Raw genomic sequence first — 112,589 nt, 5'->3', positions numbered from 1 at the left:
TCTCCCTATAATATCTATAACGCGCCGATGGATCGGGCAGCGGCGGCTTTCTTTAGTGATATCAACGTGATCCACGGTGTTTCTAAAGGGGCGCTGACGCAGACGCCTTTCGGGGCCTTTCTGACGCCGGGCCATGCCGATGGTGGCAAGGTGGAAATTGTCATCCGCCCGCAGCACCTGAAAATCGACTTTGACCGTGCGGGCCGTGGCCCCAACCCCACGCCGCAAGATGGCACGCCTGCGCGGGGCGTGGTGTCGCGCGCGCGGTTTCTGGGCCATGAAAGCCTTGTCGATTTCACGATGGAGTTCGACGGCTCCAAACTCACCGCCGCGGTGCCGGGGGTGTTCCTGCCCAAACTTGGCACGCCCTTGTGGCTGATGATCCGGCGGGATCGCTGCTTTGTGTTTCCGGCCTGAGAACGGGGCCTGAAAAAGGGGCTTAAGCCAGATCTTGCGGGTCGGGCACCAAGCCCGCTTGCGGCAGCAATGTGGCCACCTTGAACCGCAGTGCCCGCGCCGCACGGGCCCGCGCCCCATCGCCTGCCGCCACATGGCCAAGGCCGGCCATCAGCGCCTCCAACTCATCCTGCGTCAGCATCACCGGCGGCAGCATGAGCGGCGCGCGCAGGATATAGCCAAGCCCGCGCTCTCCCTCTACCGGGATGCCGGTGGCCGCCATCATCGCCATATCGCGCCAGATCGTCCGGGTAGAGACGCCCAGTTCCGCCGCCAGTTCCTGCGCGGTGTGCAACCGACCATCGCGCATCCGCTGGATCAGATCGAAAATGCGTTGGTCGCGGCTCATGCGGTTACCTGTCTGCAAAGGGGCAACTGACAAAATACTGTCAGCAGCGCGCGGGGTAAAGCCGAATCCCCCTTTGATCCCGCCCGCGTTCCCCATAAATGGAAGATGTAATGTTCCGGGCGGCACAGGCTTCGCCCGCTAGGGGAGAATAGGCAAATGCTTAACAATATCGGTATTCCCGGCCTTCTTTTGATCGCCGTTGTCGTGCTCGTGCTGTTTGGCCGTGGCAAGGTTTCGTCCTTGATGGGCGAAGTGGGCAAAGGCATCAACGCGTTCAAGAAGGGCGTGAAAGAAGAAAGCGAAGAGCTGGAAAACAAGACCGCCGAAGGCGCGGTGGATGTGACACCGAAGTCCAAAGACAAGGTCTGATTGCAGATCACAGGCGGGGAACGCACCCATGTTTGATATCGGCTGGACCGAGCTTATGGTCATCGGCATCGTCGCGTTGATCGTGATCGGCCCGAAAGACCTGCCCGAAATGTTCCGCACCCTTGGCCGGTTTACCGCCAAGGCCAAAGGCATGGCGCGCGAATTTTCCCGCGCGATGGAATCGGCGGCGGATGAGGCAGGGGTCAAGGATGTGGCCGCAGACCTGCGCAAGGCAACATCGGCCAAATCCATGGGGTTGGATGCGGTGAAGGATGCCGCGACCAAGTTCGAAAAATGGGACCCGATGAAATCGAGCAATGTCGCGAAGGCAAAGCCCGATCCGGCTGCCCCCAAGCCCGAAGCGCCCAAAGCCGAGGCCGCCAAAGGCCCCGCCACCCAAGCCCTTGCTGACGCACAGGCGGCGAAACGGGCCGAGCGGATAGAGGCAGCCAAACCTGCGCCCACGCCCACGCCTGCGGCACAACCTGCGGCCAAGCCGAAAGCACCTGCTACAAAAACGGCGGCAAAAACAGCGGCAAAACCCGCCGCCAAAGCCGCCGCAAAACCTGCCCCCAAGACAACCGCGGCCAAAAAACCGCGCGCAAAAAAGAGTGACGCATGAGCGCCGATGACATCGACGATAGCTCCGCCCCGCTGATCGAACATCTGGCAGAGCTGCGCAACCGGTTGATCTATTCGGTCGCGGCCTTCCTTGTGGGCATGGTGCTGTGCTTTACCGTCTGGAACCCGATCTTCAACTTCCTGACGCAGCCGATTTGCGCCGCCCTTGCCGATCGCAACCAGGATTGCGGGCTGGTGCTGATCAAGCTGCAAGAAGGCTTCTTCGTCGCCATCCGCATCTCATTGTTCGGGGGCTTCATTCTGGCCTTTCCGGTGATCGCGTTTCAGATGTGGCGCTTTGTGGCACCGGGGCTTTACAAGAACGAAAAGGGCGCGTTTCTGCCCTTCCTGATCGCGTCGCCTGCCATGTTCACGCTGGGCGCGGCCTTTGCCTATTTCGCCATTCTGCCACTGGCCTTTGATTTCTTCCTTGGCTTTCAGCAAATGACCCCGACCACAGGGGACGTGGCCAATGGCACCGCAGGCGTGTTGTTCCAAGGCTCGATGGAGGAATATCTGGCCCTGACCACCAAGTTCATTCTGGCCTTTGGCATCTGCTTTCAGCTGCCTGTTTTGCTGACCCTGATGGGCAAGGCGGGGCTGGTGTCAGCGCGCGGTCTGGCCTCGGTGCGCAAATATGCGGTGGTGGCCATTCTGGTGCTGGCCGCCGTTGTCACGCCGCCCGATGTCATCACCCAGATCATCCTGTTTGCGGTGGTTTACGGGCTGTATGAAATCTCGATCCTGCTGGTGAAACGCGTTGAAAAGAAACGCGAAGCCGAGTTGCGCGCCCAAGGCCTGTGGGTTGAGGAAGACGCGTATGAGGAAGACGATAGCGGCGAAGAGGTGAAGTGATGGAGGCCGCGGCCCTCATCCGCATTGCCGAGGCGCTGGAACGTATCAGCCCGCGCCCGCAACCGGCCCCGGATTTCGACGCCGCAAGCGCCTTTATCTGGCACACCGGGCCGGAACGGCTGGACCCGGTGGCGCAGGTGTCGCGGGTGGATATGTCGCTGCTGGTGGGGATCAACCGCGCGCGGGATATCCTGCACGAAAACACCCGCCATTTCGCGGCCGGCCTGCCCGCCAACAATGCGCTGTTATGGGGCGCGCGGGGCATGGGAAAATCCAGCCTCGTCAAGGCGATACATGCCGATATTGTCAAAACCCATCCGCTGATCCTTGTCGAACTCAGCCGCGAGGATCTGCCCTCGGTGACAGCCCTGCTGCGCCATCTGCGCGCCGCCCCGGACCGGCGCTTCATCCTGTTTTGCGATGACCTCAGCTTCAGCCATGACGACCAGCATTACAAATCGCTCAAGGCGGTGCTGGATGGTGGCATCGAAGGCCGCCCCGAGAATGTGATCTTTTACGCCACCTCGAACCGCCGCCACCTGATGCCGCGCGACATGATTGAGAACGAACGCTCCACCGCGATCAGCCCGTCCGAAGCGGTGGAGGAGAAAGTCTCGTTGTCGGATCGCTTCGGCCTGTGGCTTGGCTTTCACCCGTGCAGTCAGGATGAATATCTGGCGATGATTGATGGCTATTGCGCCGCGCATGGGCTGGTGGTTCCGGCAGAAACCCTGCGGGCCGAGGCGATTGAATGGCAGGCCACGCGCGGCTCTCGTTCTGGTCGTGTGGCTTGGCAGTTCTTCACCGATCTGGCCGCCCGGCATGGGGTAAGGGTTTAGGCGCTGCCCCCGGTCTGCTGGGCTGCCCACCTTCGCCGCCCCGCAGGAACGACACGTCTTTGTCGTAAACTGCCAAGCCTTGGCCGTTCCATCGCCCATCCTGTGCCAAAGGGAAAGGGGCAGGTGATGGCAGATCGACGCGGCGGGCGGCAGCGCTCCGCAGATATCGGAACCCCGCGCAGCCATTCCTATCGGCAGTTGCGCCACCCCTTCGCGCCACAATCCGTGTTTTCCGACGATGCCATCGCGAATATTCACGCCATGGCGCTGCGTGTCCTGACTGAACTCGGTCTGAAAATCCTGCACCCAGAGGCCCGCGCCATATTCAAAGCCGCAGGGGCGCTGGTGGATGAGGCCAGTCAAATGGTCCGGATCGGCCCGGAACTGGTCGCCGAAAGCCTGGCCGCTGCGCCGCGTTCGATCCTGATGCGGGCCGCCAACCCGGACCGAGAGCAGCGCTTTGAACCCGGTGCCCTGTTGTTTTCACCCGGCGCCGGATGTCCGAATGTGCAGGATCGTTTGCGGGGCCGCCGCGCGGGCAGTCTTGAGGCCTTTCACGAAACCCTCAAGTTGCAACAGCATTTCGATGTGATCCATATTTTCGGCCCCTCTGCCGAACCGCAAGACATTGCTGCGAACCTGCGCCATATCGCGATGACCCGTGCGCAATTGGTCCTTGGCGACAAGCCGATGTTCATCTTTGCGCGGGGGCGGGGCCAGACGATGCAAAGCCTTGAGATGATGCGCATCGGGCTGAACCTGTCAGACGAGGAGTTTTCGCGCGGCGTTTGGGCCAATACCGTCATCAATACCAATTCCCCGCGGCAAATTGATGTGCCGATGGCCGAGGGGTTGATTGATTTCGCGCGCATGGGCCAGCTTGCGATCATCACGCCGTTTTGTCTGGCGGGGGCGATGGCACCGATCACCATTGCGGGGGCGCTGACCCTGCAACATGCCGAGGCTTTGGGCGCGATCACCCTTTCGCAACTGGCAAAAATGGGCGCGCCTGTGGCCTATGGTGGCTTTGCGTCCAATGTCGATATGAAATCCGGCGCGCCAGCCTTTGGCACGCCCGCCCATATCAAGCTGTCCATCGGTTCGGGCCAATTGGCGCGTTACATCGGGTTGCCTTGGCGATCTGCGGCGGGGGCAGCTTCGAACGTCGCAGATATGCAAGCGGCGGGGGAAACCCATATGGCGCTTTGGGCAGCGCTTCAGGCCAATGCAACGCTGACCATCCATTCTGCGGGCTGGCTGGAGGGCGGCTTGACCTTCGGCTATGAGAAATTCATCAATGATATCGAAGCTTTGCAAACACTGGCAGAGCTGTGCGCGCCGACGCCGGAAGATGAAGACAGCCTTGGCTGGTCTGCGCTCTGCGATGTGGCGCCGGGTGGGCATTTCTTTGCAACCGAGCATACGATGCAACGCTACCGAACCGCCTTTTACCCGCCCTTGGTCGCGGACCTGTCCAACCACGGCACCTGGGCAGAGGCGGGCAGCCTGACCGCGACAGAACGCGCCACGCCCTTGTGGCAAGCGGTGCTGGACAATTTCAAGCGCCCAGCCGCTGCCGCCGAAATTGCCGACCGGCTGGCCCCTTACATCGAGGCACAAACCAAAGCAGGCGGCGCTGCCCCGGTGGGCGGTTAAATCGCGCCTCTGACCTGCCTCAGCGCAGCATGGTCATCGGGTCTACCGCCTCAGATCCTTTGCGGATCTCGAAATGCAGGAAGGCCGGGTCGGCCTTGCGCACAACAGCGACCGTTTGGCCGCGTTTGATCTTATCACCCTTTTTCACCTTTATGCCATCAATCCCGGCATAGATTGACAGCACGTTATTGGCATGGCGCAGCAGCAGCACCGGAACCTGATCGGTGCCCATGCTGATCACCGCAACTTCGCCATCGGCGGTGGCTTTCACCGGGCTGCCCGCGCTGGCGCCGATGTCGATGCCTTCGTTCTTGCCCTTGGCAAAGGCGCGGATGATCCGGCCATCGACCGGCATGATATAGCCGCTGGAAGAGGCCGCCGTGCGCGTGGCCCCCAGATCGGGGGAGGCAGGCGTGTTCTGCGGCTTGCTGGCGGCGGGGGCGGTCTTTTCATCTGGCAAGGGTTTGGCTGCCGAAGGCGGCACCGGCGTGGGGGAGCCGTTGCCCGGCGCTGTCACCGGCTCATTGCCCACAGCGCGCGCATTGGCCGAGGCGCTGAGCGTGGGGATCAGCAGATATTGACTTTCGCGCAGGCTAAGGTCTGCGCCCAGCGTGTTCCATTCGGCCAGCGCCTTCACGCTGACGCCATAGGTGCGGGCAATCGAATAGACGGTTTCGCCGCGCTGCACCCGGTGGCGGCCCGGTTGTTCGGCCGTGGTGGCGGGGGCTGTGGGCTTGGTGGTGCCAACCCTGTCCAGCGCGGTGGTGGCAATCGCCGTCACCTCGACCGGGGCCGGGGCAATGGTGCCGCCGCTGATCGCGCCGCTTTGCGGGGCAGTGCCGATGATCGGGGCGGATTCGACGCGGCGGGGCAGGGCGATCACTTCGCCTTCGCGCAAGAGGTCATTCGGTTTCAAGGCGTTATAGCGCCCCAGTTCATCCGCGGTCATTCCCAGACGGTCCGCGACCGATTGCACCGTATCGCCGCGCCGCGCCAAGGCGACCTGATAGCCGGGATAGGCAATCACGCCGCGCGCATCGGGGCGGGGCCGCTGTTGGGTGGCCTGACGTGCGGCATCCGAGGTGCTGAGCTGCCCGCCCGCAATGCCGCGCAGGTCCCAGTCAAGGCCCCCGCCGCCCGGTGCGCAGGCACTCAGGGCCCCAAGGGCTACGGAAACGGTCAAAATCCGGGAATAACGGGTCATCATGGCTCGGCCTCTACTCAGGGTTCGCCCGGGTTAACCCCGGTGCGCGTTGGTTTTACATCGTCACTCGGCACCCAGACCTTCGATCAGCGGCACGAAGCGCACGGGGCGAAGCTCCTCGTAATCATAGCCCTTTTCAAGGCGTGTCACCTTGATCAGGCTTTGCACGGCATCCGATTGGCCTACCGGCACCACCATGATACCCCCGATCTTCAACTGCGCCAAGAGGGGGCCGGGCGGGTCTTCGGCGGCGGCGGTCACAAGGATACGGTCAAACGGGCCTTGGTCGGGCAGGCCAAAGCTGCCATCGGCGGCGAAGGCGGTGATATTGGCAAGGTTGAGCGTGCGAAACACTTCCATCGCTTCGCGCACAAGGCGGCGATGGCGATCGACGGTATACACCCGGCGGGCCAGTTGCGCCAGAATTGCCGCCTGATAGCCAGAGCCGGTGCCCACCTCCAGCACGGTATCGCGTGGCTGCACGTTCAAGGCCTGCGTCATCAGCCCCACAACCGATGGCTGGCTGATGGTCTGGCCGCAGGCGATAGGCAGTGGCATATCTTCATAGGTGCGGTCGGCAAACAGGCCCTTGATGAACAGCCCCCGGTCCACCCGTTCCATTGCCGTCAGCACGCGGCTGTCGGTCACGCCTTTGGACCGCAGCGCAAAGAGAAACCGCATCTTGCGCTCGGCCAGATCGTCATCCTCAGAGCCATCGGCGCCTATGGTCATGCCAAGCGTGCCTCCAGATCGGCCAAGCGGTCATGCGCGGTCAGATCGGCGCGCATGGGGGTGATGGCGATGAAATCATCCATATTGGCGGCAACATCGGTGCCGGGGGCAGACCGGACCTGTTGCGCGCCGCCCTTGATCCACAGGAACCGGCGGCCATTGGGGGCGTGATGGGGTTCCACCCCGAAATAGGTGCCGGGCCGCCAGCCTTGGGCCACAACCTTGCTGCCCTTTACATCGGCGGCAGAGCAGGGCGGGAAGTTGATGTTGTAGAACAGTTGATAATCATCGTTATGGTCCCAAAGACCCTTGTCCAGCAGCGCCCGCACCACCGCCGCACCATGCCGGCGCGCGCCTTCAAACGGGTCGGCCAGCACATTCGTCCGCTCTCCCAGAAACTGCGACATCGCGATGGCGGGCACGCCTTGCAAGGCTGCCTCCATCGCGCCGCCGATGGTGCCGGAATACAGCACATTCTGCCCCGCGTTGTTGCCCCGGTTCACCCCGGACAACACCAGATCGGGGCGGCCATCGGTCATCACATCGTAAAGCCCTGCCAGCACGCAATCGGCGGGGCTGCCCTCGGCGGCAAAGCGGCGCGGGCCCAGTTCAGCGATCATCATCGGATGGGTATAGCTGATGCAATGCCCCACACCCGATTGTTCAAACGCCGGTGCCACCGTCCAGACTTCGCCCCCCGGCCCGGCAATCTCGGTGGCGATTTCCAGCAGCACCTCTAACCCCGGAGCGTTGATGCCGTCATCATTGGTGATCAGAATGCGCATGTCTGGCCCTTTATGCTTCCCCAATCTGATTAGACGACCCCCGCGGCTGGGTAAAGCGCCGATGCCCCGATTGATGCCGCAAAGGCAACGATTGCCCGGATTTCCCGCGCTGGGTGCGGGCAGCGAAACGGGCGGCCAAGTTTCCGCAAAGTTAACGCATCTTTGGTCTTGGCGTCTTGGCCGACCTATGGTCTGTGAAATGCACGGGGCGCGGTTTTTCGCCGCGATGCTGAAGATTGGTGACTGAGGACAGAGGATATCATGGCCGCGCTAAGCTGTTTCAAAGCCTATGATGTTCGGGGCCGTTTGGGCACCGAACTGAACCCGGCGATTGCGCAGCGCATTGCCCGCGCCTTTGCCGAAGTGCTGGGGGCCGAACGGGTGGCGGTGGGCCATGATCCGCGCGCCTCGTCCGAAAGCCTGTTCGCGGCGGTCAAGGCAGGCTTGCTGGAGGCCGGGGTAGAGGTGCTGGATCTTGGCCTGTGCGGCACCGAGGAAATGTATCACGCCACCGCCTATTTTGAGGCCGATGGCGGGATTGAAGTCACCGCCTCGCATAACCCGATGGATTATAACGGGTTGAAAATGGTGGGCAAAGGGGCCGCGCCTTTGGACCCGGCAGGTGCGATGGCGCAGATCAAGGCGCTGGCGGAATCCGGGGCCTTTGCCGCCCCCAAACCGGGTGGCGATGTGCGCCCCGCCAAGGCCGCGCGCGGGGCCTATGTGCGCTCTGTGCTGGGGTTCATTGACATACCGGTGCTGAAACCGATGAAAATTCTGGTGAATGCGGGCAATGGCGCGGCAGGCCCCACCTTTGACGCGCTGGCCGCGGCATTGTCGCGCAAACGCGCGCCGCTGTCCTTCATCTGCCTGAACCATGAACCCGATGGCAGCTTTCCCAATGGCATCCCCAACCCGCTGTTGCCCGAAAACCAACCGCTGACCGCGCAGGCGGTTCTGGCGGCAGGGGCGGATATGGGCATCGCATGGGATGGCGATTTTGACCGCTGCTTTCTGTTTGACCATTTGGGCCGCTTCATCCCCGGCGAATATATCGTGGGCCTTCTGGCCGAGGTGTTTCTGGCCAAGGAGAAGGGCGCGAAAATCGTCCATGACCCGCGCATCCTGTGGAACACGCAGGAAATCGTGACCCGGTTGGGTGGCACCCCGGTGATGGCACGCACGGGCCATGCCTATCTGAAACAGGCGCTGCGGGATACCGGCGCAGTCTATGGCGGCGAAATGTCGGCCCATCACTATTTCCGCGATTTCGCCTGTTGTGACAGTGGTATGATCCCTTGGCTTTTGATCGTGGAACTGATGTCGCGGCGCGGGGTGACGCTGGCCGATCTGGTGTCGGAGCGCATGGCGGCCTTTCCATCCTCGGGCGAGATCAACTTTCGGGTCGCGGATGTGGCGGCCACCGTGGCGCGGGTGCGGGCCGCGATGGAGCCTGCTGCGATGGCGGTGGATGAAACGGACGGGCTGTCGCTGGATATGGGGGGCTGGCGGTTCAATCTGCGCGCCTCTAACACCGAACCCTTGTTGCGCCTGAACGTGGAATCGCGGGGCGATGCGGCGCTGCTGGCGCAAGCCGTGGCACAGGTGCGCGAATTGATCGCGCCGGGGGGCTGACGCCCTTTCCGCAGCGCAATTCCGTGCTGTCGGGGAAAAGCCGAAGCCCCCGCGACGTGGAGGGCAAAGCCAGACATCCAGATGTCGCTTTTGCGAAACGATTTTTGCCGGGGCGGCGCTAGGCTTGGCAAAACGTCTCGGAGGCCGTCATGTCAAAAGACCCGCTGTTGCAGCCCTATCAGCTAAAGCATCTGACCCTGCGCAACAGGATCATGATTACCAGCCATGAACCGGCCTATCCCGATGATGGCATGCCAAAGGAACGCTACCGCGCCTATCACGTCGAACGCGCCAAGGCGGGGGTTGCACTGACGATGACGGCGGGGTCCGGCTCTGTCTCGCGCGACAGCCCGCCGGTGTTCAACAATATCCTTGTCTGGAAGGATGAGGTTGTGGGCTGGATGAAGCAACTGGCCGATGAATGCCATGATCACGGTGCCGCCGTGATGATCCAACTGACGCATCTGGGCCGCCGCACGCGCTGGGACAAGGGTGATTGGTTGCCCTCTGTCTCCACCAGCCATGTCCGCGAACCGGCGCACCGCGCTTATCCCAAAAAGGTCGAGGATTGGGATATTGCCCGCATTATCAAAGACTACGCCGATGGGGCCGAACGGATGCACGCCGCAGGTCTGGATGGGGTAGAGCTGGAATGTTACGGGCATCTGATGGATCAGTTCATGTCGCCCTTCACCAACGCGCTGGACGGCCCCTATGGTGGCAGCCTTGAAAACCGCGCGCGCTTTGCGCTGGAGGTGGCGGCGGCCATTCGCGACCGGGTGGGCGAAAAATTCCTGATCGGCATGCGCTATACGGCGGATGAGGCAACCAAAGGCGGCATTGATGCCGAAGAAGGCATCGCCATCGGCAAACTGTTCCGCGATAGTGGCAATGTCGATTTCCTGAATGTCATTCGCGGCCAGATCCATACCGACCCCGCGATGACAGATGTGATCCCGATTCAAGGCATGAAATCCGCCCCGCATCTGGATTTCGCGGGCCGTATCCGCGCCGAGGTGGGGATGCCCACCTTCCACGCCAGCCGCATCCCCGATGTCGCCACCGCCCGCCATGCAGTGGCCAGCGGCAAGCTGGATATGGTCGGCATGACGCGGGCGCATATGACCGACCCGCATCTGGTGCGCAAGATCATCGAAGGGCGCGAGGATGATATTCGCCCCTGCGTCGGCGCGAATTACTGCCTTGACCGGATTTATCAAGGCGGCCACGCCTATTGCATCCACAACCCCTCCACGGGGCGCGAAGTGGAACAGCCGCATGCGATTGAAAAGGCGGATGCGGCCAAAAAGGTGTTGATCATCGGCGCAGGCCCTGCCGGGCTGGAGGCCGCGCGCGTGGCGGCCCTGCGCGGACACCAAGTGGTGGTGCATGAGGCCGCCCCCCATGCCGGAGGCCAGATAAGGCTGACGGCCCAGACCCCACGCCGCCGCGAGATGATCGGCATCATCGACTGGCGCTTGGCACAATGTGAAAAGCTGGGGGTTTCCATTCATTACAACAGCTTCGCGGATGAAGTTACAGTGATGGATGAAGCGGCGGATGTGGTTGTCATCGCCACAGGCGGCCTGCCCGAAACCGCCATTCTGGACAGCGGGAATGAGCTTGTCACCTCTGCCTGGGATATCCTGTCGGGCGATGCGCGCCCCGGTTCCAACGTGCTGATCTATGATGAGGCGGGCGACCCGGCGGGCCTGCAAGCCGCCGATATGGTGGTCGCGGCAGGCGGCAAGGTTGAAATCATGACCCGCGACCGCAGCTTTGCCCCCGAGGTGATGGCGATGAACCTTGTGCCCTATATGCGCACTCTGCAACGCGCCGATGCCACCTTTACGGTCACTTGGCGCGTGCTGTCGGTGCGGCGCGATGGCAATGAGCTGGTGGCAACGCTTGGCTCCGATTACGGCGATATGACCCGCGAACGCCGGGTGGATCAGCTTGTAGTCAACAATGGCACCGTGCCGCTGGATGATCTGTATTTCGCGCTGAAGCCGCAGTCAAAAAACCTTGGCGCGGTGGATTACGAGGCCTTTATCGCGCGCAATCCGCAAGCGGTGCAGGCCAATCCGGGCGGCAGGTTTGACCTTTATCGCATCGGGGATGCCGTGGCCTCTCGTAACACCCATGCCGCGATTTACGACGCGCTGCGACTGATGCGCACGATCTGAGCGCTGCCCTTGGCGGCGCTTGCCCTAGGTGCTAAAGGGGCCGAAACGCCAGAAAAGCAGCCCCGGAGGCCGATATGACAGAGGCATTGGAACACGAACGCGCCACCGCCGCCGCATGGTTTCGCAGTCTGCGCGACGAGATTGTCGCAAGTTTCGAGGCGCTGGAGGATCGTCAGACCACAGGCCCCACCGCGCATTTGCCTGCGGGCCGCTTTGAGGTGACGCAAACCAAACGCGCCGCCGAAGATGGCGCAGATGCGGGCGGTGGCCTGATGTCGGTGATGCGCGGCGGGCGGGTGTTTGAAAAGGTCGGCGTCAATATCTCCACCGTTTACGGCGATCTGGGGCCCTCTGCGCAAAAGGCGATGGCTGCGCGCGGGGTGCCGGGCATGGAAAGCGACCCGCGGTTCTGGGCCTCTGGCATCAGCCTTGTCGCCCATATGCAAAACCCCCATGCGCCTGCGGTTCATATGAATACCCGCATGTTCTGGACCCCGCATGCCTGGTGGTTTGGCGGCGGGTCCGATTTGAACCCTTGCATCGAATATGCCGCCGATACGGCGCATTTCCATGATGTGCAGCGCGCCCATCTGGCCCCGCATGGTGACGCGCTTTATGCCGAGCTGAAGGCTTGGGCGGATGAGTATTTCTTTATCCCGCATCGCAATCGCGCGCGCGGTGTCGGCGGGATTTTCATGGATGACCGGAACTCGGGCGATTGGGCTGCCGATTTCGCCCTGACCCAAGATATTGGCCGCGCCTTTCTGCCTGCCTATGTGCCGCTGGTCGATCTGCGCCGCAACACGCCTTGGACCGATGCGGATAAGGAAACGCAACTGGTCCATCGCGGGCTTTATGCCGAATATAACCTTGTCTATGATCGCGGCACCAAATTCGGCCTTGCCACCGGGCATGACGCCAATGCCGTGTTGATGAGCCTGCCACCGATGGCCAAATGGATATGATTCCGGCTTGGGTGGATGGCCGCCTGCAACCCGTTGAAAAGCTGGCCGCCCATCAGCGCGGTTTGCAGCACAAGGCTGTCTCGGTCTTTGTGCTGGCCGGGGATAGGGTGTTGATCCAGCAGCGCGCTGCCGAAAAATACCACACGCCGAACCTTTGGGCCAATACCTGCTGCACCCATCCGCATTGGGACGAGAATGACCTGACCTGCGCGCATCGCCGCCTTGCGCAGGAATTGGGGATAACCGGCCTTGCGCTGACCCCTGCGGGCGAGGTGCGCTACCGCGCCGATGTGGGCGGCGGTTTGATTGAAGATGAGGTGGTGCAGGTGTTTACCGCTCAGGCCGAGACCACCTTGCCGCTGGCGCTGAACCCCGCCGAGGTGCAGGCCGCGCGCTGGGTCGCCTTGGCTGACCTGCTGGCCGAAATCGCCGCCGCGCCGGACCGCTTTACCCCCTGGCTGCGGATTTACCTAAGCCAATACCGCGCGCAGATTTTCGGCGCCGCCTAGCGCGGTTTTCGCTGGATATCGCCCGCGCTTCGCGCCAGTCTGGCGGGGCAATAAGGGGGCAGTATCATGCGCAATTCCGACGAAATCTGGCCATTGGTCGAGGCGCATGAGGATCGCTTCATCGCGCTGGCCAATCGGGTGTTTGACACGCCGGAAGTGGCCTATACCGAAGTGAAATCCTGCGCCGCACATCTGGAGCAGTTGCAGGCGATGGGTGCGCGGATCACGCAGAACCTTGCGGATATCCCGACCGCCGTGATGGGCGAATGGGGGCAGGGTGGCCCTGTCATCGCGATTCTGGGCGAATATGATGCGCTGCCCGCCTTGGGGCAGGAGCCGGGTGTGGCCGAGCCGCGCCCGCTTGGATATGCGGGCCATGGCTGCGGGCATAACCTTCTGGGCTCTGCCGCGATGCTGGCAGCGGTGGCCTTGCGCGACTGGCTGGCGCAAACGGGCACACCGGGGCGCGTGCGTTACTATGGCTGCCCGGCAGAGGAAGGCGGGGCCGCCAAGGCCTTCATGGTGCGGGCCGGGTTGTTTGAGGATGTCGATGCCGCGATCACATGGCATCCGAATGACTATACCGGCATCATGCCGCCCGTGGCGCTTGCCAATATGCGGATAGATTTCACCTTTCACGGCCGCGCGGCCCATGCGGCGGCCAACCCGGAACTGGGGCGGTCGGCGCTGGATGCGGTGGAATTGATGAATATCGGCGTGAATTACATGCGCGAACATATGCCCGATGACGCCCGCGTGCATTACGCCTATCTGGATGCCGGGGGCGAGGCACCGAATGTGGTGCAATCAAAGGCCACGGTGCGTCAATTGATCCGGTCACGCGATAACAAGGGCTTGCGCGATCTGGTGGCGCGGGTGCGCAAGATCGGGGACGGTGCGGCCTTGATGACCGAAACGCGGGTCGAGGCGCGCGTGGTGTCTGCCGTGTCCTCCATGCTGTCTTCGCCCGTGTTAGAAGCGTTGATGGAAGCGCATATCCTTGCCTTTGGCGGGCCGGAGTTTGATGCCGCAGATCGCGCCTTTGCCGCCGAGATTCAGCGCACGCTGACCGAGGCGCATATCGCCGATACCTTCTGGCGGGCCGGGCGCGCGGTGGATAGCGGGCTGGCGCTGGCCGATTTCGTGGTGCCTTTGGCACAGATGCGGCCTGCGGGCTCCGGCTCTACCGATGTGGCGGATGTAAGTTGGGCGGTGCCAACGGTGCAGGCCTATGTGACGACTTGCGCGCTTGGCACGCCGTTTCACTCTTGGCAATTGACGGCGCAAGGCAAATCCCCCGCCGCGCATAAGGGCATGGTGCACGCGGCCCGGATCATGGCGGCAACCGGGCGTGACCTGTTTGCAAAGCCGGATGTTCTGGCGGCGGCCAAGGCCGAACATGCCGCCGCACTGGCGCGCGAGCCCTATATCTGCCCGCTGGAGCCGGATGTGATGCCACCGATCCCGCGCTGAGGCGGGGGTTTGGTCAATTGGCCCAAACGGGCAGGAAACGAGAGGATGTGGGGCATGCGGCTATATCTGGCAAGAGGCACGATTTCCATCGCGGTGGCCATCGCGCTGGAGGAGGCGGGGTTGGACTATGCCCCCGAACTGGTGGATTTTTCATCCGCCGCGCAAACCCGGCCGGCCTATCTGGCGATCAACCCCAAGGGGCGGGTGCCAAGCCTGATCACGCCTGACGGGGTTCTGACTGAAACCGGGGCGATTCTGGAGTATATCGCGGCACTGGCACCCGAGGCGCAACTGATCCCGAAACCGGCCTTCGAAGCGGCAAAGATGCGCGAGGTGATGTATTTCATCGCCTCGACCCTGCATGTGAACCACGCCCATAAAATGCGCGGCCATCGCTGGGCGGATCAAGAGGCGAGTTTTGCCGATATGCGCGCCAAGGTGCCGCAAACCATGCGCGCGGCCTGCGCCTATCTGGAGGTGGAAGCGATGCGCGGCCCCTTTGTGCTGGGCGAACGGGTGTCGCTTGCCGATGCCTATCTGTTTGTCGCCTGCACATGGCTTGCCGGGGATGAGGTGGATGTGACAGGCTTTCCAAAGCTTTACGCCTTCATGGCCGCGATGGAGGGCCGGGCCTCGGTGCGGGCCGTGCGGGCGCGGGGCTGGCTGTGACGTCTGGCGGAAAGGGGGCGGTTTTTCGGTGAAAAACCGAACGCCCTGCGGGCGTGCCTCCGGCGGAGGTATTTTTGCCAAGATGAAATCAGCCTTGGTCTAGCTGTTCTTGATCCATGCGCCGAGACGGGCGAGGGCAGAGGGGTTTGCGCCTTTCTCCTCGGCCCGGTCGGCGGCATTGAGCAGGCGATACATGCCGCGCAGGGCGAGCCAGCGCAGGGGTTCGGGTTCCCACAGGCGCGGGGGGCGGTTGACCCATGGCAGGCGGGTCAGCGCGGTGTCGCGGTTCAGGGCAAGGTCTGCCAAGGTGCGGCCCGCGAGATTGGCGGTGGACACACCCACCCCGACATAGCCGCCTGCCGAGCCGATCCGGGTGTCGGGGTCGAATTCCACCCTTGCGCACCAGTCACGCGGCACGCCGAGGCTGCCGCACCAGGCATGATCAATCGGGGCCATGGCGGCGGCGGGGAAATGGCGGCGCAGGGTGGCGATCAGGCGGCGGATGGTTTCATCATCCGGGGTGCCGTTGTCATCCAGCCGGTTGTTGAACCGGTAGGGGATGCCGCGACCGCCGACCGCGATGCGGCCATCCTCGGTGCGTTGGCAATAGCAATAGGCATTGGCGAAATCGCCCACGATTTCATAGCCTTGCCAGCCGATCTTTGACCAAACCGCGGCAGGAAGCGGGGCGGTGATGATTTGCGCGGAATTCAGGGGCAGCAAGTCGCGCCCATGGCCGGGGATCCGGGCGGTGAAGCCTTCGGTCGCGCGCAGGATGGTGCGGGCGGTGACGGTGCCGCGCGTGGTCTGGACCCGGCCGGGGTGGATGGCGGTGACGCGGGTGTGTTCGGCGATGCGGGTGCCTTGCGCCTCGACCATGCGGGCCAGCCCTTGCACCAGTTTGGCCGGTTGGATGCGGGCGGTATTGGGGATGCAGAGCGCGCCCAAGCTGTTGGGGATGCGCAGCCGTTGCGCGGTTTGCGCCGCTGTCAGCAGGGCAAGCCCGCTTTCGCCCCACTGTCTGCGGCTTTGGTATTCTGCCTGCATGCGGGCCAGTTGCGCGGGGTTGGTGGCGATCAGCAATTCATCGGTGCGGCGGATATCGGCGTCGATCCCGGCGTCTTTGGCGGTGGAGATGATCTCTTCGACCGTGCCCAGCATGGCCTGCACCATGGCGCGGACGGCGGCTGCATCGCTTTGCGCAAGATAGCGGTCGTGGTTCCAGGCAAAGCCCCCAGTCAGCCAGCCGCCATTGCGCCCCGATGCGCCAAAGCCTGCAAATTCCGCCTCTAGGATCAGGATCTTCAGGGTCGGGTCGGCGCGGTGCAGGTAATGCGCGGCCCAAAGCCCGGTAAAGCCTGCACCGATGATGCAGATATCGGCATCGCTGTCGCCCGCCAGCGGGGCGCGCGGTTTTGGCGTGCCGATCTGGCGATACCAGAAAGAGGTGGCGCCGGTCTGTTCGGGCCAGGGTGTGGGTGTGGTTTTCATCCGCGCAGCATGGCGCGGGGCCGGGGGCGGGGCAAGCCCTGCCGCGCCAAGGTTGCCCCTTGCCAGATTGAAAAATCCGGCGCTAGGATAGCAGCATTTAACGACGACCATTAAAGGACAGACAGATGTGGGACTTTAGCATTTCGCAGGCGCTGGGGCTGATGCGGCGCACGGCACCGTTTTTGATGTTTCGGGTGATTGTGTATTTCGGCATCACTGCCGCTTTGGTGATTGTCACGGGCACCGGCGCAGGGCTTGGCTGGGGCATTGGCAATTTCGGCGATGAGGAGTTTCGCGCCACCGCAACGGGTTACGGCGCGCTTGGGGGCTTTGGCCTGACCGCTGGTGTCATCTTCTTTTTCCGCGATTACCTGCTTTATATCGTCAAGGCGGGCCATATCGCCGTCATGGTCGAATTGATGACGGGGGGCGAGGTGCCGGACGGGCGCGGCCAGATCGACTATGCCAAGGAGGTGGTGAAGGCCCGCTTTGGCGAGGCATCGGCCCTGTTCGCACTGGACCGGGTGATCAAAGGCGTGGTGGGGGCCATAACCGGGCTGGTGCAGGGCCTGATGTCAATCCTGCCGATTCCGGGGTTGAGCAATATCATGGGCGTGGTGCGTGCCTATCTGCGGGTTGCCGTGGGGCTGGTGGATGAGGTGATCCTGGCCCATGCAATCAAGACGCGGGCCACCAACCCTTGGGCCAGCGCGCGCGAGGCGCTGGTGCTTTACGGGCAGAACGCGCGGCCCATGCTGATCAATGCGGCTTGGCTGACGGCGATCGTTTACGGCCTTAGTTTTGTGGTGTTTTTGCTGATGCTCGCCCCGGCGGCGGCGATTGTCTATCTGATGCCGGGGGCATGGTCGGCGGGGGGGCTGGTCTTTGCGATCATCTTTGCCTGGGCGGTGAAGGCCGCGCTGATCGAACCCTTTGCGATTGCGTGTCTGTTGCAGGTGTTCTTCAAAGTCACCGAAGGCCAGCGCCCGAACCCGGAATGGGAGGCGAAACTGGACAAATTGTCGGATAAATTCCGGGGCATGGCGGCCAAGGCATCGGCTTGGGTGACAGGGGCAGGCCGCAACGCAGCCCCCGGCAAGGAGCTGTGACATAAAAGCGGTCAGCGGCGGTGCAGCGTCTGTTGCCCATGGCGCGGTTCTGTGGCATCACCTAAGGCAACAGCAACTAAACCAATGAGTTCAGCCATGACCGATTTTGCCGCTCGTCGGACCATGATGGTCGATACGCAGGTGCGCCCGTCTGACGTGACCAAGTTTCCGATCATCGAAGCGATGCTTTCGGTCCCGCGAGAGGCCTATGTCGGCGCGGATCAGCTTGAGGCGGCCTATGTCGGCAAGAACCTGTCCTTGGGGCAGGGGCGCGTGATGCTGGAACCGCGCAGCTTTGCCAAGCTGCTGGATGCGGTGGATGTGCAACCGCATGAGGCCGTGCTCGATCTGGGCTGTGGCTATGGCTATTCCACAGCGGTGGTTGCGCGTCTGGCCGAAGCGGTTGTGGCCGTGGAAGAAGATGCCACAATGGCCGCCGATGCGCAGGGCCGTTTGTCGGCGCATGGGGTTGATAATGCCGCCGTTCTTGCCGCGCCTTTGGCGGAAGGTGCCGCAAAGCACGGCCCCTATGACGTGATCTTGGTGCAGGGCGCGGTGGAAACCGTGCCCGAGGCGCTGCTGGCCCAGTTGAAAGACACGGGCCGCATTGCCGCGATTTTCATGGAAGGCAGCCTTGGCGTGGCGCGGATCGGGCATAAGTCTGAACAGGGCGTCACATGGCGCTATGCGTTCAACGCCTCTGCCCCGGTTTTGACGGGCTTTGAAAAAGCGACGGCTTTCGCGCTTTGATGCGTATAACGCCAAAGCTTTGACAGAATGGGACGGCAGGTATGAAATCTATTGGCAAGTTGATGCGCGTGGCGGTTCTTGGGGCTGTGCTGGGGGTGCCGCAGCTTGCCTCGGCGGAAAGCCTGGCCGATGCCTTGATCGCGGCCTATCGTCAGTCAAATCTGCTGGATCAGAACCGCGCCGTTTTGCGGGCTGCCGATGAAGATGTGGCGCAAGCGGTGGCCAGCCTGCGCCCCACGCTGACCCTGCGGGCGGGGGCAAGTTATACCGACTATCTGAACAGCGACTCGGCTGATGGGCTTTCTGCGACATTGTCGCTGGTGGCGGAAATGACGCTGCTGGATTTCGGGCGCAATGCGGCCACGATCGCCGCCCAGAAGGAAACCGTTCTGGCCGCACGTCAGACCTTGCTGAATGTAGAGCAAGAGGTTCTGCTGAATGCAGTGTCAGCCTATGTCACGCTGCAACAGGCGCAAGACACCGTGGCGCTGCGCGAAGGCAATGTGCGGCTGATCAATCAGGAATTGCGCGCTGCCAATGACCGGTTTGAGGTCGGCGAAATCACCCGGACCGATGTGGCGATTGCCGATGCGCAGCTTGCTTCGGCGCAGGCGGTTCTGGCCTCGGCGCAGGGTGATCTGGCCATCGCGCGTGAAAATTACAAGCTGGCGATCGGGCATTACCCCAAAAGCCTGAGCCGCCTGCCCAAGGCCCCCAGCACCGCAAAATCGCTGGCCGAGGCGAAAACCATCGCGCTGCGCGGTCATCCCCGCATTCGTCAGACGCAGCATGAGGTGGCCGCCGCCGAATTTGGCATCGCGCTGGCCAAGGCGAATATGGGTCCAAGCCTGACGGGCGGGGCGACCCTGACCGATAATTCGGCGAATACCGACAATTTCGGCCTCTCTCTTACGTTGAACCAGACGCTGTATAATGGCGGGCGCAGCTCGTCGCTGTATCGGCAGGCCTTGGCGCGGCGTGATTCTGCGCGTTCGGGCCTGCATCAGGTGGGCCGCGTGATTGAACAAGGCGTCGGGCAGGCTTGGTCCTCTATCGAGGTGGCGCGCGCGGGCATCGCCGCCAGCGACCGGCAGATTAGCTCGGCCCAGACCGCTTATAACGGTGTGCGCGAAGAGGCAAAGCTGGGCGCACGCACCACGCTGGATGTGCTGAACGCGGAACAGGAATTGCTGGACGCCCGCACCGCACGGCTCAGCGCGGAGGCCAATCTGTATATCGGGGTTTATTCGCTTTTGTCGGCAATGGGCCTGTTGACGGTGGATCACCTGAAACTGGGAATCCCGACCTATGACCCCGAAGGCTATTACAACGCGGTGAAAAACGCGCCGGCGACCTCGTCGCAGGGGAAGCGTTTGGACCGGGTTTTGAAAGCAATCGGCAACTGATTGTCACCCAAATGGCGACAATTGTTGATTTAATCGGAAATCGTTAACTGCATGCCGCCCTATTCCTTGTCACAGCTTAGGCTTGGCGCTAAAGTTTACGCGAGGATAAAGGGCAGGGTATCATGTCAGAACCTATGAGTTCCGGTGAAATTGAGGATGTTCTGTCCTCCATCCGCAGGCTGGTGTCTGAAGACCTGCGGCCTGCGACCCCTGCACCTGCCGCACAGAAATCCGCTGGCCCCGATACCGCCGCGCCCAAGCCCAAAGTGGCAGATGCCTCTGGCAAGCTGCTGCTGACCCCTGCGCTGCGCGTGGTGGGGCAGGCAGAGGCAACGCTGCCCCCGGCACGCCCAAGTGCCGCGGCCCCGGTTGCCCCGGCCCCGCAAGCGCTGAATGATCAGCACGGCGATGACCCCTTTGCCGATGACGCCCAAGCCTCTGGCGAAGAGGCCGACGACGCCGAATTGGACTGGGACGATGTCGACCCGGCACCGACAGCGGATGCAGAGGCCGAGGATTGGTTGCCCGAAGAGGCCCCGATGCAGGTCGATCATGAATTGCCCGATTGGGATATGCCCAAACCGGCCCCCAAATCCGCCCCCAAATCCGATGCCGCGACAGAGTTGAACCGCGTGGTCAGCGAAATCGGGGCCGCCGTCCATGATGATGCCGATGAGTGGGAACCGGAAACCGGCGACACGCCGATGTCTGCGATGTCATGGAAGGCCCCGGAATGGGTAGAGGAGGCCGAAGTCGTCGCCGATAGCGTCGAGGCCGCCGAACGCGATGCCGTGGCCCGTGCGCTGGCCGACAAGGCCGAAGCCGCCGCCGTGGCCGAGATCATGGCCCGCGCCGCCGCCGCCAAGGCAGAGGCAGAGGCCAAGGCCAAGGCCCAAGCCACAGAGGCGCCGCCCCGCGAAGACAGCAAGGCAACGCCCGACCCCGACCTGTTTGCCGAGGATGAGGGCTATTTTGATGAAACCGTGCTGCGCGATCTGGTGCGCGACCTGATCCGCGAGGAGTTGAGCGGCACTTTGGGCGAGCGCATCACCCGCAATGTGCGCAAACTGGTGCGGGCCGAGATCAACCGCGCCCTGACCGCGCGGGATTTTGACTAAGGCCCGGCCATTTGCGGCCACGCGAAATGCCACACCCCAGACATGAAAAAACGCGCCCGAGCAGAGGGCGCGTTTTGTCGTTGTGAACCTAGAGAGCTTAGGCTGCTTCAGCCTGCTCCAGCGCGTTGCGGCGCTCTGATTCCTCGCGGGACAAGGCGACAGAGGTGCGGATGCCTTTGGAAACGAATTCCATCAAGCCTTTGACCACACGCTCGTTCGGATCAATGCCCGCGCAGGACAGCACTTCGCGCCCGTCGCGCGACCGTGCCCAGCGGGCGATTTGATCAGGGCCATTCCCATATTTCTTGTCATCCGCGATGGCATCATCCAAGGCTGCCAGAACCACGGCAGCAAAGAGCTTGCGCGCGCGCTGCCCTTGTTCAAAGTTGAAAGCGGTTCCATCCACGAAATCCAGCATCAGGTCGTCCTATTCTTGCTCTTGCGTTTTTTGACGTCCGCGCAATATGACTATTTCCACACGATTCGGCATCCCCCTTTACGCATACCTCTCATGCGCTGAACGCATGGCTCAAGGTCGAGACTACCGTATCTTGTAAGCTTGTCGGCGCTAACAGGGGTATATATAGGGGCTTTCTAAATCCCTTCAACTTTTCGACAAGGTTTTGTCATAATGCCCAAGATCAACGGTAACGAAATAAAGCCCGGCTTTGTGCTGGAACATGACGCGGGCCTTTGGGCAGCGGTCAAAGTGAATATTGTGAAGCCCGGCAAAGGCGGCGCTTTTGCGCAGGTGGAGCTGAAAAACCTCCGCGATGGGCGCAAGCTGAATGAGCGGTTCCGGTCCGAAGACAAGGTGGAACGCGTCTCGCTGGAGAATAAAGACCAGCAATTCCTCTATGAAACCGATGGAATGTTGGTGTTCATGGACAATGAGACATTTGAGCAGATCGAACTGCCGGCCGACCTTTTGGGCGACCGCCGCCCCTTCTTGCAAGATGGCATGATGGCGACGGTGGAATATTACGGCGAAGAGGCGCTGTCGATGCGGCTGCCGCAAAAGGTAAAGTGCCGGATCGTGGAAACCGAACCGGTGCAAAAGGGGCAAACCGCCGCCAACAGCTTCAAACCGGCGATCCTCGACAATGGTGTGCGCATCATGATCCCGCCGTTTATCGGCGTGGATGAAGAGATCATCGTTCACACGGAATTGATGGAATATTCCGAACGCGCCTGAAAAGGGCTATGCGGTGCCGAGGAAACGCACCTCGGCATCGCCGGCCATCATGTCGTCTGTCACCCGGTCAAAGCGCAGATGGGCGATGGCTTCGCCGCCACTTTGGGTGAACACCTGTCCCACCGCTTTGCCATCTGCCGTGATCTCGGCCCCAATCCCCACCATCCTGGAGACCGCAATCCGCGCAATGCCTTTGCGCAACTCGGTCTTGTGCTTCATGCGGGCCGTCACCTCTTGGCCGACATAGCAGCCCTTGCGGAAATCGACGCCATGCAAACGCTCAAACCCCCATTCAAGGATGTAGCTTTCGTTGGGGATCAGTTCCAGATTGGCCTCGGGGATCAGATGTTTGACGCGCAGGTCCTGCCAATCAATGCGCATCGGGCCGCCTTTGGCCGTGCCATAGTGCCGCCAGCCAAGGGCAGGGTGGCGCGGGTCGGCGAAACCTGCGTCCGGCGCGGTGCCAAGGCCGCAGGTCACATGCAGGCCGGGTTGAGGGGTCAGTTGCACATCGGCGCGCAGCCGATACATGCCAAGCCGTTTCAGAACATCCTCGGCCATCAGCAACGGCAGGTCCAGCAGCAAGGTCTCTGCCGTGTTGACGACAAAGAAATCGGCCAGATATTTGCCCTGCGGCGACAGAAACCCGGTCCAGACCAACCCCGGCGCGCGGCCAAGCGGCAAGACATCATTCGTCACCAGCCCTTGTAGGAAACCTAGGGCATCTTTGCCGGTCACACTGGCCAACAGGCGGGCGTCTGCTTCTTCCCCGATCATGTCCATTCTCCTTTCGGCAGAACTATAGGCCGGACGCGAAAGGCCGCAACCGGTTCACGCCTGAAACTGCAATTTGCACAGATTGGCATAGAGCCCGGAGCGGCCCAGCAATTCCTCATGCGTGCCGCTGTCAACGGCGCGGCCCTGATCCATCACCACGATGCAATCGGCATCGCGAATGGTGGCCAGCCTGTGCGCGATGACAAGCGTTGTGCGGCCCCGTGCGGCCTTGGACAGCGCCTCGGCCACCAGGGCCTCGGATTGGGCGTCCAGCGCGCTTGTCGCCTCGTCCAGCAGCAGCACAGGCGTATCGCGCAGCAGGGCGCGGGCAATGGCCACGCGCTGCCGCTGCCCCCCCGACAGGCCAGAGCCGCGCGGCCCGGCCGGGCTGTCCAGCCCGCGGGGCAGAACATTGACGAATTCGGACACATGGGCCGCATCCATCGCGGCGCGCAACTCTGCTTCGGGCAGATCATGGCCAAGTGCGATATTTTCGCGGATGGTTTCATCAAACAGCGCGGCATCCTGCGTTACCACGGCAAACTGGCTGCGCAGATCAGGCAGGGCCAAAGTGCCGATATCCACCCCATCCAGCAAAATCTGCCCCGATTGCGGCAGGGCCATCGCTGTCAGCAGGTTGAACACGGTGCTTTTGCCCGCGCCCGAGGCCCCGACCAAAGCGGTGATCTTGCCCGCCTCGGCGGTAAAGCTGAGCCCGCGCAGCACCGGGTTTTCGCCATAGCTGAACTGAATGTCTTGCAGCACGATCTGCGGCGCGCGGTTCGGGTCGGGCAGGCGGCCCGTTGCCGCCGGGCGCGGGGCGGGATGGGTATCAAACAGGTGGAACAGACGCTCCAGGCTTGCTGCCGCAACTTGCCAGAACCCAGCCATATCACCCATGCGCCGCAACGGTTGAAATGTCAGCGCCATCGCGGAAAAGAAGGCCATGAAGTCGCCGATCGTCCGCTCGCCGTTGATGATCTGCGACCCGCCCAGCATCAGAACGGTGAAAAAGCCGATGCCGGTGATCACGTCAATCAAGGCCGGGATGGTTGAGCGCCCCATAGCCATGCGGATTTCAGCCCGGATGATCCGGTTGACGATGGTTTCAAAACGGCTGGTCTGATAAGCCTCCATCCCGTTCAGCTTGACCGCCTGAATACCGTGAAACACCTCATCCAGACGGGTGGCGCGGTTGCCCGCCTCATTCCGCATGGCGGCGGTCTTGCGCCGGATATAGCGCTGGACGATCAGGGCCGGGGCGATCAACAGCGGCGCACCTATCATCGCGGCCAAGGTCCAGACCGGATCAATCGCGATGGCAACGGCAAACAGCCCGATCAGCGAAATCGTATCGCGCCCGACCCCCATGATCACGGTCGACCAGACCCCTTGCACGGCCATAGTGTCGCCTTGCACCCGCTCTATCAGCGCGCCGGGGGGATTGGTTTGGAAAAAGCTCGCGTCCAAGGTCAGGATATGACGCAGCAAATCCACCTGCATCGCCGAGGAGGAGCGCTGCGCGATGATGGTCAACAAGGTCTTTGAGGTGATCGAAGTAATTGCCCGCAGCACGAACAGGCCCAGAATCCCAAAGCCAACCCAGATCAGCGCCGCTTCTCCGCCATCGGAAAACACCTTGTCAAACAGCGGCTTGAGCATGTAGCTCAGCGCGCCCAAAGTGCCCCCCTCGATCATCATGACACCAAAGACCAGCGCCATCAGCCAGCGATAGCGATACAGATACCCCCGCCACAGCCGCCCGAAAAGCTGGGAGGAACGATATGGGTTCAAAGGCGCTTTTTGGGTCACTGTGGTGCCAGATCTAAGGAGCAGTTGGGGCTGGTGTATCCCGGATTGGCGGCGGGCCGCAAGGCGCGGGGTTTTCGATGGGAGCGCGCTTGACCTTGGGCATGGCGGGGCCTAGCACTTTGGGCAATCGCTTTGCAGGAAAGAACCGCCCTGATGAAACCCGCCTCTACCATGCATGCCGCCCCATTCCCCGCCGCCACTTTGGCCCATGGCCGCCCCTATCTGGCCATTCCCGGCCCTTCGGTGATGCCCGACCGGGTGTTGCGTGCCATGCACCGCGCCGCGCCGAATATTTATGAGGGGGAGCTGCATGACAAGGTTGCCACGATCTGGCCGCGCCTGCGGGCCGTGGCGCGCACGTCCCAGCATTGTGCCATCTATATCGGCAACGGCCATGCGGCATGGGAAGCGGCGAATGCCAATCTGTTCAGCCGGGGGGACAAGGCGCTGGTGCTGGCGGTGGGGCGGTTTGGTATCGGCTGGTCGGAATCGGCGCGGGCCATGGGGGTGGATGTCGAGGTGCTGGATTTCGGCAAATCCTCTCCCGTTGATCTGGCGCGGATAGAGGCGGCGTTGCGTGCCGACAGCGCGCATAAGATCAAGGCCGTGTTGGCGACGCAGGTTGATACCTCCAGTTCCATCAAGACCAATGTGCAGGCGCTGCGCGCGGTGCTGGATGCCGTGGGCCACCCCGCGCTTTTGGCGATTGACTGCATCGCCAGCCTTGGCTGCGATGAATACCGGATGGATGACTGGGGCGTCGATCTGACGGTCGCTGCCAGCCAAAAGGGGCTGATGACACCGCCGGGCCTTGGATTTCTGTGGTTTTCCGACAAGGCGCGAGAGCGCTGCCGCGGCAATGACCTGCGCACCCCCTATTGGGATTGGGAGCCGCGGGCCTTTGGCACCGAGTTCTGGCAATTTTTCTGCGGCACCGCCCCCACGCATCATCTCTATGGGCTGGATGAGGCGCTGACCATGCTGGACGAGGAGCGGCTGGAAAACGTCTGGGCGCGGCATCGCGCGCTGGCGGGGGCGGTTTGGGCCGCTTTTGACACATGGCACAGCGGCAACCCCAATATCGCGATGAATGTGGCAAAAGCGTCGGATCGCGGCTGGTCCGTCACCGCCGCGCGCATTGGTGGCAATGATGCCACGCGCCTGCGCCAATGGTGCGAACAACAGGCCGGGGTGACGCTGGGCATCGGGCTGGGCATGGCGATGCCGGGCGATCCGGCGTGGCACGGCTTTTTGCGGGTGGCGCATATGGGCCATGTCAGCGCCCATATGACGCTGGGCGTGCTGGGCGTGATGGAAACCGGCATGCAAGCCTTGGGCATCGCACATGGCGAAGGCGGCGTGCTGGCCGCGACGCGGGCGCTTTCAGCGCGCTAGGGGTGCTTGAATTTCTTCTGAAATTAAGTTATATATTGTTTCAGGAGAAATCACCATGACCACCCACTTGCACAAAGCTGCCCAAGCCCCCGCCACCACACCCGGCCATGTCGCGGCCAAAGCCGTGGTCAATGCCGCGCGCGAACTGGGCCTGTCGCAGCGCGATCTGGCCCAGACGCTTGGCCTGTCGGAACCCAGCATCAGCCGCATGAAAAGCGGTGGTTTCGCGCTGGATGGCAAGCCGCTGGAACTGGCGCTGTGCCTGATCCGGGTGTTCCGGTCGCTGGATGCGCTTGCCGGGGGCGAATCCGCAGTGATCCGGGGCTGGATGGCGAACCCGAACCATGATCTGGGCGGCCACCCCAAGGCGCTGATCGCGCAGGCCACCGGGCTGATTGATGTGATGAACTATCTGGACGCCGCGCGTGCCCCCGTTTGACGCAAGCCTGCGCCCTCTAAAGGCCGGGTTGTGGCGGATTATCGAAGGGCAATTCCGATCCTCCACCATCCGCATCGTCGACACATTCGAAGAACATGACATGCTGGAAGCACTGCTGGAGGCCAGCAAGCCCCCGGTGCCAGAGGAGTGCCGGCACCTTGATTATCAATTCTGGTCGCCGTTTCGCTATGGCTGCTATCCGCGCGACTCGCGGTTTCGGCGGCGCGGGCGCACGCCGGGGGTCTGGTATGGCTCTGAGGCGCCGATCACCGCATTGTGCGAGATGATCTGGGGCATGTTGCGGTTTTTCCGCGCGTCTGAGGGCACGCCTTTGCCGCGCCGCGCCATCGAATACACCGCCGTCCAGGCCGATATTCAAACGCCGTTGATGCTGGACCTGACGGCGCCGGACTGGGCCGGGGCCGGGCGCTGGACGGACCCCGATGATTACAGCGATTGCCTTTCGCTTGCTGACGACCTGCGCGCGGCGGGCGGCGAGGCGATCCGCTATGCCTCCGTCCGCGCGCCGGATGGGGCGGCGAATGTGGCCGTGCTGACCTGCCGCGCCTTTGCCACCCCGCGCCCGATTGCTTTGCAGACATGGCATGTGATCTATGCCGAGGCGCTGATCCGTGCCAGTTGCGAAACCGATAAATCGCGGCATAGCTTTGCCATTTCAAACACGAGCCTTGCTTTTAAATCATAGGCTTATGGCGTGACATTAAACCAATGTCTAAAGCCAGTTCTTGAATTTGAAATAGCCATAGGTCGCCAGGGCCAGCGCCAGCATCGCGATCAGGGATGCGGTAAACCCATGCGTCCAGCCAAGCCCCGGCATCGCCCCGAAATTCATCCCGAAGATCGAGGCGATCAGCGTGGCGGGCAAAAAGATCACCGCCGCGACCGAGAAGATCTTGCTGATATTTGTCTGTTCGATGTTGATCATGCCCAATGTGGCATCCAGCAAGAAAGTGATCTTGGAGGCCACGAAATTCGCGTGATCGGTCAGGGATTTCACGTCATTGGTCAGCGTTCTGGCGCGTTCATGCAGCTCGGGCGTGGCGCTGTGCCGGGTCAACACCTGCGCCAGATAGCCCGCGAGGCGATCCAATGTCAGCAAACTGTCGCGGATGTTGGAATTCAGGTTGCCCATCTGGCCCACCTTTTCCAGAACCGACTGATAATCCTGATGTTTGCGGTCCTTCGCCAGTTTGAACAGACGGCGGGATTGCGTATCAATATCGGCCGCCGCGCGTTCCAGAATATCGGCCTGCCGGTCAATCACCGCCTCCAGCAGCGCCAGCAGCACGGCCAAAGGGTTGCTCATTTCCAGCCGCGTTGCATGGGCGCGCGGCGGGAAAGAGGTGAACACCCGCGGGTTGTGATAGCGGATCGTCACCAGATGCGACGGCGTCAGCACAAAGCTGACAGGCCCCATCACCGGGTCGCCGCCATCGGAATTGGCAGGCAGCAGGGCGGTCATATAGGTGGCATGTTCAAACGTATACAGCCGCGAGGAAATCTCGATCTCGCGCATTTCGTCTTCGGTCGGGATGTCGCACCGGGTTTCGGCCTCGACGGCGTTTTCCTCGGCAAGCGTGGGTTCGCACAGATCAATCCACACCGCCCCGTCCAGCGTGGTGCCGTTGGGGTGAAGGATGCCGTTTTCAAGTTTGTAAGTCGTCAGCATGGCGCACCTGAGTTGGGGGGCGTGTGGCCCCCCATATGCGCTTTATTTACCCTGTTTGGCCAGCCATTCCGTCATCCAGGCAATTTCGGCCTCTTGGGCGGCAATCACGCCTTCGGCCAGTTTGCGCACCTCGGGGTCGGTGCCATATTGCAGCACGACCCGCGCCATATCGACAGCGCCTTGGTGGTGCGGGATCATGCCCCGGATGAAATCAACATCCGCATCCCCGGTCAGCGGGACGGCCATATCGGCATGCATCTTGGCATTCGCTTCCGTATAGGCCAGCGACGAGGGGCTTTGATCGCCCGTCATCTGATGCCCGCTGTGGTCCACAGTCTGGGCCAGCGCAGGCAGCGGCAGGGCAAGAGCAAGAACAAGCGTCAGGGTTTTCATATCGGCCTCATGTCAGGGTGATGCGATGATCTGTGAAAGATTCCGGCAGGGGGAAGGCAAATCAAGCTTATGTGATGGGCCTGTCAGACGGGGGCAGGGCCTTCACCTTTGGATTGGCATGGCCTATCCTATCCGTATGACGTGTGATTTTACCGGAAATTTCCGATGACACAAACCGCCAGGCGCCGCCCCGTGATCGGGATCATCGGCAATATGAACCTGCTGAACGAATCCTATCCCGTCCATGCCGGGGGAACGATGAACAGCGAAGCCGTCTCGAAGGTGGCGGGCTGTTTGCCGATCATCATCCCGTCTGATCCGCGCTTTGTCAGCGTGGCGGAGTTGCTGGAGTTGTGTGACGGCTTCCTGCTGACAGGGGGCCGCCCGAATGTGCATCCCAGCGAATATGGCGAGGATGAAACCCCCGCCCATGGCGATTTTGACCGCTGCCGCGATGCGATCACGCTGCCTTTGGTGCGGGCCTGTGTCGAACGCGGCCAGCCCTTCATGGGGATTTGTCGCGGCTTTCAAGAGGTGAATGTGGCGATGGGCGGCTCTCTTTACCCCGAAATCCGCGATCTGCCGGGGCGGATGAACCACCGCATGCCGCCCGATGGCACGATCGAGGAAAAATTCGCCCTGCGCCATTGCGTGCGCTTTGCCCCCGGCGGGGTGTTTGCAAATCTGATGGGCGCGGAAGAGGTGATGACGAACACGCTGCACGGGCAAGGCATTTGCCGCCCCGGCGCGCGGGTGGTGGTGGATGGCCACGCCCCCGATGGCACGCCCGAGGCGATCTATATCAGCGGCGCGCCGGGTTTCACCCTGTCGGTGCAATGGCACCCCGAATGGAACGCCGAGGCTGACCCGGTTTCGCGCCCCTTGTTCACCGCCTTTGGCGCCGCAGCGGCGGAATGGGCCGCAGGTCAGCGCCCCGTGGCACAAGCTATGGCCGGGGCATGACGCCTTAAACCTCTTGCCTTCCCCTTGCTGGAACCCCGTAGACGGGGGCTTTGTGACGGAAAACAAGGGGGCCCATGTGACAAAACAGATCAACGCACGCCGTTTGGCTTTGGGGGCTGCCGGCCTTGCGCTGGCTTTGGCGGCTTGGGCCGTCTGGCCGGGCAAGACAACAGTCAGCGCCGCGACAGAGGTTGTTATCCCGCTGCTTGGCCCAGAGGCGCAGCAAGGGGCTGCGCTTTACACCGCGAACTGCGCGGCCTGTCATGGGGAAAACGGGCTGGGCGTGGAGGGCGCAGGCCCGCCGTTTCTGCACAAGATCTATGAACCATCTCACCATGGCGACGGGGCGTTTTATGTGGCCGCTTTGCAAGGGGTCAGGGCGCATCACTGGCCCTATGGCGATATGCCCCCGGTCGAAGGCATCACCGAGGCCGATGTCGCAGCGATCCTGCTTTATGTGCGGGCTTTGCAGCAGGCCAATGGCATCTTTTGATCGCCGTGGAAGCCGATGAAAAAAGGCGGGTCCGTTTGGCCCGCCTTTCCCGACAACATCAATGCCTTATGGCGTTGTCTTGTTTTCCGGCAGCAAGATCACCGGGCTGGTTGTTGTGGTGCTTTGGCTCGGTTGCGCCGGGGTGGTGACCATCGGAGTGGTGGTCGTGGCCTTGGCCGTGGTCGCTGCGTCTGTTGTCGGTGCCGTTGCGGCCTCTGCCATCGGTTTTGGCTGATAGGTGACGGTCTTGATTTCCAGCTCCGGCACGGCGGGCTTTGGCTTTGCCTTGGCCACAACCTTTTTCGGTTTTGGCGGCGTCGGGATTTTCAAGCCTTTGGGCATGGAGCCATCGGCATTCAACACCAGAACATTGGCACCGGGCTGCACCCGTTGGTTCAGGTCAATCACGTCTTGCTGGATCATGCGGATACAACCCGACGAGGCGTTCTTGCCGATCGACCACCAATCGGGTGTGCCATGGATGCGATAGCCATAATCGCGCCCGTTCGACAAAAGATAGATCGCCCGCGCACCCAAGGGGTTGGTGGGGCCGCCGGGTTGGCCGTCTTTCCATTTCTCCAGCTTTGGGCTGCGCTCGATCATTTCGGGGGGCGGCGTCCATGTCGGCCAGTTCTTGGTCTGCGACACCACAGCCTCGCCCGCCCATTCAAAGCCGGATTTGCCGACCGAGATGCCATAGCGGATCGCCTTGTTCGGCCCTGTCACGAAATAAAGGAACTTCTGGCCGGGGTGAATGATGATGGACCCGGCAGGGCGGTCGGTTTGATAGGCCACCTCTTGCCGGCGATAGGCTTCTGGCAGCTTGTCCAAAGGCACCGCCGGCACCGGGATCGCGCCGTCCATCCGGGCGACATAGGCAACCTCGGCCGGTTCCACCGGGGCGCTGCGTTTGGCGGCGGCAGGATCGGCAGGGGTGGTTGCCACCGGGGCCACACAGGCAGAAAGCGCCAGACTGAACGCCACAGGCAGGCCAAGGATACGAAACGGGATGCCGAAGCTGCGCATATGGATATACCTTCACTATGCCGCAAGATGCGGATTCTTTCATTGTTTCCTTGAATAGAACAAAGGGGCCAGAGGGTCAAAGCCGATTGGCCCGCAGATGAACGGATTTCCGCCGAAACCGGGGAACGCCGCGGCTAGAGCGCGGTTCTGAGGTGCCAAAGCTCGGGGAAAAGCTGCACCTCCAGCATTTTACGCAGATATTGCACGCCTGAGGTGCCGCCCGTGCCACGCTTGAAACCGATGATCCGTTCAACCGTGGTCACATGATTGAAGCGCCAGCGGCGGAAATAGTCTTCGAAATCAACGAGTTTCTCGGCCATCTCATAGGCTTCCCAATGGGTTTCGGGATCGCGGTAGATGGTTTCCCACAGGGCCTGCACGCCCGCATCGGCAACCCAAGGCTGCGAGAGGTCGCGGGTGATCACGTTTTCGGGAACGGGCAGGCCTTTGCGGTGCAAATGGCGCAGCGCCTCATCATAAAGGCTGGGGCGGGCAAGTTCGGCCAGCAAAAGCGCGGTGACATCGGCGCGATGCACATGCGGGCGCAGCATCGCCGGGTTGCGGTTGCCGACCGCGAATTCGATCAACCGGTATTGGTGGCTTTGAAACCCCGAGGATTGGCCGAGATCATCGCGAAAGCGGGTATATTCCGACGGGGTCATGGTGCGCAGCACATCCCAGGCGGAATTGAGTTGCTCAAAGATACGGGCGATGCGCGACAGCATCTTGAACGCCGGGCGCAGGTGGTCGGCGGCAATGGCGGACCTTGCGGCGGTCAACTCATGCAGGGCCAGCCGCATCCAGAGTTCGGATGTCTGGTGCTGGATGATGAACAGCATTTCATCATGGGCACTGCTGCGCAGGGTCTGGGCGGTCAGGATCTTGTCGAGGTTGAGGTAGTCGCCATAGGACATGCGGCCATCAAAGGACATTTCGGCGCCATCGGTGGCGGGGTCAAGCGGGGCGGTCATCGGGCATTTGGGGGGGGTCATTGCGGGCTCTCCATCGGTCAAAGGGGGCCAGCGTTGGGCTGGCCACTAGCGGGGACAGGCGGCAAAGCGGGTGCTGAGCACCGAAAACCCCGAAAGCCTGCGCCAAAGCGCCGCCCAGCCTGCGGGGGCGCAAAGCGGTATCTGCCCGGTGGAGCCATGGCTTTGGGGAATGGTTTCAGAAGGGTAGCGGCCGGTTTCCACGCCCAGCGGCTGCGCGCGTGGTGGCGTCGGGTGCCTCCGGCGGAGGTATTTGGGCCAAGATGAAAGCGGCGCGCGCATCAGGTCACACGGGCGCGGGTTTTATACTCTGGCCGGTCCCAGAGCGATTGCGCCATGATCCGGGCAAGAACGGCGACCGCGCTGTCGACATCTTGTTCCGAGGTATAAAGCGGCGTGAAGCCGAAGCGCAGGATATCGGGGGCGCGGAAATCGCCGATCACGCCATGCGCGATGCAGGCCTGCATGATGGCATAGCCTTCAGCGTGGCGGAACGAGACTTGTGAGCCGCGCTGATCACCGTTGCGCGGGGTGGCGAGGGTGAGGCTGGGGCAGGCGGCCTCTACCCCTGCGATAAAGCGGTTGGTCAGGGCGATGGATTGGGCGCGGACATCCTGAATATCGGCCTGGTCCCAGATATCCAGCGAGGCCTCCAGCGCGGCGAGTTGCAGCACGGGCGGCGTGCCAACGCGCATCCGCTCGATCCCGTCGCCGGGGCGGTAGGCCAGATCGAAGGCGAAGGGTTCGGCATGGCCAAGCCAGCCAGAGAGCGCCGGGCGCGCCGCATCCTGATGGCAGGGAGCGACATAGATGAAGGCGGGGCCGCCGGGGCCGGAGTTGAGGTATTTATAGGTGCAGCCCACCGCGAAATCAGCCCCGCATGCGGCCAGATGCACCGGTAACGCGCCTGCCGAATGGGCCAGATCCCAGACCGTCAGTGCGCCTGCTGCATGGGCGGCTTTGGTCAGGGCCGCCATATCATGCTTGCGGCCTGTGCGGTAATCCACCTCGGTCAGCATAAGGACGGCGGTGGTATCGTCGATGGCGTCCAGCACCGCTTCGGGGGCCACGGTTTTCAACTGATACGCGGGGCCCAGCGTGCGGCACAGCCCTTCGGCCATGTAAAGATCGGAAGGGAAATTGCCGGTATCAGACAGGATCACCCGGCGCTTTGGGGTCATTTCCAGTGCCGAGGCGAGGGCTTGGTAGACCTTGATCGACAAGGTGTCGCCCATGACGACCGAACCCGCCTCGGCCCCGATCAGCCTGGCGATGCGGTCCCCGATGGCGGTGGGTTGCGCCATCCAGCCAGCCTTGTTCCAACCGGTGATCAGCATTTGCCCCCATTCCTGGGTGATCGTGCGCGCCACGCGGGCCGCCGCCGCCTTTGGCAGAGGGCCAAGCGAATTGCCATCGAGATAAATCACGCCTTCGGGCAAATCAAACTGGGCGCGGAGGCTGGCGAAATCGGTGGGCATGGGGCATCCTTTGGCAAGTTGCCGCATTGAACCGCTTTGCGGGCTACGTTTCAAGTTTAAAATGATGGGCGGGATGACAAAGATATTCGATTGGCCGCCGCTGTGGTTGGCGCTGTTTCTGGCCGTGGCTTGGGGGATATCCGCGCTGCTGCCGATGCCGGTCTTTGGCCGCTTTGGGGATGTGCTGGGCGGGGCTTTGGTGCTGCTGGGCTTTGGCCTGATGGGCCTTGCCGCAGGGGAGATGCTGCGCGCCCGCACCACGGTTGTGCCGCGCAGGCAGGCGCGGCAATTGGTGACATCGGGTCTGTTCCGCCTTAGCCGCAATCCGATCTATCTGGGGGATTCGCTGATTCTGCTGGGGGCCTGCCTGTGGCTGGATACGGCGCCGGCATTGCTGCTGGTGCCGCTGTTCATCTGGGTCATAAACACCCGCTTTATCACGGGGGAGGAGGCGCATTTGCGCCAAGCCTTTGGAACGGAATATGAAAATTACTGCGCTGCGGTGCGGCGCTGGGTCTGAAATGTCGCATCAGCTTGTCAGATTGTCGTTATTTCCTTGCTGACTTGTGAAATATTGTTGCGCGGTGTTTAAGGAAGACTGAAATGCGGACCTGACGCCGCGCTTGGCGTCAAATATCGGGGGAGAAGCTGTTGAAGATTGGGGCACCCAAGGAAATTTTCGAGGGCGAAGCACGCGTCGCGATGACGCCGGATTCGGCCAAACTGTTGCAAAAGCTGGGCCATAGCTGCGTTATTGAAACCGGCGCAGGCGAAAAGGCCGGATTTTCGGACAAGGCCTATGAGGATGCGGGCGTTGAGGTGGTGAAAACCGCCGCCGCCCTGTTCAAGGCCGCTGATATTATCGTCAAAGTGCGCGGGCCAGAGCCGAAAGAGGCCAAGATGCTGGGCGAGGGGCAGACGCTGATCTCGTTCTTCTGGCCGGCACAGAACGAAAAACTGCTGGAGCAGATGAAAAAGCAAGGCACCACCGCGATTGCGATGGATATGGTGCCGCGGATTTCCCGCGCGCAGAAAATGGACGCGCTGTCGTCGATGGCCAATATCGCGGGCTACCGTGCCGTGATCGAGGCGGGCAACAACTTTGGCCGCTTCTTTACCGGTCAGGTGACGGCAGCGGGCAAGGTGCCCCCGGCGAAAGTGCTGGTTGTGGGCGCAGGCGTGGCCGGTCTGGCCGCGATTGGCACAGCGACCAGCCTTGGTGCGATTACTTACGCCTTTGACGTGCGGCCCGAAGTGGCCGAACAGATTGAATCGATGGGCGCGCAATTCGTCTATCTGGAATTTGACGCCAGCGAATTGCCGGATGGCGCGGCAACGGGTGGCTATGCGGCCCCCTCCACCCCGGAGTTCCAGGCCAAGCAATTGGCGAAGTTCCGCGAACTGGCCCCCGATATCGACATCGTTATCACCACCGCGCTGATCCCCGGACGGCCTGCGCCCAAGCTCTGGACCAAGGATATGGTCGAGATGATGAAGCCCGGCTCGGTGATCGTGGACCTTGCGGCGGAACGCGGCGGCAACTGCGATCTGACCGTGATGGACCAGAAAGTCGTCACCGATAATGGCGTGACGATTGTTGGCTATACCGATTTCCCAAGCCGGATGGCCGCGCAGGCCTCGACGCTTTATTCCAACAATATCCGGCACATGCTGGCCGATCTTACACCGGGCAAGGATGGCGTCATCAACCATAACATGGAAGATGACGTGATCCGCGGCGCCACCGTGGCGCATCAGGGAGAGATTACCTTCCCGCCGCCACCGCCAAAGGTGGCCGCGATTGCGGTGCAAAAGCCGAAGGAAAAGGCCAAGGAGCTGACGCCCGAGGAAAAGCGCGCAAAGGAAGTCGCCGCCTTCAAGGCACAGACCCGCAATCAGGTGGGCTTGCTGGCCGTGGGCGGCGGGCTGTTGTTGCTGGCGGGGATGTTCACCCCGGCAAGCTTCATGGCGCATTTCATCGTTTTCGTGTTGGCCTGCTATGTCGGCTTTCAGGTGATCTGGAATGTCAGCCACAGCCTTCACACGCCCTTGATGGCCGTGACCAACGCGATTTCCTCGATCATCATTCTGGGCGCCTTGCTTCAGATCGGGTCGGGAAGCTGGCTTGTGATCGTGTTGGCAAGCCTTTCGGTCTTTATGGCCGGGATCAATATTTTCGGCGGTTTCATGGTGACACGGCGTATGCTCGCCATGTTCCAGAAGTCGTAAGCGGGGGCGAGGATTATGGAATACGGATTTACAACAGCCGCTTATGTTGTGGCAGCCGTGCTGTTCATTCAGTCGCTTGGCGGTCTGTCGGGGCAGGAAAGCGCAAAACGCGCGGTCTGGTATGGGATTGCGGGCATGGCCTTGGCCGTGCTGGCCACCGTGATCGGGCCGGGGGCAGGCAACTGGGTTCTGTCGCTGCTGATGATCGCCGCAGGCGGCGCGATTGGTTGGGTCGTGGCCCAACGCGTGCAGATGACAGAAATGCCGCAGCTTGTGGCCGCGATGCACAGCCTCGTCGGTTTGGCGGCGGTGTTCATCGGCTATAACGCCCATATCGAGGCCGCTTTCGTGGCCGCCACACCCGAAGATCAGCGGCACGCGCTGGAAGGGTTTGCCGCCATTCTGGCGCATAAGACGGCGGTGGAACTGACCATCCTGCGGGTAGAGGTGTTCCTGGGTGTGTTCATCGGGGCCGTCACCTTTACCGGCTCGGTCATTGCTTATGGCAAGCTGGCGGGCAAGGTGGATGGCAAGGCCAACAAGCTGCCTGGCGGGCATATTCTGAACGCGGCGGCGGCGATCGGGTCGGTGCTGATGCTGGTGGTTTATCTGCAAACCGCTTCGGCCATGGCGCTGATCGTGATGACCTTGCTGGCCTTCTTCATCGGCTATCACCTGATCATGGGCATCGGCGGCGCGGATATGCCGGTCGTGGTGTCGATGCTGAACAGCTATTCCGGCTGGGCGGCGGCGGCGATCGGTTTCTCCTTGTCCAATGACTTGCTGATCGTGGTGGGGGCGCTTGTCGGCTCCTCGGGTGCGATCCTGTCCTATATCATGTGCAAGGCGATGAACCGCAGCTTCATCTCGGTCATCCTTGGCGGCTTTGGTGGCACCACCGGCCCCGCCATGGAAATCAGCGGAGAGCAGATCGCCATCGATACCGAAGGTGTGGCTGCCGCGCTGAACGAGGCCGATAGCATCATCATCATTCCGGGCTATGGCATGGCGGTGGCGCAGGCGCAGCAGGCTGTATCTGAACTGACGCGCAAGCTGCGGGCCAAGGGCAAGAATGTGCGCTTTGCCATCCACCCGGTTGCGGGCCGTTTGCCGGGCCATATGAACGTGCTGCTGGCCGAGGCCAAAGTGCCCTATGACATCGTGCTGGAGATGGATGAAATCAACGAAGATTTCCCCTCGACGGATGTGGCGATTGTGATCGGCTCGAACGACATCGTGAACCCCGCCGCACAAGAAGACCCGAACAGCCCCATCGCGGGTATGCCGGTGTTGGAATGCTGGAAGGCGAAACAGGTGTTCGTATCCAAACGCGGCCAAGGCACCGGATATTCCGGGATCGAGAACCCGTTGTTCTACAAGGACAATACACGGATGTTCTATGGTGATGCCAAAAAATCGCTGGATGCGTTGCTGCCGATGATCGACTGACCCTCGGGCAGGATCGCCAAAACCACACGCGCCCCGCTGGCAACGGCGGGGCGCAGTGCATTCGGGGCATGGCTGCCTTTGCCGCGAGGCGTTTCGGGGGCGTGGCGGAAATACCAGTATACCGTTGCGCTCTGGCAATACGGGGCTTGGGGAATTTACAAATGCCGCCCCGCCCCGTTTTTTAGGGGCAATCACCGCCGTTGAGGACCCTATGCCAAAGATAAAAGACCACCCGCTGCGCTATGCTTTGGTCAATGAGCTGCACGCGCGGCCCTTCCCGTCGTTGCCGGTGCCTTGCCATGCGGTCTATGTGGCGATCAAAGAGGAAAACCGCGCCGTCAACCGCGACCGTGCGGCAGACAGGGCGCATTTGCTGGCCTTGCTGGATCGTCACGGCTCGGCCCATCCGCAACCCGATGCCACGCATTTTTCCGGACCCTTGGGCCGGCATGAGCTGAAATGGGAAAACCACACCGAATTCGTGACCTACAGCGCCTTTGGGGCGGGTAATTCCGTCCGCGCCTTTGACCCGATGGAGGCAGATGTGTTCCCCGCCGACTGGCTGGCAACGGCACCGGGCGTGCGGCTGACCTCGGTCTTGATCCGGGTGGAGGAGATGACGGATGAGGCAACCTTGCTGGAACACCTTGATCAATGGTTCGTGCCCGAAAGCCTTGCGATTGCGCGGGTGGTCGATGGCGCAGCGGTGATCGCCGGGGATTTCCGGATTGATGCGGCGGGCCATATGCGCTTTGCCGTCTTTGTCGAAAAAGGGGCCGAGGGGCGGCGCGTGGGCCGCATCGTGCAGCGCCTGTGCGAGGTGGAAACCTACCGCGCCATGTCGATGCTGGGGCTGGTGCGGGCGCGGGCGCTCAGCGCGCGGCTGAATGAGCTGGACCCAAGGCTGTCACAGCTTATTTCCGGCATGAACACCGCCGATCGTTCCCCCGATCAGGTGCTTCAGACCTTGCTGGAAATCTCGGCCGAACTGGAAAGCCTTGCGGTGCAGTTCAGCTTTCGTTTCGGCGCGACCGAGGCTTATGAGGCCATTGTGAACCAGCGTATCTCGGTGCTGCGCGAGGTGCGGGTGCAGGGGCGGCAAACCTTTGGCGAGTTCATGATGCGCCGCTATGACCCCGCGATGCGGACGGTGAAATCGGTGGATGCCCGGTTGCGCAGCATGGCAGAACGCGCCACCCGCGCGGCGGAACTGTTGCGCACGCGGGTTGATGTGGAACGCTCTGCCCAGAACCAGCGGCTGCTGGAAAGCATGGATGCGCGGGCCGATGTGCAATTGCGCCTGCAAACCACGGTCGAAGGCCTGTCAGTGGTGGCGATCAGCTATTATGCGGTGAACCTGCTGGCCTATGTCGCCTATCCGCTGACCGAAGGGATGGGCCTTTCCAAAGGGGTGACGATGGCTCTGCTGGCGCCATTGGTGATCCTTGGGGTCTGGGCCATGGTGCGGCGTATCCGCAAGAAATTCCACTGAAGCGTTTCGCGTTTGTCTTGCAACTTCGCGTCTCATCATTCCCGCTGATCCGTTTGATTTCAGGCAGCGTGAGAGGAGGCCGGTAGCACGCGAAACGCGGCAAGTCGCATGGCACAAGGCCCGCCCGGATCAGGGGCGGGCCTTATGTGGTCTGTCTGTGGCCTTGGCCGAAGGCTGGGCTTAGCCGAAGGCGGGGGCGGTGCTGCCTTTGGGGGCCAGCACCCGGTCCGTCAGCACGGCACCGCCTGCAATCGCCGCAATCGCCAGCAGGGCCGCAACCGACAGGGTCGGCACACCGGCAAGCCCGGCCCCCAAGGTGCAGCCGCCCGCCAGCACACCGCCCACACCCATCAGCGCGCCACCGGCCAGATAGCGCCCGGTTTCCGCAGGGGTGGCAAAGCTTTGCCATTTGAACCGCCCAGAGGCGAGCGAGGACAACGCTGCCCCCAGAACCGAGCCGCCAAACAGCCCGATGCCAAAGCCCGCCGCAACCGAGGTAGAAGCAATCGCCCAGAACAGCGTGTCCGACAGTGGCAGCGTGAACGACAGGCTTTCCATCGCGATGGCGTCAAATTCATCAAACAGCACAAAGCCAGTGCCGACCCATGCCAGCGGCACCAGCGCGCCGATGGCAATGCCCGCCGCAATCTGGCGCAGCGACAGGCGCGCACGGGCCGCATAGGCCAAAGCCGCCGCCGCCAGCACCGCCGTCACCAGCGCGGCACCGCCGGGCAGGTGGGCAAGGCTGATCGCATCGCCCAGCGGCAAGGTGAACTCTCCCAATCCGGTGCGGATCGGGGCCAGAAGCCCTTTCATCGTGGCATGGGCGGTGATGGCAAACACGGCCAGCACGGTCAGCGCGCGCAGATTGCCCGTGCCCGTCAGCACCGTCAGCCGCGAGGCGCAGCCCCGCGTCAGCACCATGCCCGCGCCAAAGGCAAGCCCGCCCAGCAAGATCGCGGCAATCGGCAGATCACTGGCCAGCAAGCGATGCTCGGCAAAGCTGATCCAGCCCATCGCCACAGCAGCTTGCGTGCCAATCAGCGCCGTTGCCAGCGCGGTCAGCCATAGCCCCAGCGCCGGTTGCCGTTCCGCCTTGGGGCCGACAAGGCCACGGCGCAGGCAAAAGCGGCTCACCTCGGCTAGCACGCCAAAGGCAAGACCAATCGCAAGGCCAAGGATCACCGAGGCGCTGCGCGGGGTCAAAGTCTCAAATCCAAGGGTTTCGAACATCGGATACTCCAGAATGCGGAATTTTGTTCCGTTTGGAGGAAGTTTCCGGCGAAGGCAATGCCGTTACACGGCGCACGAAGATGCCGGAGCGGGATGATTTTCCGCGCAGCGCAAGCCGCGCGAATAATCGTCCGCTTGTGGGGCAATGGCAGAACCGCGTCCCACCGCAGCCATCGGCCACGGGGGGATTGGTCTTATTTTAAGGGACGGGTGGTTCAGCGGCCCCGGATGCGCGGGTCCAGCGCGTCACGCAGCCCATCACCGATATAGTTGATCGACAGCACCAAGGCCGAAAGCGCCAGCGCGGGCCAGATCACCCGTTCGGGCGACAGGTTGATATAGGGCAGACCATCATTCAACAGCCGCCCCCAAGTCGGGAAATCCGGCGGAAAGCCAAGCCCAAGGAAAGACAGCGCGCTTTCCGTGATCACTGCATTGGCAACGCCCAGCGTGGCCGACACCATGATCGGTGACATCACGTTGGGCAGGATATGGCGCAGGATCATCCGCCGCGCCGGCGTCCCGATAGAGCGGGAGGCAAGCACGAATTCACGTTCCTTCAGCGCCAGCACATCGCCGCGCACGATCCGCGCGGCATGCATCCACGAGGTGACGCCAATAGCAAAAACGATCAGGATGAAAATCCCGCCCTCGGGTCCGAAAGACAGCACCAGCGGTTCGCGGAACAGCATCACCATCAACAGCAAAAGCGGCAGCAGGGGTAGGGCAAGGAACAGATCCGTCAGGCGCATCAGGATGCCATCCAACCGCCGGAAATACCCCGCCAAAACCCCGACCAAAGTGCCCAGCACCAGCGATAGCAGCATCGCCGTCATGCCCACCGCAATCGTAATCCGCCCCCCGGCCAGAACCCGCGCCAACATATCGCGGCCCAGTTGATCGGTGCCCAAAGGATGCGCAAGGCTTGGCCCCAATTCACGCGCGCGGATGTTGATGAACTTGGGGTCCACATCCCAAAAGAACGGCCCCAGCAAGGTGCCCAGCACGATCACGGCAAAGATCACCATGCCAATCAATGCGCCGCGATGGGTGCGGAACTGATCCCAGACATCCCACCACTGGTTGCGGGGCTTGGCGGCCTTCAGGTCGATAGTGTGATCAGTCATAGCGGATCCTCGGGTCCAGAATGCCGTAAAGCACATCGGCAATCAGGTTGAAAAGCACGATCAGGATGGCAAAGATGAAGGAAATCGTCAGCACCATCGGCGCGTCATTGCCTTGGATCGACAGCAAAAGCTGTTGGCCAAGCCCGTTCACCTTGAACACGTTTTCGGTGATGATGGCCCCGGTAAAGACCGACGGCACGCCCAAGGCGATCACCGTCACCACCGGAATAAGCGAATTGCGCAGAACGTGTTTCAGCAGCACCACACGCTCGCTCAGGCCCTTGGCCCGCGCGGTGCGAACGTAATCCTGGCTCAGGTTATCCAGCATCGAGGCGCGCATATAGCGGCTGACCTGTGCCGCCTGATACAGCGCCAGCACAAAGACAGGCATCGCCATCTGTTTGAATTGCTTGACGAAACTGGCCCAGTCGGTGACCTGATGCGTGGTGTCATAGATCGAGGGCAGCCAGAACATGCTATCGGTGGGCATCAGGACCGAGAACACGATGATCAGGAACACCCCTGTCACAAAGGTCGGCACTGAAAAGCCCACCATGGACACAAAGGTCCCGAATTGGTCAAACCAGCTATACTGCCGGTAAGCCGAGATGATGCCGATGGGCAGGGAAATCAGTGTGCCGACCAGATAGCCCATGCCGACCACCAGCAAGGTTTGCGGGATACGCTCGGCAATCGTGTCAAACACCGGGGCGCGGGTCTGGAAGCTGATGATGCGCTGCATCCCTTCGGAATAGGTTGTGTGGAACGCAGCATCCCACCAATGCAGCGGCTCGGTCACAAAGAGGTTATAAAGCCACAGCCCATAGCGCACATGCATTGGCCGCCCCAGCCCCAGCGACAGGCGGATTTTCTCTTTCACATCGGGCGGGATAGTCATCGGCATGTCGGCCAATGGGTCGCCGGGCGCAAGCTCCAGCAGCAGAAAAATCACCAAAGAGATGAACAAAAGCGTCGGGATTGCCAGCAGCAATCGGCGGATTGTGAAGGTCAGCATAGGCGGCGCCTCAGGTCATATCTTGGTCTGAACGGGGGGGAAGGGTGGCCCGGCGAAAGGCCGGACCACCCAAAGGCGATTACTTCACGCGGAACCAGTCAGCGGCATTCCACAGTTCGGAATCCCAAGTGTTCAGGACCACGCCGCCCAAAGTGTTGGAATGCGCCGAAACCCGGCCACGATCCACCAGCGGCACAATCGTATGCGTTTCGGTGGACAGCATTTCCGCCATTTTCACAGCCAGCTCGCCGCGCTTGGCGATATCGCCGGTGCGGCCCAGTTCAGCAACCAGCGCGTCATAGGCCGGGTCGCAGAAACGGTTGATGTTTTCACCCTGCCACTGGTTTGCCGGGCTGGGGGCCTTGTCGCAGGTATAGCCTGCAAGGTAGCTTTGCGGATCGGTGCCATCAAAGTTGTTGGCATACATTTCCACGTCTGCATAGAACTTCGGGAAAGTATCCGGCGAACCGGGGTCAGACCCGAAGAACACGGAACCCGCGATGTTCTTCAACTCGGTTTCCACACCGATTTCCGACCACCACTGCTTGATCAACGCCTGAAAGTCCTGACGCACAGCGTTGGTCGAGGTCTGATACAGCAGCTTCAGCTTCATGCCATCCTTTTCGCGGATGCCATCGGCGCCCACGGTCCAGCCAGCTTCTTCCAGCAGGGCCTTCGCGCCTTCGATATCCTGCGTAAAGCAAGAGGTGTCTTTGGACGCATAGACCTCTGGTGCCGGGACGATCGTGCAGGTCGGACGACCAGCAGCGCCATAGCCGACTTCGACCAGAATTTCGCGGTCAATCGCCATGGACAGCGCCTTGCGCACACGCATATCCGACAGGATCGGGTGCGGATGCGCCGCCGTCGAACGCTCACCCTCGGCCAGATCCGGCGACGGGTTGGTCATGTTCATCTCGATCCGCTCAACCAGCGTGCCGAAGCCCACAACGGTCTTGCCTTTGCCAGCCGCTTCCATACCCGCGATGACGGACGGGGCAAGTTGCAGGTTCCAGGCATAGTCAAATTCGCCGGTTTCCAGAACCGCACGGCCTGCTGCTTCGGCATCGCCGCCGCCTTTGAAGGTCATGGTCGCGAAGGCCGGTTTCGCCGGATCGCGGTAGTTCGGGTTGGCTTCCAACGAGATCACGTCATTGGTCTTGAACTCCACCACTTTGAACGGGCCAGTGCCGATCGGGTTGAAGTTCTGCTCGGTGCATTCCGAAGCTTTGGTGCCAAGGCAGTTTTCAAACTGTGCCTTTTGCAGGATCGGCGATTGTGCGCCAACCAGCGGGCCATAGGGGTTGGGCTGCGGCGCGCCGAAGGTGACCTTGATGGTCAGATCATCCACCGCCTCAACCGTGGAAACGCCTTCATATTTCGACAACTGCGCGCAGCCGCCTTCGGGATGGGTGCAATACTGCCAGGTGAACACCGCATCCGCCGAGGTGACGGGCGAGCCGTCGGACCACAGCAGGCCCTCTTGCAGCTTCCAGGTGATGGTGGTCAGATCCTCGGACACGCCACCATTGGCCAGCGTCGGGATTTCTTGCGCCAGATAGGGCACCAGATTGCCTTTTTCGTCATAGCGGGCAAGCGGTTCGAGGATCAGCGACGAGCTTTCCACATCCTTGGTGCCGCCCGACAGGAACGGGTTGAGGATGGAGGGCGCCTGCCAGTAAATCACGTTGACATGGCCATCGGCGCCACGCTCGGCCTGGGCCGCAAACGGGGCCAGTGCAAAGGCGCAGGCAGCGCCCATAAGGGCGGATTTCATCTTCATTTCTTTGGTTCTCCTTGTTGGTTGTGCTCTGTTGCCTCGGGCCCGCCGGTTGATCCGGGGGCCGCTTTTTGGTTGTCGGGGGTCACAAGGTGGCAGGCCACAAAGCGGCCGGGGCGCACCTCGGCCAATTCGGGCTTCACCTCGCGGCAAATCGGGATCACCTCGGGGCAGCGCGTGCAGAAATTGCAGCCCTTGGGCGGGTTCGAAGGCGAGGGCACATCGCCTTGCAGAATGATACGCTGGCGCTTGCCTTCGGTTTCGGGGTCCGGGTCCGGCACCGCCGACAGCAGCGCCTTGGCATAGGGGTGCAACGGGTCGGCATACAGCGGCTCTCGCGGCGAAAGCTCGGCAATGCGGCCCAGATACATTACGGCCACCCGGTCCGCGATATGGCGCACCATTGAAAGATCATGGCTGATGAACAGATAGGTCAGCCCCATCTTTTCCTGCAAATCTTCCAGCAGGTTCACCACCTGCGCCTGAATGGAGACATCCAGCGCGGCAATCGGTTCATCACAAACGATGAATTTGGGGTTCAGCGCCAAGGCGCGCGCAATCCCGATGCGCTGACGCTGCCCGCCCGAAAACGCATGCGGATAGCGGTTGGCAAAGGCGCGGTTCAACCCCACGGCATCCATCAACTCATAGACCCGCGCCAGCTTTTTCTCGGCGTTCCAATCAGTATGCTCATCCAATGGCTCGCCAATAATGGCGGCCACCGTCATGCGCGGGTTCAGGCTGGCTTGCGGGTCCTGAAACACCATCTGCATCGCGGGACGTTTGAGCCGCAACTCCTCGGACGACAGGGTTGCGATATCATCGCCGTCAATGGTCACGGACCCCGATGTCAACTCATACAGGCGCAGCAGCGCGCGGCCCACGGTGGATTTGCCGCAACCGGATTCGCCCACCAGACCAAGGGTTTCGCCTTCGAAAATCGTGAAGCTCAGCCCATCCACCGCTTTCACATCGCCGGTATGGCGGCGGAACAGCCCGGTGTGGATGGGGAAATACATCTTGAGGTCTTTGACCGTGACCAAAGGTTTTGCGGGTTTTGCGTCCAGCATCAAACCGGCCCTCCTGTGCGGGCATCCCAATGGCAGGCGACATCATGGCCATAGCCCACGGGGTCGGCGCCCAAAGCGCGGCGCTGCGGGTTTTCGTTGCCGCAGCGATCAAACGCATGGCCACAGCGCGGCTTGAACGGGCAGGCGGTGGGGGCCGCGCCAAGGATCGGGGGTTGCCCCTCGATCACCTTCAGCCGGGCCTCACGTTGGCCAGAGACCGACGGAATGGTTTTCAGCAAGGCGCGGGTATAGGGGTGCTGCGGATTGGCGAAAAGCTCTTTCACCGGGGCCTGTTCCACCACTTGCCCGCCATACATCACCATCACCCGGTCCGCGATGCCGGCGATCACGCCCAGATCATGCGTGATCCAGACAATCGCCATGCCCAGCTTGGTGCGCAGGTCTTTGACCAGTTCGATGATCTGCGCCTGAATGGTCACATCCAGCGCGGTCGTGGGTTCATCCGCGATCAGCACTTCGGGGTCACAGGCCAGCGCGATGGCAATCATCACCCGCTGCCGCATGCCGCCGGAAAACTGGTGCGGATAATCCTTCATCCGGCGGGTCGCATCGGGAATGCCCACCAGTTCCATCAATTCCACCGCCCGCGCAAAGGCTTGCTTTTTATCCATATTCATATGGCGCAGCAGCGGTTCCATCACCTGATTGCCCACGGTGAACACCGGGTTCAGGCTGGTCATCGGGTCCTGAAACACAAAGCCGATCCGCCGTCCGCGCACATCGCGCAACTGTTCAGGCGTGATTTTCAGAATATCGACATCGCCCAGCAACACCTCACCCGCGCGCACCTCGGCGGGGGGCATCGGCAACAGGCCGATCAACGACATCATCGTCACCGATTTTCCCGAACCGCTTTCCCCAACCACACCCAGCAACTCGCCGGGTTTGAGGTGAAAGCTGACGGAATTGACTGCATGAACGTCCCCGCCACGCGTGCGGAAAACGGTCTGCAAGCCCCGGACATCAAGGACGGGCTTGGCCCCATCGGGCATATGACACTCCCATGTCGTTGTCTTTTCTTTTGTAAAGGTCAGCCCCGGTGGGGCCGCCTCGATTGGACCTGATGTTATCGTTTTTTCCGCCCCCCGCAACAGGCATTGTTTTAGCACCGGAATTTCGTGGGTCCGGCTTTCGGCGCGGGCTTGACCTTGCCGCCCCCCGCAGTCACCTTTCCGCCATGAAACCGGAGAGTGATAATGCAGCCGCAGACCCTGACAGCCCGTGAAATTCTTGACCATTTGGTCGGGTTCCGCAGCGTAAGCAGCAACAGCAATCTTGACCTGATCGACTGGGTGGAACGCTATCTTGCCTCGCATGGGGTGGCCGCGCATCGGGTCTATAACCCGGAAGGCACCAAGGCCGCGCTGTTTGCCAATGTCGGGCCAGAGGTGCCGGGCGGGGTGATTCTGTCGGGCCATTCCGATGTTGTCCCGGTCGAGGGGCAGGATTGGGCCACCGACCCCTTTCGCGTGGTCGAAAAGGACGGGCGGCTTTACGGGCGCGGCACTTGCGACATGAAGGGGTTTGTGGCGCTGGCGCTGGCCGCCGTGCCGCTGGCGCTGCAATCGGGCATCAAACGCCCGCTGCAAATCGCCATCAGCTATGACGAGGAGGTCGGCTGCACCGGGGCCCCGCCCATGATCGCGCAAATGGTCAAAACCTTGCCAAAGGCCGCCGCAGTGGTGGTGGGGGAGCCGTCGATGATGCGGCTGGTCAATGGCCACAAGGGCGGCGCGGGCTATAAGGTGCATGTGAAAGGGTTTGAGGTGCATTCCTCGCTGCTGCCCTACGGCGTCAGCGCGATCATGGAGGCCGCGCGGCTGGTCGGCTGGATCAATGACCAGAATACCGCGCTTCAGGCCCGTCAGCCTTCGGCCATCGCCGCCATGTTCCACCCGCCCTTCACCACGCTGCATTGTGGCAAATTCGCAGGCGGCACCGCCCATAACATCACCGCAGGCGATTGCCATTTCGCGATGGAATTCCGCGTCGTCCCTGATGAGGATGAGGAGGCATGGGCCAAGCGCTTTGAGGCGGAATGCGCGCGGGTAGAGGCCGCGATGAAAGCGGTGCAGCCCAGTGCCGCCATCACGCTGGACCGGTTCTTTGACGTCCCCGGCCTGCGCCCCGAGCAAAACGGTGCTGCCGATGCGCTGGTGCGGCGCCTGACGGGCGATAATGCCACCGAGGTGGTGTCATATGGCACCGAGGCCGGGCAGTTTCAGGCCGAGGGCTATTCCTGCGTGATCTGCGGCCCCGGTGACATTGCGCAGGCGCATCAGGTCGATGAGTATCTGGAACTGGCGCAATTCAACGCCTGCTGGGATTTCATGCAGCGGCTTGTCAAGGATCTGGCGGAGTAATGCAGCCTTTCCCGATCTCCCTCGACCAACCCGCGCGCCATATCGGCCCCTTGCCGCAGGCCTGCGATGTGGTGGTCATCGGTGGCGGGATCATCGGGGTGATGACGGCTTGGTTTCTGACCCGCGCGGGGCAAAAGGTGGTCTTGTGCGAAAAGGGGCGGATTGCGGGCGAACAATCCGGGCGCAACTGGGGCTGGATCCGGCAACAGGGCCGCGACCTTGATGAACTGCCGATCATGGTCGAAAGCCTTGCGCTGTGGCACGAACTGGTGGCCGAACTTGGCGCAGGCTTGGGGTTTCATCAAGGCGGCGTGGTCTATATGGCCAACGGCCCCAAGGATATGGCGGGGTTTGAAGACTGGATGCCCCATGCCCGCGCGCATGGGCTGGACACGCGGCTGCTGACGCGGGCCGAGGTTGCGGCGCTGCTGGGGGCCGATGCTTGGCAAGGGGGCATCATCACGCCTTCCGATGCGCGGGCCGAACCCATGGTCGCCGTGCCGCTGATCGCGCAGGCGCTGGCCGCCAAAGGCTGCGTGATCGTGGAAAACTGCGCTGTGCGCGGGCTGGACGTGACCAATGGCCGTTTGACCGGCGTTGTGACCGAAACCGGAGAGGTCGCCTGCGATGCCGTGGTGATGGCAGGGGGCGCGTGGTCCTCCTTGTTCCTGCGGGCGCAAGGCGTGGCCATCCCGCAGCTTTCGGTTCTGGCCTCGGTCGCCGCAACCGAACCGATGGCCGAGATTTTCCCCGGCAATGCCGCCGACAACCGCTTTGCCTTTCGCCGCCGCGTCGATGGTGGCTATACCATCGCGCCGGGGTCGGTGCATGACTTCTTTATCGGGCCGGATGCGTTTCGCAACTTCGCCACCTATCTGCCTGTTCTGAAAAAGGATTTCCGTTCGACCCATTTCCGCGCTGCTGCCCCTGCGGGCTATCCCGATGGCTGGCGCACGCCGCGGCACTGGGATGTCAGCGCAGGCTCTCCGTTTGAGGCGATGCGCGTGCTGAACCCCGCGCCCAACATGAAAACGCTGGCCGCCGTGCAAGACGCCTTTGCCGCCGCCTATCCGCATCTGGGGCGGCCAAAGCTGCGCAGCGCTTGGGCCGGCATGATCGACACCATGCCCGATATCGTCCCGGTGATTGATGCCGCCCCCTTGGCTGGCCTGACCATCGCCACCGGGATGAGCGGCCACGGCTTTGGCATCGGCCCCGGCATCGGGCGTGTGGTGGCCGATCTGGTGCTGGGCCGCGCGCCGGGGCATGATCTGACCCGCTTTCGCTTCAGCCGTTTTACCGATGGGTCAAAAATTCGCATTGCCCCCGGTCTCTGACCCTTGCACCTTGGCGGGGTTTGGATCACGCTGTCGCCATCCCAAGATCACGAGGAACCCTTCCGATGCCCGTCAAGAACCGTTTTGCAGAAATGCTGCCCGAACTGACCGCGATTCGCCGCGATTTCCACGAAAACCCCGAGCTGCTGTTCGAAGTCCATCGCACCGCCGCCAAAGTCGCCGAGCTGCTGCGCGCCTATGGCTGTGATGAGGTGGTGGAGGGCATTGGCCGCACCGGGGTTGTCGGTGTCATCCATGGCAAGACCGACAGCGGCAAAGTGGTGGGCCTGCGCGCCGATATGGACGCGCTGCCGATCATGGAGGCGACGGGGCTGGACTATGCCTCCAAAACCCCCGGCAAAATGCACGCCTGCGGCCATGACGGCCATACCACCATGCTGCTGGGGGCTGCGAAATATCTGTGTGAAACCCGTAACTTCGACGGCAAAGCTGTGGTGATTTTCCAACCCGCCGAAGAAGGCGGCGGCGGCGGCAATGAAATGGTGCAGGATGGCATGCTGGACCGCTGGAACATCCAAGAGGTGTATGGCATGCACAATATGCCGGGGATTCCAGTGGGCCAGTTTGAAATCCGCCCCGGCCCGATGATGGCCGCAGCCGATCAGTTTGAGATTACGGTGACGGGCAAGGGCGGCCATGCAGCCAAGCCGCATGACTGCATTGATACGCTGCTGGTGGCTAGCCATATCATCGTCGGCCTGCAATCCATCGCCGCGCGCAATGTCGACCCGCTCAAGCAGGTTGTGGTGTCGACCTGCGCGATTTCCACCGATAGCAACGCCCATAACGTCATCCCGCAAACCGTTGTTCTGAAAGGCACCGTGCGCACCTTTGACGCAGCCGTGCAGGATCAGGTAGAGGCGCGGCTGAACGCCCTGCCGGTGCAGATGGCGGCGGCCTTTGGGGCGGCGGCGGTGGTGAATTATCAGCGCGGCTATCCGGCCACGGTGAATGCCGAGGAAAACACCGGGTTCGCCGCCGACGTGGCGCAGGCCATTTCGGGCAAGGTCAACACCGATACCGCGCCGCTGATGGGGGCCGAGGATTTCAGCTATATGCTGAACGAACGTCCCGGCGCCTATATCTTTCTTGGCAATGGCGACACGGCGATGGTTCACCATCCGGCCTATAATTTCGACGATAACGCCATCCCCTTTGGCGCAAGCTGGTATGCCGGAATGGTCGAAGCGCGGATGCCCGCCGCCTGAGAACTCAGCCTGAAAACGCAGCCTGAAAAACTGGCGCGCGCGGCCTATAGCGCGCGCAATTCCCGGCGCATGACCTTGCCGGTCGCGGTCATCGGCAGGGTTTCCACAAAGACCACATCGCGCGGGGCGACATGCGGGCTGATCCGGGCGCGCACCCGCGCGATAAGGCGGGCGGCATCGGGCACCGCCCCGTCCCGCAGCACCACAAAGGCGCGCACGACCTCGGTGCGCAGCGGGTCCGGCACGCCGATGGCCGCCGCCATCAGCACATCCTCATCGCCCATCAGGCAGTTTTCAATCTCACTCGGCCCGATGCGATATCCGGCTGAGGTGATCACATCATCATCCCGCGCGGCAAAGCGGAAATAGCCATTGGCATCAACGCAGCCCAGATCGCCGGTGCGCAACCAGTCGCCGCGAAATTTCTGGGCGGTTTTCTCGGGCTGGTTCCAATAGCGCAGAAACATGCTGGCCGCCCCTTTGCGGATGCAAATCTCGCCCATCTCATCAGGGGCGCAGGGCTGGCCATCGGCATCCATCACCGCCACGTCAAAGCCGGGCAGGGGCAGGCCCATGCTGCCGGGCCGCACCTGCATGAAGCCCGCCGCTTGGGTGATGCACAGGTTGCATTCGGTCTGGCCGTAAAGCTCATTGATCGGCGCGCCAAGGCTGCGCTGGCCCCATTCCAGCAATTCCGCCCCAAGGCTTTCCCCCCCCGATGAGACAGAGCGCAGCGCGACCCCATCAGGCACCGGGCAGCCGCGCATCAGCTTCAGCGCGGTGGGCGGCATGAAGACATTGCGAATCCCATGCCGGACCATCAGCGCATAGGCCGCCGCTGCCTCAAACTTGCGCATCCGATGCGCGACCAGCGGCACGCCGTAGTAAAGACAGGGCATCGCCATATCCATCAGCCCGCCGATCCAGGCCCAATCGGCAGGCGTCCAGCCTTTGTCGCCCGGCTGCGGAAAGCCTTCATGCGTCAGTTCCATGCTGGGCAGATGCCCGAACAGGAACCGATGCGCATGCAACACCCCCTTGGGCGGCCCGGTGGTGCCCGAGGTATAGATCATCACGGCGGGGTCTTCGGCATCGGTTGCCACGCGGCGCGGCAGGGGTGGGTGCTGCGCAATCTCTTGCCACAGATCGCGCGCGCCAGTGGCAGGGCTGGTGCAGAAAACAGATTTCAGATCAGGCAGTTGCGCGCGGATGTTCAGAAGTTTCGGCAGGCTTTCGGCATCCGTCACTACCACGGCAGCGCCGGAATCGCCCAAGCGATACAGCAGCGCATCCTCACCAAACAAGGTGAACAGCGGCAGCGCCACAGCCCCCAGTTTCATCGCCGCGAAATGCACGATCGGCACGGCGGCAGATTGCGCCAGCAGCACGGCCACCCTGTCGCCACGCCCCACACCTGCGGCGGCAAAGGCGCTTGCCAACCGGTCCGAGGCATCCTTGAGCGCGCCATAGGTCCAGTCTTGCGCGGCGGCCTCCGTCACATCGGTCAGCGCCACGCGCTCTGGCTCGGCCTCCGCCCAATCGTCGCAGCAGGCTTGGGCGATGTTGAAATCATCGGGCCACTGCCACGCGAAAGCCGCGCGCTTGGCGGCCCAATCGCCCGACAGCGGGATCAGCCTATTGCGCAAAGATCGTCACTTCCGGCAGGTCGGTCAGCGGCAGGTTCAGCGCACGGAACGCCGCCAGTGAAAGCTGTGCCGCCCCTTCGCCGGGAATCAGATCCACCGCGATAGAGCCGCCCGCCGCCGTCACCACGCGCCCCGGCCCTGCGGTTTTCACCAAAGACGACCGCAGCCAGAACCCCGGCTCTGTCACATTGCCCAAGGCCACGGCGGTTTTGCCCAAGGCCTGTTCGCCCGCAGGTTTGGCCGGGGCGGCAAGGGCGGCGGCTTTTTGCTCTGCGGTGGTGGTATCCAGTGCCGCTGCGGTGCGCGCACCCGCTGGCGGAGCTTTGATCCCGTCCGACAGGGGCCGCGTTTGCGGCCGCGTCTCAATCGCTGTGGTCGGTGCCATGGCGGCATCGTCCCCTTTGAAAAAAGGCAAAGTGCTGCAACCGGACAGAAACAATCCGGTCAACAGAAGGGGCGGGGCAAGAAGGGCGCGCAATTGTGTCATACCCCGACGATAGTCGCGGCCCGCAAAGCTTTCAATGCCCTTGCGCGTGGATGCGCGGGGCCTTACCTTTCGGGGCATGACAACACCCCTGATCGACCCTTTCGCCCGCGCCATCAGCTATCTGCGCGTCTCTGTGACGGATCGCTGCGATTTCCGCTGTGTCTATTGCATGTCGGAAAACATGAGCTTTCTGCCCAAGGCCGAATTGCTGACGCTGGAGGAGTTGGATCGCATGTGTTCCACCTTCATCCGCATGGGGGTTGAAAAGCTGCGGATCACCGGGGGGGAGCCGCTGGTGCGCAAAGGCATCATGACGTTTTTCGACCGCATGACCCGGCATCTGGACAGCGGCGCGCTGAAAGAATTGACGCTGACGACCAATGGCAGCCAGTTGCGCAAATATGCCGCCGATCTGGCCGCCTGCGGGGTGCGGCGCATCAATGTGTCGCTGGACACGCTGGATGATGAGAAATTCGCCAAGATCACCCGCTGGGGCCGTTTGGCGCAGGTGCTGGACGGGATCGCCGCCGCCAAAGAGGCAGGCTTGCGCGTCAAGATCAATGTCGTGGCCCTGAAAGGCTTTAACGAGGATGAACTGTTCACCCTGACCGATTGGTGCGCGCGCGAAGGCCATGACCTGACCTTCATCGAAGTGATGCCGATGGGCGATCTGGGCAATGAGGACCGGCTGGACCAGTATTGGAGCCTGAAAGACCTGCGCGCGCGGCTGCGCGTCCGCTTTACCGTCACCGATCTGGCCGAGCGCACGGGCGGGCCTGCGCGCTATGTCCGGCTCGAGGAAACCGGGCAAAAGCTGGGCTTCATCACGCCGCTGACCCATAATTTCTGCGAAAGCTGCAATCGCGTGCGGCTGACCTGCACGGGTGAGTTGTATATGTGCCTTGGGCAGGAAGATATGGCCGATCTGCGCGCGCCACTGCGGGCCAGCGCCGAGGATGGTTTGCTGGAAGACGCGATCCGCAACGCGATTGCGCGCAAGCCCAAGGGCCATGATTTCGACTATTCCCGCCAGAAGGTCGACGGCCAAATGACCCGCCACATGAGCCATACCGGCGGTTAGTGCTTTTGCCCGCTGATGATGTCTGAGCAACCTTGGGCGCTTGTTGGGCCCCTGCGTGATTGGCGGGCCGGGTGTTTTGGATATTTAGAAATAGATGAAACAGCGCGCCGCGCGTCGTTTTGTCCATGGCAATGCCTTTGGAGGGGGTTCGATGCCCCCGACAAAGGCACCCCCTTATGGCAGATATTGCCCGGCTTCCTTGCGGGCCCAGCCTTTCATCAGATCGCCGAATTCGGCCAGAAACGCCTCGGTCCGGGCGGGGTCATGTTTGGACAGATCACGCAGCCACCAAGCCACGGCTTTCTGGATGAACCAATCCTTGTCGCTCAGATAGCCTGCGGCCCAGCCGAGGATGCGGTTCCGCGCGGCAAGCTCATGCTCTTTGGGATTGTTCAGCCGGGCAAAGGGCAGGGTGGCCACCAGTGCCGCGCGGCGCTGCCACATGATCGGGCTGTGGGTCCAGTCCTCGACCTTGTCCAGCCGGGAGGGATCGGCGGTGATGCGTTTCTGGGCCGCGATACAGGTGGTATCGGCAATGGCCCAAGCGTCGAACTGCGGCACCCAAGCGCAGATCAGATTCCATGCCGCGCTGTCATCGGGGCGGATGCGGGCTTGGGTCAGCAGTTTGGCGGCGGCGATGCGGGCCTCGTGGATATTGCTGTCCCAAAGGGCGGCACAAAGGGCAAGGCGATCTTCCAATGTCAGATCGGCCCGCCATGTTTTGCACAGGCTGTCAATCTCGGGGACCATGGTGCCCAGATAGGGGCGATCGACCTTGTGATAGGCGGCCATCTCGGCGGCCTTGCCGGGGTCCGACAGGGCCTTGAGCTGTGAGAGTGCGTCATCAAGGGTCATTCGACAGTCACCGATTTGGCCAGATTGCGCGGCTGGTCGACATCGGTGCCTTTCGCGATGGCGGTGTGATAGGCCAGAAGCTGCGCCGGCACGGCATAGAGGATCGGCGCAAGGAAATCGGGCACCGACGGCATGACCAGCCTGCGCCAGCAGCCCATGCCCGCCTCGGCCACGCCTGCCGCATCCGAAATCAACAGCACCTTGCCGTTGCGCGCCATCACCTCTTGCATGTTGGACACGGTTTTGTCGAACAGCGCATCGCGGGGCGCCATGACGATCACCGGCACGCGGGCATCAATCAGGGCGATGGGGCCATGTTTCAGCTCGCCGCTGGCATAGCCTTCGGCATGGATATAGCTGATTTCCTTGAGTTTCAGCGCGCCTTCCATGGCCAGCGGGAACAGCGGGCCGCGCCCGAGGAACAAGATATCCTGCGCCTCGGCCAATTCCTCGGCGATCGCGGCCACTTCGGGGGCGATGCGCATGGCTTGGTTGACCAGCCCCGGCAGCGCCGACAGATCGGCAATATGCTGGGCCAGTTGCGCCACGCTCAGCCGCCCGCGATCCTGCGCCGCTTTCAGCGCCATCAAGGCCAGCATCGCCAACTGGCAGGTAAAGGCCTTGGTCGAGGCAACGCCAACCTCTACCCCTGCGCGGATCGGCAGGGCGATATCCGATTCCCGCGCGATAGAGGAGGTGGGCACATTGATCACCGCCACCGTCTTGGCGACTTTTTCCTGACAATAGCGCAGGGCGGCCAATGTATCGGCGGTTTCGCCGGATTGGCTGACAAAGATCGCCCAGCCCTTGGCCGACATCGGCGGCTCGCGGTAGCGGAATTCCGAGGCGACATCGACCTCCACCGGGATGCCGGCAACCTGTTCAAACCAGTATTTCGCCACCACGCAGGCATAATAGGCGGTGCCGCAGGCCACCAGCGTCAGGCGGTCAACATCGGTAAAATCCACCTCTGGCGGCAGGTTCAGCGCGCCATCGGCCACGGAATGCTTGATCGCATCGGCCAGCACGCCGGGCTGTTCGGCGATTTCCTTGGCCATGAAATGCTTGTAGCCGCCTTTTTCGATGCGGGTCTGTTCCAGCACGATCTGGGTTGCGGGGCGGTTGGCGCGGCGGTTCGCCTCGTCATAAATCTCGGCGCCCTTGCGGGTGATGACGGCCCAATCGCCTTCTTCCAGATAGGTGACGGTATCGGTCATCGGGGCCAGCGCAATCGCGTCCGATCCGACGAACATCTCGCCCGTTCCATGCCCGATCGCCAGCGGGGAGCCTTTGCGCGCCGCGATCATCAAATCGTCTTCGCCATCGAACAAAAAGCACAGCGCAAAGGCCCCATGCAGGCGCGACAGGGTTTCGCGGGCGGCATCCACCGGGGGCAAGCCTGCGTCCAGATGCGACCGGGTCAGGATTGCGACGGTTTCCGTATCGGTTTCGGATTCAAAGCTGTAACCCTTCGAAAGCAATTCTTCCCGCAATTCGCGGAAATTCTCGATGATGCCATTATGCACAACCGCCACTTTGCCCGCCTGATGCGGGTGGGCGTTTGCCACCGTGGCCGCCCCATGCGTGGCCCAGCGGGTATGGCCGATGCCCGCCTTGCCCGCCAAAGCATCATGCACCAGCAGGTCCGACAGGTTCACCAGCTTGCCCACGGCGCGGCGGCGGCCCAGTTTGCCATTGTTCACGGTGGCGATCCCGGCGCTGTCATAGCCGCGATATTCCAGCCGTTTCAGCGCCTCAACCAACAGGGGCGCAACCTCATGCTTTCCCAAAACACCAATGATTCCGCACATTTACTGCTTGCCTTTCTGGCGGTCCGCTTTGATTTTCTGAAACCGCTCCATCAGGCGGACCGCCAGACCGGGTTTGTTTTCCTGCTTGGCCCGCGCCACGGCCAAGGCCTCGGCCGGGACATCCGCCGTGATGACAGAGCCAGAGCCCGTCATCGCATCGCGCCCCACCGTGACCGGGGCCACCAGCATGGTGTTGGAACCGATAAAGACACGCGGGCCGATTTCGGTGTGGTGCTTGTTGGCACCGTCATAATTGCAGGTGATGGTGCCCGCGCCGATATTGGTATGTTCGCCCACATGGGCATCGCCCAGATAGGTCAAGTGGCCCACCTTGACGCCTTCGTCCAGCACCGCGTTCTTGATCTCGACGAAATTGCCGACATGCACATCCTCGGCCAGTTCGGCACCGGGGCGCAGGCGGGCAAAGGGGCCAACGGTGGCGCCGCGGCTGATATGGCAGCCTTCCAGATGGCAAAAGGCGCGAATCTCGGCCCCGGATTCGATGGTCACGCGGGGGCCAAAGACCACATTCGGGCCGATGGTCGTATCGCGGCCAATCACCGTATCCATTGCGAAATAGGTGGTGGCGGGGTCGGCCAGCGTCACCCCGTTTTCCATCGCCTCGGCGCGCATCCTTGCCTGAAAGGCCGCCTCGGCACGGCTCAGCTCGGCGCGGGTGTTGATGCCCAGCGTCTCTGCCTCATCGCAGATCACAACCCCTGCCGAAAGCCCTTCGGCGCGGGCAAGTGCGATGATATCGGTCAGGTAATATTCGCCTGCCGCATTGTCATTGCCCAGCTTGCTGACCAGCGCGAACAGGGTCGAGGCCTCGGCGCAGATTACGCCGGAATTGCATAGGGTTATAGCGCGTTCTTCATCCGTTGCATCTTTGAATTCAACAATGCGGTCCAGCGTGTCGCCCGAGGTGATCAGGCGGCCATAGCGGCCCGGATCGGCTGCCTCAAACCCCAGCACCACAACGGCGTGGCGGGCACGGGCGTCCAGCATGGTTTGCAAGGTTTCTGCCCGCACAAACGGCGTGTCGCCATACAGAACAATCGCATCGCCCGCCGCATCCGCCAGCAAAGGTGCCGCCTGCGCGACCGCATGGCCGGTGCCAAGCTGTTCGGCCTGAAGCACAACTTCGATCCCTGCGTCAAAGGCGCGTGCCGCTTTTTCCACCTGCGCGGCGCCATGGCCTGCGACGACGACAATCTGCTCCGGGTCCAGCGATTGGCCTGCATGCAAGGCGTGGTGCAACAAAGGGGCAGAGCCAAGCGGATGCAGCACCTTGGGCAGGTCCGAATTCATCCGGGTGCCTTTGCCCGCGGCGAGAATGATCAATGAAACCGACATGAAACCCTTTCCTTCAACGCCCGATCCCTTTTACACGAGGGCACCCGAGTCGCAAGGTCGGGGGGATAACGGGCTGTTTCAGCCCTGACATAAGGGGATGCAGATGCGCACCGTGGTTTTTGATCTTGATGGCACTTTGGCCGATACCAGCGGTGATCTGATCGCGGCGGCCAATGCTTGTTTTGAACGGATGGGCAAGGGCGCGCCCCTGTCGCGCACAGGCGATGCGCTGGTGGCCTTTGGCGGCGGGCGGGCGATGCTGCGGCTGGGATTCTCGCGGCTTGGCGCGGCCTGGACCGAGGCGGATGTGGATGCGCAATACCCGGTGCTGCTCGAGGCCTACGCCGGGGCGATTGCGGTGCATTCGACGCTCTATCCCGGTGCGGTGCAAGCGGTGGAGGCGTTGCGCGCGGCAGGGTTTGCCACCGCGATCTGCACCAACAAACCGGAACATCTGGCGGTGATGCTATGCGATCATTTCGGGATTTCGGGGCTGTTCGGCGCCTTGCTGGGGGCCGATACGCTGCCCGTGCGCAAACCCGACCCAGAGCATTACTTTGAAACCGTCCGCCGGGCGGGGGGCGATGCGGCGCGGTCCTTGCTGATCGGGGACACCATCACCGACCGCGATACCGCGCGCGCGGCAGGGGTGCCGATTGTGCTGGTCGGCTTTGGCCCGGAAGGGGCAGGGGTGGACCGCTTGCAGCCCGATGCGCTGCTGCATCACTATGATGACCTGCCGGGGCTGGTGGATCGGTTGCTGCCCGCGTAATCGCGCCTGCCTGCCAAAAAAACCGCCGCCGCTCAGGGCATCATCCGCGCGATATAGGTGGCGAATTCGAAATTTGGCCGTTCCAGATGGGACAGATGGCCCGGCCCGGACAAATCGGCGCAAAGCCCGCGATAGACCTTTTCGGTGCAGCCACGATCCTCGTCATTCACATGGTCCAGCAGGCCCTTGATCGTTTCCAGATGCGCCGCGGCCTGCGGGTCGGCCACCCAATCGGGGTGCAACCCGCCACCATAGAGAATTTTCACCCGTCCCGGCCCGTCCGGCGTCAGGCAGAGATACCAGAAATATCCCGGCGTCAGCGTGATCATCAGTGACGGATAGATCGCCAGCAGCCATGTGATGCGCCGCTGATCGCCTGTCAGCGTGGTGTTGGAGGGATGCGCGAGGGAAAGCTTTACCGTGTCATTCTTGACGATCCAGTGATAGTTGAAGCCCGGCTCGCCTTCCGGGCAGGTCATCTGTGCCAGATCGACCGAGCCGCCGATGGTGCCTGCGTGGCAGACCGGCAGGTGATAGCTTTCCATGAAATTCTCGGCCAGAACCTTCCAGTTGGTGTCCCAGTGATGTTCCTCGCGGAAGGTTTCGACATAGGCCCCCATATCCAGATAGCCGACCAGATCCTGCACGCCTTTCAGGCGGTCCTGCGGGTCGGGGGCATCGGGGTTCAGCGTGACCATGATCCAACCCAGCCAGTCGGTGCAGCGGATTTGCGGCAGGTTGACCTGATCCTTGCAGAAGCCTTCGTTATGCATCATCGCGGGCGCGCCCCGCAAGGAACCGTCAAGGTTATAGGTCCAGGCGTGATAGGGGCAGGTGATGGCGCGGGTATTGCCGCGCCCTTCCAGCAGGATCGACATGCGGTGGCGGCAGACGTTGGACATGGCCCGCAACTGGCCGTCACGGTCGCGCAGCACGATGATCGGCTCTCCTGCGATGTCCATCGTCAGGTAATCGCCGGGCGCTTTCAACGCATCGGCGCGGCCTGCGCAAAGCCAGTCTTTGCGGAAAATATGCTCTTGCTCCAGCGCCGTAAATTCGGGCGAGGTATAGACCGATTTCGGCATCGCGCGGGCCTGTCCGAAGGGCTGGGCCACATTGGCGCGAAGTTCCTCCACAGGGGAGAGTTTGGGGTCATGGGTGGTCATGCGATCCTCGGGGCTGGGTGGGGGCAGTGAAGCACTGAAGCTGCGGCCTGTCACCTGTTTTTCGCGGCGAGGCTGCGATTCAGGGGCTGCGGAATCGCGCGCGGAATGACGGGTAAGCCCTTGATTAAAAACCAAACGAGGCAAAAAAGTCACCAAAAATTAACTTTTCAGATCGCGCGACGGAAACCGGCGACGGCGGCGTTTATCGCTAGCTCTTCCACAACAGAGCTTGAAACCGGAAAGACAGAACAATGACGAAACGATCGAGCGCTTTGCTGTCCCTTGTGACCGCTGTGTCACTGGTTGCCCCGATGGCCGCCTTGGCCCAGCAACAACAGCGGCGAGAGGCCCCCTCGCTAAGCGAAATGTCGGCAGCCCTTGGCGTGTCGGAGGCGACCCTGAAAACCTGCGTGCCCGCACCGGGCAAACCGGGGGCCAAGGGCAAACCCGAACGGCCCGATGCCGCGAAAATCACCGATTGCCTGAAGGCAGAGAACGCAGGTCTGACCGTGGCTGCGGTGGAACAGACGCTGCGCGATTTCGCCCCGCCGCCGCGCAAGAATTGAGCAGGCCCCGAAAAAAGGGGTAACAGGCGGAACCGGGGGGCAGGGGCGCTTGCCCCCCGGTTTCCTGTCGCCGCAAAGATGTTTGACAGAAAGCGTGACCCTATGACCATTCTCAGGGCCTTTGCCGCCTTGGCTTTGGGGCTGCTGCTTTTGGGCTGCGGGCCGCGCAGCGCGATTGTGGTGGTGCCGCAGACCCAAGGGGCCACGGTGCATGAGGTGTTGTTTGCCACCAATCGCGCGCCCTCCGCCCAGCTTTTCGGCGCAGAGCGCAGCGCGCAGGTCAGCTATGGCGCGGTTCGCGTCTCGGTGCCGCCGGCGCATGAACCGGGCCGCGTTGAATACCCCGGCGAGGCTGCCGACCCGCAAAAGCATTTCGGCATTGTTGATGCCAGACGCGCTGCTGAAGGGGCAGGTTTTGGCGCGTTGCTGGCCCAGCAACTTGCCACGCGGGCCGCAAAAGAGCGGCGCGTGACGATCTTTGTGCATGGCTATAACAACAGCTTTGCCGAAGCGCTGTATATGAACACCCAGATCATCCATGACTATCAGACGCGGGATATTCCGCTGCTGTTCAGTTGGCCCTCGGCCGGGGAAAACCTTGGGTATCTGCAAGACCGCGATTCCGTTCTGTTTTCGCGTTCCGCCTTTGAGACGGTGCTGGATCAGGTGCAGGCCTCGGGTGTTGAGAGTTTCACCATCGTCGCCCATTCCATCGGCAGCCAATTGGTGATGGAAGTGCTGCGCCAGCACGCCATCCGCAATGGCGGCGCACAATGGGGCAAGCTGGCAGGGGTGGTGCTGGTGTCGCCCGATATTGATGTAGAGATGTTTGAGCAGCAAGCCGCCGATATGGGCAGCCTGCCGCAGCCCTTTGTCGTCGTCGGGTCACGAAATGACCAGTTGCTGCGGTTTTCAGGCGTGCTGAATGGCAATCGCCTGCGGCTTGGCACCGTGGAAGATACCGCCGTGCTGACGCGGGCCAAGGCGCAGGTTGTCTCGGCCAGTTTTGCCACGCGCAAACTGTCGGCCAATCACACCACGGCGTTTTCCTCGCCCGATATGATCGCCCTGTTACGGGCGTTGGAAAGCGGATAGCGACAAAGTCGGGAAGGCCCCACCTTGCGGCGGGGCCTGTTCTTGTCAGGTATAGCGGTAGGGGCGGCCCGCTTTTTCCATCACGTCGTTATATTCCTTGAAGATCGCGACGACCTTGGCTTTTACCTCGGATTCGGCGGCGATTTCGTCCCAGAAGGCGCGGCCTGCGGCCTCGACCGTGGCCCATTCGGCATCGGGGATGGTGGTCAGCTTCAGCTTTGGCCCGTTGACGCGCAGCTTGGCCTCGCCGCCCCAATACCAATGCTGGCGGTAGTAGTGCGACTGTTCGAAACAAACCTTCATCAGCGCTTGCAGATGCGGCGGCACCTCATTCCAGCGGTCCATATTGGCAAAGAAATGCCCGATCCACGCGCCCGAGATGTTGTTGGTCAGGAAATAATTGGTCACGTTGGACCAGCCGACGGTATAAACCTCGGTGATGCCGGACCACGCGATGCCGTCCAACTCTCCGGTTTGCACGGCCACTTCGATATCTTCCCATGGCAGCGTCACCGGAACCACGCCGAATTGCGCAAGGAAGCGGCCTGCGGTGGGGAAGGTAAAGACGCGCTTGCCCTTGAGGTCGGCCAGCGAATTGATCGGGTCTTTGGTTGAGAAATGGCACGGATCCCATGCGCCCGCGCTGATATGTTTGACGCCGACCTTGGCATATTCATCGGCCCAGATCTCGCCCAGCCCATATTGGTTGAACAGCACCGGCACATCGAGCGAGTAGCGTGAGGCGAAAGGGAAATAGCCGCCGAAAACCGTGACTTCGGTGGGCGAGGCCATGGAATCGTCATCCGATTGCACGGCGTCGATGGTGCCGCGCTGCATGGCCTGGAACAGCTCGCCGGTGGGGACAAGCTGGTCGGCGTAGTAAAGTTCAATCTCCATCTGGCCGGCGGCGATTTCGTTGAACTGGTCGATGGCGGGTTTGATGACTTCGGCGCCAAGCGCGGCCCCGGCATAGGTTTGCAGGCGCCATTTGATCGGGGATTGCGCCAGCGCAGGTGCGGCGAGGGTAGAGGCACCGGCGGCCAGCGCGCCGGAGGTGAGGAACTTTCTTCTGGTGGTCATCTGTTCTCTCCTTGCTGTGTTGCGGCGGTAGGGTCCGCCTGTTTAATGACGAAGCGTATTGGGCAGCCAAAGTGCGAGTTGCGGGAAGGCCATGACGATGGCGAGGGCCAGCACCATGACGGCCACAAAGGGCACGATGGAGCGGTAGATATCCATCAGCGTCACCTCGGGCGGGGCCATGGCGCGCATCAGAAACAGGTTATAGCCGAAGGGCGGTGTCATATAGGCGATCTGGCAGGTCATGGTGTAAAGCACGCCATACCAGACCAGATCAAATTCCAGCAGTTTGACCAGTGGCACATAGAGCGGGGCGACGATGACCAGCATCGCGGTGTCATCCAGAAAAGTGCCCATCAGGATGAAGGAAAGCTGCATCAGGATCAGCACTTCCCACCGGCCAAGGCCGAGATTGTCCAGAAACAGCCCCTTGATCGCATCCACCGCGCGCAAGCCGTCAAACACCGCGCCAAAGGCAAGGGCGGCAAGGATGATCCACAGGAACATGCAGGAAATCGCCAGCGTGTTGCGGGTGGCTGTCTCAAACACTTGGCGCGTCATGCGGCCCTTGGCCACCGCGACCAGCACCGAGGCCACCGCCCCGATCACCGAGCTTTCGACCAGCCGTGTATAGCCCGTCACGAAGGGCACCATCATCACCAGAAAGATGCCAAAGGGCAGCAGGCCCGCCAGCAGCAGGCGGTATTTCTCGGCCCGTGGAACGGCGGCAAGTTCGGCCGCGTCCAAGGCCGGGCCAAGGCTGGGGTTCAGTTTGCAGCGGATCCAGATGTAGATGACGAACATCGCCGCCATCATCAGCCCCGGCACTACGCCCGCCAGCCACAGGTCTGAAACCGATTGCCGCGCGATCAGCGCATAAAGCACCAGCACCACCGAAGGCGGCACAAGGATCCCCAGCGAGGAGCCTGCCTGAATGACCCCCGTCACCATCCGCTTGTCATAGTCGCGTTTGAGGAGTTCGGGCAAAGCGATGGTGGCCCCGATGGCCATACCCGCCACCGACAGCCCGTTCATCGCGGAGATCAGCACCATCAGCAGAATGGTGCCAATCGCCAGCCCCCCCGGCACGCGGCCAAACCAGACATGAAACATGCGGTAAAGATCATCGGCAAGCCGGCTTTCCGACAGCACATAGCCCATGAAAATGAACATCGGCAGGGTCAGCAGCGGGAACCAGCCAATCACCTTCATGCTTTGCGCGAAGGCCAGATCATAGCCGCCGCGATCGCCCCAAAGCAGCATCGCCGCCACCACGGCGACAAAGCCGATAATCCCGAACATCCGCTGCCCGGTCATCAGCATGACCAGCATGGAGCCGAACATCAGCAGCGCAATCATCTCGTAATGCATCAGATCTCTTGCCCCCGCAGACGGGCGATATCACGGGCCAGAAAGGCCGTGCATTGCAGCAGCATCATGGTGATGCCGATGCACATCACAATCTTGACCGGGGCCATATAGGGCCGCCAAAGGCCGGATTTCCGTTCGCCGTATTCCAGCGCATAGACGGTGCTTTCGACGCCGCCCCACAAAAGCACGCCCAGATAAAACAGCAGCGCGAAGATTGTCACCGCATCGACCAGCGCCTTGGTGCGCGGCGACCATGCGGAATAGAACACATCCATCCGCACGGCTGAATCCATCTGCAAGGCATAGGCCCCGCCCAGCATGAAATACCCCGCCAGCAGGAATTGCCCCATCTCATCGGTCCAGACCTGCGGATGCCAAGCGGTGCGGGCAAAGGCCCCCCACAGCATCACCGCCATAAGCGCAAACAGCAGATACATGGCCACCCGCCCGATGCGGCGGTTCCAACGCTCTACCCAATGGACGTAACGCACAACGATGGTCGGCATGTTCCCCCACATAACTTGGCCCCTGAAAGGACTAGGCCCTGCCTTTGCGGCAAATTTTGACCTTTCGGTCAGCATGGCGGTGGGAAAACCATATTGCAAGCGTCTCGGCATGCGCGCGGCACAAAGACCGGGCATCTGCCTAAAGGATCAGCAAAGCTGAGGCAGGGGGGCTGGCAGAGGGGGCGGGCCGATTGGCCTAGCCGCAGAACATCTCGTGGATCAGGGACATCATGCGCTGTGCGCGTGCGTCAGACAGCGAGTAGTAAATCGCCTTGCCATCGCGGCGGCAACTGACCAACCCTTCCAGCCGCAAACGGGCAAGCTGTTGGCTGACGGCAGCCTGACGGCTGCCCAACAGCTCTTCCAGCTCTGTCACCGATTTTTCACCCGAGGTGAGGTGGCACAGGATCATCAGACGCCCTTCATGCGACAGCGCCTTGAGGAAATTTGACGCAGCTTCGGCCTGCCGCACCAGTTCTTCGGGCGGCACAGAGGCGCAAGGCACCGCCGGGGTGGCTTCGGTCAGTTTGGCGCGGGCGGCGGCATCAAAGGACATTGCAGGGCTTTCGATCAGGCGGAAAACGGCGGTGCGTGCTGCTGATATAGGCAAAAGCCGGGATATATTCAAGAAACAGATGATATGCGCAGCCGGGGCGACGCAAATGCGGCTTTTCTGCCCAAGGCACAGCCAATCCGGCGCATTTGCCCAAAATTGCGGCAGGCCCGCGACCAGGGTGATATGGCCCGGCCTTGGCCCGGCGGGGCTTAGTCGAACGGGCCCCAGTGGCGCCAGTCTTGTTTGGGTAGCAGAACTTTGAACAAGGCGTTGATCAGGATGGCGGCTGTCAGCGCGGCGGCTGTCAGGGTAAACAGAAACTGAAACAGAGTGAGCCCAAGCATTGGTCTTATCCTCTCGACATGAAGCGGCTGATCCGGTTGCCCTTGCCTGCGGGATCGCGCCTGATGAGTCCGAGTATTCTGCCGAAATATGTTAATTTGGCGTCATTGCGGCGTTCAGATCGGGGAAATGCAAAAAGCCGGGGCAGGGTGGTTTGCAGGGCTGGAAATGGCGCGCGGTTTGGGCTAAGCCCTGCGCAACCTTTTCCTGCCAAGGGGGCACCCCATGAAAGCCGCTGTCCTGACCTTTCCCGGATCGAACTGCGACCGTGACCTTGCCGTTGCGTTTGAACACTCCGGCGCCGAGGTGCATCGCGTCTGGCACAAAGACACCAGCCTGCCCGAAGGCGTGGATATCGTGGCGGTGCCGGGGGGCTTTTCCTTTGGCGATTACCTGCGCTGTGGCGCGATTGCGGCGCAATCCCCGATCGGGGCGGCGGTGCGGGCCCATGCGCAGCGCGGCGGCTATGTGCTGGGCATCTGCAACGGCTTTCAGGTGTTGACGGAAATGGGCCTGCTGCCCGGTGCCCTGATGCGCAACGCCGGGCTGAAATTCATTTGCAAGACGGTTGAATTGCAGGTCGCCACCACCGACAGCGCCTTTACCAATGGCTATGATAAAGGCGCGCGGGTCATGATCCCTGTGGCCCATCACGATGGCAATTACACCGCCGATGCCGAAACCCTTGCACGGCTGAAGGGCGAGGACCGCGTCGCCTTTACCTATAGCGACAATCCCAACGGGTCGGTCGATGCTATCGCGGGCATTCTGTCTGACAATCGCCGCGTGCTGGGGATGATGCCGCATCCCGAACGCGCCAGCGAAGTTTCACATGGCGGCACCGATGGTTCGGTGCTTTTCCGCTCGTTGACCGGCGCTTTGGCGCTTGCGTGATCGCCGCTGCTTGAGGTCGTGGCGACGAGCCCGTAAACTCGGGCCATGAGCGACCAGAACACAGAGCCAGATACAACCGCGCTTGCGGTGATGCCGGGGGTGCCGCAATCCCGCCGCCTGTCATGGGCGATGCGCGGGTTGGTGGGCGGGCTGTTCGCGGCGGCGGTGGCCGTGGTTTTGGTGACGAATGACTGGTTGACCGACCGCTTCACCGAATCCACCCGCAACCGGGCCGAAGTGCGTCTGGCGCTGTATAGCGGCAACCTGATCTCGGAATTGCAGCGCAACTCTGTCGTGCCCTTGTTGCTGGCGCGCGACCCGGAACTGATCCGGGCGCTGAATGATGGGCAGTTTTCCAGCACCTCGGCGCGGCTGATCTCATTTCAGGCGGAAATCGGGGCGGCGTCGATCTTGCTGCTGGACAAGGACGGGCGCGCGGTGGGGGCGACCAACCGCAATCTGATCGGCTCCAGCCACCGGGCGGCGGCCTATTTCGTCGATGCGCAGCGCACCAAGGATACGGTGTTTTCGGCGCAACCGCGCGAAACGGGGGGCAATGATTTCACCTATTCCCGCGCTGTGCTGGCCGATAACCGCATGATCGGGGTGATCGTCGTTGCGGTTGATCTGATGAAATATGAACGCGCGTGGGCCGGGCTGACCGATGCGGTTCTGGTCACCGATAGCGAAGGCAAGGTGATCCTTGCCACCGAACCGCGCTGGCGTGGCCTGCTGCTGACCGAGGCTTTGGCCGTGCAAGACGCGCCTTCGGCCATTGAACGGGCCTTGCGGGCCACGACGGATTGGACGCAAGACCCGCCCGACGCCTATTTGCGCGGCAATGCGGTGATGAAAACCGAGGCGCGGGTGCCGTTCCGTGGTTGGCGCATCCTGACCTTTACCGCTTACGATTCCGTGCGCGAACGGGTGAATGGCGTGCTGGCGCTGGAAATCATGGGCTTTGCCATCCTTCTGGCGCTAACCTTTTACTTCCTATCCCGCCGCGCCTGGTCGCAAAGTGCCACCTTCCAGCGTGAAAGCGCCGAGCTGCGCCTGCTCAACGCCCGCCTGAAACGCGAGATTGCGCAGCGCGAAAAGGTGCAAAAAGATCTTGCGGTCGCGGAACTGACGCTGGCGCAATCGTCAAAACTGGCCGCCTTGGGCGAAATGTCGGCTGCCGTCAGCCATGAGTTGAACCAACCATTGGCCGCGATGAAAACCTATCTGGCCGGCGCGCGGTTGCTGTTGCAACGCCACCGCCCCGATGAGGCGCTGTCGTCCTTTCAGCGCATCGACGATCTGATCGAACGCATGGGCGCGATCACCCGTCAGTTGAAATCCTATGCCCGCAAAGGCGGCGAGGCGTTTGAGCCTGTGGATGTGCGCGCCTGCCTGTCCTCGGCCTTGTCGATGATGGAACCGCAGTTGAAATCGCGCGTGGTGCAGATCACTCGCAACCTGCCGCGCAATCCGGTGATGATCATGGCCGACAGGCTGCGGCTGGAACAGGTTATCATCAACCTGTTGCGCAATGCGCTGGATGCCACCAAAGATGTGAAAGACCCGCGTATCGACCTGTCGATCACGGTCGACCACTCGGTCCATCTGACCGTGCGCGACAACGGCCACGGCATCGACAACCTCGAAAGCCTGTTCGAGCCGTTCTACACGACGAAGAAACCCGGCGAAGGGGTAGGGCTTGGCCTTGCGATTTCCTCGGGCATTGTGACCGATCTGGGCGGACGCCTGATCGCACATAATGGTGAAGAGGGGGGGGCTGTTTTCGAAGTGCAGCTTCCCATATTGGGCACAGAACTGGCAGCAGCGGAGTAACCTATGGCGCGTGCAATGAAAGTCGCGATTGTCGATGACGAAGCCGACATGCGGCAATCCATCAGCCAATGGCTGGCCCTGTCGGGGTTTGAAACCGAAACCTACGCATCGGCGGAAGAGGCGCTGAAAACCATTGGCGCCGATTATCCGGGCGTGGTGGTGTCGGATATCCGCATGCCGGGCATGGATGGCATGGCCTTCCTGAAACGCCTGATGAGCCTTGATAGCGGCTTGCCCGTCATCATGATCACCGGACACGGCGATGTGCCCATGGCGGTGGAGGCGATGCGCGTCGGGGCCTATGATTTTCTGGAAAAACCGTTCAACCCCGACCGGATGACGGAACTGACCAAAAAAGCCACCAACAGCCGCCGCATGACGCTGGACAGCCGTGCCCTGCGCCGCGAACTGTCAGACGGCAGCGTGCTGATGAAAAAGCTGATCGGCACCTCGGCCGAAATGGAACGCCTGCGCGAAGATATCCTTGATCTGGGCCAAGCCGATGGCCATGTGCTGATCGACGGCGAAACCGGCACCGGCAAAACCCTTGTCGCCCATGCGCTGCATGCCGTGGGGCCGCGCGCCTCCAAGAAATTTGTCACCATTTCCTGCGCGGCCTGGTCCGAAGACCAGCTTGCCGCCCGCCTGTTCGGCCCGATGGAAGAAGGCGGCATCCCCCTGATCGAAGAGGCGCGGGGCGGCACGCTCTGCCTTGAAGATATTGAATCGCTTAGCCACGCGCTGCAATCGCGCCTGCTGACCATGATCAACGACCAAGGCAGCCCGCCGGAAACTCGCATCATCGCGATCGTGAATGAACACGCGCCCGACAAAACGCTCGAGGATATCCTGCGCCCCGATCTGTTCTACCGGCTTGGCGCGCTGACCATCATCTGCCCGCCGCTGCGCGCCCGTGGCGAAGATATCCTGACCCTGTTCACCCGGCTGTCCGAACAATTCGCCGAGGAATATGGCTGCGATGCCCCGCAGGTTGCCGCGCAAGAGGCCGCACAACTGCTGCAAGCCCCCTGGCCCGGCAATGTGCGCCAATTGGTCAATATCGCGGAACGCGCCGTGCTGCAAAACCGCCGCGGTTCCGGTTCTATCGCATCCCTCCTGATGGCCGATAACGAGGCCGCAGGCCCCGCGCTGACCACCGAAGGCAAACCGCTGAAAGACTACGTCGAAGCCTTTGAGCGGATGCTGATCGACAATACCATGCGCCGCCACAAAGGCTCTATCGTCGCGGTGATGGAAGAACTTTGCCTGCCGCGCCGCACGCTGAACGAGAAAATGGCGAAATACAGCCTCAGCCGTTCTGACTATACCTGACGTCGGCCTTAGGTATTTGAACCAAGATGAAGTCGATGGAGTGTCCTGATTTCATCTTGGCGAAAATACCTCGGGGCCGACGCATTTTCCGCGAAAATGGCGTCTTTGAATGCGCCTTCAGGCGCAGGGGGGCAGCGCCCCCGCAACCTTGCCACCAAGCGTTACCCCCGCATCCGCGCGCCGTCTGCGTCAAACAGCGGCGTGGTCACCAGACGGGCCGGGCGGCGTTCACCCAATATCTCGATCTCAACCGCCAGCCCGTCTTTGGCCTGCTCGGCGGGAATAAGCCCCAGCGCGACCGATTGCCCGGTGTAATGCGAATAGCCGCCGCTGGTGCAATAGCCCTGCACCGTGCCATCAATCCAGATCGGCTCCCATGCCACGACATCGGCGTCCTTGGCCTCGACGATAAAGGCGCAAAGCGCGCGTTTGGCTCCGGCGGCTTTCTCGGCCATGGCGGGGGCCTTGCCAATCCAGTCCGCATCCTTGTTCCAGCGGATAAAGCGGTCCAGCCCGGTCTCGCAGGGCGTATAATCCGGGCTGAATTCGCGGCCCCAAGAGCCGAAGAATTTATCCAACCGCAGGCTCATCATCGCGCGCATACCAAAGGCGCGCAGGCCCAGATCAGCACCCGCCTCGGTCAACACCGTCCACAGATGCCGCATCGACATATGGTCGCAATAAATCTCATAGCCCAGATCGGCGGTGTAGCTGACGCGTTGCACGATACATTTCGCCATGCCCACGGTCATCGGTTTCACATCCATGAAGCGGAACGCCTCGGCCGAAACATCGGACCGCGTCACGCGTGACAGCAATTCGCGCGCCTTGGGCCCCGCAATCTGAAAGCCCGAGCGCGTGTCCGAGATATTCTCGACGCTCACACCGTCTTCCATATGCTGCTCGAACCAGCGGCTGTGCCAGCCCTGCGCCCCATAGCTGGCGGTCAGTTGGAACTCGGTTTCCGACAAGCAGGACACGGTGAAATCGCCAATGATCTTGCCGCTTGCGGCCAACATCGGCGTCAGCGAAAGCCGCCCCGGCTTCGGGATCAGCCCGGCCATGATCCGGTCCAGCCAGGCGCGGGCGCGCGGGCCTTTGACAAGGTATTTGCCGAAATTCTGCACCTCGTTGATGCCCACCGCCTCGCGCACCGCCATCACCTCCTGGCGCGTCGCTTCCCAGGCGTTGGAGCGTTTGAACGAAGGCTCCTCATAGCGCGGCTCACCGGGCAGGGCGAAATAGTTCACCACTTCCAACCCGTATTGCTGGCCCCAGACCGCGCCCATTTTGTCAAACACGTCATACATCGGCGTGGTGCGGAAGGGGCGGGCGGCGGGGCGTTCCTCATTCGGATAGCTGACACTGAACCGCATCTGGTAATTCTCGATCACCTTGGGCACGGTATAGCCCGGCGTCGTCCAATTGCCAAAACGCGCCACATCAAAGCCGCGCGGATCGCGCTCCACTTCGCCCTCGATCATCCATTGCGCCAGCGCCAGCCCCATGCCGCCACCTTGGCTGAATCCCGCCATCACGGCGCAGGCCGACCAATAGTTGCGCAAACCCGGCACCGGGCCGATCAGCGGGTTGCCATCGGGGGCAAAGGTAAACGGCCCATGGATCACCCGCTTCACGCCCGAGCGTTCCAGCACCGGAAAGCGGCGATAGGCGAAATTCACCGAGTCCTCGATCTTGTCGAACTGTTCGTTCAGCAGCTCATGGCCAAAACCCCAAGGCGTGCCATCGACCGACCACGGCTCACAGGGTTTTTCATAGAACCCGATGCACAGGCCCCGGCCTTCCTGCCGCAAATAGCTTTCGCCGCCGGGGTCCATCACATGCGGAAACTCGCGCCCCGATTTCAGAATATCCATGATCTCGGGGATGTCATCGGTGACCAGATACTGATGCGCCATCGGCAATAGCGGCAGGTAAACCCCCGCCATGGCCCCCACCTCGCGCGCCCACAGCCCCCCCGCATTGACCAGATGCTCACAGGTCACGGTGCCTTTCTCGGTCACCACTTCCCAGCCGTCCTTGGTCGGGTTCGTCTCTAACACCCGGTTGTGCAGCACAATCTCGGCCCCGCCCATCCGGGCCGCCTTGGCATAGGCATGGGTGGTGCCCGACGGGTCCAGATGCCCATCCAGCGGATCATAAAGCGCGCCGACAATCCCCTCAAGATTGACCATGCCATCGGTCAGCTTGCCAATCTCCTCTGGCCCCAGAATTTCGGTGTCCAACCCCATATAGCGATGCTTGGCCCGCTCGGCCTTCAACATTTCAAACCGGGCCTGATTGTCGGCCAAAGTGATCCCGCCGACATGGTGCAAGCCACAAGACATCCCGGTGATCGCCTCCAACTCCTTATACAGTCGGATGGTATAGCCTTGCAGCGCGGCCATATTGGTATCGCCGTTCAGCGTATGAAACCCGCCCGCCGCATGCCATGTCGACCCCGACGTCAGCTCTGACCGCTCGATCAGCATCACATCCGACCAGCCCAGCTTGGTCAGATGATACAACACCGAACAGCCCACAACGCCGCCCCCGATTACAACCACCCGTGCATGGCTTTTCATGTCGAACTCCCCAAAGATTTCGACCAGATTGGCGCGGCCCCCCCTAGAAAGGCAAGTGCAGACGCGACAAATTTTGTCGCATCCTGAACGCGCCCCGGCTTTCTTTTCGGCCCAAATATCCTCAGGGGGGGAGCCTGAAAGGCGTAGGGGGGCAGAATGCCCCCCTTTGCCCCAGCCAATAAACGCCGAAGGCTTATTTCTCGGGGATCAGACCACGCGGGCTGAAGCGTAGCACCAGCAGCAAGATCACCCCCAGCGTCAACAAGCGCATATGCTGGGCCGAATCCACCAGATGCGCCTTCAGCGCACCTTCCGCCATTCCGGAAGTGATCACCGCCATAACCCCCGGCCCAAGGCTTTCCACGATCAGCCACAACCAGCCGATCAGCAGGCCACCCAACACAGCCCCCCAGTTATTGCCAGAACCGCCCACAATCACCATCACCCAGATCAGGAAGGTAAAGCGCAGCGGGTTATAGGTGCCGGGCGTCAATTGCCCGTCCATCGAGGTCATCATCGCCCCGGCAAAGCCCACCACGGCAGAGCCGATCACGAAAATCTGCAAATGGCGGCGCGTCACATCCTTGCCCATCGCCTCGGCGGCCACCTCATTGTCGCGGATCGCGCGCATCATGCGGCCCCATGGGCTTTTCAGCGCCAGTTCCGACATCCAGACCACGACCACCAGAACCAGACCAAAGATCAACGCATAGAGCAGCTTAACCACGATGGACGACGCAACAATCGGGTCAAACCCATATTGCGCGGCCCAATCCAGGAAGGTGCTGCTTTGCTGCAAATCCACCTCATAGGGCACGGGCCATGGCCGGGGCAGGCCGATCATGTTCTTCACCCCGCGCGCCAGCCAATCTTCGTTTTTCAGCACGATGATGATGATTTCGGCAATGCCCAGCGTGGCAATCGCCAGATAATCCGACCGCAACCCCAAAGAGATTTTGCCGATCGCCCAAGCTGCCGCCGCCGCCAGCACCCCGCCCAAAGGCCAGGCCAGCAAGGAGGGCAAGCCCAGCCCGCCGATATTGCCCGCCGAGGCCGGGTTGATCGCCTCGACTGCCTCGACCGCCGGATCAAAGATCGCGCGGAAGGCAAAGAAACCGCCGACCAGCAGCACCAGCAGCGCCAGATTTCGCGCGCGCCCCTTGGCCATGCGCTGATAAAGCTGCGTGCCCGCCACGATCACCGCGACGCCAAACAGCAAGCCCGCCAGAATACCCCATCCACCGGCGGCCCAGCCTTCGGGTTGCGGGGGGGCCGAGGTCAGCACCACGGCCAGCCCGCCAAGGGCTGCAAAGCCCATGATCCCGGTGTTGAACAGCCCGGCATAGCCCCATTGCATGTTCACCCCCAGCGCCATGATCGCCGAGAGCAGACCAAGGTTCAGGATATTCAGCGCGAGGTTCCAGCTTTGAAACACCCCCGTCGCCACATAGAGCGCCGCCAGAATGGCAAAGAGCAGAAGGTTGCGGTTGTTCATCCCGATTTCCCCTTAAACAGCCCCGTGGGCATGAACAGCAACACGATGATCAGAATGATAAAGCTCACCGCAAGCTTGTAATCGGTGGACAAAAGCTGGATCAGCGCATCCGGCGCCATATCGGCAGGCACCAGATAGGTGACAACTTTCTTCCACGCATAGGTCACGACCACTTCGGAATAGGCGACGACAAAGCCGCCCGCAATCGCCCCCAAGGGGTTGCCCAGCCCCCCCACCACGGCCGCCGCGAAAATCGGCAGGAGCAGTTGGAAATAGGTGAAGGGTTTGAAGGATTTATCCAAGCCATAAAGCACGCCTGCAATCGTCGCCAAACCCGCCACGATGATCCATGTCACCATGACCACCCGCTGCGGGTTGATGCCTGACAACAGCGCCAGATCCTCATTATCCGAAAAGGCGCGCATGGATTTCCCGGTGCGGGTCTTTTGCAGGAACCAAAACAGCCAAGCCACCACGATCACGGCTGTGATCACGGTAATGGCCTGCGTGGTCTTGATCGCCATACCCTCGGCCAGGCCGGTCCATTGCTTGAACTCTCCGGCTGTCATCACAAAACGCTCACCATCAGCGAAGTTCTGCTCCTCCACCCCGATGATCAGGCGGGTGACGCCGTTCATCACGAACATCACGCCCAGCGACACGATCACCAGAATCGTCGGCGCGGCGCGTTGCTTGCGGTAAAAGCGATAGACGAAACGGTCGGTCAGCAGCAAAAAGCCCGCCGTCACCGCAATCCCCACCGGCATTGCCAGCAAAGCGGTGGGCAGGGGGCCGAAACTGACGCCGATGCTTTGCAACCACCATGTCATGATGATCGTGACCATGGTGCCAAAGGCCATGGTGTCGCCTTGCGCGAAGTTGGAAAAGCGCAGGATGCCGTAAACCAGCGTGGCCCCCAAGGCCCCCAGCGCCAATTGCGCGCCGTAAGCCGTGGCGGGAACCACCACGAAATTCACAAAGGCGACGATTGCGTTCAGAATATCCATCAGTCCTGCCCTCGCGGCGTAATCTCTGTTTCTTGGCACATGCCGGTGGCGGTGGCCAAAACCTCGGTGTCGCGGGTGATGCCCGCATATTCCGCCACCCGCAGCGCCCCGGTTTCCCGCAGCGTCAGCCGCATCGACCCCAATTGCCCGATCCGCCCGAAAAATTCATTATCCTCAAGCGCTTGCAGGCGGTAATGGGTCTTGGGCGTTCCGGGGTTGTAGAAATAGGCCGCCCCTTCGTGATCTTCCGGCACCAGAACGATATCATCCGGCAAGGGCACGCCACAATCCAGCGCGCGGCAATGGCCATCGAAATGGCAGGCATAGGCGCGCACAGGGGCGGGCACCGGGGCAGGGCGCTCGGCCCAGTCTGCCATCGTCACCATCCAGGTGACAACGATCAGAAAAGCCGCGCACATCAGCACGAAATGATTGGTATCCATCGGCTCAGCCCCCCAGAAAACTGCGGCGGACTTCGGGGTCTTGCATCAGGGCCTGCCCGGTATCGGTAAAGCGGTTGGCCCCTTGCACCAGAACATAGCCTTTATGCGCAATCTCCAGCGCTTGGCGGGCGTTTTGTTCTACCATCAGAATGGAAATCCCTTGCCGCGCCACTTCGATGATCCGGTCAAACAACTCGTCCATCACAATCGGGCTGACCCCGGCGGTGGGTTCATCCAGCATCAAGACCGATGGCCGCGTCATCAAGGCCCGCCCCACGGCCACCTGCTGACGCTGCCCGCCCGACAACTCGCCCGCCGCCTGATGCCGCTTTTCCTTCAGAATGGGAAACAGATCATAGACCTGCGCCATCGTCCCGGCGATATCATCGCGGCGCAGGAAGGCGCCCATTTCAAGGTTCTCCTCCACCGTCATCGAGGTGAAGATGTTGGAGGTTTGCGGCACAAAGGCCATGCCCTTGGCCACCCGGTCCTGCGGGCTGAGCGTGGTGATATCCTCGCCTTGCAGCTTCACATGCCCGCCCCGCAGGCCCAGCATGCCAAACACCGCCTTCATCGCCGTGGATTTGCCCGCGCCATTGGGGCCGACGATCACGGCAATCTCGCCCTTTTCCACCGCAATGGTGCAACCGTGCAAAATATCCACCGGGCCATAGCCCCCGGTCATATTCTCGCCGATCAAAAACGGTTCCGACATAGCTTTCCTCTCGACACGTCGCGGCGCGTCATCATCATCTGGTCAAACATATCCAATCCGGCGCAAAACACCCCGCGCAAGCGTCTGGTTCTTGAACCAATCGCAATGCGCAGCGGCCCTACGCATGGGCCTTCACCTTGTTCTTCAACCCCGTGCCCAGATAGGCCTCGATCACGCGCTCATCGCTTTTGACTTCTTCCACGGTGCCCTGTGCCAGAACCTTGCCTTCGGCCATGCAGATCACCGGGTTGCAGAGGCGGGCGATGAAATCCATGTCATGCTCGATCACGCAGAATGTATAGCCACGCTCTTGGTTCAGGCGGATGATAGCATCGCCGATGGTGTTGAGCAGGGTGCGGTTTACCCCGGCGCCGACCTCATCCAGAAACACGATCTTGGCATCCACCATCATGGTGCGGCCCAGTTCCAGCAGCTTTTTCTGCCCGCCCGAAATATTGCTCGCTTTCTGGTCGGCCAGATGGCTGATGGTCAGAAATTCCAGCACCTCATCGGCCTTGTCGCGGATGCGGCGTTCCTCGGCGCTGATGCGGCCGCGTGAAAACCAAGTGTTCCACAGCGTCTCGCCGGTTTGTTTTTCCGGCACCATCATCAGGTTTTCCCGCACCGTCATAGAGCCGAATTCATGCGCGATCTGAAAGGTGCGCAGCAGGCCCTTGTGAAAGAGTTCATGCGGGGGCAGGCCGGTGATATCCTCGCCCGCCATCTTGACCCGGCCAGAGGTGGGCGGCAAACGCCCGGCGATCACGTTGAACAATGTTGTCTTGCCCGCGCCATTCGGCCCGATCAGCCCGGTGATGGACCCGGTTTCGATGGTCAGCGACGCGCCATCCACGGCGTGAAACCCGCCAAAATGTTTGTGCAGATCTTCGACGACGATCATCTTTTCAACCCTCCCTCAGGCGGTGCCATCTGGCGTGGCGTGCGGCGTATAGTGACAGAAACGGCCCGAAGGGTCACACCCCACGGGCCGCTGTTGCATCAGACCAGTCTGGCCTTAGCGGAACTTGTCCGTAACGAAGGCACCGCCGTTGACGGTGTATTCCCGGTAGTTGCCCGCAGATTCGCCGCTGCCGATCAGCTCAACCGCGGTGGCGCCGACATAGTCGATATCGGTGCCCGCTGCGATCAGCTCCAGCCCGCGTGCCAGATCACCTGCGTTGATCTTTTCGCCCGGTGCGTTGGCGACATCCATCACCTTCGCAGACCAGTCCTTGGCATTGGTCGATTTCGCAGCTTGCATCGCGAGCAGGATCAGGGCCGCCGCATCATAGCTTTCGCCGGTGTAGGACGAGGTCGGGTCGAACCCGGCTGCCGCGCCCAGCTCTGCGAATTTCGCAGCGCCTTCGGAATCGGTGCCCGGCACGGTGCCATAGGTGCCGTTCAGCCCGTCACCGATTGCCGCAATCAGGCTGTCGCCATACATGCCATCGGGCAGGAAGAAGGTGCTGAATGCGCCCGTGTCCAGCGCGGCCTGAATGATGCCTTTGCCGCCTTGGTCAACGTAACCGGCCACAACCAGCACATCGCCACCAGCCGAGGCCAGCGTTGCCACTTCGGCGGAATAGTCGGCTTTGCCATCTTCATGCGCCGCCGAAACGGTCACAGCGCCGCCCTTTGCGGTAAAGGCCGCTGCGATGCTGTCAGCCAAGCCCTTGCCGTAGTCGTTGTTGGTATAGGACAGGGCGATGGATTTCGCGCCACGCTCGGTCAGGATATCGGCGATCACTTCGCCCTGACGCGCATCCGACGGGGCGGTGCGGAAGAACAGCCCATCATCTTCGGCGGTCGACAGGCCCGGAGAGGTGGCGGAAGGCGAAATCATGCCCATGCCGTTGGGGCGCGCGACGTTTTGCAGGATGGACCCGGTCACGCCCGAGCAATCTGCGCCCATGATGCCGTTGACGGCTTCCACGGTGATCAGACGCTCTGCCGCAGCGGCGGCGGCGGTTGCGTCAACGCAGGTGCTGTCGGCGCGCACAGCCGTTACGCTGCCACCATCCATGAACTTGCCCGAATCATTGACCTCTTTGATTGCCAGCTCGGCAGAGGCGGCCATAGCGGGGGTGATCGATTCCAAAGGCCCGGTAAAGCCCAGAATGATCCCGATTTTTGCGTCTTCGGCCTGCGCGGCACCGGCCATAAGCGCGATTGCGGCAGTCGCCATCATTAGTTTTTTCATTGTTATCTCCCTAACTGGATCTACATCCTGCGGGGAGCCTAGTCGCAGTATTTGGAAAAGAAAAGGAGGGAAAACATGCCTGTCCATGCGTATTTCCGGAAAAAATTGCAGCTTTTGGTGGCTTTGCGCGGGAAACTTGTGTTGGGGCTGGGGGCGATGCTTTGGGTGACGTTAGGGCAGGTCGGGGCGGCGCAACCGGTGCAGATGGTGCCTGTTGCCTCCGGGTTCGAAGAACCTTGGGCCATCGGCTTTCTGCCCTCTGGCGATGTGCTGGTGACAGAGCGCGAGGGGCGGCTGTTGCGGCTGCCTGCGGGGGGCGGTGCCGCGCAAGCCGTGGCGGGCGTGCCAGAGGTGGCGGCGATTGGCCAAGGCGGCTTGCTGGATGTGATGGTGCCGCGCGATTTTGCCAGCACGCGGCGGGTCTGGCTGTCTTATGCCGCCCCGGTTTCGGGGGGCGCTGGCACGGCGGCGGGCTTTGGTATTCTGTCGCAGGATGGCAGCCGGTTACAAGAGTTCCGGCCCGTGATGCAGCCCGTGGGCCGCAGCGGTGGCCGCCATTTCGGCGCGCGTTTGGTGGAGGCGCCCGATGGCAGCGTGTTCCTGACCACCGGGGATCGCGGCAATGGCGCGCTGGCGCAGCGCCTCGACGGGCCCGAAGGCAAGGTGCTGCGGTTCAGTGCCGATGGTGCGCCGCTGACCGCCGATGCCTTTGCCGGGCAAGACGTGTTCCCCGGCCTTTACAGCTATGGCCACCGCAATATCCAAGGGGCGGCGCTGGATGGGCAGGGGCGCTTGCTGACCGCCGAACATGGCGCGCGCGGCGGCGATGAGGTGAACGCGCCGCAGGCGGGGCGCAACTATGGCTGGCCCGTCATCACCTATGGCCGTGACTATTCCGGGGCCAAGATCGGCGAGGGGTCGGCCAAGCCGGGGATGGAACAACCGCTGCACTATTGGGACCCGTCCATCGCGCCTTCGGGGCTGATGGTCTATAACGGCGCGCTGTTTCCCGGATGGCGCGGGCAGCTGTTCACCGGAAGCCTGAATTCCGACCTGATTTCACGGCTGGAACCGGCGCAGGGGTTCGCTGAGGTGCGGATTGCCAGCGATGAAACCGCGCGGGTGCGTGACATCCGCCAAGCGCCGGATGGGTCGATCTGGTTCCTGTCGGTTTATGAAGGGGCGATTTACCGGATGGTGCCGGCGCCGTGACTTTTTGCATCCGTCTTGGGGCGGGGCAGGGACAGATAGACGCTGTCTGTCCAGACCCCGCCCAGACAAAAGGTGTTCTTGGCAAAGCCCGTCTGCACAAAGCCAAGTTTCTGAAACAAGGCGACAGAGGGCAGATTGCGCGGGTCGATATCGGCGAGCAAGCTGTCCAGCGCGGGGTGTTTGGCAAATTGCCGGGGGATTAGTGTCTGATACGCCTCATAGGCCAAGCCTTGCCGCCAGACGGTCGGGCTGAGCAGCAAGCCTGCCTCCTCGGCCCGCCAAAAGCCGATCTTGCCGATGGCCACGCCCGGCGCACTGCGCAATTCGGCGATCAAATCATCGCTGTCTGGGCCTTCAGCGATCATCGCGTCCAGAAACGCAACTGTTTGCGCGGGGTCGGTATGCGGATCGGTGGACCAAAAGGCCATCACGCGGGGGTCTGCCATGATGGCGTGCATCGCCGCCAGATCCGAGGCGCGCGCAGGGCGCAACAGCAGCCGCGCCGTCAGGATCATATCGACAGCCGCAAGGGCGGGCCGCCTTGGGTGCCGCGTTCGCGGTAAGGCGTGGTGGAATAATGCGCGCGGTAGCATTTGGAGAAATGCGAGGGCGAGGCAAAGCCGCAGGCCAAGGCCACGTTGATCACCGACATATCGGTTTGCATCAACAGGTTGCGCGCCTTGGACAGGCGCAATTCCATGTAATAGCGCTTGGGGCTGCGGTTCAGATAGCGGCGGAACAGCCGTTCCAATTGCCGGGTCGACATGCCGACATCCTCGGCCAGATCGGCGGGGCTGATGGGTTCTTCGATGGCGTTTTCCATCATCTGAATGACCTGGCTCAGTTTCGGGTGGCGCACGCCGATGCGGGTCGGGATCGACAGGCGCTGCGTGTCCTGATCGGTGCGGATGGTGGAATAGATCAACTGATCGGCGACCGTGTTGGCAACATCATCGCCGTGATCGGCCGAAATGATTTTCAGCATCATATCCAGCGAAGCCGTGCCGCCTGCCGTGCTCATCCGGTTGCCATCAATCACAAAGATGGAACGCGTCAGCTTGACCTGCTCAAACTCCTCCAGAAACCCGTCTTGGTTTTCCCAATGGATCGTCGCTTTCTTGCCATCCAGCAGCCCCGCCTTGGCCAGTGCATAGGCCCCGGTGCAAAGCCCGCCCATCGCCACCCCGCGCCGCGCCTCGCGCCGCAACCAGTTCAGAATGCCCTTGGTCGTGGCCTTTTGCACATCAATCCCGCCGCAGACCAGCACGGTATCGTCACGCTCAATCTCGGACAGGCCGATATCCAGCGTGAAGGCCGCCCCATTGGAACAATGCACCACGCCATCGCCTTCGCCCGCCAGAACCCATTGATAGACCGGCGCCCCGATCACGCGATTGGCAATCCGTAACGGTTCGATCGCACTGGCGAAAGACAACATCGTGAACTTGTCCAGCAGCAGAAAGACAAAGCGCTTCGGGCTCAGGTCTTTGCCGACATTGGTTGCTTTCTTGGGCGGAACGGACATTACTTACCTTTAGGTCGCATCGGCAAACACCGAAACAGGAAAACGCGCCAACGACAAGGGGGGGCGCGCGGCTTTCGGCCTTTGCTTTCCCTTGCGCATTGCCTATACCCCTTGGCGATACCGCTAACTTTCGGAGAAGACCGATGACGCAAGCATGGAAAAAATCAGATTGGCGCGCCAAACCGCGGGTGCAGATGCCCGACTATCTGGACAGTGCAGCCCTGAACGCCGTTGAGGCGCAGCTTGCCAAATATCCGCCACTGGTGTTTGCCGGTGAAGCGCGCCGCCTGAAAAAGCAGTTGGGCCTTGCGTCCGAAGGCAAGGCGTTCTTGCTGCAAGGCGGCGATTGCGCCGAAAGCTTTGCCGAGTTTTCCGCCGACAACATCCGCGACACGTTCCGCGTGATGCTGCAAATGGCTGTGGTGCTGACCTATGGCGCGAAAGTGCCGGTGGTGAAGGTGGGCCGGATGGCCGGGCAGTTCGCCAAGCCGCGCTCGGCCCCGACCGAGGTGATCAATGGCGAGGAATTCGCCAGCTACCGCGGTGACATCATCAACGGGTTTGAGGCCACACAAGAAAGCCGCATCCCCGATCCGAACCGGATGCTGCAAGCCTATACCCAAGCCGCCGCCAGCCTGAACCTGCTGCGCGCCTTTTCCACCGGGGGCTTCGCCGATATTCACCGCGTCCATAGCTGGACCCTTGGCTTTGCCGAGCATGACAAGGCCGAACGCTACCGCGAATTGTCCAACCGCATTTCCGATGCGCTTGATTTCATGCAGGCGGCAGGCGTGGACAGTTCGACCGCGCATCAACTGTCTCAGGTTGATTTCTACACCAGCCACGAATCGCTGTTGCTGGAATATGAAGAGGCGCTGTGCCGCGTCGACAGCATTTCGGGCCAGCCGGTTGCCGGGTCCGGCCACATGATCTGGATCGGGGATCGCACCCGCCAGCCCGATGGCGCGCATGTGGAATTCGCGCGCGGCGTGTTGAACCCGATTGGGTTGAAATGCGGCCCGACGACCACGGCGGATGACCTGAAGGTCTTGATGGCCAAGCTGAACCCGGAAAATGAGGCCGGGCGTCTGACGCTGATCGCGCGCTTTGGCGCGGGCAAGGTGGGCGATAACCTGCCGCGCCTGATCAAGGCGGTGCAGGAAGAAGGTGCCAAGGTGCTTTGGTCCTGCGACCCGATGCATGGCAACACGATCAAGGCGGCCTCTGGCTATAAAACCCGGCCCTTTGATTCCGTGCTGCGCGAAGTGCGGGAATTCTTTGCCATTCACGCTGCCGAAGGCACGGTGCCGGGCGGGGTGCATTTTGAAATGACCGGCAAGGATGTGACCGAATGCACCGGCGGGTTGCGCGATGTGACGGATGAGGACCTGTCCGATCGTTACCACACCGCCTGCGACCCGCGCCTGAATGCCAGCCAATCGCTAGAACTGGCGTTTCTGGTGGCGGAAGAGCTGTCGAAAACCCGCGAAGCTGAGCGTCGGATCGCGATGTAAGCGCTGCACCACCCGCAAATACAAAAGGGCACCTTCGGGTGCCCTTTTTTGCACTCTGGCGTCGTGGGATTAATTGTCAGATTTGACCAGCCGCAAATAGGGCACAGCGGTTTTGCCCTTGGTGCCATAGGTGGCGGCGGCCTCGGCAAAAGCGGCCTCGTGCTGGGTGGCGGTGCTTCGGACGGGCATCGGGGTAAAGGCCCCTTTGCGCGGCCAGTCACTGGGGCTTTCGGCCTTGTCGCGCGGCAGATGCAGCAAGGCGTGGCTGTCGATGCCAAAGCGGCGCGGGCTGCGGCCAATGCCGCCTTCCAGCGCGAAACAACCAAGCGCCAGCCGCTCCTCGCCAGCGTCCGAGCGCATGGGCAGAACCAGCAAGCGCGCGGTCAATGCCGGACGGGCAAAACCTTTTTCCGCCGTCAAGGCCATGGTCAGAATCGCGGGTTTTGAAAACACCGGTTCCAGCACCGTTGCCAGTTGCGCGCGCTGTTCCGGGCAGAACACCGCAGACAGCGGCATGCCGCGCAATTCCATCCCCATCAGATCGGTCAGGTCCATGCCTGCGATGCGAAAACGGGCCAGACCGGGCGCGATCCGTTCCAGCAGGAAGGTAGAGGACAGCGCCCCCTCGATCCCGCGCGGATCGAATTGCGACCGGGTCGGCAAGCTGTCGCCCGTCCGCAGCCCTTCCCAATAGGCCCGCACCTGCGCCAGCATCGCCGCACCCCGACCGGAGGTTTCTGCGCGGTCCTCGCCCTTGTCGAAAAAGCCTGGCGTCATGATCTGTCTCCGTCTGTGCGGGCCAAATTGGCCGGTCGTATTGTCCCGAACGTCCTGCTCTGCTAGTCCGCTGTGGCACCCGGTGAACCGGGGCCGTGGCGACGAGGTTAACAGTAACGTAAGATGTGTTACTGAAATCTAAACTACATGTTTTCTGCGGCATTTTGTGAAGAAACTGTATAAATGGTAAATAACGGCGCAGGCCCCGGACGGGCGCGCGCGGATGGGAAAAGGCACAGGCATATGACGCTTTCGATGACCGGATTTGCAACGCGGCGTGGCCAGCATGGGGCACATGCCTGGGTTTGGGATATCCGGTCGGTCAATGGCAAGGGGCTGGACCTGCGGATGCGGGTGCCCGACTGGATTGACGGGCTGGAGGCGCAGTTGCGCGCGGCTTTGGGCAAGGCGCTGAACCGGGGCAATGTGAACCTGACGCTGAAACTGTCGCGCAGCGGGGCAGAGGAGTCTTCGCTGCGGCTGAATCCGGGGGTTCTGCGGTCGGTTCTGGTGATGCTGGCCGAGGTGGAACAACAGGCAATGACAACCGGGGTGACGCTGGCGCAGGCCAGTCAGGCCGATGTTCTGGGCCTGCGGGGCGTGCTGGAAACTGCGACGGATGCCGAAGATACCGCACCGCTTGCGGCGGCCTTGATGGCGGATTTCGCGGATCTGCTGGCCGAGTTGCAGGCGATGCGCGCCGCCGAAGGGCAGGCCTTGCAAGCCGTGGTGCAAGATCAGTTGGACCAGATCGAAACCCTTGTCGCCGCCGCCAGCGATGAGGCCGCCGCCCGGCAGGGCCAAGTGGCCGCAACCTTGAAAGACAATGTCAAGAAACTGCTGCAAGCCGCAGAAAGCATTGACGAAAACCGCCTGCATCAAGAACTTGCGCTGCTGGCCGTCAAAGCCGATGTGACCGAGGAGTTGGACCGCCTGCGCGCCCATACCCAAGCCGCCCGCGCGCTGATCGTCAGCGCTGAACCGGTCGGCCGCAAGCTGGATTTTCTGATGCAGGAATTCATGCGCGAGGCCAATACGCTGTGTTCCAAGGCGCAGGCCTTGGCGCTGACGCGGGTCGGGCTTGACCTTAAGACTGTGATAGATCAGATGCGCGAGCAGGTTCAGAACGTGGAATGACGATGGAACGCCAAACTTCGCGCACCCCGGCCCCCCGCAAGGGATTGCTGCTGATCTTGTCCTCGCCTTCGGGGGCAGGCAAATCAACGCTGGCACGCATGTTGATGGAATGGGACCCGACGATCCGCTTTTCTGTCTCTGCCACCACCCGCGCGCCGCGCCCGGGAGAGGTTGACGGGCGCGAATATTTCTTCCGCAGCCGCGCCGATTTTCAGCAGATGGTCGAGACGGGCGATATGCTGGAACATGCCGAGGTGTTCGGCAATTTCTACGGCTCCCCCAAGGGCCCGGTAGAGGCGGCGATGGCCGAAGGGCGCGACACGCTGTTCGATATCGACTGGCAGGGCGGGCAACAGATCCGCAACTCTGCCCTTGGGCGCGATGTGGTGTCGATTTTCGTGCTGCCCCCCTCGATCGCCGAACTTGAACGCCGCTTGCGTGGCCGCGCGCAAGACAGCGATGAGGTGATCGCGGGCCGCATGGCGAAAAGCCAAAGTGAGATAAGCCATTGGGCCGAATATGATTATGTGCTGGTCAACCGCGAGTTGGACCAGACCTTCACCGCGCTGCGCACCATTCTGGAGGCCGAGCGCCTGCGCCGTGATCGCCAGCCCGCGCTGACCGAAATCGTCCGGGGTCTGAATCAGGAGTTTGAGGCAAGATGATCTTTGCACTGGATGGGGTCGCCCCCAAGCTGCACGCCGATACCTGGGTCGCGCATGATGCCAATCTGATTGGCAAGATCGTGCTGGAGCAAGGCGCGAGTGTCTGGTTCGGGGCCACGCTGCGCGGCGATAACGAAGAAATCCGCGTGGGCGAGAACAGCAATATTCAGGAAAACTGCGTGTTGCATACCGATATGGGCTTTCCGCTGACCATCGGGGCCAATTGCACCATCGGGCATAAGGCCATGCTGCATGGCTGCGTGATCGGCGAAGGGTCGTTGATCGGGATGGGGGCCGTGGTGCTGAATGGCGCGCGGATCGGCAAAGGCTGTCTGATCGGGGCGGGGGCCTTGATCACCGAAGGCAAAGAAATCCCCGATGGCAGCCTTGTGATGGGGGCACCGGGCAAGGTGGTGCGGGTGCTGGACGCCGAGGCGCAGGCAAAGCTGTTGCAATCGGCGGCGGGCTATCGCGCCAATATGCAGCGGTTTCGCGCAGGTCTGAAACAGGTTTAACATTGCAGTATAACCTGCTGTAAAACAGAAATTTTCCAACATATTGGCGCATGGCGTCGATGGAATGTGAAAGGTCGTAGCATGAAGATTGGCAACCGCGAAATTGGCCCCAACCACCCGCCTTTGGTGATCGCCGAGATCGGGATCAACCATGGTGGCAGCCTTGAGGTGGCCAAGGAAATGGTGCGGCTGGCCGCACTTTCGGGCTGCGAATGTATCAAGCACCAGACCCATATTCTGGAAGATGAAATGACGGATGAGGCAAAATCCATCTTTCCGCCCAATGCCGATGTGTCGATCTGGCATGTGATGGAGGCTTGCGCGCTGAGCCTTGAGGATGAGCGCGCGCTGAAGGATTACACCGAATCCCTCGGGATGATCTATATCTCGACCCCGTTCAGCCGGGCGGCGGCGGATTTCTTGGAAACGCTGGATGTGCCTGCCTACAAGATCGGCTCGGGCGAGGCGGATAACCTGCCGCTGATCCGCCATATCGCGCGCTTTGGCAAACCGGTGATCCTGTCGACGGGGATGCAAAGCATCGAAACCATCCGTGCCAGCGTGGCCATTCTGGATGCGGCGGGGGTGGATTATGCGCTGCTGGAATGCACCAACCTTTACCCCAGCCCGCCGGAAATCGTGTCGCTGCAAGGGGTGACGGACCTGAAAGCGGCCTTTCCGCGCGCGGTTGTCGGCTTTTCCGACCATTCGATCGGGCCGGAAATGGCTTTGGCCTCCGTCGCCTTGGGCGCCTGTATTCTGGAGCGGCATTACACCGATACCCGCTATCGCAAAGGCCCCGATATCATCAACTCCATGGACCCGGCAGAGCTGAAATTCCTGATCGACCGGTCCAAGGAGATTCACACCGCCTTGCACAATCCCAAGCAGCGGACAGAGGCCGAAGAACCGGTTTACCGTTTCGCCCGCGCCTCTGTGGTGGCGGATCGTGATCTGGCCGAGGGCCATGTGATCACCGAAAGCGACATCTGGGCCCGCCGCCCCGGCTCGGGCGAGATTGCGGGCTATGAGTTTGACAAGGTGCTGGGCAAACGGCTGACCCGCGCCGTGACCCGTAACACCCAGTTGAAATGGAGCGATCTGGCATGATTCCGCTTTGGAAGCTGAAGCGTGAACTCAAACGTCCAGTCGATCAGCTACACTCTCTGGTGCGGTTGCCCTTCGACATTGTAACCAAGTGGCGGCACGACAACAGTTTCCATGCGCGCATCAAACTAACCAAGGGCCAGCAACCATCAGGGCAGAAGTTTGCGATCCTGCTGATCTATCAGCCCAAGGGCCTTGCGGCATCGACGTTTAAAACCTGCCGGCATCTCATTGAAAATGGCTATTCAGTGCTGTTGGTTTCCAATACCGCCCTGACGGATGACGCGCGGGCCATGCTTGCGCCCGTCACGTGGCAAATTCTGGAACGGCCGAATGTCGGGTATGATTTCGGCGGCTACCGCGATGGTTTGCGTATTTTGCGCGAGGCCAATGTCGATATGCAGTCATTGGTGGTGCTGAATGACAGCATCTGGTGGCCCCTGTGCGACGGTGATCGCAGCCTGCAAGTGATGGAGGGGCTTGGGGTCGATTTTGGTGGGATGATCCTGCGGCCCCCGGGAAAAGCACGAAAACGAGCGACAAATCGCACCCCACATTTGCAATCCTATTTCTTCTGGTTTGGCCCCAAGGTGCTGGCATCCGAAGCATTCAATGGTTTTTGGAAAAACTATCCTCTGTCCAGCTTCAAATATAACACGATCCGCCAAGGCGAGCTGCGTTTGACCAAGACCCTCTTGGACGCGGGGTTTAGCGTGGCACCTTTGTTTTCGTTCGAGGCGCTTATGGAAAAACTCGCAACGAAGCCAAATGACTATCTGCGCAAGGTCATCCACTATGGTGCCTATCGCTTCCCTGAAATGGCTGAAACAGCGGCGGCGCTGGAAGGGGCGGAAACCTTGGATGACATCTGGCGCTCTGCAGCCTTTGACTTGTTTCGCACCATGGAGAGCAGGAGTGAATTTCACTTGGCGCTGCGGTTTGCCTGTGTCGATCTTCTGGATTTGAATTTTCTAAAGCGGTCCGCGGCCGAGCCGAAAGACTCGCTTCATCATGTTGGCCGTGGGAAGTATCTGGAGGCGGTTCGCAAGGGCGATTTGCCTGCGCCGACACCTTTGGTCTTGGCCGAGATCGAAGAGCGCCATCGGTCTGGCGCCGCTGCGGTAGGGCGTTAAGGTGACATATCCTCGTAGTGAAATCGCCGTGTTCCTGATCAATCTGAAGCGATCGGAAAAACGCCGCCGCGATATGGCGGACCGTCTGGCGCAGTTGGGGTTGCCCTATACCGTGTTTGACGCAGTGGATGGCCGGGCCAATTGGGCCACGCTTGCGCCCAGCGTTGATATTGCTGCGTTTGAGCGAAACACAGGGCGCCGCGTTTTGCCCGGCGAAATCGGCACCTATCATTCCCATCTTGGCGTGTGGCAGGCGTTTGTGGACTCGGGGCAGAGAATTGCATTGGTATTGGAAGATGATGTTGTCTTTCACGATGATTTTCTGTCGGCGCTGGACTTGGCTGTTGCGGCAGTGGATCAATGGGATTTTCTGAAGCTCAATAAAATCCGGGCCAAACATCCGCGCCTGCAAGGCAAGATAGGGCCGTATGATTTGAATGCCTATGTTGGTGCGGCCACCGGTTTGGGCGCTTATCTGATCACGCATGATCTGGCCACAAGGCTTTTGCCTGCCATGCTGCCCATTACCCGCCCGATTGACCACGAACTTGACCGGATTTTTGTGCATGACTTCCGGCATTTCGGCCTGGAGCCTTTCCCCAGCCATGTTGATGATGGGAATGAAAGCACGATCACCGGCAGCAGTTTTTCAGAGGTGCAGAAGTTTCCGAAATGGAAGCGTCTGCCAAACTACGCTTTGCGGCTGCGCAATCTGATCGGGAAAGCTATTTATCTGGCGCGGTCGCGGCAAAGGTAATCAAGCCGGGGCGGGGTGTTGTGCCACCTGCGATAAACGCCTATTTTGACGCGACTTTGTTCAGCTGCTAAGGATATCCCGCCGTGACCCAATCCCTTCTTTTCGTCACCGGAACACGGGCCGATTTTGGCAAGCTGGAACCGCTGGCGATTGCTGCGCGGGATGCGGGGTTTGCCGTGTCGTTTTTCGTGACGGGCATGCATATGCTGGAACGCTATGGCATGACCAAGCTGGAAGTGCAGCGCATGGCGGGGGTGCCGGTGCATGAGTTTTTGAACCAGCGCCCCGGCGATCCGCAGGATATGATTTTGGCGAAAACCGTCATCGGCTTTTCCGATTTCGTGACCGAACACCGCCCCGATCTGATCATCACCCATGGCGACCGGGTGGAGGCACTGGCCTGCACCTTGGTTGCGGCCACCAATTACATCCGCTCTGGCCATGTCGAAGGCGGCGAGGTTTCGGGCACGATTGATGAGATTTTCCGCCATTGTAACTCCAAGCTTGCCTCGGCGCATTTCGTTTCCAGCCAAGCGGCGGCGCGGCGGGTGATGGCCTTGGGCGAACCGGCCGAGGCTGTGCATGTCATCGGCTCGCCAGAGCTGGACTTTCACTCGCGCCCTTCAGGGGTGACGATTGAGGCCGTGCGCGCCCGCTATGGCATCGGGTTCACGGATTACGGGATATGCGTGTTCCACCCTGTCACCTCGGAACAGGCGACGATGGGCGCGCAGGCGGAAAGCCTTTATGCGGCGTTGGAGGCCTCGGGGCGGAATTTCGTGCTGATCGCGCCGAATAATGATCCGGGGTCGGATGCGATTTTCGCGGTGATCAACAAGCTGCCCAAGGATAGGTTCCGGCTGATCCCGTCGATGCGTTTTGCGCATTTTTCCGAACTGATGAAAAACGCGGCCTGCATGGTGGGCAATTCCTCGGCTGGTGTGCGCGAGGCGCCGTTTCTGGGCATCCCCTCGCTGGATATTGGCACGCGGCAACATAACCGGTCAGAGGCCGCATCAATCCGCTATGCCGATGCGGCGGACCGTGCGGCGATTGCGGCCTTTCTGGCCGAGGATTGGGGCAAGACCCATGCCCGCGACGAAGGTTTCGGCTCTGGCAGCGCGGCAGAGCGGTTTGTGGCGGTGTTGAAAGACCAAGCGTTCTGGGCGCGCGGCTTGCAAAAAGAGTTTCAGGACCTTGGCTAAGCCGCGCCCCCCCGGATATGCCCTGCGCGCCTATATGGCGCTGTGGCGCGTGTTGGCGCGGGTGGCCCCTTGGCATCTGAAACGGCGGTTGGCAAAGGGGCGGGAGGATGCCGCCCGCTGGCGGGAAAAGCTGGGGCAGGCGGGGCAGCCGCGCCCCGAAGGTCCGGTTATCTGGTTGAATGGCGTGGGCGTGGGCGAGGTGATGGCCCTGCGCGGCGTGATCGAGGCGATGGGCCGCGCCAACCCTGCGGTGCATTTCCTGCTGACATCCTCGGCCCGGTCATCGGCCGAGGTGGTGGCCGCCAATCTGCCACCGCGCTGCATCCACCAATATCTACCGCTGGATGCGCCCGCATTCGTCTCGCGGTTTCTGGACCATTGGCGGCCCGATCTGTCGATCTGGTCGGATCAGGAGGTTTGGCCAACAGCGGTCTATCTGGCGGATCAGCGGGGGGTGCCGCTGGTGTTTCTGAATGCGCGGATTACGGCGGAATCGGCCGAAAAGCGCAGGTTTGCCAAGGCGTTATACGCCGATGTTCTGGCGCGGTTTTGCCAGATCTTTGCGCAGGACCAACGGTCGGCGAAACATCTGGCAGCCCTTGGTGCGGGGATTGTGCAGGTCACGCCGTCGTTGAAAGCGGCGGCCCCGGTGCTTTCGGCCAAAACGGCAGAGCTGGACCGGATGCAGGCCATGTTCGCGGGCCGCCGCCTTTGGGTCGCGGCCTCTACCCATCTGGAGGATGAGGCGGTGGCCATGGCCGCGCAGGCTCAGCTTTTTGCGCAAGACCCACGCTGGTTGCTGATCCTTGCGCCGCGTGACCCAAAGCGGCATCTGGCGCTGGAAATGCCCTTCGCGCAGCGCAGCAAAGGGGCGGTGCTGGCGGGGGAATCGGTGTATCTGGCGGATACATTCGGCGAATTGGGTCTGTGGTATCGGCTGGCGCGGGTGGCACTGGTGGGCGGCAGTTTCGGCCCCGTCGAAGGCCATAACCCGTGGGAACCCGCAGCACTTGGCTGTGCGGTGTTGCATGGCCCGCGCGTTGGCAATTTCACTGCCGATTATGCCAGTTTGCAAGCTGCGGATGCTGCGCGGCAGGTCACGGATGCCGACAGTCTGATCCGCGCCTTGGGGGCCGCTGATCTGGAACAAATGGGCCTGCGCGGCCAGTCCCTTGTGCGGCGGGTCACGCCGCTGGATGATCTGGCCGCTGATCTGCTGGGAATGGCGGGCTATGGCTAAGTTTCCATCCCTCAAGCTGCGGCTGGCTTTGTTGGCCTATGGGCTGATCTGGGCTTTGGGCCTGCCGTTTGTGCTGTTCTATCTGTGGCGGCGTGGGCGCAAAGACCCGGATTACAGCCGCCGCATCGCGGAACGCTTTGGCTTTTACGGCACGCCGAAACCGGGCGGCGTCTGGGTGCATGCGGTGTCCTTGGGCGAGTTGCGGTCTGCCGTGCCGCTGATCCATGCGCTGCTGGGGCAGGGGGAGCGGGTGATCCTGACCCATTTCACCCCGGCAGGGCGGCGCGAATCGACCCGGGTTTTTGCCGATGCCATCGCACGCGGCGAGGTTCGCGTGCTGTGGGTGCCGTTTGAACTGGGCTTTTGTTATCGCAACTTCTTCGACGCGCAGGCCCCGAAATACGGGCTGGTCATGGAGGTAGAGATTTGGCCGCGCATGATCATGGCGGCGCGGGCGGCAGGCGTGCCCTTGTTCATGTGCAACGCGCAATATCCCAGCAAAAGCTATGCGCGCGATGGGCAAACGGGGCTGCGTGCGCAGATCATGCAGGGCTTTGCGGGGGCTTTGGTGAAATCGGATGTGCAGGCTCACCGCTTTGCCAGTGTCGGTGTGCAGGCGATTGAGGTGACGGGGGAGCTGCGCTTTGACCAGCCGATCCCGCCCGCGCTGATTGCGGCGGGGCAGGCTGCCCGCCCCGCGCGTGAAGTGGTGGTGATCGCCAGCGCGGTGGAAGGCGAGGATGAAGGCTATATCAGCGCGATCAAGGCGGTGCGGGCGCAGCGGGATGTGCTGTTCGTCTATGTGCCGCGCGCACCGGAACGGTTTGACGCGGTGGCCGAGATGTTGACAGCAGCGGGGCTGCGCATCGCGCGACGCAGCGCGGTGTTTGATGCGGATTTGCAGGGCGCCGTGCCGGAGACGGCCGAGGTGCTGCTGGGCGACAGTCTGGGGGAGATGTATTTTTACCTGACCATGGCCACGCGTGTTGTGGTGGGCGGCGGTTTCACCCCCAAAGGCGCGCATAATATCATCGAACCGTTGGCCCTGAAAAAGCCGGTTCTGGTGGGGCCGGAAACCTTTACCATCGAATACCCGTTCGCAGAGGCTCAGGCCGCAGGCGTGGCCCGTTCTGTGCCGGATTTCGATGCTTTGGCGCAGGCGCTGGTTGCGCCAGCGGACCCGTCAGCCCAAGCGATTGACGGGTTTTTCGCCGCCCATGCCGGGGCCACCCCGCGCACGCTTGCGGGTATTCAGCGCCTGCTTACCAAGCGCTGAACCCGCCATCCACATTGACCATCTGCCCCGTCATATAGCCCGATTGCGCCGACGCGAGGAACAGCATGGCATCGGCAATCTCATCGGGTTCGCACATGCGGCCCGCCATGATCAATTCGCCGACGCGGCGCTGAAATTCCTCGGAATGGTTGTTGAACACCGCCCCCGGTGCGATGGTGTTCACGGTGGCCTTGCGCTTGGCCCAATAGCCCGCAAGCCAAACCGTCAGCCCGTGAATCCCTGCCTTAGTGACACCGTAAGCCGAGAAGTTTTTGAACGGCATACCGTCATAAATGGGGTGATGCGCCCCGTTGAGCGCATACATCGAGGCGACATTGATCAGCGTGGCAGGGTATTTGCCGATGATGTCACGGTCCATCTGCCGTGCGATCATGAAAGCGCCGGTCAGGTTCACGCGCATGGTCTTTTCAAAATCAGCGACAGAGGTATCGGCGAAATCGGGAAAGGATTTGCCCGCGCCCATCAGCATCTCCCCCGTGATGGCGGCATTGTTCAGCACGACATTGGGTTCCCAGCCATCGGCCATGATGCGTTGAAAGATACCTTCAACCTGACTTTCGTCTGCAACATCAAGATCATAGAAGCGGAAGTTCGCGTTGCCTTCATGCACGGCTTTCAAGGCGTCGGCGCGGTGGCCGGGCAGGTCGCTGGACACCACGCGCGCCCCCGCCGCCAGCATCCGCCGCACATAGGTAGAGCCCAAGACCCCCCCCGACCCGGTGATGAATACGGTGCGTCCGGCAAGTTGCTTATCCATGGGTCGTCTCCTCAAGATGGGATTTCATCAGAAATTCCACCAGTTTGAAATCAAAGGGGCTGTCGATATCCACACAGCGTTCGGCGGGCATCAGATAGGGGATCACGCGGCCTTCATACAGGCTTTTGGCGCGGCGCAGGTAATCGGGGGCCACGACATAGGTGGAGGCGGCATGTTCATACACCACCGGGGCCTGTTGGCGCGCCACCACACCGCCGGGCAGCGGCTTGGAGACATGCAGCGCGCCGCTGGCATCGGGTTCGACAAGGTTGAAATAGGGGTTCTTGCGCGCCTCGCAGCACGACATCACCATATCGGGGCGTTGCGCCGCAAACAGGTCCAGCGCGGCGGGAATATCGGCGGCGTGGCGCAGGGGCGAGGTGCAATCAAGGTCCAGAAAAGCGGTGACGGGGCCGGACATCAGCGGCTCCGACACCTCCAGCGCGTGTTGCCACACGCCCCATTTGCCCGCCGTATCGGTGGCCAGATGCGCCGGGCGCAAGCCGATGGGCAGCGCGCCCTTGGCGACCGCATGGGCATAGATCGCCTCATCATCGGTGGACACCACTACCGCATCCACCTGCGGGCAGGCGAAAAGCTGGTCCAGCGACCAGTCAATCAGCGGTTTGCCGCAGAGGTCGCGGAAATTCTTGCCCGGCACCCCTTTGGAGCCTTTGCGCGCGCCGATATGTCCCAAGATCATGGAATGTCCTTTGTGATGGTGCCGATGAATCGGCGCTGTTCCCAAGCCTGCGCCGTCAGCCGGCAGCTTTCGCCGACCCGGTCAAGCCGGGGGAAATGTTCGATCCCGCGCAGGGGTTTGCCTGCGATCAGGGCCAGAAAATCGCTGGCGGCGGCCATGAACATCTCATTGCGTTCCAATGGCAGATGCGGGGTTTCCACGGCTTGCCCCTGTGCGATGCGATAGGTTTGCGCGGCAAAATCATAGCTGCGGCTGGCCTTTGTGCCGTTGATCTGTGCCTGCCGGATCAGGCGGGGGGCAAGGTAATCCATCGCCACACATCCCGTCACCTGACCCGAGGCCAAGGCGATCCGGCTGGCCATATCCACACCGGGATAGGCGGTATGGCCATGCGAATGCACCGATTCCACCCGCAGGCCGGGGAACAGACAGGCGGCCATGTCCAGCTCGTGGCACAGGTCCAGCAGCACGCCGCCGCCTTGGGGCTTGGCGGCGTAGCTGTCGGAAAAGCGCCAATTCTCGCGCCATTGCGTCACATCATGGCCGATGGCAAAGCTGAAGTGATAGCTGTCGGACAGGTCCGCCTGCGCCAGATCGCGAAAGGCCGGGTGATAGCGCATCATCAGGCCCAGCATCGACCGCGCGGCAATCGGGGCTGCGGCGGCAAGGCAGGCATTCAGGTCGTTGCTGCAAAAGGCCAGCGGCTTTTCGACATAGATCGGCACATCGGCCTTGGCCGCCGCCACGATCAGCGGCAGGCGAATCTGTGTTTCCGTGGCGATGACCATTCCGTCAAACCGGCTGCCCGCCAGCGCCGTCTCTACCCCTTCAACAGAGGTGGCGCGCCAGCCGATTGCCGTCACCTCGGCCCCCAAAGCACGAAAATTTTCGGCATGGCGGCGACCGATGGACCCGGTGCCAATCACCAATATTCGTTGCACCATTTTTGTCTTTGTCCTGCCTCTGGCTGCCTTGGTCTGCAAACTACCCGCAGGCCCGACCCGGCGCAATGCGTCGATGGGCAAGAAAACCCCCTTGAAGCCCGCAAACGTATCGGCTATTCAGCCGCCAACGGGTTGTTAGCTCAGTTGGTAGAGCGCTTCGTTTACACCGAAGATGTCGGCGGTTCGAGCCCGTCACGACCCACCATCCCCCCTTTTGATCATCTGCGCACAGACCCCCTGCGGCTGTTTGCGTTTTGTGCCGCCCCGTTTCGCCCTATGTTCAAGCCAACCCTGACACAGGAGGCTTGGAACATGAGTTGGAACCCCGCGCTGGACCCCGATATCCCGGTTGGTGATGCGGTTGATGCCATTGACGCCATCATCATCCCGCGCGCCCGCGATCTGGGCGGGTTTGAGGTGCGCCGCGCGCTGCCGTCCAACAAGCGGCAAATGCTGGGGCCGTTCATCTTTTTCGATCATTTCGGCCCGACCGAATTTCTGACAAGCAAAGGTATAGACGTGCGCCCGCATCCGCATATCGGGCTTGGAACGGTGACCTATCTGATGCAAGGGCGCATCCACCACCGGGACAGTCTGGGCACCGATCAATGGATCGAACCGGGGGCGGTGAACTGGATGCTGGCGGGCAATGGCATCACCCATTCCGAACGGATGGATGGGCCGGGGCCTGCCGGGCCGCTGTTTGGCTTGCAGACATGGCTCGCGCTGCCCGAGGCGCATGAGGAAGACCCTGCCGATTTCGTCCATTCCCCCAAGGCCGACCTGCCGGTGCTGGAGGGGGAGGGCAAAGAGCTGCGCTTGATTTTGGGTGATGCCTGGGGCGCGCGTGCACCGATTCCGATGCTGTCCGAGGTGTTTTATGCCGATGCCATCCTGCAACCGGGTGCAGCGATTCCGCTGCCCGATAACCATGAGGACCGTGGCGCCTATGTGTTGCAAGGCGCGGTGACGGTGGGCGGCGAAACCCATACCGAGGGCCGGATGCTGGTGTTTCGCCCCGGCGACCGGATTTCGCTGCGCGCAGGCGAGCAGGGCGCGCGGCTGATGCTGCTGGGCGGGGCGACGATGGGCGGGCCGCGCCATATCTGGTGGAATTTCGTGGCCTCCAGCCGCGACAAGATAGATGCCGCGAAAGAGGCATGGCGCGCGGGCGATTGGGCGCATGGCCGCTTTCAACTGCCACCCGGCGATGACCAGGAATTTATTCCTGCGCCAGAGCGGTGAAAAAACCATAATGCCCGCTTGACGCCGTGCGCGGGCTTCCGTAATACCCCCACATGTTCGGGCGGGCCCGGATGGCTTATGCGGTTGTAGCTCAGTTGGTTAGAGTACCGGCCTGTCACGCCGGGGGTCGCGGGTTCGAGCCCCGTCAACCGCGCCAGCCATCCGCCCGCCCCGAACATGAAAAAATGCGCGGTTGTAGCTCAGTTGGTTAGAGTACCGGCCTGTCACGCCGGGGGTCGCGGGTTCGAGCCCCGTCAACCGCGCCATTTTTCCCCTTTCTTCCTTGGATCACAGGCGTTCTGCGCAGCGCGCGGCATGAAAAAGCCTGCTCCGTATTACAGGGGCAGGCTTCGGGCCATTTTGGCCTTTGCGCTGTGCAGCCAGATTACGCGGCGCTGTGGCGGCGCAGCAAGGATTGCGCGGTATAGACCAGAATCGCCGTGCCCACGGCCCCCGCCACCGCAATGCCCAGAAACACGATCACATCAATCGGGCCGCCAAGATTGCCAAGCTTGGAATGTGTCACCGCCAGCACAAACCACACCGCCGCCACCGCGCCAAAGGGCATCGACAGTTGCGCCAGCAGAAACTTGCGCCAAGACACGCTGCGATCGCGGATCAACACATAAAGATAAGCCACTGTGACCAAAACCGCAGCGATCACCATCGCCCAGAACAGCCCGGCGCCAAAGATTTCTTCAAACACGGCCAAAAGCATACCGAATGTCAGGTCTTTCATGTCTTGCCTCCTTCAGGCGCGGCCACGCAGCATGGCGTTATAAGTGGGTTTCAAGGCAACTTCCTTCATCAGCCAACTGATCCACAACTCCTCCAGCGGGGCGATGATGCCGGGGAAAGACGGGGTGAGGTTGTTGTTATAGTCAAACTCCACCAACATCGCGCGCCCGACACGGGTGATCATCGGGCAAGAGGTATAGCCGTTATAGCTCTGCGTTGGTTCTGCCCCGGTGATGGCCGCGATCAAACCATCCTCCACCACCGGCACCTGCCATTTGACCGAGGCGGCGGTTTTGCCCTTGGGCACACCCGCCACATCGCCCAGCGCCCAGATTTCGGGATAGCGCAGGTGGCGCAGGCTGGCCTTGTCACATTCCACCCAGCCCTGATCTGTCCATTTATCGGCCCAACTCAGCCCCGATTGGCGGATCACCTCTGGCGCGCGCTGAGGGGGGATGACGTGGATATAATCATAATCGCGGGTCACGGGGCCGGTGGGTGTATCAAAGGTGGCTGTCTTGGCACCTGCATCCAAGGCGCGCAGCACATGCGCATAATTCGGTGTGATGCCCCGGTCACCAAACAGCATCCGCACCTTTTCCGACACAATCGGCACCCCGAACAGCGCATCATTATTGGCCATATATTGCACGTCCAGCTTACCGCGCGTGCCTGCACTGCGGGCGATATCCTCAATCAGGAATGTGTGCTTGAGCGGCGCGCCCGCACATTTCATCTCGGTCGCGGGGCGGGTGAACAGCCCGACACCCCCCGTCTCGGTATAGGTCTTGGCGGCAGCCCAGGTCGCGGCAGCATATTGTGGCCCGGCATAAAGCGCGCCGATGCCGTTCTTGCCCACCATATCCAGCGAAAACCCTTCAATCGCGTCATGGTCCAGCACAAGGCCGGGGGCGAGGACAAGGAAATCATAGGGCAGGCTTTGCCCGCCGGCCGTGGCCACGGTTTTCGCCTCCGGGTCAATCGCGGCAGCCGCCTCGGCTATCAACGTTACCCCGTCGGGCAACCAATCCGTGGTTTTGGAAATCACATAATCCGCCGGTTTCAACCCGGCAGCCACCAGCGACAGGCCGGGCTGATACAAATGCTCTGCCCGCGGATCAAGCAGGGTGATCTGCGCCCCGGACAACCGCGCGACCAAGCGGTTTGCCAGTGCCGTGCCACCCGCACCGGCCCCGATGATGACAATCCGCGCCTTGGTCGCCACCTGCGCCTGCGCCGGCCCTGCCTGCGACATAGCCCCCGCCGCAACCCCTGCCGCCGCCAACCCGAAAAACTGCCGGCGGTTCGCCCTTAGCTTGCCCATGATTTTTCCTCCGAAATACCATATTCAAAACTAAGAATATATGATGATTGCAGAGGCGGCGTTGATATGGGTCAAACCGGGCACAGAATTCGCCCGGCCAAATGCAGGGTCAAGCAACGGGCGGCGATCGCCTCGTCACAGCTTGATCCGATAGCGCAGATGCCCGTCCGTGGCGGTATAGCTGTCATAAAGCTTGCGCGCGCGGCTGTTGCCCGCATCCGTGTGCCAATACAGCCGACCATATCCTTTGGTGCGACAAATCGCGATCAGATCATCCATCAAGGCCCGCCCCGCGCCTTTGCCCCGCGCGGCCTCGGACAGAAACAGATCCTCCAGATAACAATCGGCCCCGGCAGCCCAAGTCGACAAATGCGTGTGATACAGCGCAAACCCCACCATCTCGCCCCCCATCTCTGCCGCGCGCCCTTGCAACACGGCTGATGGGTTCACAATCCGCGCCCAGGTCTGATTGGTAATCTCGGGGGCCAGATCCACCTCGTAAAAGGCCAGATACTGCGCCCAAAGCCCGCGCCAAACCGCCTCATCTTCGGGCAGAATATCTCGAATGGTAACGGCCATCGTTCCTCTTTCTTTTCGGTCCAAATATCCCGGGGGGTCCGGGGGGCTGGCCCCCCGGCTTTTGGCTTGGTCCGGGGGGCTGGCCCCCCGGCTTTTGGTTTACTTCGGGGGGGCCGGCCCCCCGGCCTTTGGTTTTATCCAAGACCCCCGGTCACCGCGTCAAACGCTCCAACACCCGCGCCCAGGATCGGATTCCCTTGTGAAAACTTTCCAGATCGTATTTCTCATTGGGCGAATGGATCTGATCGTCATCCTTGCCAAAACCGATCAGCATCGCATCCATATCCAGATAGGTCTTGAAATAGCCCGCAATCGGGATGGATCCACCACAGCCCACATAGGCCGCCGCCACCCCCCATTCATCGGTCAGCGCCGCGCGCGAGGCCTCGAAGGCCGGATGCGCGATGCTCATCTGTCCTGCCGGGCTGTTGCCATGGCCTTTGAAGTCCACCGTGCAATCGGCGGGCAGGGCGGCCTGCACATAGGCGCGGAACGCCTCGCGGATGGCAAAGGGGTCTTGCTGGCCCACCAAGCGAAAGCTGATTTTGGCATGGGCCTGCGCGGGCAGAACGGTTTTGAACCCATCCCCGGTATAGCCCCCCCAGATGCCGTTCACCTCACAGGTCGGGCGCGACCAGATCATTTCCAGCGGCGTGCGGTCCTGCTCGCCCGCAGGCAGCGACAGGCCCACATCGCCCAGAAACCGCGCGTGGTCAAAGGCGAGGCCTTGCCACTGCGCCCGCATCTCATCCGACAATTCCGGCACGCCATCGTAAAAGCCGGGCAAGGTGATGCGCCCGGTTTCATCATGCAGCCCTGCGATGATCCGGGACAGCACGCGGATCGGGTTGCGCGCCACCCCGCCATACATGCCCGAATGCAGGTCCTTGTTGGGGCCGTGGATCGTCAGCTCTTCGCCCAGCAGCCCGCGCAGCATGGTCACAATCGCCGGGGTCTTGGATTCGAACAGCCCGGTGTCACAAATCAGCGCCACATCGGCGCGCAGCTCATCCGCGTTTTCCTGCATGAACGGGATGAGAGAGGGCGAACCGGATTCCTCCTCCCCCTCCAGAAACACCGTGATGCGGCAGGGCAGGGTGCCATGTTCGGCTTTCCACGCGCGGCAGGCCTCCAGAAAGGTCATCAATTGCCCCTTGTCATCCGACGAACCGCGCCCCCGGATCACCCGGCCTGCCGGGGTGTCTTCGACCTGCGGATCAAAGGGGTCACGGTTCCACAGGTTCAGCGGGTCCACCGGCTGCACATCATAATGACCGTAAAACAGCAGATGCGGCCCCGCGCCATCCACATGGCCCACAACCATCGGATGCCCCGGCGTCGGGCGTTTGGAGGCGTCAAAACCCAGCCCTTTCAAATCCTCCACCAGCCAATCGGCGGCGCGGTCACAGTCGGCCTTATAGGCCGGATCGGTCGAGATGGAGGGGATGCGCAGCAGGTCCAGCAAGCGGTCAGTGGCCTGCGGCAGGTCCGCGTCAATTCGGGACAAGACAGCATCAAGGGACATGGGCATTCTCCGATATGTGATTTCGCGGGCAGAGTATCAGCCACGCGGCCCCTGTCCAGAGCCGCCAAAACCCGTTAAAAAGGCGCAACGCCGGCCTGTCCGGCCCCTGCTGAGTGGAGTTTGAAGATGCGCAAGACAGCAACCGCCCTGATCGGGGCAAGCCTGATTCTTTCTGGTCTGGGTCAGGCGGCCTGGGCCGAACCCCTGTCGGGAAAAGAGGCGGTGAAGCAGATGTTCTCGGCCAAAGGGGCCGAGGTGGAATTGCTGCCCGTCGCAGGCCAGACGCCGGAAGATGCAGCCCTGTTGCAGCAGGTGGTCAAGGATTACGCCTATTACGCCGCCGTAGCGATTGCCCCCGATGAGGAATTGCTGAAATCCGAAGCGACAATGCTGGTCGCCAATCACCACAGCGCCGAGGCTGCCTCTGCCGCCGCACTGGACGGCTGCAACAAGGCCCGCAAAGGCGGCGCGGAATGTGTGGTCGCCGCCGTTGTGCGCCCGAAGAAATGGGAACAGCGCGCCTTGCAATTGTCGGTCGAAGGCACCGTGGCCCTGACCAGCGATTACGGCAAAAAAGGGGAGCGCGCGATGGCGACATCGGCCAAAACCGGGTTCTTTGCCTTGGCGCAAGGGGCCGGGGCGCAGGATGCCGCGCTGAAAGCCTGTGCCGATAAAGGGGCGAGTGATTGCGCCATTGCGGTGGCTGACGCCGAGTAAACCCAAGGCAATTGACCATTTGCACGAAAAAGGGGGCGTCAAATTGCCCCCTTTTGGATATATGATTTGATGAATATCAAGGTCGCCGCGCCGAATCTCATGCAAGATACCCTAAATCTGCATGATTCCCGTGACAGATCAGTGCCAGCCTACTGTGCCAGCTACCCGGAGACGCCGAATGAACTATGAAGCCGCACTCGACACCGCCTTGAACCGGTTGCACGAGGAGGGCCGCTATCGGACCTTCATTGATATTGAGCGTCGCAAAGGGGCCTATCCGTCAGCGGTCTGGCGCAAGAAAGATGGGTCAGAGCAGGATATCACCGTCTGGTGCGGCAATGATTATCTTGGCATGGGCCAGCATCCGGTGGTTCTGGCCGCCATGCGCGAGGCGCTGGAGGCCACGGGCGCAGGCTCGGGCGGGACGCGCAATATTTCCGGCACCACGGTGTATCATAACCGGCTGGAGGCTGAACTTGCCGATCTGCATGGCAAGGAGGCGGCCTTGGTCTTTACCAGCGCCTATAACGCCAATGACGCCACGCTTTCCACCTTGCCGAAGCTGTTTCCTGGCCTGATCATCTATTCCGACGCGCTTAACCATGCGTCGATGATCGAAGGCGTGCGCCGCAATGGCGGGGCCAAACGGATTTTCCGTCACAACGATGTGGCGCATCTGCGCCAACTGCTGGCCGCCGATGATCCGGCCGCGCCCAAGCTGATCGCCTTTGAATCGATTTATTCGATGGATGGCGATTTTGGCTCGATCAAGGAGATCTGCGATCTGGCGGATGAGTTTGGCGCGCTGACCTATATCGACGAGGTGCATGCCGTGGGCATGTATGGCCCGCGCGGGGCAGGGGTTGCCGAACGCGATGGGCTGATGCACCGGTTGGATATCATCAACGGCACGCTGGCCAAGGCTTATGGTGTTGCGGGCGGCTATATCGCGGCATCGGCCAAGATGTGCGACGCCGTGCGTTCCTATGCGCCGGGGTTCATCTTTACCTCCTCGATGCCGCCTGCGGTGGCCGCAGGGGCGGCGGCTTCGGTCCGGCATCTGAAAACCGCGCAGCATTTGCGCGATGCCCAGCAGTTGCATGCCCGCATCCTGAAAGACCGCCTGAAATCCATCGGCCTGCCGCTGATCGACCACGGCAGCCATATCGTTCCGGTGCATGTCGGCTGCCCGGTGCATTGCAAGGCCTTGTCTGACATGCTGCTGGATAAATTCGGCATCTATGTGCAGCCGATCAACTTCCCCACCGTGCCGCGCGGCACCGAGCGGCTGCGCTTCACCCCGTCGCCTGTTCACGATGCGTCACAAATTGACATGCTTGTGAAGGCAATGGACACGCTCTGGCGGCAATGTGCGCTGAATCGTGCCGAGTTGTCGGCCTGATCCTTTCTGCGGGTGCAAAGCATGTTGTATTGTGGTAATATTTCCACAATACGAAGGCTCTGAGTCGGATTTAAACGACTCGGGCAGGAATTTGGGGCAGTTACGGGGCAGGGTTTATGATCGGCCGGAGGACAACACCTTCGACGTCTGAAAACGACAAACCTAAAGGGTTTGACGATTTCGAATTGCGTCTAGGCGATCTTATGCGCGGCGAACGCGCGACCTTGGGCAAATCCCTGCTCGATGTTCAGCGTGAGCTGAAGATCAAGGCCACTTATGTTGCCGCTATCGAAAATTGCGATGTGACTGCCTTTGAAACCCAAGGGTTTGTGGCAGGCTATGTGCGCTCTTACGCGCGTTATCTGGGCATGGACCCAGACTGGGCCTATGAGAAATTCTGCCGTGAGGCGAATTTCACGCTGGCGCATGGCATGTCGGCCGCCGCGTCGCCCGCCCGGATTTCCGCCGCGCGCAGCCGCTCGCAGGATTTTGGCGACCCGCTCGCCAACCCCAACGCAACCTTTGTGCCGCGCGGGGAATCGATGTTTGCCCGGATCGAACCGGGGGCGATTGGCTCGCTTCTGGTTTTGCTCGGCCTGATCGGTGGTCTGGGCTATGGCGGCTGGTCGGTCCTGCAAGAGGTGCAGCGCGTGCAGCTTGCCCCCGTCGACCAAGCGCCGCAGGTCGTGGCCGAGATTGACCCCTTGGGCAATGTGCAAGGCGTGGCCCCCTTGGTCCGCTCTGCCCCCGAAGCCGAAACCGAAACCGTGGCCGCCCCTGCGCCCACGACTTTGGCCGCCGATATCACCCCGATCACCGGGTCTGACCGGATTTATCGCCCGCAGGCGCTGGATGTTCCGGTGCTGACCTCGCGTGATGGCCCGATTGCGGCGATTGATCCGCAGCGCAGCGCGGAGCCTGTTGTCATCGCCGATGCCGAAACCGGAGAGGTTGCGACCTCCGAAGTGCAGGTGGTTGCCGCCGATGCGCCAAAGGTTGAACTGCTCGCCGTGCGCCCGTCTTGGGTGCGGGTGCAGGCCGCGGATGGTACGGTGCTGTTTGAAAAGGTTCTGGACGCTGGCGAACGCTATGCCGTTCCCGCGATGGAAACCGCGCCGCTGTTGCGCGCGGGCAATTCCGGTTCGGTCTATTTCGCGGTTCTGGGCAAAACCTATGGCCCCGCCGCCCCCGGTGCGCAGGTCGTCAAGAATGTCGAACTCTCGCCCGAGGCGCTGACCGAAGCTTACGCGCTGGCGGATTTGACCGGGGATACCGATCTGGCCAAATTCGTTGATGTGGCCGAAGTCACCAATCCCTGACATCTGCGCTGATCTGCCGGTTGCTCTTGGCGGCCGCCGGGCCTATCTCTGCATCACAGCAGAACAGGACATATCCCCATGACCCATAATCCGATCCGACCCTGGCGCAATATCACCCGCCGGAAATCCCGCCAGATCATGGTGGGCAAGGTTGCCGTCGGGGGGGATGCGCCGATTTCGGTGCAAACCATGACCAACACGCTGACCACCGATATCAAGGCCACGATCGAACAGGTGCAACGCGCCGCCGTGGCCGGTGCCGATATCGTCCGCGTCTCGGCCCCCGACCGCGAAAGCGCCTTGGCCCTGCGCGAGATTTGCGCCGAAAGCCCGGTGCCGATCGTGGCCGACATCCATTTCCACTACAAACGCGCGATTGAGGCCGCCGAAGCAGGTGCCGCCTGCCTGCGCATCAACCCCGGCAATATCGGCGATGCCGCCCGCGTGCGCGAAGTGATCAAGGCTGCGAAAGATCACGGCTGCTCCATCCGTATCGGTGTCAATGCGGGCAGTCTGGAACGCCACCTGCTGGACAAATACGGAGAGCCATGCCCCGACGCGATGGTGGAATCCGGTCTGGACCATATCAAGATCCTGCAAGACAATGACTTTCACGAATTCAAGATCAGCGTCAAAGCCTCTGACGTGTTCATGGCCGCCGCCGCCTATCAGCAATTGGCCGATGTCACCGATGCACCGATCCATCTTGGCATCACCGAGGCCGGGGGCCTGCAATCGGGCACCGTGAAATCCGCCATCGGCCTTGGCAACCTGCTGTGGTCCGGCATTGGCGACACGATCCGCGTCTCGCTCTCTGCCGATCCGGTGGAAGAGGTGAAAGTCGGGTTCGAAATCCTCAAATCCCTCGGGTTGCGCCATCGCGGCGTCACCATCATCTCTTGCCCCTCCTGCGCGCGTCAGGGGTTTGACGTGATCAAGACCGTGACTGAACTGGAAAACCGGCTCGCCCATATCACCACATCCATGAGCCTGAGCATCATCGGCTGCGTGGTCAACGGCCCCGGCGAGGCGCTGATGACAGATATCGGCTTCACCGGCGGCGGCGCAGGCTCTGGCATGGTCTATCTTGCGGGCAAGCAAAGCCATAAACTCGGCAATGAAGCGATGATCGACCATATCGTCGAACTGGTTGAGAAAAAAGCCGCAGATATCGAGGCCGCAACCGAAGACGCCACCACGACCCCGCTCTGACCCGCTTTCTTTTCGGCCCAAATATCCCACAGGGGGTCCGGGGGACGTGAAGTCCCCCGGCTTTTTTTATCGGGCAGGGCGACGTGAAGTCCCCCGTGCGGGCCAGAAACCCCGGCCTCAGCCCTTGCGCTGGCCGTCCACGATCTGGCGCATCCCGTCCAGCGGCACATAGCCACGCACCAAGGTTTCATCAATCACAAAGGTCGGCGTGCCATTCACGTCTAAGCGCTGCGCCAGCGCGCGGTTGGCCTCGATCACGGCCGTTACCTCGGGGCTGGTCATCCGGGCCATCACCGCATCGGTATCGGCCAGCCCGACCTCGGCCCCAAGCGCGGCAAGGCTTTCCGCTGTCACATCGGCGCGCATCACCATCAGCGCGTCATGCGCCTTTTCATAGGCTTCGGCCCCTTCCACCTGCAACACCGCCACCGCAAAGCGCGACGCCAGTTCCGACTGCTCGCCCAGAATCGGGAACTCTTTGACGACAAAGCGAATATTGCCATCGCTTTCGATCAGCTCCGCCACTTCCTCAAAGGCTTTTTTGCAATAACCGCAGCGATAATCCATGAATTCCACCACCGTGATATCGCCATCAGGGTTGCCGCCGACCCAGCTTGCCGGATCGTTGAAAATCTCATCGGCATTGGTTTGCAGCAGGGCAATGTCATTCGCGGCGGCCTCGGCATTGCGGCGCTCTTCCAGCACGGCAATCGCTTCCATCAGCACCTCGGGGTTTTCCATCAGATAGGCCCGCACTTCGGCACGGAAATCGGCGCGCTCGGCCTCCGACAGCTTGCTTTGCGCAAAGGCAGCCCCCGAAACGCCAGCGGCAAGGGCCATCGCCACAGCGGTGGTCGCGATCAGTTTTTTCATTCTTCTGCTCCGTGTTCGCGGCCCCGGTGGCACGCGCTGGTTGACCTATTCCCCCTCATGCCCGATTGCAGGGGGGCAGGGCAACCCGATTGCCCCGTGACGTGGTGAAGCATAGGGGCAGGGATATGCGGGTTTCAAGGCGGGGGGCGGTTGATCCCTTCATTGTGATGGATGTGATGGAGGCCGCGCGCAAGGCCGAGGCCGCAGGCCGCCATATCGTGCATATGGAGGTGGGCCAACCCGGCACACCCGCCCCGCGCGCTGCCCGACACGCCCTTGCCTCCGCGATGGAGCAAGGCGCGCTTGGCTATACGGTGGCGCTTGGCCTGCCGGAACTGCGCGCCGGCATCGCAGCACTTTACCAGCGTTGGTATGGTGTCAGCCTTGACCCCTCGCGCGTGATCGTCACTTCCGGCTCTTCTGCCGCCTTTCTTCTGGCCTTTACCGCCTTGTTTGATGCCGGTGCCCGCGTGGGGTTGGGGGAGCCGGGCTATCCATCTTATCGTCAGATCCTCAAGGCGCTGTCGCTGGTTCCTGTGGGTCTGCCCACATCGCTGGAAAACCGCCTGCAACCCGTGCCCGCCGATCTTGATGCTGTGGCGATGGACGGGCTGATCGTGGCCAGCCCCGGCAACCCCTCTGGCACCATGCTGGACCATGCGGCGCTGAAGGCACTGATCGACCATTGTGCCGCGAGGGATATCAGCTTCATCTCGGATGAGATTTACCACGGGCTTCACTACGGCCCCCGCGCCGTCTCTGCCTTGGAAATCACCGATCAGGCCTATGTCATCAACTCTTTTTCCAAGTATTTCAGCATGACAGGCTGGCGCGTGGGCTGGATGGTGGTGCCCGAAGATCATGTGCGGCTGGTGGAACGTCTGGCGCAAAACATGTTCATTTGCCCGCCACATGCCAGTCAGGTCGCGGCGCTGGCCGCACTCGATTGTGTGGATGAGCTGGAGGCCAACCGCGCCACCTATGCCGAAAACCGCCGCTTGATGCTGGAGGGGTTGGCCGAGGCTGGCTTTACCCGCATCGCGCCGCCTGATGGGGCGTTTTATATCTATGCCGATGTGTCGGATTATACCCGCGACAGCCTTGGCTTTTGCGCCCAAATTCTGGAACAGGCGGGCGTGGCGGTGACACCGGGGCTGGATTTCGACCCGCTGCGCGGCGGCCAGACCCTGCGCTTTTCCTATGCCCGCAGCACGGCCGAGATTGTCGAAGGCATTGCCCGGCTCAAGGCGTTCATGGCCGCACAAACGAAGCTTTGAATTTACTTTCAGCGCCGGGGCCGGGATAAAGGGGCAAAGCACAAGGGGCAGGCGATGCGGTGGATTTTGGCAGTATGGGCAGCGATCTGGATGCAGGTGCATCCGCTTGTCGCACAAGAGCTTTCCGCCATCGCGCGGCTGGACCCGGCCACGTCAGGCATCACCGATGCAGGGCAGGGGGTGGCGCTGACCCTGACCCTGTCGCAGCCGGTGCCATGGCGGGTGCGGCTGTTGGCCGATCCGCCGCGGTTGGTGCTGGACACGCGCGAGGTGGATTGGACCCAGATCGCCAGCGTGGCGCAAGACAGTGACAGCGTTCTGGCGCTGCGGGCCGGGGTGTTTCGTCCGGGCTGGTCGCGGCTGGTGCTGGAACTGGCGGGCCCTATGGCCGTGACCAGCGCCGCGATGGAAACCGAAACCGGGGCCGCCCGCATCGCATTGCGGCTGGACCCGGCCAGCGCCGAGGCTTTTGCCGCCCTTGCCGCAAAACCCGAACCCGAAGGCTGGGCGCTGCCAGCCCCTGCCGACCTGCCCAAAATCCTGCCCCATACCGGCGGGCCCTTGGTTGTGGTGCTGGACCCCGGCCACGGCGGCCTTGATCCGGGGGCGGAACGGGAAGGCCATAAGGAAGCCGACCTGATGCTGACCTTCGCGCGGGAATTCAAAGAGGCCTTGCAGCGCGATGGCGATTTTTTGGTGGTGCTGACGCGCGATGATGATGTTTTTGTGCCGCTGGAGGCGCGGATTTCGGTCGCCCGCGCGGTGGGCGCGCAGGTGCTGATATCGCTGCATGCCGATGCTTTGGCCGAAGGCGAGGCCACGGGTGCCACGCTTTACACCTTGTCCGATGATGCCACCGACATGGCCACACAGGCGCTGGCCGAACGCCATGACCGCGATGATCTGCTGTCGGGGGTGGACCTGACCGAACAGGACGACCTGATTGCCAATGTGCTGATGGATATGGCCCGTACCGAAACCGCACCCAAGGTCGACCGTCTGGCCGAAAGCCTGAAGGTCGCCATCAAGGCGGAAGGGCTGCGGATGCACCGCCACCCCATCCAATCCGGCGGGTTTTCGGTGCTGAAATCACCGGATATCCCGTCGGTTCTGATTGAACTGGGGTTTTTATCCTCGGCCCGCGATCTGGCACGATTGACGGACCCTGCGTGGCGGGCACGGATGATCGGGGCCTTGCGCGCGGGCTTGCTGGCTTGGGCCGCACAAGAGGCGGCGCTGTCGGGGGCCACAAAGCCCTGAAGCCCGCTGTGACGCGGCGTTTTCTCACGCAAAAATGCGCGAAATCACGCCTTGATGCGGGGCGAACCTTTTGACCAAACCCTATATGCTGTATATAGGGCGCTTAGGGAAACATGGGGATAGGGCCTTGATCAGGTTTATCGGTTCAGTATTGGGCGGCATTTTCACCATGGTGACCATGGGGATGTTCTTTGTCGCCCTGTCGATCGGTGCGATTTTCTACATGTATAGCAGGGACTTGCCCAGCCACGAAAGCCTTGCCCAATACGCCCCGCCCACCATCAGCCGCGTCTATTCGGGCGAAGGCAGCATGATGGATGAATTCGCCAAGGAACGCCGGATTTTCGCCAGCTCCGAGGAAATTCCCGATCTGATCAAACATGCGTTCATCAGCGCCGAAGACAAGAACTTCTATACCCACAAAGGTTATGACGCACGCGGCATCGCGGCGGCGGCGATTGAGGCGATCAAATCGCGCGGCGAAAACGTGCGCGGGGCCTCGACCATCACGCAGCAGGTGATGAAGAACTTTCTTCTGGGCGGCGAACGCAAGGCCGAGCGTAAGATCAAGGAAATCATCCTTGCCACCCGGATCGAGGAGACGCTGAACAAGGAAAAGATCCTTGAGCTGTATCTGAACGAGATTTTCCTTGGTCAGAACTCCTACGGGGTGGCCGCTGCGGCGCAGACCTATTTCAACAAGACGCTCAGCCAGCTTGCCCCGCATGAGGCCGCGATGCTGGCGTCGATGCCGCAAGCGCCGGGCAAATACCACCCCGTCACCGCGAAAGCGCGCGTGACCGAGCGGCGCAACTATGTGCTGCGCGAGATGTGGCAGAACGGCTATATCGACAAGGCGACCTACGAGTCCGAAAAGGAATTGCCGCTGAAATCGGTGCAGAACGGCGATTACCCGGCCTTCCGCGATGCCTTGCCGCCGCGCGACTATTTCAGCGATGAAATCCGCCGCCAATTGTCCGGCACCTTTGGCGAGGATGAGTTTTTCAGCGGCGGTCTGACCATCCGCGCCACTGTCGATCAGGAATTGCAGAAAGAGGCGGCGAAGGCGTTGCAGGCCGGGCTGGAAGGGTTTGACCGCAGCCAAGGCATCTGGACCGGGACGCGCAAGGTGATCGACCCGTCCAAACTCTCGTCCGAGGAAAGCTGGCGCGCGGCGCTGGCAGAGGTGGATGTGGCGCGCGATGTTGAAGGCTGGATGCCTGCCGTGGTGCTGGAAGTGGGCGAAAAATCGGCCCGCATCGGCATCGAAGGCGTGGCCGAGGATGAAGACGGCCATTTCATCCCGCCAGAAGATGTGACCTGGGCGCGCAAGCGGCAATCCGATGGCCGCTTGGGCAAGAAGGCCACGGTTGCGGGCGATCTGGTCTCGGTGGGCGATGTGGTGCTGGTGCGCGCCATGACCAAGGACAGCGACGGCAGCTTTATCCGCTGGACCCTGCGCCAGATCCCCGAAGTGCAGGGCGCCTTCATGGCGATGGACGTGGATTCGGGCCGTGTTCTGGCGATGCAGGGCGGCTTTTCCTATCAGCATTCGGTGTTCAACCGCGCCACGCAAGCGCAGCGTCAGCCCGGCTCCAGCTTCAAGCCGTTCGTCTATGCGGCGGCCTTGGACAGCGGCTTTACGCCCGCGACCATCGTGGTCGACGCCCCGATTGAGATCAACACACCGCAAGGCATCTGGCGGCCGCGCAACTCCTCTAACAAATTCTATGGCCCGACACCTGTGCGCACCGGGATCGAACAGTCGCGCAACCTGATGACCATCCGTCTGGCCGAGGAAATCGGCATGGATGTGGTCGCGGGCTACGCCGAGCGTTTTGGCGTCTATGACAAGATGGGGCAGTTTCTTGCCAACTCGCTGGGGTCCGAGGAAACCACCTTGTTCAAGATGGTGGCCGCCTATGCCATGTTCGCAAATGGCGGCGAGCGGGTGGAGCCGACGCTGGTGGACCGGGTGCAGGACCGCTACGGCAAGACCATCTATCGCCACGACCAGCGCGTCTGTGAAAATTGCCAATTGGCCGCGCTGAACCCCAAGGAATTGCCTGCCATCACCTCCTCGCGTGAGCGGGTGATGGATGCGATCACCGCCTATCAGTTGACCTCGATGATGGAAGGTGTGGTGCTGCGCGGCACGGCCAAAGGCATCAACCTGCCGGTGCCGATTGCGGGCAAGACCGGGACGACGAATGACGCCAAGGACGTGTGGTTCATCGGCTTTTCCTCGACTATCGTGGCAGGCTGCTACATCGGGTATGACAACCCGCGCAGCATGGGGCGCGCCTATGGTGGCACCACCTGCGGCCCGGTGTTTGAACAGTTCATGAAAAAGGCCGTGGCGAAATACGGCGGGTCCAAGTTCCGCGTGCCGCCGGGCGGCTATTTCAAAAAGATCGACCGCTTTACCGGGGCTGTGCTGCCTGACAGCGCCTCAGGCCCCAATGTGGTGTCGGAATATTTCCGCGAGGGCGAAGACCCGATCACCAGCATCGGCGTGATGGTCGATGGCGGCTTTGGCATGGGGTCCAACCTGCCGCTGTTCGCCTATGGCGAGGATGACAACAATGCACCCACGACCAGCACCGTCACCACCGCCAGCGGCAAGACCAAAGCCATCCCGAAAAAGGCGGACTTTGGCACGCTCAGCTCTGGCGGGCTTTACTGACAACAGAATTCGGCACGGCTGGGCTGGCCCTTGGCGGGGCCACCCTTGCCCCGTGCCCTGCAAACCGCTATCACGCAGCCCGGAACCTCGACTTCAAGGAAGACCCTCATGCGCGCCGAAACCCAGTCCAATGTGGAAGCCATCCGCAAATCGCTGAAGCTGTTGGCGCAGCGGATGGATTTGGAAACCGCGCCGCATCGGCTGGAAGAATTCAACGCGATGATCGAGGACCCGGATCTGTGGAATGACCCGGCCAAAGCGCAAAAGCTGATGCGCGACCGTCAGGCGGTGTTGGACCAATTGTCGACCTACAGGCTGATCGAAACCGGTTTGCGCGACAATGTGGACCTGATCGAATTGGGCGAGGCCGAAGGCGATGACGAAGTGGTGGCCGAAGCCGAAGCCAGCCTGCGCGAAACGCTGGAACTGGCCCGCAACAAAGAGCTGGAGGCCCTGCTGAACGGCGAGGCCGATGGCAATGACACCTTTCTGGAAGTCAACGCGGGCGCGGGTGGCACGGAAAGCTGTGACTGGGCCTCGATGCTGGCGCGCATGTATGTGCGTTGGGCGGAAAAGAAGGGCTATAAGGTTGAATTGCAATCCATGTCCGAAGGCGAAGAAGCGGGCATCAAATCCGCCGCTTACAAGATTTCCGGGCCCAATGCCTATGGCTGGCTGAAATCGGAATCCGGGGTGCACCGGCTGGTGCGCATCAGCCCCTATGACAGTGCGGCGCGGCGTCACACCTCGTTTTCGTCGGTCTGGGTCTATCCGGTGGTGGATGAGAATATCGAGATCGAAATCCCCGACAAGGACATCCGGATTGATACCTACCGGTCCTCGGGTGCGGGTGGGCAGCACGTCAACACCACCGACTCGGCGGTGCGGATCACACACTTGCCGACCAATATCGTCGTCACCTCGTCGATGAAATCGCAGCACCAGAACCGCGAAGTGGCGATGAACGCGCTGCGCTCACGGCTGTATCAACTGGAACTGGACAAGCGCAACGCCGCCATCAACGCCGCCCATGAGAACAAGGGCGATGCGGGCTGGGGCAACCAAATCCGGTCTTATGTGTTGCAGCCCTATCAGATGGTCAAGGACCTGCGGACCGGGGTGGAAACCAGCGACAGCCAAGGCGTGCTGGATGGCGATCTGGATAAGTTCATGGCCGCCACGCTGGCGATGGATGTGTCTGGCAAATCCCGCGCCGAGGCCAATCTGGACGATTGATCCCGCGCGCGGTTTGCACCCGAAACGCCGCATCGTAATTACATCTTTTCGTTTGCGCCCCGCAGCGGTTAGGCTCTGCCCGGAAGAGGGAGGAGCCTATGTCACATCACGCCCCAACGGCCCCGGCCAAGCCCGAGGTCTTGTTGCTGGAAATGCAGGATTTGCGTGCAGCACTGGCCGCAGGGTGGCGCGATTTTCGCGCAGCCCCGGTGTTTGGCCTGTTTTTTGCGGCGGTCTATGTCGCCGGGGGCTGGCTTATCATTTACGCGCTGACCGCGACCGGGCAAATCTGGTGGACGCTGCCCGCCGCCGCGGGCTTTCCCATTCTGGGGCCGTTCATCGCCTGCGGATTGTATGAGGTCAGCCGCAGACTGGAAACCAAGGAACCGTTGAACTGGCCTGCGATTCTGGGCGTGATCTTTCGCCAGAAAGATCGGCAAATCCCGTCCATTGCGGCGGTGATTGTGGTGTTCTTTCTGTTCTGGAACTTCCTTGCCCATATGATTTTCGCGCTGTTTCTGGGTTTGCAGGCAATGACGAATATCAGCACATCCTTTGATGTGTTTCTGACTGCGAATGGCCTGATGATGCTGATGGTGGGCACGGTGGTCGGCGCGGGCTTTGCCGGGGTGCTGTTTGCCCTGACGGTGGTCAGCCTGCCGCTGCTGCTGGACCGCGAGATTGACTTTGTGACCGCGATGATCACATCCGTGTCGGTGGTTCTGACCAATCCGCGCGTTATGCTGGTCTGGGGGGTGCTGATTGCGGCGCTGTTGTTTGTCGGGATGGCGCTGTGGTTTCTGGGCCTGTTCGTCGTGCTGCCGGTGCTTGGCCATGCGACATGGCACCTGTATCGCCGCGCCTTGGATTAGGCCCGAATGTCGCTTTGAGGCCAAGCCATAACGCAAAAGGGCGCCCCTTGGGGCGCCCTTAGTCTGTCCCGTGAGGGGCAGATTATTCCTTATCAGCGCTTGGCTTTTGCGACGAGGTAAAGCTGGCCTGCGGGGCGGCTGCCGGGGCTGCCGCCTGTGCCGAGCCAGAGGCGCGGCCCGTTGCCAAAGGATCATCCTGCCGCTGCACGGAGCCTTCGAAATGCGCACCGGATTCGATGGCGATCGTCTTGTGGATGATGTCGCCTTCGACGCGGGCGGTCGAGGTCAGGCGCACTTTCAAGCCACGCACGCGGCCAATCACGCGGCCATTGACCACGATATCATCGGCCACGATTTCGCCGCGAATGGTGGCGGTTTCGCCAACCGTCAACAAATGCGCGCGGATATCGCCTTCGACCGTGCCTTCCACCTGAATGTCACCCGTGGTGCGCAGGTTCCCGGTGATCGTCAGG

107 protein-coding genes and 3 tRNA genes (2 of these 110 cut by a window edge) are annotated in these 112,589 nt (G+C 61.8%); 60 read left to right on the top strand and 50 right to left on the bottom strand.

All coding sequences use genetic code 11. The annotated features are described in order from the left end of the window. Window positions 1-417 carry the end of an ABC transporter ATP-binding protein gene (locus EGN72_RS14590; RefSeq protein WP_127048828.1) on the top strand. Its footprint begins 663 nt before the window's first position, so 417 of the gene's 1,080 nt are visible here — the last part of the coding sequence; the start codon falls outside the window, past its left edge; the stop codon is at window positions 415-417. 22 nt (window positions 418-439) lie between these two features. Here the strand turns inward: EGN72_RS14590 and EGN72_RS14585 are convergent, their stop codons facing one another. Next, on the bottom strand, window positions 440-805 hold the full coding sequence (locus tag EGN72_RS14585; protein ID WP_127048826.1) for a YafY family protein: 366 nt from the start codon (window positions 803-805) through the stop codon (window positions 440-442). 156 nt (window positions 806-961) lie between these two features. On the opposite strand from EGN72_RS14585, the gene tatA reads away from it, so the two are divergent. The 5 genes from tatA to EGN72_RS14560 all read left to right on the top strand — a co-directional run bounded on the left by tatA (window position 962) and on the right by EGN72_RS14560 (window position 5,145). After that, window positions 962-1,174 carry a twin-arginine translocase TatA/TatE family subunit gene (tatA, locus tag EGN72_RS14580; protein WP_127048824.1) on the top strand — a complete coding sequence of 71 codons (213 nt, stop codon included), beginning with the start codon at window positions 962-964 and terminating at the stop codon, window positions 1,172-1,174. Between the two features lie 28 nt (window positions 1,175-1,202). Further along, window positions 1,203-1,796: a Sec-independent protein translocase protein TatB gene (tatB, locus tag EGN72_RS14575; RefSeq protein ID WP_127048822.1), complete on the top strand. Its 594-nt coding sequence runs from the start codon at window positions 1,203-1,205 to the stop codon at window positions 1,794-1,796. Further along, window positions 1,793-2,650 (top strand): twin-arginine translocase subunit TatC, encoded by an 858-nt coding sequence (tatC, locus tag EGN72_RS14570; RefSeq protein WP_127048820.1) that lies wholly within the window; start codon window positions 1,793-1,795, stop codon window positions 2,648-2,650. The genes tatB and tatC overlap by 4 nt, the downstream gene beginning before the upstream one ends. Continuing rightward, complete coding sequence (locus EGN72_RS14565; protein ID WP_127048818.1) at window positions 2,650-3,489, top strand: ATP-binding protein; 840 nt, start codon at window positions 2,650-2,652, stop codon at window positions 3,487-3,489. Before tatC ends, EGN72_RS14565 begins: the two co-directional genes overlap by 1 nt. 126 nt (window positions 3,490-3,615) lie before the next feature. Then, the gene (locus EGN72_RS14560) at window positions 3,616-5,145 is read left to right on the top strand and encodes a trimethylamine methyltransferase family protein (RefSeq protein ID WP_127048816.1); all 1,530 of its coding nucleotides are present in this window, start codon (window positions 3,616-3,618) and stop codon (window positions 5,143-5,145) included. A gap of 19 nt (window positions 5,146-5,164) precedes the next feature. Here EGN72_RS14560 and EGN72_RS14555 read toward each other — a convergent pair whose 3' ends face one another. From EGN72_RS14555 to surE, 3 genes are all read right to left on the bottom strand, one after another. Next, window positions 5,165-6,349, bottom strand: a complete 1,185-nt coding sequence (locus EGN72_RS14555; protein ID WP_370323306.1) for a peptidoglycan DD-metalloendopeptidase family protein — start codon at window positions 6,347-6,349, stop codon at window positions 5,165-5,167. A gap of 63 nt (window positions 6,350-6,412) precedes the next feature. After that, on the bottom strand, window positions 6,413-7,081 hold the full coding sequence (locus EGN72_RS14550) for a protein-L-isoaspartate(D-aspartate) O-methyltransferase (RefSeq protein WP_127048812.1): 669 nt from the start codon (window positions 7,079-7,081) through the stop codon (window positions 6,413-6,415). Continuing rightward, window positions 7,078-7,866: a 5'/3'-nucleotidase SurE gene (gene surE / locus EGN72_RS14545; protein ID WP_127048810.1), complete on the bottom strand. Its 789-nt coding sequence runs from the start codon at window positions 7,864-7,866 to the stop codon at window positions 7,078-7,080. The genes EGN72_RS14550 and surE overlap by 4 nt, the downstream gene beginning before the upstream one ends. Window positions 7,867-8,127: 261 nt before the next feature. Here surE and EGN72_RS14540 point away from each other — a divergent pair, with 261 nt between their 5' ends. From EGN72_RS14540 to EGN72_RS14515, 6 genes are all read left to right on the top strand, one after another. Further along, window positions 8,128-9,501 (top strand): phosphomannomutase, encoded by a 1,374-nt coding sequence (locus EGN72_RS14540; RefSeq protein ID WP_127048808.1) that lies wholly within the window; start codon window positions 8,128-8,130, stop codon window positions 9,499-9,501. A gap of 149 nt (window positions 9,502-9,650) precedes the next feature. Continuing rightward, a complete protein-coding gene (locus EGN72_RS14535) occupies window positions 9,651-11,687 on the top strand; it encodes an NADH:flavin oxidoreductase (RefSeq protein ID WP_127048806.1) in 2,037 nt (678 codons plus the stop codon). Window positions 11,688-11,761: 74 nt separating this feature from the next. Next, window positions 11,762-12,652 carry an oxygen-dependent coproporphyrinogen oxidase gene (gene hemF / locus EGN72_RS14530; RefSeq protein ID WP_127048804.1) on the top strand — a complete coding sequence of 297 codons (891 nt, stop codon included), beginning with the start codon at window positions 11,762-11,764 and terminating at the stop codon, window positions 12,650-12,652. Then, complete coding sequence (gene idi / locus EGN72_RS14525; protein ID WP_233587153.1) at window positions 12,643-13,161, top strand: isopentenyl-diphosphate Delta-isomerase; 519 nt, start codon at window positions 12,643-12,645, stop codon at window positions 13,159-13,161. Before hemF ends, idi begins: the two co-directional genes overlap by 10 nt. 66 nt (window positions 13,162-13,227) lie before the next feature. After that, complete coding sequence (locus EGN72_RS14520; RefSeq protein ID WP_127048802.1) at window positions 13,228-14,634, top strand: amidohydrolase; 1,407 nt, start codon at window positions 13,228-13,230, stop codon at window positions 14,632-14,634. Window positions 14,635-14,688: 54 nt separating this feature from the next. Next, window positions 14,689-15,303, top strand: coding sequence for a glutathione S-transferase family protein (locus EGN72_RS14515; RefSeq protein ID WP_127048800.1), 615 nt, complete (start codon window positions 14,689-14,691; stop codon window positions 15,301-15,303). A gap of 99 nt (window positions 15,304-15,402) precedes the next feature. Here EGN72_RS14515 and EGN72_RS14510 read toward each other — a convergent pair whose 3' ends face one another. Further along, window positions 15,403-16,794, bottom strand: a complete 1,392-nt coding sequence (locus EGN72_RS14510; RefSeq protein WP_127048798.1) for an FAD-binding oxidoreductase — start codon at window positions 16,792-16,794, stop codon at window positions 15,403-15,405. 125 nt (window positions 16,795-16,919) lie between these two features. On the opposite strand from EGN72_RS14510, the gene EGN72_RS14505 reads away from it, so the two are divergent. From EGN72_RS14505 to EGN72_RS14490, 4 genes are all read left to right on the top strand, one after another. Continuing rightward, complete coding sequence (locus EGN72_RS14505; protein ID WP_127048796.1) at window positions 16,920-17,903, top strand: hypothetical protein; 984 nt, start codon at window positions 16,920-16,922, stop codon at window positions 17,901-17,903. Window positions 17,904-17,999: 96 nt separating this feature from the next. Further along, on the top strand, window positions 18,000-18,653 hold the full coding sequence (locus EGN72_RS14500; RefSeq protein ID WP_127048794.1) for a protein-L-isoaspartate O-methyltransferase: 654 nt from the start codon (window positions 18,000-18,002) through the stop codon (window positions 18,651-18,653). Window positions 18,654-18,694: 41 nt separating this feature from the next. Beyond that, complete coding sequence (locus tag EGN72_RS14495) at window positions 18,695-20,059, top strand: TolC family outer membrane protein (RefSeq protein ID WP_127048792.1); 1,365 nt, start codon at window positions 18,695-18,697, stop codon at window positions 20,057-20,059. 122 nt (window positions 20,060-20,181) lie between these two features. Next, on the top strand, window positions 20,182-21,177 hold the full coding sequence (locus tag EGN72_RS14490) for a hypothetical protein (RefSeq protein WP_127048790.1): 996 nt from the start codon (window positions 20,182-20,184) through the stop codon (window positions 21,175-21,177). Between the two features lie 97 nt (window positions 21,178-21,274). Here the strand turns inward: EGN72_RS14490 and EGN72_RS14485 are convergent, their stop codons facing one another. Beyond that, a complete protein-coding gene (locus EGN72_RS14485) occupies window positions 21,275-21,595 on the bottom strand; it encodes a DUF6280 family protein (RefSeq protein WP_022703400.1) in 321 nt (106 codons plus the stop codon). 213 nt (window positions 21,596-21,808) lie between these two features. On the opposite strand from EGN72_RS14485, the gene efp reads away from it, so the two are divergent. Then, window positions 21,809-22,372, top strand: a complete 564-nt coding sequence (efp, locus tag EGN72_RS14480; RefSeq protein WP_127048788.1) for an elongation factor P — start codon at window positions 21,809-21,811, stop codon at window positions 22,370-22,372. Window positions 22,373-22,378: 6 nt separating this feature from the next. On the opposite strand, the gene EGN72_RS14475 is transcribed toward efp, so the two are convergent. Both EGN72_RS14475 and EGN72_RS14470 read right to left on the bottom strand, forming a co-directional pair. Next, complete coding sequence (locus EGN72_RS14475; RefSeq protein ID WP_127048786.1) at window positions 22,379-23,149, bottom strand: folate-binding protein YgfZ; 771 nt, start codon at window positions 23,147-23,149, stop codon at window positions 22,379-22,381. A 54-nt stretch (window positions 23,150-23,203) separates the two neighbouring features. Next, window positions 23,204-24,871: an ABC transporter ATP-binding protein gene (locus EGN72_RS14470; protein WP_127049386.1), complete on the bottom strand. Its 1,668-nt coding sequence runs from the start codon at window positions 24,869-24,871 to the stop codon at window positions 23,204-23,206. 243 nt (window positions 24,872-25,114) lie between these two features. On the opposite strand from EGN72_RS14470, the gene EGN72_RS14465 reads away from it, so the two are divergent. The 3 genes from EGN72_RS14465 to EGN72_RS14455 are packed head-to-tail and all read left to right on the top strand — an operon-like array spanning window position 25,115 to window position 27,501. Continuing rightward, the gene (locus EGN72_RS14465) at window positions 25,115-26,356 is read left to right on the top strand and encodes an alanine--glyoxylate aminotransferase family protein (protein ID WP_233587152.1); all 1,242 of its coding nucleotides are present in this window, start codon (window positions 25,115-25,117) and stop codon (window positions 26,354-26,356) included. A gap of 55 nt (window positions 26,357-26,411) precedes the next feature. Then, the gene (locus EGN72_RS14460) at window positions 26,412-26,795 is read left to right on the top strand and encodes an XRE family transcriptional regulator (RefSeq protein ID WP_127048784.1); all 384 of its coding nucleotides are present in this window, start codon (window positions 26,412-26,414) and stop codon (window positions 26,793-26,795) included. Further along, complete coding sequence (locus tag EGN72_RS14455) at window positions 26,782-27,501, top strand: RES family NAD+ phosphorylase (protein WP_199743753.1); 720 nt, start codon at window positions 26,782-26,784, stop codon at window positions 27,499-27,501. Before EGN72_RS14460 ends, EGN72_RS14455 begins: the two co-directional genes overlap by 14 nt. 27 nt (window positions 27,502-27,528) lie before the next feature. On the opposite strand, the gene EGN72_RS14450 is transcribed toward EGN72_RS14455, so the two are convergent. Further along, window positions 27,529-28,485 (bottom strand): magnesium transporter CorA family protein, encoded by a 957-nt coding sequence (locus EGN72_RS14450; RefSeq protein WP_127048782.1) that lies wholly within the window; start codon window positions 28,483-28,485, stop codon window positions 27,529-27,531. Between the two features lie 42 nt (window positions 28,486-28,527). Beyond that, window positions 28,528-28,878, bottom strand: coding sequence for a DUF305 domain-containing protein (locus EGN72_RS14445; RefSeq protein WP_127048780.1), 351 nt, complete (start codon window positions 28,876-28,878; stop codon window positions 28,528-28,530). Window positions 28,879-29,043: 165 nt separating this feature from the next. Here EGN72_RS14445 and EGN72_RS14440 point away from each other — a divergent pair, with 165 nt between their 5' ends. Then, window positions 29,044-29,841 carry a gamma-glutamyl-gamma-aminobutyrate hydrolase family protein gene (locus tag EGN72_RS14440; protein WP_127048778.1) on the top strand — a complete coding sequence of 266 codons (798 nt, stop codon included), beginning with the start codon at window positions 29,044-29,046 and terminating at the stop codon, window positions 29,839-29,841. Window positions 29,842-29,917: 76 nt separating this feature from the next. Then, window positions 29,918-30,334, top strand: coding sequence for a cytochrome c (locus EGN72_RS14435; RefSeq protein WP_233587151.1), 417 nt, complete (start codon window positions 29,918-29,920; stop codon window positions 30,332-30,334). 66 nt (window positions 30,335-30,400) lie between these two features. Here EGN72_RS14435 and EGN72_RS14430 read toward each other — a convergent pair whose 3' ends face one another. The 4 genes from EGN72_RS14430 to kynU all read right to left on the bottom strand — a co-directional run bounded on the left by EGN72_RS14430 (window position 30,401) and on the right by kynU (window position 33,827). Next, window positions 30,401-31,360 carry a L,D-transpeptidase gene (locus tag EGN72_RS14430; protein WP_127048776.1) on the bottom strand — a complete coding sequence of 320 codons (960 nt, stop codon included), beginning with the start codon at window positions 31,358-31,360 and terminating at the stop codon, window positions 30,401-30,403. Between the two features lie 134 nt (window positions 31,361-31,494). Then, window positions 31,495-32,331: a tryptophan 2,3-dioxygenase gene (gene kynA / locus EGN72_RS14425; protein ID WP_127049378.1), complete on the bottom strand. Its 837-nt coding sequence runs from the start codon at window positions 32,329-32,331 to the stop codon at window positions 31,495-31,497. Window positions 32,332-32,397: 66 nt separating this feature from the next. Next, window positions 32,398-32,631 (bottom strand): hypothetical protein, encoded by a 234-nt coding sequence (locus tag EGN72_RS19210; protein WP_158623203.1) that lies wholly within the window; start codon window positions 32,629-32,631, stop codon window positions 32,398-32,400. Next, window positions 32,631-33,827 (bottom strand): kynureninase, encoded by a 1,197-nt coding sequence (kynU, locus tag EGN72_RS14420; RefSeq protein WP_127048774.1) that lies wholly within the window; start codon window positions 33,825-33,827, stop codon window positions 32,631-32,633. Before kynU ends, EGN72_RS19210 begins: the two co-directional genes overlap by 1 nt. 73 nt (window positions 33,828-33,900) lie before the next feature. Between kynU and EGN72_RS14415 the strand changes: the two genes are divergently transcribed. From EGN72_RS14415 to EGN72_RS14400, 4 genes are all read left to right on the top strand, one after another. After that, window positions 33,901-34,347: an isoprenylcysteine carboxylmethyltransferase family protein gene (locus EGN72_RS14415; RefSeq protein WP_127048772.1), complete on the top strand. Its 447-nt coding sequence runs from the start codon at window positions 33,901-33,903 to the stop codon at window positions 34,345-34,347. A 131-nt stretch (window positions 34,348-34,478) separates the two neighbouring features. Next, entirely contained in the window at window positions 34,479-36,056 is a 1,578-nt protein-coding gene (locus EGN72_RS14410; protein ID WP_127048770.1) for a Re/Si-specific NAD(P)(+) transhydrogenase subunit alpha, read from the top strand. A 15-nt stretch (window positions 36,057-36,071) separates the two neighbouring features. Continuing rightward, a complete protein-coding gene (locus EGN72_RS14405; protein ID WP_127048768.1) occupies window positions 36,072-37,505 on the top strand; it encodes an NAD(P)(+) transhydrogenase (Re/Si-specific) subunit beta in 1,434 nt (477 codons plus the stop codon). A gap of 211 nt (window positions 37,506-37,716) precedes the next feature. Then, on the top strand, window positions 37,717-38,997 hold the full coding sequence (locus EGN72_RS14400; RefSeq protein ID WP_127048766.1) for a DUF3422 family protein: 1,281 nt from the start codon (window positions 37,717-37,719) through the stop codon (window positions 38,995-38,997). A gap of 180 nt (window positions 38,998-39,177) precedes the next feature. Here the strand turns inward: EGN72_RS14400 and EGN72_RS14395 are convergent, their stop codons facing one another. From EGN72_RS14395 to EGN72_RS14370, 6 genes are all read right to left on the bottom strand, one after another. After that, on the bottom strand, window positions 39,178-40,230 hold the full coding sequence (locus tag EGN72_RS14395; RefSeq protein WP_127048764.1) for a YeeE/YedE family protein: 1,053 nt from the start codon (window positions 40,228-40,230) through the stop codon (window positions 39,178-39,180). A gap of 215 nt (window positions 40,231-40,445) precedes the next feature. Continuing rightward, entirely contained in the window at window positions 40,446-41,357 is a 912-nt protein-coding gene (locus EGN72_RS14390; RefSeq protein WP_127048762.1) for an ABC transporter permease, read from the bottom strand. After that, the gene (locus EGN72_RS14385) at window positions 41,350-42,372 is read right to left on the bottom strand and encodes an ABC transporter permease (RefSeq protein WP_127048760.1); all 1,023 of its coding nucleotides are present in this window, start codon (window positions 42,370-42,372) and stop codon (window positions 41,350-41,352) included. Before EGN72_RS14385 ends, EGN72_RS14390 begins: the two co-directional genes overlap by 8 nt. Window positions 42,373-42,451: 79 nt before the next feature. Then, window positions 42,452-44,155: a peptide ABC transporter substrate-binding protein gene (locus EGN72_RS14380; RefSeq protein WP_127048758.1), complete on the bottom strand. Its 1,704-nt coding sequence runs from the start codon at window positions 44,153-44,155 to the stop codon at window positions 42,452-42,454. Beyond that, window positions 44,152-45,222, bottom strand: coding sequence for an ABC transporter ATP-binding protein (locus EGN72_RS14375; protein ID WP_127048756.1), 1,071 nt, complete (start codon window positions 45,220-45,222; stop codon window positions 44,152-44,154). The genes EGN72_RS14380 and EGN72_RS14375 overlap by 4 nt, the downstream gene beginning before the upstream one ends. Further along, window positions 45,222-46,235, bottom strand: a complete 1,014-nt coding sequence (locus tag EGN72_RS14370) for an ABC transporter ATP-binding protein (RefSeq protein WP_127048754.1) — start codon at window positions 46,233-46,235, stop codon at window positions 45,222-45,224. The genes EGN72_RS14375 and EGN72_RS14370 overlap by 1 nt, the downstream gene beginning before the upstream one ends. Before the next feature lie 204 nt (window positions 46,236-46,439). Here EGN72_RS14370 and argE point away from each other — a divergent pair, with 204 nt between their 5' ends. The 3 genes from argE to EGN72_RS14355 all read left to right on the top strand — a co-directional run bounded on the left by argE (window position 46,440) and on the right by EGN72_RS14355 (window position 50,172). Further along, complete coding sequence (gene argE / locus EGN72_RS14365) at window positions 46,440-47,606, top strand: acetylornithine deacetylase (protein WP_127048752.1); 1,167 nt, start codon at window positions 46,440-46,442, stop codon at window positions 47,604-47,606. Then, entirely contained in the window at window positions 47,606-48,943 is a 1,338-nt protein-coding gene (locus EGN72_RS14360) for an FAD-binding oxidoreductase (protein WP_127048750.1), read from the top strand. Before argE ends, EGN72_RS14360 begins: the two co-directional genes overlap by 1 nt. A 65-nt stretch (window positions 48,944-49,008) precedes the next feature. Next, entirely contained in the window at window positions 49,009-50,172 is a 1,164-nt protein-coding gene (locus tag EGN72_RS14355) for a M20 aminoacylase family protein (RefSeq protein ID WP_127048748.1), read from the top strand. 44 nt (window positions 50,173-50,216) lie between these two features. Here the strand turns inward: EGN72_RS14355 and EGN72_RS14350 are convergent, their stop codons facing one another. Continuing rightward, the gene (locus EGN72_RS14350; RefSeq protein WP_127048746.1) at window positions 50,217-51,818 is read right to left on the bottom strand and encodes an AMP-binding protein; all 1,602 of its coding nucleotides are present in this window, start codon (window positions 51,816-51,818) and stop codon (window positions 50,217-50,219) included. Continuing rightward, window positions 51,808-52,203 (bottom strand): hypothetical protein, encoded by a 396-nt coding sequence (locus EGN72_RS14345; RefSeq protein WP_127048744.1) that lies wholly within the window; start codon window positions 52,201-52,203, stop codon window positions 51,808-51,810. The genes EGN72_RS14350 and EGN72_RS14345 overlap by 11 nt, the downstream gene beginning before the upstream one ends. A 178-nt stretch (window positions 52,204-52,381) precedes the next feature. On the opposite strand from EGN72_RS14345, the gene moaA reads away from it, so the two are divergent. Beyond that, window positions 52,382-53,386 (top strand): GTP 3',8-cyclase MoaA, encoded by a 1,005-nt coding sequence (gene moaA / locus EGN72_RS14340; protein ID WP_127048742.1) that lies wholly within the window; start codon window positions 52,382-52,384, stop codon window positions 53,384-53,386. A gap of 174 nt (window positions 53,387-53,560) precedes the next feature. Here the strand turns inward: moaA and EGN72_RS14335 are convergent, their stop codons facing one another. Genes EGN72_RS14335 through glmU form a run of 3 tightly spaced genes read right to left on the bottom strand, consistent with a single transcriptional unit; the run spans window position 53,561 to window position 57,408 of the window. Continuing rightward, window positions 53,561-54,241, bottom strand: coding sequence for a DNA alkylation repair protein (locus EGN72_RS14335; RefSeq protein WP_127048740.1), 681 nt, complete (start codon window positions 54,239-54,241; stop codon window positions 53,561-53,563). Beyond that, window positions 54,238-56,052: a glutamine--fructose-6-phosphate transaminase (isomerizing) gene (gene glmS, locus EGN72_RS14330; RefSeq protein ID WP_127048738.1), complete on the bottom strand. Its 1,815-nt coding sequence runs from the start codon at window positions 56,050-56,052 to the stop codon at window positions 54,238-54,240. The genes EGN72_RS14335 and glmS overlap by 4 nt, the downstream gene beginning before the upstream one ends. Next, window positions 56,053-57,408 (bottom strand): bifunctional UDP-N-acetylglucosamine diphosphorylase/glucosamine-1-phosphate N-acetyltransferase GlmU, encoded by a 1,356-nt coding sequence (glmU, locus tag EGN72_RS14325; protein ID WP_127048736.1) that lies wholly within the window; start codon window positions 57,406-57,408, stop codon window positions 56,053-56,055. A gap of 103 nt (window positions 57,409-57,511) precedes the next feature. Between glmU and EGN72_RS14320 the strand changes: the two genes are divergently transcribed. Beyond that, window positions 57,512-58,180, top strand: coding sequence for an HAD-IA family hydrolase (locus tag EGN72_RS14320; RefSeq protein WP_127048735.1), 669 nt, complete (start codon window positions 57,512-57,514; stop codon window positions 58,178-58,180). 32 nt (window positions 58,181-58,212) lie between these two features. Here the strand turns inward: EGN72_RS14320 and EGN72_RS14315 are convergent, their stop codons facing one another. Continuing rightward, window positions 58,213-59,346, bottom strand: a complete 1,134-nt coding sequence (locus EGN72_RS14315) for an SRPBCC family protein (protein ID WP_127048733.1) — start codon at window positions 59,344-59,346, stop codon at window positions 58,213-58,215. 251 nt (window positions 59,347-59,597) lie between these two features. Here EGN72_RS14315 and EGN72_RS14310 point away from each other — a divergent pair, with 251 nt between their 5' ends. Further along, on the top strand, window positions 59,598-59,912 hold the full coding sequence (locus EGN72_RS14310; RefSeq protein ID WP_127048731.1) for a hypothetical protein: 315 nt from the start codon (window positions 59,598-59,600) through the stop codon (window positions 59,910-59,912). A 102-nt stretch (window positions 59,913-60,014) separates the two neighbouring features. Further along, window positions 60,015-61,007, top strand: a complete 993-nt coding sequence (locus EGN72_RS14305) for an alpha/beta hydrolase (protein ID WP_158623202.1) — start codon at window positions 60,015-60,017, stop codon at window positions 61,005-61,007. A 45-nt stretch (window positions 61,008-61,052) separates the two neighbouring features. On the opposite strand, the gene EGN72_RS14300 is transcribed toward EGN72_RS14305, so the two are convergent. The 5 genes from EGN72_RS14300 to EGN72_RS19595 form a co-directional block, all read right to left on the bottom strand. Beyond that, the gene (locus tag EGN72_RS14300) at window positions 61,053-62,087 is read right to left on the bottom strand and encodes a TRAP transporter substrate-binding protein (RefSeq protein WP_127048727.1); all 1,035 of its coding nucleotides are present in this window, start codon (window positions 62,085-62,087) and stop codon (window positions 61,053-61,055) included. A 42-nt stretch (window positions 62,088-62,129) separates the two neighbouring features. Then, a complete protein-coding gene (locus tag EGN72_RS14295) occupies window positions 62,130-63,455 on the bottom strand; it encodes a TRAP transporter large permease subunit (protein WP_127048725.1) in 1,326 nt (441 codons plus the stop codon). Further along, entirely contained in the window at window positions 63,455-63,973 is a 519-nt protein-coding gene (locus EGN72_RS14290) for a TRAP transporter small permease subunit (protein ID WP_370323303.1), read from the bottom strand. The genes EGN72_RS14295 and EGN72_RS14290 overlap by 1 nt, the downstream gene beginning before the upstream one ends. A gap of 184 nt (window positions 63,974-64,157) precedes the next feature. After that, window positions 64,158-64,517, bottom strand: a complete 360-nt coding sequence (locus EGN72_RS14285) for a helix-turn-helix transcriptional regulator (RefSeq protein ID WP_127048723.1) — start codon at window positions 64,515-64,517, stop codon at window positions 64,158-64,160. A 209-nt stretch (window positions 64,518-64,726) separates the two neighbouring features. Beyond that, window positions 64,727-64,861: a hypothetical protein gene (locus tag EGN72_RS19595; RefSeq protein WP_255417437.1), complete on the bottom strand. Its 135-nt coding sequence runs from the start codon at window positions 64,859-64,861 to the stop codon at window positions 64,727-64,729. Between the two features lie 223 nt (window positions 64,862-65,084). Between EGN72_RS19595 and purQ the strand changes: the two genes are divergently transcribed. The 3 genes from purQ (at window position 65,085) to EGN72_RS14270 (ending at window position 68,918) form a co-directional block, all read left to right on the top strand. Continuing rightward, window positions 65,085-65,753 (top strand): phosphoribosylformylglycinamidine synthase subunit PurQ, encoded by a 669-nt coding sequence (gene purQ, locus EGN72_RS14280; protein ID WP_127048721.1) that lies wholly within the window; start codon window positions 65,085-65,087, stop codon window positions 65,751-65,753. Window positions 65,754-65,882: 129 nt separating this feature from the next. Next, a complete protein-coding gene (locus tag EGN72_RS14275) occupies window positions 65,883-67,586 on the top strand; it encodes an ATP-binding protein (protein WP_233587162.1) in 1,704 nt (567 codons plus the stop codon). A gap of 3 nt (window positions 67,587-67,589) precedes the next feature. Then, window positions 67,590-68,918, top strand: a complete 1,329-nt coding sequence (locus tag EGN72_RS14270) for a sigma-54 dependent transcriptional regulator (RefSeq protein ID WP_127048719.1) — start codon at window positions 67,590-67,592, stop codon at window positions 68,916-68,918. A 161-nt stretch (window positions 68,919-69,079) separates the two neighbouring features. Here the strand turns inward: EGN72_RS14270 and EGN72_RS14265 are convergent, their stop codons facing one another. The 7 genes from EGN72_RS14265 to EGN72_RS14235 form a co-directional block, all read right to left on the bottom strand. After that, window positions 69,080-71,503 (bottom strand): FAD-dependent oxidoreductase, encoded by a 2,424-nt coding sequence (locus EGN72_RS14265; protein WP_127048717.1) that lies wholly within the window; start codon window positions 71,501-71,503, stop codon window positions 69,080-69,082. 193 nt (window positions 71,504-71,696) lie between these two features. After that, window positions 71,697-72,998, bottom strand: a complete 1,302-nt coding sequence (locus EGN72_RS14260) for a branched-chain amino acid ABC transporter permease (RefSeq protein WP_127048715.1) — start codon at window positions 72,996-72,998, stop codon at window positions 71,697-71,699. Then, on the bottom strand, window positions 72,995-74,005 hold the full coding sequence (locus tag EGN72_RS14255; RefSeq protein ID WP_127048713.1) for a branched-chain amino acid ABC transporter permease: 1,011 nt from the start codon (window positions 74,003-74,005) through the stop codon (window positions 72,995-72,997). Before EGN72_RS14255 ends, EGN72_RS14260 begins: the two co-directional genes overlap by 4 nt. Beyond that, window positions 74,005-74,448, bottom strand: a complete 444-nt coding sequence (locus tag EGN72_RS14250) for a hypothetical protein (protein ID WP_127048711.1) — start codon at window positions 74,446-74,448, stop codon at window positions 74,005-74,007. Before EGN72_RS14250 ends, EGN72_RS14255 begins: the two co-directional genes overlap by 1 nt. A 4-nt stretch (window positions 74,449-74,452) precedes the next feature. Beyond that, window positions 74,453-75,163, bottom strand: a complete 711-nt coding sequence (locus EGN72_RS14245; RefSeq protein ID WP_127048709.1) for an ABC transporter ATP-binding protein — start codon at window positions 75,161-75,163, stop codon at window positions 74,453-74,455. A 118-nt stretch (window positions 75,164-75,281) separates the two neighbouring features. Further along, window positions 75,282-76,064, bottom strand: coding sequence for an ABC transporter ATP-binding protein (locus EGN72_RS14240; RefSeq protein WP_127048707.1), 783 nt, complete (start codon window positions 76,062-76,064; stop codon window positions 75,282-75,284). 114 nt (window positions 76,065-76,178) lie between these two features. After that, on the bottom strand, window positions 76,179-77,363 hold the full coding sequence (locus EGN72_RS14235; RefSeq protein ID WP_127048705.1) for an ABC transporter substrate-binding protein: 1,185 nt from the start codon (window positions 77,361-77,363) through the stop codon (window positions 76,179-76,181). A gap of 75 nt (window positions 77,364-77,438) precedes the next feature. Between EGN72_RS14235 and EGN72_RS14230 the strand changes: the two genes are divergently transcribed. Further along, window positions 77,439-78,575, top strand: coding sequence for a PQQ-dependent sugar dehydrogenase (locus tag EGN72_RS14230; protein WP_127048703.1), 1,137 nt, complete (start codon window positions 77,439-77,441; stop codon window positions 78,573-78,575). Here EGN72_RS14230 and EGN72_RS14225 read toward each other — a convergent pair. Together EGN72_RS14225 and EGN72_RS14220 are read right to left on the bottom strand one after the other, a co-directional pair. After that, window positions 78,551-79,090, bottom strand: a complete 540-nt coding sequence (locus EGN72_RS14225; RefSeq protein ID WP_127048701.1) for a GNAT family N-acetyltransferase — start codon at window positions 79,088-79,090, stop codon at window positions 78,551-78,553. The genes EGN72_RS14230 and EGN72_RS14225 overlap by 25 nt on opposite strands. After that, entirely contained in the window at window positions 79,087-80,100 is a 1,014-nt protein-coding gene (locus EGN72_RS14220; RefSeq protein ID WP_127048699.1) for a GlxA family transcriptional regulator, read from the bottom strand. Before EGN72_RS14220 ends, EGN72_RS14225 begins: the two co-directional genes overlap by 4 nt. A 143-nt stretch (window positions 80,101-80,243) precedes the next feature. On the opposite strand from EGN72_RS14220, the gene EGN72_RS14215 reads away from it, so the two are divergent. Then, window positions 80,244-81,614, top strand: coding sequence for a class II 3-deoxy-7-phosphoheptulonate synthase (locus tag EGN72_RS14215; RefSeq protein WP_127048697.1), 1,371 nt, complete (start codon window positions 80,244-80,246; stop codon window positions 81,612-81,614). 69 nt (window positions 81,615-81,683) lie between these two features. On the opposite strand, the gene EGN72_RS14210 is transcribed toward EGN72_RS14215, so the two are convergent. Beyond that, window positions 81,684-82,391 (bottom strand): PAS domain-containing protein, encoded by a 708-nt coding sequence (locus tag EGN72_RS14210; protein WP_199743751.1) that lies wholly within the window; start codon window positions 82,389-82,391, stop codon window positions 81,684-81,686. Window positions 82,392-82,634: 243 nt separating this feature from the next. Between EGN72_RS14210 and EGN72_RS14205 the strand changes: the two genes are divergently transcribed. The 9 genes from EGN72_RS14205 (at window position 82,635) to EGN72_RS14165 (ending at window position 91,426) form a co-directional block, all read left to right on the top strand. Further along, window positions 82,635-83,528 carry a YicC/YloC family endoribonuclease gene (locus tag EGN72_RS14205; protein ID WP_127048695.1) on the top strand — a complete coding sequence of 298 codons (894 nt, stop codon included), beginning with the start codon at window positions 82,635-82,637 and terminating at the stop codon, window positions 83,526-83,528. Between the two features lie 2 nt (window positions 83,529-83,530). Further along, complete coding sequence (gmk, locus tag EGN72_RS14200) at window positions 83,531-84,193, top strand: guanylate kinase (protein ID WP_127048693.1); 663 nt, start codon at window positions 83,531-83,533, stop codon at window positions 84,191-84,193. Continuing rightward, a complete protein-coding gene (locus EGN72_RS14195; RefSeq protein WP_127048691.1) occupies window positions 84,190-84,708 on the top strand; it encodes a gamma carbonic anhydrase family protein in 519 nt (172 codons plus the stop codon). The genes gmk and EGN72_RS14195 overlap by 4 nt, the downstream gene beginning before the upstream one ends. Before the next feature lie 81 nt (window positions 84,709-84,789). Then, window positions 84,790-85,818: an N-acetylneuraminate synthase family protein gene (locus EGN72_RS14190; protein WP_127048689.1), complete on the top strand. Its 1,029-nt coding sequence runs from the start codon at window positions 84,790-84,792 to the stop codon at window positions 85,816-85,818. Continuing rightward, on the top strand, window positions 85,815-86,948 hold the full coding sequence (locus EGN72_RS14185; RefSeq protein ID WP_158623201.1) for a rhamnan synthesis F family protein: 1,134 nt from the start codon (window positions 85,815-85,817) through the stop codon (window positions 86,946-86,948). The genes EGN72_RS14190 and EGN72_RS14185 overlap by 4 nt, the downstream gene beginning before the upstream one ends. A 1-nt stretch (window position 86,949) precedes the next feature. After that, window positions 86,950-87,705: a glycosyltransferase family 25 protein gene (locus EGN72_RS14180; protein WP_127048685.1), complete on the top strand. Its 756-nt coding sequence runs from the start codon at window positions 86,950-86,952 to the stop codon at window positions 87,703-87,705. A gap of 83 nt (window positions 87,706-87,788) precedes the next feature. Then, a complete protein-coding gene (gene neuC / locus EGN72_RS14175) occupies window positions 87,789-88,910 on the top strand; it encodes a UDP-N-acetylglucosamine 2-epimerase (RefSeq protein WP_127048684.1) in 1,122 nt (373 codons plus the stop codon). Then, on the top strand, window positions 88,903-90,150 hold the full coding sequence (locus tag EGN72_RS14170; RefSeq protein ID WP_127048682.1) for a 3-deoxy-D-manno-octulosonic acid transferase: 1,248 nt from the start codon (window positions 88,903-88,905) through the stop codon (window positions 90,148-90,150). The genes neuC and EGN72_RS14170 overlap by 8 nt, the downstream gene beginning before the upstream one ends. Further along, window positions 90,143-91,426, top strand: coding sequence for a 3-deoxy-D-manno-octulosonic acid transferase (locus EGN72_RS14165; protein ID WP_127048680.1), 1,284 nt, complete (start codon window positions 90,143-90,145; stop codon window positions 91,424-91,426). Before EGN72_RS14170 ends, EGN72_RS14165 begins: the two co-directional genes overlap by 8 nt. Here the strand turns inward: EGN72_RS14165 and EGN72_RS14160 are convergent. Genes EGN72_RS14160 through EGN72_RS14150 form a run of 3 tightly spaced genes read right to left on the bottom strand, consistent with a single transcriptional unit; the run spans window position 91,413 to window position 93,848 of the window. Further along, window positions 91,413-92,204 carry an SDR family NAD(P)-dependent oxidoreductase gene (locus EGN72_RS14160; protein ID WP_127048678.1) on the bottom strand — a complete coding sequence of 264 codons (792 nt, stop codon included), beginning with the start codon at window positions 92,202-92,204 and terminating at the stop codon, window positions 91,413-91,415. The genes EGN72_RS14165 and EGN72_RS14160 overlap by 14 nt on opposite strands. Continuing rightward, complete coding sequence (locus EGN72_RS14155) at window positions 92,197-92,907, bottom strand: acylneuraminate cytidylyltransferase family protein (RefSeq protein WP_127048676.1); 711 nt, start codon at window positions 92,905-92,907, stop codon at window positions 92,197-92,199. Before EGN72_RS14155 ends, EGN72_RS14160 begins: the two co-directional genes overlap by 8 nt. Next, entirely contained in the window at window positions 92,904-93,848 is a 945-nt protein-coding gene (locus tag EGN72_RS14150) for a Gfo/Idh/MocA family protein (protein WP_127048674.1), read from the bottom strand. Before EGN72_RS14150 ends, EGN72_RS14155 begins: the two co-directional genes overlap by 4 nt. A gap of 132 nt (window positions 93,849-93,980) precedes the next feature. Here EGN72_RS14150 and EGN72_RS14145 point away from each other — a divergent pair. The 4 genes from EGN72_RS14145 to EGN72_RS14130 all read left to right on the top strand — a co-directional run bounded on the left by EGN72_RS14145 (window position 93,981) and on the right by EGN72_RS14130 (window position 95,362). Further along, window positions 93,981-94,056 (top strand) — tRNA-Val (locus EGN72_RS14145). A gap of 107 nt (window positions 94,057-94,163) precedes the next feature. Continuing rightward, entirely contained in the window at window positions 94,164-95,096 is a 933-nt protein-coding gene (locus EGN72_RS14140; protein WP_158623200.1) for a pirin family protein, read from the top strand. A gap of 80 nt (window positions 95,097-95,176) precedes the next feature. Then, window positions 95,177-95,253: transfer RNA gene (locus tag EGN72_RS14135), tRNA-Asp, on the top strand. Between the two features lie 32 nt (window positions 95,254-95,285). Next, window positions 95,286-95,362 (top strand) — tRNA-Asp (locus EGN72_RS14130). A gap of 119 nt (window positions 95,363-95,481) precedes the next feature. On the opposite strand, the gene EGN72_RS14125 is transcribed toward EGN72_RS14130, so the two are convergent. From EGN72_RS14125 to EGN72_RS14110, 4 genes are all read right to left on the bottom strand, one after another. Further along, window positions 95,482-95,835 carry a DUF5368 domain-containing protein gene (locus EGN72_RS14125; protein WP_127048670.1) on the bottom strand — a complete coding sequence of 118 codons (354 nt, stop codon included), beginning with the start codon at window positions 95,833-95,835 and terminating at the stop codon, window positions 95,482-95,484. Between the two features lie 12 nt (window positions 95,836-95,847). Then, complete coding sequence (locus EGN72_RS14120) at window positions 95,848-97,158, bottom strand: FAD/NAD(P)-binding oxidoreductase (RefSeq protein ID WP_127048668.1); 1,311 nt, start codon at window positions 97,156-97,158, stop codon at window positions 95,848-95,850. A gap of 135 nt (window positions 97,159-97,293) precedes the next feature. Further along, window positions 97,294-97,737: a GNAT family N-acetyltransferase gene (locus EGN72_RS14115; RefSeq protein WP_127048666.1), complete on the bottom strand. Its 444-nt coding sequence runs from the start codon at window positions 97,735-97,737 to the stop codon at window positions 97,294-97,296. Window positions 97,738-97,888: 151 nt separating this feature from the next. Then, window positions 97,889-99,262, bottom strand: coding sequence for a M20/M25/M40 family metallo-hydrolase (locus EGN72_RS14110; protein WP_127048664.1), 1,374 nt, complete (start codon window positions 99,260-99,262; stop codon window positions 97,889-97,891). A gap of 126 nt (window positions 99,263-99,388) precedes the next feature. Between EGN72_RS14110 and EGN72_RS14105 the strand changes: the two genes are divergently transcribed. From EGN72_RS14105 to ispG, 4 genes are all read left to right on the top strand, one after another. Beyond that, window positions 99,389-99,979, top strand: coding sequence for a 5-aminolevulic acid synthase (locus EGN72_RS14105; RefSeq protein WP_127048662.1), 591 nt, complete (start codon window positions 99,389-99,391; stop codon window positions 99,977-99,979). 178 nt (window positions 99,980-100,157) lie between these two features. After that, window positions 100,158-101,381 (top strand): 5-aminolevulinate synthase, encoded by a 1,224-nt coding sequence (hemA, locus tag EGN72_RS14100; RefSeq protein WP_127048660.1) that lies wholly within the window; start codon window positions 100,158-100,160, stop codon window positions 101,379-101,381. Between the two features lie 116 nt (window positions 101,382-101,497). Further along, window positions 101,498-102,700 (top strand): helix-turn-helix domain-containing protein, encoded by a 1,203-nt coding sequence (locus EGN72_RS14095; protein ID WP_127048658.1) that lies wholly within the window; start codon window positions 101,498-101,500, stop codon window positions 102,698-102,700. Between the two features lie 78 nt (window positions 102,701-102,778). Beyond that, complete coding sequence (gene ispG, locus EGN72_RS14090; protein WP_127048656.1) at window positions 102,779-103,912, top strand: flavodoxin-dependent (E)-4-hydroxy-3-methylbut-2-enyl-diphosphate synthase; 1,134 nt, start codon at window positions 102,779-102,781, stop codon at window positions 103,910-103,912. 117 nt (window positions 103,913-104,029) lie between these two features. On the opposite strand, the gene EGN72_RS14085 is transcribed toward ispG, so the two are convergent. Next, a complete protein-coding gene (locus tag EGN72_RS14085) occupies window positions 104,030-104,785 on the bottom strand; it encodes a DsbA family protein (RefSeq protein WP_127048654.1) in 756 nt (251 codons plus the stop codon). 125 nt (window positions 104,786-104,910) lie between these two features. Here EGN72_RS14085 and EGN72_RS14080 point away from each other — a divergent pair, with 125 nt between their 5' ends. The 5 genes from EGN72_RS14080 (at window position 104,911) to EGN72_RS14060 (ending at window position 112,116) form a co-directional block, all read left to right on the top strand. Then, window positions 104,911-106,062 carry a pyridoxal phosphate-dependent aminotransferase gene (locus EGN72_RS14080; RefSeq protein ID WP_127048653.1) on the top strand — a complete coding sequence of 384 codons (1,152 nt, stop codon included), beginning with the start codon at window positions 104,911-104,913 and terminating at the stop codon, window positions 106,060-106,062. A gap of 54 nt (window positions 106,063-106,116) precedes the next feature. Then, window positions 106,117-107,322 (top strand): N-acetylmuramoyl-L-alanine amidase, encoded by a 1,206-nt coding sequence (locus tag EGN72_RS14075; RefSeq protein WP_127048651.1) that lies wholly within the window; start codon window positions 106,117-106,119, stop codon window positions 107,320-107,322. Between the two features lie 127 nt (window positions 107,323-107,449). Next, complete coding sequence (locus EGN72_RS14070) at window positions 107,450-110,008, top strand: penicillin-binding protein 1A (protein WP_127048649.1); 2,559 nt, start codon at window positions 107,450-107,452, stop codon at window positions 110,006-110,008. A gap of 108 nt (window positions 110,009-110,116) precedes the next feature. Continuing rightward, a complete protein-coding gene (gene prfB / locus EGN72_RS14065) occupies window positions 110,117-111,244 on the top strand; it encodes a peptide chain release factor 2 (protein WP_127048647.1) in 1,128 nt (375 codons plus the stop codon). A 98-nt stretch (window positions 111,245-111,342) separates the two neighbouring features. Continuing rightward, complete coding sequence (locus tag EGN72_RS14060) at window positions 111,343-112,116, top strand: DUF2189 domain-containing protein (RefSeq protein ID WP_127048645.1); 774 nt, start codon at window positions 111,343-111,345, stop codon at window positions 112,114-112,116. Window positions 112,117-112,198: 82 nt separating this feature from the next. Here EGN72_RS14060 and EGN72_RS14055 read toward each other — a convergent pair whose 3' ends face one another. Continuing rightward, window positions 112,199-112,589, bottom strand: partial view of a polymer-forming cytoskeletal protein gene (locus EGN72_RS14055; RefSeq protein WP_127048643.1) — the 3' portion only. It continues 146 nt past the right edge of the window; 391 of the gene's 537 nt are visible here — the last part of the coding sequence; its start codon lies beyond the right edge, outside the window — the gene reads right to left on this strand; the stop codon is at window positions 112,199-112,201.

Source organism: Pseudorhodobacter sp. E13 (assembly GCF_003991405.1).
Taxonomy (GTDB): Bacteria; Pseudomonadota; Alphaproteobacteria; order Rhodobacterales; family Rhodobacteraceae; genus Pseudorhodobacter.
This window is presented reverse-complemented; position numbering and strand designations above follow the sequence as displayed.

Bases quoted from the DNA above. Each gene is read 5' to 3' on its own strand.
- EGN72_RS14585 (WP_127048826.1), bottom strand. From the start codon at position 805: ATGAGCCGCGACCAACGCATTTTCGATCTGATCCAGCGGATGCGCGAT.
- tatA (WP_127048824.1), top strand. From the start codon at position 962: ATGCTTAACAATATCGGTATTCCCGGCCTTCTTTTGATCGCCGTTGTC.
- tatB (WP_127048822.1), top strand. From the start codon at position 1,203: ATGTTTGATATCGGCTGGACCGAGCTTATGGTCATCGGCATCGTCGCG.
- tatC (WP_127048820.1), top strand. From the start codon at position 1,793: ATGAGCGCCGATGACATCGACGATAGCTCCGCCCCGCTGATCGAACAT.
- EGN72_RS14565 (WP_127048818.1), top strand. From the start codon at position 2,650: ATGGAGGCCGCGGCCCTCATCCGCATTGCCGAGGCGCTGGAACGTATC.
- EGN72_RS14560 (WP_127048816.1), top strand. From the start codon at position 3,616: ATGGCAGATCGACGCGGCGGGCGGCAGCGCTCCGCAGATATCGGAACC.
- EGN72_RS14555 (WP_370323306.1), bottom strand. From the start codon at position 6,349: ATGACCCGTTATTCCCGGATTTTGACCGTTTCCGTAGCCCTTGGGGCC.
- EGN72_RS14550 (WP_127048812.1), bottom strand. From the start codon at position 7,081: ATGACCATAGGCGCCGATGGCTCTGAGGATGACGATCTGGCCGAGCGC.
- surE (WP_127048810.1), bottom strand. From the start codon at position 7,866: ATGCGCATTCTGATCACCAATGATGACGGCATCAACGCTCCGGGGTTA.
- EGN72_RS14540 (WP_127048808.1), top strand. From the start codon at position 8,128: ATGGCCGCGCTAAGCTGTTTCAAAGCCTATGATGTTCGGGGCCGTTTG.
- EGN72_RS14535 (WP_127048806.1), top strand. From the start codon at position 9,651: ATGTCAAAAGACCCGCTGTTGCAGCCCTATCAGCTAAAGCATCTGACC.
- hemF (WP_127048804.1), top strand. From the start codon at position 11,762: ATGACAGAGGCATTGGAACACGAACGCGCCACCGCCGCCGCATGGTTT.
- idi (WP_233587153.1), top strand. From the start codon at position 12,643: ATGGATATGATTCCGGCTTGGGTGGATGGCCGCCTGCAACCCGTTGAA.
- EGN72_RS14520 (WP_127048802.1), top strand. From the start codon at position 13,228: ATGCGCAATTCCGACGAAATCTGGCCATTGGTCGAGGCGCATGAGGAT.
- EGN72_RS14515 (WP_127048800.1), top strand. From the start codon at position 14,689: ATGCGGCTATATCTGGCAAGAGGCACGATTTCCATCGCGGTGGCCATC.
- EGN72_RS14510 (WP_127048798.1), bottom strand. From the start codon at position 16,794: ATGAAAACCACACCCACACCCTGGCCCGAACAGACCGGCGCCACCTCT.
- EGN72_RS14505 (WP_127048796.1), top strand. From the start codon at position 16,920: ATGTGGGACTTTAGCATTTCGCAGGCGCTGGGGCTGATGCGGCGCACG.
- EGN72_RS14500 (WP_127048794.1), top strand. From the start codon at position 18,000: ATGACCGATTTTGCCGCTCGTCGGACCATGATGGTCGATACGCAGGTG.
- EGN72_RS14495 (WP_127048792.1), top strand. From the start codon at position 18,695: ATGAAATCTATTGGCAAGTTGATGCGCGTGGCGGTTCTTGGGGCTGTG.
- EGN72_RS14490 (WP_127048790.1), top strand. From the start codon at position 20,182: ATGTCAGAACCTATGAGTTCCGGTGAAATTGAGGATGTTCTGTCCTCC.
- EGN72_RS14485 (WP_022703400.1), bottom strand. From the start codon at position 21,595: ATGCTGGATTTCGTGGATGGAACCGCTTTCAACTTTGAACAAGGGCAG.
- efp (WP_127048788.1), top strand. From the start codon at position 21,809: ATGCCCAAGATCAACGGTAACGAAATAAAGCCCGGCTTTGTGCTGGAA.
- EGN72_RS14475 (WP_127048786.1), bottom strand. From the start codon at position 23,149: ATGATCGGGGAAGAAGCAGACGCCCGCCTGTTGGCCAGTGTGACCGGC.
- EGN72_RS14470 (WP_127049386.1), bottom strand. From the start codon at position 24,871: ATGGCGCTGGTCTTTGGTGTCATGATGATCGAGGGGGGCACTTTGGGC.
- EGN72_RS14465 (WP_233587152.1), top strand. From the start codon at position 25,115: ATGAAACCCGCCTCTACCATGCATGCCGCCCCATTCCCCGCCGCCACT.
- EGN72_RS14460 (WP_127048784.1), top strand. From the start codon at position 26,412: ATGACCACCCACTTGCACAAAGCTGCCCAAGCCCCCGCCACCACACCC.
- EGN72_RS14450 (WP_127048782.1), bottom strand. From the start codon at position 28,485: ATGCTGACGACTTACAAACTTGAAAACGGCATCCTTCACCCCAACGGC.
- EGN72_RS14445 (WP_127048780.1), bottom strand. From the start codon at position 28,878: ATGAAAACCCTGACGCTTGTTCTTGCTCTTGCCCTGCCGCTGCCTGCG.
- EGN72_RS14440 (WP_127048778.1), top strand. From the start codon at position 29,044: ATGACACAAACCGCCAGGCGCCGCCCCGTGATCGGGATCATCGGCAAT.
- EGN72_RS14430 (WP_127048776.1), bottom strand. From the start codon at position 31,360: ATGCGCAGCTTCGGCATCCCGTTTCGTATCCTTGGCCTGCCTGTGGCG.
- kynA (WP_127049378.1), bottom strand. From the start codon at position 32,331: ATGACCGCCCCGCTTGACCCCGCCACCGATGGCGCCGAAATGTCCTTT.
- EGN72_RS19210 (WP_158623203.1), bottom strand. From the start codon at position 32,631: ATGCGCGCGCCGCTTTCATCTTGGCCCAAATACCTCCGCCGGAGGCAC.
- kynU (WP_127048774.1), bottom strand. From the start codon at position 33,827: ATGCCCACCGATTTCGCCAGCCTCCGCGCCCAGTTTGATTTGCCCGAA.
- EGN72_RS14415 (WP_127048772.1), top strand. From the start codon at position 33,901: ATGACAAAGATATTCGATTGGCCGCCGCTGTGGTTGGCGCTGTTTCTG.
- EGN72_RS14405 (WP_127048768.1), top strand. From the start codon at position 36,072: ATGGAATACGGATTTACAACAGCCGCTTATGTTGTGGCAGCCGTGCTG.
- EGN72_RS14400 (WP_127048766.1), top strand. From the start codon at position 37,717: ATGCCAAAGATAAAAGACCACCCGCTGCGCTATGCTTTGGTCAATGAG.
- EGN72_RS14395 (WP_127048764.1), bottom strand. From the start codon at position 40,230: ATGTTCGAAACCCTTGGATTTGAGACTTTGACCCCGCGCAGCGCCTCG.
- EGN72_RS14390 (WP_127048762.1), bottom strand. From the start codon at position 41,357: ATGACTGATCACACTATCGACCTGAAGGCCGCCAAGCCCCGCAACCAG.
- EGN72_RS14385 (WP_127048760.1), bottom strand. From the start codon at position 42,372: ATGCTGACCTTCACAATCCGCCGATTGCTGCTGGCAATCCCGACGCTT.
- EGN72_RS14380 (WP_127048758.1), bottom strand. From the start codon at position 44,155: ATGAAGATGAAATCCGCCCTTATGGGCGCTGCCTGCGCCTTTGCACTG.
- EGN72_RS14375 (WP_127048756.1), bottom strand. From the start codon at position 45,222: ATGCTGGACGCAAAACCCGCAAAACCTTTGGTCACGGTCAAAGACCTC.
- EGN72_RS14370 (WP_127048754.1), bottom strand. From the start codon at position 46,235: ATGCCCGATGGGGCCAAGCCCGTCCTTGATGTCCGGGGCTTGCAGACC.
- argE (WP_127048752.1), top strand. From the start codon at position 46,440: ATGCAGCCGCAGACCCTGACAGCCCGTGAAATTCTTGACCATTTGGTC.
- EGN72_RS14360 (WP_127048750.1), top strand. From the start codon at position 47,606: ATGCAGCCTTTCCCGATCTCCCTCGACCAACCCGCGCGCCATATCGGC.
- EGN72_RS14355 (WP_127048748.1), top strand. From the start codon at position 49,009: ATGCCCGTCAAGAACCGTTTTGCAGAAATGCTGCCCGAACTGACCGCG.
- EGN72_RS14345 (WP_127048744.1), bottom strand. From the start codon at position 52,203: ATGGCACCGACCACAGCGATTGAGACGCGGCCGCAAACGCGGCCCCTG.
- moaA (WP_127048742.1), top strand. From the start codon at position 52,382: ATGACAACACCCCTGATCGACCCTTTCGCCCGCGCCATCAGCTATCTG.
- EGN72_RS14335 (WP_127048740.1), bottom strand. From the start codon at position 54,241: ATGACCCTTGATGACGCACTCTCACAGCTCAAGGCCCTGTCGGACCCC.
- glmS (WP_127048738.1), bottom strand. From the start codon at position 56,052: ATGTGCGGAATCATTGGTGTTTTGGGAAAGCATGAGGTTGCGCCCCTG.
- glmU (WP_127048736.1), bottom strand. From the start codon at position 57,408: ATGTCGGTTTCATTGATCATTCTCGCCGCGGGCAAAGGCACCCGGATG.
- EGN72_RS14320 (WP_127048735.1), top strand. From the start codon at position 57,512: ATGCGCACCGTGGTTTTTGATCTTGATGGCACTTTGGCCGATACCAGC.
- EGN72_RS14315 (WP_127048733.1), bottom strand. From the start codon at position 59,346: ATGACCACCCATGACCCCAAACTCTCCCCTGTGGAGGAACTTCGCGCC.
- EGN72_RS14310 (WP_127048731.1), top strand. From the start codon at position 59,598: ATGACGAAACGATCGAGCGCTTTGCTGTCCCTTGTGACCGCTGTGTCA.
- EGN72_RS14305 (WP_158623202.1), top strand. From the start codon at position 60,015: ATGACCATTCTCAGGGCCTTTGCCGCCTTGGCTTTGGGGCTGCTGCTT.
- EGN72_RS14300 (WP_127048727.1), bottom strand. From the start codon at position 62,087: ATGACCACCAGAAGAAAGTTCCTCACCTCCGGCGCGCTGGCCGCCGGT.
- EGN72_RS14295 (WP_127048725.1), bottom strand. From the start codon at position 63,455: ATGCATTACGAGATGATTGCGCTGCTGATGTTCGGCTCCATGCTGGTC.
- EGN72_RS14290 (WP_370323303.1), bottom strand. From the start codon at position 63,973: ATGTGGGGGAACATGCCGACCATCGTTGTGCGTTACGTCCATTGGGTA.
- EGN72_RS14285 (WP_127048723.1), bottom strand. From the start codon at position 64,517: ATGTCCTTTGATGCCGCCGCCCGCGCCAAACTGACCGAAGCCACCCCG.
- EGN72_RS19595 (WP_255417437.1), bottom strand. From the start codon at position 64,861: ATGCTTGGGCTCACTCTGTTTCAGTTTCTGTTTACCCTGACAGCCGCC.
- purQ (WP_127048721.1), top strand. From the start codon at position 65,085: ATGAAAGCCGCTGTCCTGACCTTTCCCGGATCGAACTGCGACCGTGAC.
- EGN72_RS14275 (WP_233587162.1), top strand. From the start codon at position 65,883: ATGCGCGGGTTGGTGGGCGGGCTGTTCGCGGCGGCGGTGGCCGTGGTT.
- EGN72_RS14270 (WP_127048719.1), top strand. From the start codon at position 67,590: ATGGCGCGTGCAATGAAAGTCGCGATTGTCGATGACGAAGCCGACATG.
- EGN72_RS14265 (WP_127048717.1), bottom strand. From the start codon at position 71,503: ATGAAAAGCCATGCACGGGTGGTTGTAATCGGGGGCGGCGTTGTGGGC.
- EGN72_RS14260 (WP_127048715.1), bottom strand. From the start codon at position 72,998: ATGAACAACCGCAACCTTCTGCTCTTTGCCATTCTGGCGGCGCTCTAT.
- EGN72_RS14255 (WP_127048713.1), bottom strand. From the start codon at position 74,005: ATGGATATTCTGAACGCAATCGTCGCCTTTGTGAATTTCGTGGTGGTT.
- EGN72_RS14250 (WP_127048711.1), bottom strand. From the start codon at position 74,448: ATGGATACCAATCATTTCGTGCTGATGTGCGCGGCTTTTCTGATCGTT.
- EGN72_RS14245 (WP_127048709.1), bottom strand. From the start codon at position 75,163: ATGTCGGAACCGTTTTTGATCGGCGAGAATATGACCGGGGGCTATGGC.
- EGN72_RS14240 (WP_127048707.1), bottom strand. From the start codon at position 76,064: ATGATCGTCGTCGAAGATCTGCACAAACATTTTGGCGGGTTTCACGCC.
- EGN72_RS14235 (WP_127048705.1), bottom strand. From the start codon at position 77,363: ATGAAAAAACTAATGATGGCGACTGCCGCAATCGCGCTTATGGCCGGT.
- EGN72_RS14230 (WP_127048703.1), top strand. From the start codon at position 77,439: ATGCCTGTCCATGCGTATTTCCGGAAAAAATTGCAGCTTTTGGTGGCT.
- EGN72_RS14225 (WP_127048701.1), bottom strand. From the start codon at position 79,090: ATGATCCTGACGGCGCGGCTGCTGTTGCGCCCTGCGCGCGCCTCGGAT.
- EGN72_RS14220 (WP_127048699.1), bottom strand. From the start codon at position 80,100: ATGTCCGTTCCGCCCAAGAAAGCAACCAATGTCGGCAAAGACCTGAGC.
- EGN72_RS14215 (WP_127048697.1), top strand. From the start codon at position 80,244: ATGACGCAAGCATGGAAAAAATCAGATTGGCGCGCCAAACCGCGGGTG.
- EGN72_RS14210 (WP_199743751.1), bottom strand. From the start codon at position 82,391: ATGACGCCAGGCTTTTTCGACAAGGGCGAGGACCGCGCAGAAACCTCC.
- EGN72_RS14205 (WP_127048695.1), top strand. From the start codon at position 82,635: ATGACGCTTTCGATGACCGGATTTGCAACGCGGCGTGGCCAGCATGGG.
- gmk (WP_127048693.1), top strand. From the start codon at position 83,531: ATGGAACGCCAAACTTCGCGCACCCCGGCCCCCCGCAAGGGATTGCTG.
- EGN72_RS14195 (WP_127048691.1), top strand. From the start codon at position 84,190: ATGATCTTTGCACTGGATGGGGTCGCCCCCAAGCTGCACGCCGATACC.
- EGN72_RS14190 (WP_127048689.1), top strand. From the start codon at position 84,790: ATGAAGATTGGCAACCGCGAAATTGGCCCCAACCACCCGCCTTTGGTG.
- EGN72_RS14185 (WP_158623201.1), top strand. From the start codon at position 85,815: ATGATTCCGCTTTGGAAGCTGAAGCGTGAACTCAAACGTCCAGTCGAT.
- EGN72_RS14165 (WP_127048680.1), top strand. From the start codon at position 90,143: ATGGCTAAGTTTCCATCCCTCAAGCTGCGGCTGGCTTTGTTGGCCTAT.
- EGN72_RS14160 (WP_127048678.1), bottom strand. From the start codon at position 92,204: ATGGATAAGCAACTTGCCGGACGCACCGTATTCATCACCGGGTCGGGG.
- EGN72_RS14155 (WP_127048676.1), bottom strand. From the start codon at position 92,907: ATGATCTTGGGACATATCGGCGCGCGCAAAGGCTCCAAAGGGGTGCCG.
- EGN72_RS14140 (WP_158623200.1), top strand. From the start codon at position 94,164: ATGAGTTGGAACCCCGCGCTGGACCCCGATATCCCGGTTGGTGATGCG.
- EGN72_RS14125 (WP_127048670.1), bottom strand. From the start codon at position 95,835: ATGAAAGACCTGACATTCGGTATGCTTTTGGCCGTGTTTGAAGAAATC.
- EGN72_RS14120 (WP_127048668.1), bottom strand. From the start codon at position 97,158: ATGGGCAAGCTAAGGGCGAACCGCCGGCAGTTTTTCGGGTTGGCGGCG.
- EGN72_RS14115 (WP_127048666.1), bottom strand. From the start codon at position 97,737: ATGGCCGTTACCATTCGAGATATTCTGCCCGAAGATGAGGCGGTTTGG.
- EGN72_RS14110 (WP_127048664.1), bottom strand. From the start codon at position 99,262: ATGTCCCTTGATGCTGTCTTGTCCCGAATTGACGCGGACCTGCCGCAG.
- EGN72_RS14105 (WP_127048662.1), top strand. From the start codon at position 99,389: ATGCGCAAGACAGCAACCGCCCTGATCGGGGCAAGCCTGATTCTTTCT.
- hemA (WP_127048660.1), top strand. From the start codon at position 100,158: ATGAACTATGAAGCCGCACTCGACACCGCCTTGAACCGGTTGCACGAG.
- EGN72_RS14095 (WP_127048658.1), top strand. From the start codon at position 101,498: ATGATCGGCCGGAGGACAACACCTTCGACGTCTGAAAACGACAAACCT.
- ispG (WP_127048656.1), top strand. From the start codon at position 102,779: ATGACCCATAATCCGATCCGACCCTGGCGCAATATCACCCGCCGGAAA.
- EGN72_RS14085 (WP_127048654.1), bottom strand. From the start codon at position 104,785: ATGAAAAAACTGATCGCGACCACCGCTGTGGCGATGGCCCTTGCCGCT.
- EGN72_RS14080 (WP_127048653.1), top strand. From the start codon at position 104,911: ATGCGGGTTTCAAGGCGGGGGGCGGTTGATCCCTTCATTGTGATGGAT.
- EGN72_RS14075 (WP_127048651.1), top strand. From the start codon at position 106,117: ATGCGGTGGATTTTGGCAGTATGGGCAGCGATCTGGATGCAGGTGCAT.
- prfB (WP_127048647.1), top strand. From the start codon at position 110,117: ATGCGCGCCGAAACCCAGTCCAATGTGGAAGCCATCCGCAAATCGCTG.
- EGN72_RS14060 (WP_127048645.1), top strand. From the start codon at position 111,343: ATGTCACATCACGCCCCAACGGCCCCGGCCAAGCCCGAGGTCTTGTTG.